This window comes from Streptomyces agglomeratus, assembly GCF_001746415.1.
Classification (GTDB): domain Bacteria; phylum Actinomycetota; class Actinomycetes; order Streptomycetales; family Streptomycetaceae; genus Streptomyces; species Streptomyces agglomeratus.
The window spans coordinates 2,111,302-2,226,644 of sequence record NZ_MEHJ01000001.1 but is presented as its reverse complement, the minus strand read 5'-3'; the positions used below and the strand labels follow the sequence as shown (position 1 = coordinate 2,226,644).

The 115,343-nt window shown below is 71.0% G+C and carries 80 protein-coding genes, 10 pseudogenes and 1 riboswitch (2 of these 91 only partly in view); of the genes and pseudogenes, 65 read left to right on the top strand and 25 right to left on the bottom strand.

Annotated elements, in window-relative coordinates; translation table 11 throughout:
* Both AS594_RS09285 and AS594_RS09280 read left to right on the top strand, forming a co-directional pair.
* Positions 1–233, top strand: the end of a protein-coding gene (locus AS594_RS09285) for a tyrosine-type recombinase/integrase (RefSeq protein WP_338120151.1). It extends 979 nt beyond the left edge of the window; 233 of the gene's 1,212 nt are visible here — the last part of the coding sequence; its start codon lies off the left edge, out of view; its stop codon occupies positions 231–233.
* Positions 220–2,667 carry a tyrosine-type recombinase/integrase gene (locus tag AS594_RS09280; protein WP_240508973.1) on the top strand — a complete coding sequence of 816 codons (2,448 nt, stop codon included), beginning with the start codon at positions 220–222 and terminating at the stop codon, positions 2,665–2,667. The genes AS594_RS09285 and AS594_RS09280 overlap by 14 nt, the downstream gene beginning before the upstream one ends.
* On the opposite strand, the gene AS594_RS47545 is transcribed toward AS594_RS09280, so the two are convergent.
* Positions 2,654–3,130 carry a hypothetical protein gene (locus AS594_RS47545; RefSeq protein WP_338120226.1) on the bottom strand — a complete coding sequence of 159 codons (477 nt, stop codon included), beginning with the start codon at positions 3,128–3,130 and terminating at the stop codon, positions 2,654–2,656. The two genes, AS594_RS09280 and AS594_RS47545, sit on opposite strands and share 14 nt — an antisense overlap.
* Between AS594_RS47545 and AS594_RS47910 the strand changes: the two genes are divergently transcribed.
* From AS594_RS47910 to AS594_RS09240, 7 genes and pseudogenes are all read left to right on the top strand, one after another.
* A complete protein-coding gene (locus AS594_RS47910; protein ID WP_420877768.1) occupies positions 3,023–3,490 on the top strand; it encodes a DUF4192 family protein in 468 nt (155 codons plus the stop codon). The two genes, AS594_RS47545 and AS594_RS47910, sit on opposite strands and share 108 nt — an antisense overlap.
* A gap of 108 nt (positions 3,491–3,598) precedes the next feature.
* Positions 3,599–5,611 (top strand): annotated as a pseudogene (locus tag AS594_RS09265) (glycogen debranching N-terminal domain-containing protein).
* Between the two features lie 99 nt (positions 5,612–5,710).
* Positions 5,711–6,475 (top strand): NUDIX hydrolase, encoded by a 765-nt coding sequence (locus AS594_RS09260; RefSeq protein ID WP_069926522.1) that lies wholly within the window; start codon positions 5,711–5,713, stop codon positions 6,473–6,475.
* Between the two features lie 142 nt (positions 6,476–6,617).
* A pseudogene (locus tag AS594_RS09255) lies at positions 6,618–8,368 on the top strand (ATP-binding cassette domain-containing protein).
* A gap of 160 nt (positions 8,369–8,528) precedes the next feature.
* The gene (locus tag AS594_RS09250) at positions 8,529–9,416 is read left to right on the top strand and encodes a FadR/GntR family transcriptional regulator (RefSeq protein WP_176733160.1); all 888 of its coding nucleotides are present in this window, start codon (positions 8,529–8,531) and stop codon (positions 9,414–9,416) included.
* A gap of 386 nt (positions 9,417–9,802) precedes the next feature.
* Positions 9,803–11,370 (top strand): annotated as a pseudogene (locus AS594_RS09245) (RNA polymerase sigma factor).
* Between the two features lie 164 nt (positions 11,371–11,534).
* Positions 11,535–12,365, top strand: coding sequence for a S1 family serine peptidase (locus tag AS594_RS09240; RefSeq protein WP_069926519.1), 831 nt, complete (start codon positions 11,535–11,537; stop codon positions 12,363–12,365).
* A gap of 107 nt (positions 12,366–12,472) precedes the next feature.
* Here AS594_RS09240 and AS594_RS09235 read toward each other — a convergent pair whose 3' ends face one another.
* Positions 12,473–12,703: a DUF7455 domain-containing protein gene (locus AS594_RS09235; RefSeq protein ID WP_069926518.1), complete on the bottom strand. Its 231-nt coding sequence runs from the start codon at positions 12,701–12,703 to the stop codon at positions 12,473–12,475.
* 429 nt (positions 12,704–13,132) lie between these two features.
* Between AS594_RS09235 and AS594_RS09230 the strand changes: the two genes are divergently transcribed.
* The 4 genes and pseudogenes from AS594_RS09230 (at position 13,133) to AS594_RS09220 (ending at position 17,682) form a co-directional block, all read left to right on the top strand.
* Entirely contained in the window at positions 13,133–15,253 is a 2,121-nt protein-coding gene (locus AS594_RS09230; RefSeq protein ID WP_069926517.1) for a DNA gyrase/topoisomerase IV subunit B, read from the top strand.
* A 156-nt stretch (positions 15,254–15,409) separates the two neighbouring features.
* Positions 15,410–15,519: pseudogene (locus AS594_RS47905) on the top strand (DNA-binding response regulator); the annotation flags it as partial.
* Positions 15,520–15,616: 97 nt separating this feature from the next.
* Positions 15,617–16,093, top strand: a complete 477-nt coding sequence (locus AS594_RS09225) for a DUF485 domain-containing protein (protein ID WP_069926516.1) — start codon at positions 15,617–15,619, stop codon at positions 16,091–16,093.
* On the top strand, positions 16,090–17,682 hold the full coding sequence (locus AS594_RS09220; protein ID WP_069926515.1) for a solute symporter family protein: 1,593 nt from the start codon (positions 16,090–16,092) through the stop codon (positions 17,680–17,682). The genes AS594_RS09225 and AS594_RS09220 overlap by 4 nt, the downstream gene beginning before the upstream one ends.
* A 129-nt stretch (positions 17,683–17,811) precedes the next feature.
* Here AS594_RS09220 and AS594_RS09215 read toward each other — a convergent pair whose 3' ends face one another.
* Both AS594_RS09215 and AS594_RS09210 read right to left on the bottom strand, forming a co-directional pair.
* Positions 17,812–18,495, bottom strand: coding sequence for a DUF7342 family protein (locus AS594_RS09215; protein WP_069926514.1), 684 nt, complete (start codon positions 18,493–18,495; stop codon positions 17,812–17,814).
* Entirely contained in the window at positions 18,492–20,267 is a 1,776-nt protein-coding gene (locus AS594_RS09210) for a sensor histidine kinase (protein ID WP_069933180.1), read from the bottom strand. Before AS594_RS09210 ends, AS594_RS09215 begins: the two co-directional genes overlap by 4 nt.
* A 145-nt stretch (positions 20,268–20,412) precedes the next feature.
* Between AS594_RS09210 and AS594_RS09205 the strand changes: the two genes are divergently transcribed.
* Positions 20,413–21,489 (top strand): CobW family GTP-binding protein, encoded by a 1,077-nt coding sequence (locus AS594_RS09205; protein ID WP_420877890.1) that lies wholly within the window; start codon positions 20,413–20,415, stop codon positions 21,487–21,489.
* 43 nt (positions 21,490–21,532) lie between these two features.
* Here AS594_RS09205 and AS594_RS09200 read toward each other — a convergent pair.
* Positions 21,533–23,985 (bottom strand): annotated as a pseudogene (locus tag AS594_RS09200) (DNA gyrase/topoisomerase IV subunit A).
* A gap of 214 nt (positions 23,986–24,199) precedes the next feature.
* Between AS594_RS09200 and AS594_RS09195 the strand changes: the two are divergent.
* The 4 genes from AS594_RS09195 (at position 24,200) to AS594_RS09180 (ending at position 29,054) form a co-directional block, all read left to right on the top strand.
* Positions 24,200–25,573, top strand: a complete 1,374-nt coding sequence (locus AS594_RS09195) for a M16 family metallopeptidase (protein ID WP_079144709.1) — start codon at positions 24,200–24,202, stop codon at positions 25,571–25,573.
* A gap of 20 nt (positions 25,574–25,593) precedes the next feature.
* Complete coding sequence (locus AS594_RS09190; protein WP_069930389.1) at positions 25,594–26,961, top strand: M16 family metallopeptidase; 1,368 nt, start codon at positions 25,594–25,596, stop codon at positions 26,959–26,961.
* A gap of 228 nt (positions 26,962–27,189) precedes the next feature.
* Positions 27,190–27,351: riboswitch (cyclic di-AMP (ydaO/yuaA leader) on the top strand.
* 12 nt (positions 27,352–27,363) lie between these two features.
* On the top strand, positions 27,364–28,188 hold the full coding sequence (locus AS594_RS09185) for a M23 family metallopeptidase (RefSeq protein WP_069935068.1): 825 nt from the start codon (positions 27,364–27,366) through the stop codon (positions 28,186–28,188).
* Positions 28,189–28,355: 167 nt separating this feature from the next.
* The gene (locus AS594_RS09180) at positions 28,356–29,054 is read left to right on the top strand and encodes a GntR family transcriptional regulator (RefSeq protein WP_069933181.1); all 699 of its coding nucleotides are present in this window, start codon (positions 28,356–28,358) and stop codon (positions 29,052–29,054) included.
* A 197-nt stretch (positions 29,055–29,251) separates the two neighbouring features.
* Here AS594_RS09180 and AS594_RS09175 read toward each other — a convergent pair whose 3' ends face one another.
* Positions 29,252–29,533 (bottom strand): HPr family phosphocarrier protein, encoded by a 282-nt coding sequence (locus AS594_RS09175; RefSeq protein WP_069930388.1) that lies wholly within the window; start codon positions 29,531–29,533, stop codon positions 29,252–29,254.
* Between the two features lie 145 nt (positions 29,534–29,678).
* Between AS594_RS09175 and AS594_RS09170 the strand changes: the two genes are divergently transcribed.
* Genes AS594_RS09170 through AS594_RS09155 form a run of 4 tightly spaced genes read left to right on the top strand, consistent with a single transcriptional unit; the run spans position 29,679 to position 35,239 of the window.
* Positions 29,679–32,681 (top strand): bifunctional acetate--CoA ligase family protein/GNAT family N-acetyltransferase, encoded by a 3,003-nt coding sequence (locus tag AS594_RS09170; RefSeq protein WP_069926508.1) that lies wholly within the window; start codon positions 29,679–29,681, stop codon positions 32,679–32,681.
* Positions 32,682–32,722: 41 nt separating this feature from the next.
* Complete coding sequence (locus tag AS594_RS09165) at positions 32,723–33,310, top strand: DUF5998 family protein (protein WP_069930387.1); 588 nt, start codon at positions 32,723–32,725, stop codon at positions 33,308–33,310.
* Positions 33,310–34,497 carry an alkaline phosphatase family protein gene (locus tag AS594_RS09160; RefSeq protein WP_069933182.1) on the top strand — a complete coding sequence of 396 codons (1,188 nt, stop codon included), beginning with the start codon at positions 33,310–33,312 and terminating at the stop codon, positions 34,495–34,497. Before AS594_RS09165 ends, AS594_RS09160 begins: the two co-directional genes overlap by 1 nt.
* A 49-nt stretch (positions 34,498–34,546) precedes the next feature.
* Complete coding sequence (locus tag AS594_RS09155; protein ID WP_069933183.1) at positions 34,547–35,239, top strand: thymidine kinase; 693 nt, start codon at positions 34,547–34,549, stop codon at positions 35,237–35,239.
* Here the strand turns inward: AS594_RS09155 and AS594_RS09150 are convergent.
* A complete protein-coding gene (locus AS594_RS09150) occupies positions 35,211–35,990 on the bottom strand; it encodes a VOC family protein (protein WP_069933184.1) in 780 nt (259 codons plus the stop codon). The two genes, AS594_RS09155 and AS594_RS09150, sit on opposite strands and share 29 nt — an antisense overlap.
* A gap of 233 nt (positions 35,991–36,223) precedes the next feature.
* Here AS594_RS09150 and AS594_RS09145 point away from each other — a divergent pair, with 233 nt between their 5' ends.
* Positions 36,224–37,051: a sulfurtransferase gene (locus tag AS594_RS09145; RefSeq protein ID WP_069926491.1), complete on the top strand. Its 828-nt coding sequence runs from the start codon at positions 36,224–36,226 to the stop codon at positions 37,049–37,051.
* A gap of 83 nt (positions 37,052–37,134) precedes the next feature.
* On the opposite strand, the gene sepH is transcribed toward AS594_RS09145, so the two are convergent.
* A complete protein-coding gene (gene sepH, locus AS594_RS09140) occupies positions 37,135–38,202 on the bottom strand; it encodes a septation protein SepH (RefSeq protein WP_069926490.1) in 1,068 nt (355 codons plus the stop codon).
* Positions 38,203–38,629: 427 nt separating this feature from the next.
* Between sepH and AS594_RS09135 the strand changes: the two genes are divergently transcribed.
* Positions 38,630–39,580, top strand: a complete 951-nt coding sequence (locus AS594_RS09135; protein ID WP_141743795.1) for a hypothetical protein — start codon at positions 38,630–38,632, stop codon at positions 39,578–39,580.
* A gap of 18 nt (positions 39,581–39,598) precedes the next feature.
* Here AS594_RS09135 and AS594_RS09130 read toward each other — a convergent pair whose 3' ends face one another.
* Positions 39,599–40,927: a D-arabinono-1,4-lactone oxidase gene (locus AS594_RS09130; protein ID WP_069926489.1), complete on the bottom strand. Its 1,329-nt coding sequence runs from the start codon at positions 40,925–40,927 to the stop codon at positions 39,599–39,601.
* On the bottom strand, positions 40,878–42,134 hold the full coding sequence (locus tag AS594_RS09125) for an MFS transporter (protein WP_069926488.1): 1,257 nt from the start codon (positions 42,132–42,134) through the stop codon (positions 40,878–40,880). The genes AS594_RS09130 and AS594_RS09125 overlap by 50 nt, the downstream gene beginning before the upstream one ends.
* Positions 42,135–42,242: 108 nt before the next feature.
* Between AS594_RS09125 and AS594_RS09120 the strand changes: the two genes are divergently transcribed.
* Positions 42,243–43,373: a ferrochelatase gene (locus AS594_RS09120; RefSeq protein ID WP_069933185.1), complete on the top strand. Its 1,131-nt coding sequence runs from the start codon at positions 42,243–42,245 to the stop codon at positions 43,371–43,373.
* A gap of 55 nt (positions 43,374–43,428) precedes the next feature.
* Positions 43,429–44,229, top strand: coding sequence for an inositol monophosphatase family protein (locus AS594_RS09115; protein WP_069926486.1), 801 nt, complete (start codon positions 43,429–43,431; stop codon positions 44,227–44,229).
* 103 nt (positions 44,230–44,332) lie between these two features.
* Here AS594_RS09115 and AS594_RS44610 read toward each other — a convergent pair whose 3' ends face one another.
* Positions 44,333–44,506 carry a hypothetical protein gene (locus tag AS594_RS44610; RefSeq protein WP_167368008.1) on the bottom strand — a complete coding sequence of 58 codons (174 nt, stop codon included), beginning with the start codon at positions 44,504–44,506 and terminating at the stop codon, positions 44,333–44,335.
* 300 nt (positions 44,507–44,806) lie between these two features.
* Between AS594_RS44610 and AS594_RS09110 the strand changes: the two genes are divergently transcribed.
* The 4 genes from AS594_RS09110 to AS594_RS09095 all read left to right on the top strand — a co-directional run bounded on the left by AS594_RS09110 (position 44,807) and on the right by AS594_RS09095 (position 48,285).
* Positions 44,807–45,460: a response regulator transcription factor gene (locus tag AS594_RS09110; RefSeq protein WP_028814147.1), complete on the top strand. Its 654-nt coding sequence runs from the start codon at positions 44,807–44,809 to the stop codon at positions 45,458–45,460.
* A 6-nt stretch (positions 45,461–45,466) separates the two neighbouring features.
* Positions 45,467–46,711 carry a sensor histidine kinase gene (locus AS594_RS09105; protein ID WP_069926485.1) on the top strand — a complete coding sequence of 415 codons (1,245 nt, stop codon included), beginning with the start codon at positions 45,467–45,469 and terminating at the stop codon, positions 46,709–46,711.
* 392 nt (positions 46,712–47,103) lie between these two features.
* The gene (locus AS594_RS09100) at positions 47,104–47,400 is read left to right on the top strand and encodes a DUF4193 domain-containing protein (protein WP_028814145.1); all 297 of its coding nucleotides are present in this window, start codon (positions 47,104–47,106) and stop codon (positions 47,398–47,400) included.
* A gap of 12 nt (positions 47,401–47,412) precedes the next feature.
* Positions 47,413–48,285 carry a hypothetical protein gene (locus AS594_RS09095; protein WP_069926484.1) on the top strand — a complete coding sequence of 291 codons (873 nt, stop codon included), beginning with the start codon at positions 47,413–47,415 and terminating at the stop codon, positions 48,283–48,285.
* Here the strand turns inward: AS594_RS09095 and AS594_RS09090 are convergent.
* A complete protein-coding gene (locus AS594_RS09090) occupies positions 48,282–48,740 on the bottom strand; it encodes a DUF3093 domain-containing protein (protein WP_069926483.1) in 459 nt (152 codons plus the stop codon). The genes AS594_RS09095 and AS594_RS09090 overlap by 4 nt on opposite strands.
* A 123-nt stretch (positions 48,741–48,863) precedes the next feature.
* On the opposite strand from AS594_RS09090, the gene AS594_RS09085 reads away from it, so the two are divergent.
* The 3 genes from AS594_RS09085 to AS594_RS09075 are packed head-to-tail and all read left to right on the top strand — an operon-like array spanning position 48,864 to position 50,690.
* Positions 48,864–49,406 carry a PaaI family thioesterase gene (locus AS594_RS09085; protein WP_069930384.1) on the top strand — a complete coding sequence of 181 codons (543 nt, stop codon included), beginning with the start codon at positions 48,864–48,866 and terminating at the stop codon, positions 49,404–49,406.
* The gene (gene dut / locus AS594_RS09080; RefSeq protein ID WP_069926482.1) at positions 49,403–49,918 is read left to right on the top strand and encodes a dUTP diphosphatase; all 516 of its coding nucleotides are present in this window, start codon (positions 49,403–49,405) and stop codon (positions 49,916–49,918) included. Before AS594_RS09085 ends, dut begins: the two co-directional genes overlap by 4 nt.
* Before the next feature lies 1 nt (position 49,919).
* Positions 49,920–50,690: a DUF3710 domain-containing protein gene (locus tag AS594_RS09075; RefSeq protein ID WP_069926481.1), complete on the top strand. Its 771-nt coding sequence runs from the start codon at positions 49,920–49,922 to the stop codon at positions 50,688–50,690.
* Positions 50,691–50,902: 212 nt separating this feature from the next.
* Here the strand turns inward: AS594_RS09075 and AS594_RS09070 are convergent.
* Positions 50,903–52,359, bottom strand: a pseudogene (locus AS594_RS09070) (NF041680 family putative transposase).
* 232 nt (positions 52,360–52,591) lie between these two features.
* Between AS594_RS09070 and kdpF the strand changes: the two are divergent.
* The 9 genes and pseudogenes from kdpF (at position 52,592) to AS594_RS09025 (ending at position 62,689) form a co-directional block, all read left to right on the top strand.
* The gene (gene kdpF, locus AS594_RS09065) at positions 52,592–52,681 is read left to right on the top strand and encodes a K(+)-transporting ATPase subunit F (protein ID WP_063789431.1); all 90 of its coding nucleotides are present in this window, start codon (positions 52,592–52,594) and stop codon (positions 52,679–52,681) included.
* An 8-nt stretch (positions 52,682–52,689) separates the two neighbouring features.
* Positions 52,690–54,359 (top strand): annotated as a pseudogene (gene kdpA, locus AS594_RS09060) (potassium-transporting ATPase subunit KdpA).
* Entirely contained in the window at positions 54,356–56,458 is a 2,103-nt protein-coding gene (kdpB, locus tag AS594_RS09055) for a potassium-transporting ATPase subunit KdpB (protein ID WP_069935067.1), read from the top strand. Before kdpA ends, kdpB begins: the two are co-directional and overlap by 4 nt.
* 5 nt (positions 56,459–56,463) lie before the next feature.
* A complete protein-coding gene (locus AS594_RS09050) occupies positions 56,464–57,135 on the top strand; it encodes a potassium-transporting ATPase subunit C (protein WP_069933186.1) in 672 nt (223 codons plus the stop codon).
* 68 nt (positions 57,136–57,203) lie between these two features.
* The gene (locus AS594_RS09045) at positions 57,204–57,938 is read left to right on the top strand and encodes an ABC transporter ATP-binding protein (RefSeq protein ID WP_069926478.1); all 735 of its coding nucleotides are present in this window, start codon (positions 57,204–57,206) and stop codon (positions 57,936–57,938) included.
* Between the two features lie 140 nt (positions 57,939–58,078).
* Positions 58,079–60,622, top strand: coding sequence for an ATP-binding protein (locus tag AS594_RS09040; RefSeq protein ID WP_069926477.1), 2,544 nt, complete (start codon positions 58,079–58,081; stop codon positions 60,620–60,622).
* A 68-nt stretch (positions 60,623–60,690) separates the two neighbouring features.
* Positions 60,691–61,374 carry a response regulator gene (locus AS594_RS09035; protein ID WP_069926476.1) on the top strand — a complete coding sequence of 228 codons (684 nt, stop codon included), beginning with the start codon at positions 60,691–60,693 and terminating at the stop codon, positions 61,372–61,374.
* A 154-nt stretch (positions 61,375–61,528) separates the two neighbouring features.
* Complete coding sequence (locus tag AS594_RS09030) at positions 61,529–61,927, top strand: OB-fold nucleic acid binding domain-containing protein (RefSeq protein ID WP_069926475.1); 399 nt, start codon at positions 61,529–61,531, stop codon at positions 61,925–61,927.
* Positions 61,928–61,930: 3 nt separating this feature from the next.
* Positions 61,931–62,689 (top strand): DUF3159 domain-containing protein, encoded by a 759-nt coding sequence (locus AS594_RS09025; protein WP_069926474.1) that lies wholly within the window; start codon positions 61,931–61,933, stop codon positions 62,687–62,689.
* Positions 62,690–62,768: 79 nt separating this feature from the next.
* On the opposite strand, the gene AS594_RS09020 is transcribed toward AS594_RS09025, so the two are convergent.
* Positions 62,769–63,446 (bottom strand): potassium channel family protein, encoded by a 678-nt coding sequence (locus AS594_RS09020; RefSeq protein ID WP_069926473.1) that lies wholly within the window; start codon positions 63,444–63,446, stop codon positions 62,769–62,771.
* Positions 63,443–64,114, bottom strand: a complete 672-nt coding sequence (locus AS594_RS09015) for a potassium channel family protein (protein ID WP_069926472.1) — start codon at positions 64,112–64,114, stop codon at positions 63,443–63,445. Before AS594_RS09015 ends, AS594_RS09020 begins: the two co-directional genes overlap by 4 nt.
* 341 nt (positions 64,115–64,455) lie before the next feature.
* Between AS594_RS09015 and AS594_RS09010 the strand changes: the two genes are divergently transcribed.
* From AS594_RS09010 to AS594_RS08985, 6 genes are all read left to right on the top strand, one after another.
* Complete coding sequence (locus AS594_RS09010; RefSeq protein WP_069926471.1) at positions 64,456–66,507, top strand: APC family permease; 2,052 nt, start codon at positions 64,456–64,458, stop codon at positions 66,505–66,507.
* A gap of 102 nt (positions 66,508–66,609) precedes the next feature.
* Entirely contained in the window at positions 66,610–67,983 is a 1,374-nt protein-coding gene (locus AS594_RS09005; RefSeq protein ID WP_069926470.1) for a class I SAM-dependent RNA methyltransferase, read from the top strand.
* 758 nt (positions 67,984–68,741) lie between these two features.
* Positions 68,742–68,945, top strand: a complete 204-nt coding sequence (locus AS594_RS09000; protein WP_003973099.1) for a cold-shock protein — start codon at positions 68,742–68,744, stop codon at positions 68,943–68,945.
* 346 nt (positions 68,946–69,291) lie between these two features.
* On the top strand, positions 69,292–70,764 hold the full coding sequence (locus AS594_RS08995) for a DEAD/DEAH box helicase (protein WP_069926469.1): 1,473 nt from the start codon (positions 69,292–69,294) through the stop codon (positions 70,762–70,764).
* 46 nt (positions 70,765–70,810) lie between these two features.
* The gene (locus AS594_RS08990; protein WP_069926468.1) at positions 70,811–71,215 is read left to right on the top strand and encodes a CBS domain-containing protein; all 405 of its coding nucleotides are present in this window, start codon (positions 70,811–70,813) and stop codon (positions 71,213–71,215) included.
* 50 nt (positions 71,216–71,265) lie between these two features.
* Positions 71,266–71,574 carry an SCO5918 family protein gene (locus AS594_RS08985; protein ID WP_069926467.1) on the top strand — a complete coding sequence of 103 codons (309 nt, stop codon included), beginning with the start codon at positions 71,266–71,268 and terminating at the stop codon, positions 71,572–71,574.
* 106 nt (positions 71,575–71,680) lie between these two features.
* Here the strand turns inward: AS594_RS08985 and AS594_RS08980 are convergent, their stop codons facing one another.
* Together AS594_RS08980 and AS594_RS08975 are read right to left on the bottom strand one after the other, a co-directional pair.
* On the bottom strand, positions 71,681–72,040 hold the full coding sequence (locus AS594_RS08980) for a hypothetical protein (protein WP_069930383.1): 360 nt from the start codon (positions 72,038–72,040) through the stop codon (positions 71,681–71,683).
* A 14-nt stretch (positions 72,041–72,054) separates the two neighbouring features.
* Positions 72,055–72,369 (bottom strand): annotated as a pseudogene (locus tag AS594_RS08975) (ATP-binding protein); the annotation flags it as partial.
* 1,369 nt (positions 72,370–73,738) lie between these two features.
* Between AS594_RS08975 and AS594_RS08970 the strand changes: the two are divergent.
* Together AS594_RS08970 and AS594_RS40940 are read left to right on the top strand one after the other, a co-directional pair.
* Positions 73,739–74,077 carry a MerR family transcriptional regulator gene (locus tag AS594_RS08970; RefSeq protein ID WP_069926466.1) on the top strand — a complete coding sequence of 113 codons (339 nt, stop codon included), beginning with the start codon at positions 73,739–73,741 and terminating at the stop codon, positions 74,075–74,077.
* A 32-nt stretch (positions 74,078–74,109) separates the two neighbouring features.
* Positions 74,110–74,211 (top strand): annotated as a pseudogene (locus AS594_RS40940) (cold-shock protein); the annotation flags it as partial.
* Between the two features lie 159 nt (positions 74,212–74,370).
* On the opposite strand, the gene AS594_RS46080 reads toward AS594_RS40940, so the two are convergent.
* Complete coding sequence (locus AS594_RS46080) at positions 74,371–74,547, bottom strand: ATP-binding protein (protein WP_240508972.1); 177 nt, start codon at positions 74,545–74,547, stop codon at positions 74,371–74,373.
* Positions 74,548–75,583: 1,036 nt separating this feature from the next.
* On the opposite strand from AS594_RS46080, the pseudogene AS594_RS46075 reads away from it, so the two are divergent.
* Positions 75,584–75,924: pseudogene (locus AS594_RS46075) on the top strand (MerR family transcriptional regulator).
* A gap of 91 nt (positions 75,925–76,015) precedes the next feature.
* On the opposite strand, the gene AS594_RS08960 reads toward AS594_RS46075, so the two are convergent.
* Complete coding sequence (locus AS594_RS08960; protein ID WP_176733161.1) at positions 76,016–76,576, bottom strand: hypothetical protein; 561 nt, start codon at positions 76,574–76,576, stop codon at positions 76,016–76,018.
* Between the two features lie 270 nt (positions 76,577–76,846).
* Between AS594_RS08960 and trhA the strand changes: the two genes are divergently transcribed.
* Positions 76,847–77,632, top strand: a complete 786-nt coding sequence (gene trhA, locus AS594_RS08955; protein WP_240509243.1) for a PAQR family membrane homeostasis protein TrhA — start codon at positions 76,847–76,849, stop codon at positions 77,630–77,632.
* Between the two features lie 123 nt (positions 77,633–77,755).
* Here trhA and AS594_RS08950 read toward each other — a convergent pair whose 3' ends face one another.
* Entirely contained in the window at positions 77,756–78,994 is a 1,239-nt protein-coding gene (locus AS594_RS08950; RefSeq protein ID WP_069926464.1) for a PP2C family protein-serine/threonine phosphatase, read from the bottom strand.
* A 1,064-nt stretch (positions 78,995–80,058) separates the two neighbouring features.
* Positions 80,059–81,654, bottom strand: coding sequence for a (2,3-dihydroxybenzoyl)adenylate synthase (locus AS594_RS08945; protein ID WP_069926463.1), 1,596 nt, complete (start codon positions 81,652–81,654; stop codon positions 80,059–80,061).
* A 359-nt stretch (positions 81,655–82,013) separates the two neighbouring features.
* Here AS594_RS08945 and AS594_RS08940 point away from each other — a divergent pair, with 359 nt between their 5' ends.
* The 8 genes from AS594_RS08940 to AS594_RS08905 all read left to right on the top strand — a co-directional run bounded on the left by AS594_RS08940 (position 82,014) and on the right by AS594_RS08905 (position 104,005).
* Positions 82,014–82,760: a thioesterase II family protein gene (locus tag AS594_RS08940; protein ID WP_069930380.1), complete on the top strand. Its 747-nt coding sequence runs from the start codon at positions 82,014–82,016 to the stop codon at positions 82,758–82,760.
* A gap of 7 nt (positions 82,761–82,767) precedes the next feature.
* Entirely contained in the window at positions 82,768–83,802 is a 1,035-nt protein-coding gene (locus tag AS594_RS08935; RefSeq protein WP_069926462.1) for an isocitrate/isopropylmalate dehydrogenase family protein, read from the top strand.
* A gap of 66 nt (positions 83,803–83,868) precedes the next feature.
* Positions 83,869–85,245, top strand: coding sequence for an FAD-dependent oxidoreductase (locus tag AS594_RS08930; protein WP_069926461.1), 1,377 nt, complete (start codon positions 83,869–83,871; stop codon positions 85,243–85,245).
* The gene (locus AS594_RS08925) at positions 85,236–85,574 is read left to right on the top strand and encodes an antibiotic biosynthesis monooxygenase family protein (RefSeq protein ID WP_069926460.1); all 339 of its coding nucleotides are present in this window, start codon (positions 85,236–85,238) and stop codon (positions 85,572–85,574) included. The genes AS594_RS08930 and AS594_RS08925 overlap by 10 nt, the downstream gene beginning before the upstream one ends.
* A 200-nt stretch (positions 85,575–85,774) precedes the next feature.
* Entirely contained in the window at positions 85,775–93,640 is a 7,866-nt protein-coding gene (locus tag AS594_RS08920; RefSeq protein ID WP_141743796.1) for a non-ribosomal peptide synthetase, read from the top strand.
* Positions 93,641–93,648: 8 nt separating this feature from the next.
* Positions 93,649–103,053 carry a non-ribosomal peptide synthetase gene (locus AS594_RS08915; RefSeq protein WP_069935066.1) on the top strand — a complete coding sequence of 3,135 codons (9,405 nt, stop codon included), beginning with the start codon at positions 93,649–93,651 and terminating at the stop codon, positions 103,051–103,053.
* Between the two features lie 46 nt (positions 103,054–103,099).
* Positions 103,100–103,312, top strand: coding sequence for an MbtH family protein (locus tag AS594_RS08910; protein ID WP_069926457.1), 213 nt, complete (start codon positions 103,100–103,102; stop codon positions 103,310–103,312).
* A 285-nt stretch (positions 103,313–103,597) separates the two neighbouring features.
* The gene (locus tag AS594_RS08905) at positions 103,598–104,005 is read left to right on the top strand and encodes a winged helix-turn-helix domain-containing protein (protein WP_206281710.1); all 408 of its coding nucleotides are present in this window, start codon (positions 103,598–103,600) and stop codon (positions 104,003–104,005) included.
* Between the two features lie 318 nt (positions 104,006–104,323).
* On the opposite strand, the gene AS594_RS08900 is transcribed toward AS594_RS08905, so the two are convergent.
* Positions 104,324–105,019, bottom strand: coding sequence for a tryptophan 2,3-dioxygenase family protein (locus tag AS594_RS08900; RefSeq protein WP_256096953.1), 696 nt, complete (start codon positions 105,017–105,019; stop codon positions 104,324–104,326).
* A gap of 187 nt (positions 105,020–105,206) precedes the next feature.
* Between AS594_RS08900 and AS594_RS08895 the strand changes: the two genes are divergently transcribed.
* Positions 105,207–106,394, top strand: coding sequence for a cytochrome P450 (locus AS594_RS08895; protein WP_069926454.1), 1,188 nt, complete (start codon positions 105,207–105,209; stop codon positions 106,392–106,394).
* 6 nt (positions 106,395–106,400) lie between these two features.
* On the opposite strand, the gene AS594_RS08890 is transcribed toward AS594_RS08895, so the two are convergent.
* The 3 genes from AS594_RS08890 to AS594_RS08880 form a co-directional block, all read right to left on the bottom strand.
* Positions 106,401–108,161, bottom strand: coding sequence for a non-ribosomal peptide synthetase (locus AS594_RS08890; RefSeq protein ID WP_107357956.1), 1,761 nt, complete (start codon positions 108,159–108,161; stop codon positions 106,401–106,403).
* Positions 108,162–108,249: 88 nt separating this feature from the next.
* Positions 108,250–109,434: an erythromycin esterase family protein gene (locus AS594_RS08885; protein ID WP_069926453.1), complete on the bottom strand. Its 1,185-nt coding sequence runs from the start codon at positions 109,432–109,434 to the stop codon at positions 108,250–108,252.
* An 85-nt stretch (positions 109,435–109,519) separates the two neighbouring features.
* Complete coding sequence (locus tag AS594_RS08880; protein ID WP_107357957.1) at positions 109,520–110,293, bottom strand: TioE family transcriptional regulator; 774 nt, start codon at positions 110,291–110,293, stop codon at positions 109,520–109,522.
* Positions 110,294–110,462: 169 nt separating this feature from the next.
* Between AS594_RS08880 and AS594_RS08875 the strand changes: the two genes are divergently transcribed.
* The 4 genes from AS594_RS08875 to AS594_RS08860 all read left to right on the top strand — a co-directional run.
* Entirely contained in the window at positions 110,463–112,841 is a 2,379-nt protein-coding gene (locus AS594_RS08875) for an ATP-binding cassette domain-containing protein (RefSeq protein WP_069930378.1), read from the top strand.
* A 298-nt stretch (positions 112,842–113,139) separates the two neighbouring features.
* A complete protein-coding gene (locus tag AS594_RS08870; protein WP_069926452.1) occupies positions 113,140–114,078 on the top strand; it encodes an NAD(P)/FAD-dependent oxidoreductase in 939 nt (312 codons plus the stop codon).
* Positions 114,079–114,140: 62 nt separating this feature from the next.
* Positions 114,141–115,124, top strand: coding sequence for an ATP-binding cassette domain-containing protein (locus tag AS594_RS08865; protein ID WP_069926451.1), 984 nt, complete (start codon positions 114,141–114,143; stop codon positions 115,122–115,124).
* Positions 115,121–115,343: the 5' end (the start) of an ABC transporter permease gene (locus tag AS594_RS08860; RefSeq protein ID WP_069933190.1), read on the top strand. 596 nt of this gene lie beyond the right edge of the window; the window shows 223 of its 819 coding nt (coding positions 1–223); the start codon lies at positions 115,121–115,123; the stop codon falls past the right edge of the window. Before AS594_RS08865 ends, AS594_RS08860 begins: the two co-directional genes overlap by 4 nt.

The window sequence follows — 115,343 nt, the reverse complement described above, 5'->3', positions numbered from 1 at the left end:
TGCGGCACACCGCCGCCACACGAATGGCCCGCGACCCGGATCTGACACTGGTGGAAGTACAGACGATCTTGCGGCACGCGCATATCAGCACCACCGAGCTCTACACGGTCGTCGGCCTGGACGACCTGGTCGACAAGCTCGCCGCCCATTACTCCCGGCCTCTTCAGCCGACGTCCTGGCCCACCCAGTACGCCGCGGACGACATCGAGGCGGTGTTCGGTGCCGGGAAGTAAGGTCGGCAACAGCCTGCGGCTGAAGGGCCCGACGACCAACCGGGTCCGCCGTCACGAGAACGACAGCAAGGTCCCGGCCGGCAACTTCACGCCGAGCGCGCTCACCCCGGCGCCGCCTCCGCTCCCGAGCCGGCCGCCCCGCTCCCTGGGCGACTTCAGCACCGCGTCGCCGCAGGAGATCATCAAGGTCACCGCCGACCACTTCTCGCAGTCCGAGCAGCTGAAGTACAACCAGCGTGGTGCCATGCGGGACTTCCTCGGCCACCTCGGCACGTTTCCCGGAGCGACCTGGCAGGAGCGATGGGAAGCGTCCGGACACGACCAGGGAAATCCTGTCGGGGACGTGGCCGGCGACGACAAGTACCTGCGCAACCGGCTGAACCGGGGGACCGGTTACGCCTTCGCCATGCGGCTGGTCCGCCCCACCTTGCTGGGGTTCCGCTGCAACCGCTTCTTCCACTACGCACCGTGGTTCTGCGGCGTCGCGAACGACCCGTGGCTGGAGGAATTCTGCTCGCGGGCGGACCAGCTGCCGATGGCTCAGGCCCGCCGCTCCAGAACCAAGTTCGATGTCTGTTGCGCGCTGACTGTCTTCGGCATCGACTTGAAGGACCTGACGCCGGAAGCCTTGCTGCACTACGCCATCGAGTCCCGGAATCGTGGCCTGGCTGGTGAGCGAGCGGACTCGGGCAGCTACGCGGGAACCCTGGCTTGGCCGATCCTCCACGACATGGGGCAGTTCCCGGCCTCCGCACCCCGCACCTTCCGGGCCGCGGTGACCCGCGGGCAGGTCTCCGTCGAGGAATCCGTCGACCGCCACAACCTGCGCAACCGCGAGGTCCGCGATGTCCTGGTCGAGTACATCCGCCGACGCTCCGCCGGACTGGACTACTCCACCCTGCGGCAGCTGACGAACCTGCTGGTCAAGGTGTTCTGGAAGCAGATCGAGGCGATCAATCCGGACCAGGCCGACCTCCGGCTTTCGGAGGAGACCTTCACGCAGTGGAAGGAGTGGCTGCTGGTCCTGCCAAGCGGCAATCCACGACTGGACGTCGACGGACCACTCATGGCCGTCCGCGCTCTCTACCTGGACCTTCACACCTGGGCCGTCGCCGAACCGGAACGCTGGACGAAGTGGGTCGCCCCCTGCCCGGTCCGCGACGCTGACCTGCGCTGGTTCCACCTGCGACGGCGCCGGCTGCAAGAGCGAATGGCCAACCGCACCCGCGACCGCCAGCCACTCCTGCCGGTCCTGTCCCAGCACGTCAACGACACCTGGCACCGCCTGCGGAGCCTGCTCGAAGCCGCCCAGCAGGTCGAAAACGGTGAGGAATTCGTCGCGGATGGCACGACCTGGTTGCGGGTTTCCACCAAGGATCAGCGGCACAACCGGCCGCCGGTCCGTGCGGTCAACCGCTCCACCGGCGAGCTGGTTCACCTCTCCAGGGACGAGAACACCGTCTTCTGGCAGTGGGCCGTCGTGGAGACCCTGCGGCTGGCCGGGTTGCGGGCCGAGGAGCTGACCGAGTTGACCCACCTCAGCGTCCGGCAGTACCAGCGGTCCAGCGGCGAAGTCGTGGCCCTGCTGGTCGTCTCCCCATCCAAGAGCGACCGGGAGCGGGTCATCCCCATGTCGGCCGAGCTGTTCCACGTCATCGCGCAGATCATCCGGCGCCACCGCGACCAGCACGGCACCGTCCCGGTCTGCACCCGCTACGACCTGCACGAAAAGGTCTGGAGCGAAGAGCTGCCTTACCTCTTCCAGACCTTCCACGGAGGCACCCAGCGCGGTATGTCCACCACGACCATCTGGCGCATGATCAAACGGTCCTGCGACGCCCTCGCGGTGACGCACCCGCAGTTCCAGGGCGTGAAGTTCGCGCCCCATGACTTCCGAAGGCTCTTCGCCACCGAGCTCGTGAACAACGGCCTGCCCATCCACATCGGCGCGGCTCTGCTCGGACATCTTGATATCCGAACTACTCGTGGCTACGTCGCCGTGTTCGACGAGGACGTGATCAGCCAGTACCAGCAGTTCCTCGCCCGGCGCCGAGCCGAGCGGCCCAAGGACGAGTACCGCGACCCCAGCACCGAGGAGTGGAGCGACTTCCAGCAGCACTTCGACAAGCGCCGGGTCGAGCTGGGGTCCTGCGGCCGGCCCTACGGGACCTCTTGCGCCCACGAGCACGCCTGCATTCGCTGCCCGATGCTGAGCGTCAATCCCAAGATGCTGCCGCGTCTGGACGAACTGGAGCAGGACCTGGTCGAACGCCGCAAGCGGGCAGTCGCCGAGGATTGGCAGGGTGAGATCGAAGGCATCGACTTGACCCTCACCTTCCTTCGCGGCAAACGCGGACAGGCACAGCGCTTCCAACGCAGCGGGACCGTTGACCTGGGGCTTCCTCATCAAAGGCCCCCGCTCACAGACGGGTGATCAGGAGAGCGGACACCAGAAGAGCGGTCTGGTGCAGGGCCTGATCGGTCAAATACATCCCGTTCATCCCGGCCGCCCTCAGCTCCGCGAACTCCGGCGAACCGGTGTGCTGCAACAACCATCGCACCGGCCAACGGCGATCGAAGAACGCATGGGTCACCGCAGAAACGACCAGTCCGGCTGCCAGACCGGTCCAGCTGATCTGAAGCGGCAACACGGCCCACGCCAGGGCCACCATCACCGCCATGACCAGGTGGTATTGGGCGACATGGCTAAGGCACGCGGACCAGCCCTGCCGCGGACTCGCGCCGTCGGCGACATCCGTCGCCGACGGCGCACCCTTGTTCGCAGCCTGGTGATCACTCTGACCGAACACGTGATCCGCGAGATTGTGGCCGACGGCGAGCACCGCCCACACAGCCCCGAACGTCGCGAGCGTCATCGCCTCCTCGATGGTCGTCACCGGGCACCGCCAGCAACCGCGTTAGTGCAGAGAAGGTCGACCGGCGACGAGCCGGGGGCCAGGGTCGCCCTCGGCCGGGCCTTGCAGACCGACCCGGAGTACACCTTCGCGCAGCTCCCGCACCAGGCGTGCAACGAGGGCGTCGACCCCGAATCGCTACGGCGCTGCCTCCGCCAGGAGCGCGCGGAGCGCAAGCGGCCCCGCCCGCGCGTCGTACGTACCCGGCAGGCCACACGCTCCGTACGGCCGCAGGCAGCCGCCCGGCAGAGCGCACCGCCCGCCAAGGCCCGGCCCGGAGCGGGCGGCGCGCGAGGTGGCGTACGGCGGCAGGACGGTCAGCACGGGAGGAGCGAACGATGACAGCCGTGACCAGGGAGGTGATGCGGACGTTCACACGTGTGGCGGTACCGCGAACGCCCCGCACCGCTTTCGCCGGTGTGGCTGTCACGAGCGCAGAGGAGGCACCGCATGACCCTCACCGCCCCGTCCCCCGCCGCCGTGGGAAAGCCGTCGGCAGGAGGTGTCCGGCCTCCCGGTGAGCTGCCCCCGGTGCATGCCCTGCTCGTCTGCGCGGACCTGCCCGGGCTCGCCTTCTCCGGCGAGAACGGGCAACTGACCGGACACGGTCTGGAGGGCTTCTACCGGTCGGGACGCCGACTGCTCTCCCGCTGTCACCTGAGGGTCGCGGGACGCGAACCGGTCGCTTTGCAGGGCAGGCTCGTCTCGGCAGGCCGTGCCCGGTTCACGGGTGTGGTGCGCACTCCCGCCGGCACCGGACCCGACCCCGAGATCGTCGTGGAGCGGCTGCGGTACGCCGAGGGCATCGAACGGATCGTCCTGCGCAGCTCCGCGCGGCGGACCGTGCGGCTGAGGGTGGAGATCTGCCTCGGCACCGACCTCGCGGACCTCGGCGCGGTCGCCGCCGGCCGCCCGGGGCCCGAGCTGCCCGCCGGTGTCCACGCCGCGGGGCTGCGCTGGTCGGCGGGGGGAGCCCAGGCCGTGGTCACCGCCGACCCGCCGCCCCAGGACGCGATCGCCTCCGCCGGTCTGCTGCGCTGGGAAATCGAGTTGCTGCCCGGGGCCTCGCGCGCCATCGAGCTCCGGATCCGGGCCGACCGAGGGGCCCGGCCGCCGGTGCGGACCGGGCCGGGACCGCTCTCGCTCTCCGAGCCGGCGGCGGAGGGGGACGACGCCCGGGTGGGGGAGCTGCTGCGGACCAGCCTCGACGATCTGCGCGCCCTGCTGATGCGCGACACCCGCAACCCGGCGGACATGTACCTGGCGGCGGGAATCCCCTGACGCTGTGGGCTGGCGCCGGCCGAGGCGCTGTGGGCGGCGCGGATGACGCTGCCGCTCGGTACCCGGCTTGCCGCGTCCACGCTGCGCGCCGTCGCCCGTACCCAACTGACCGGCGCGGGGCCGGACCACGGGCGGCTGCCGGGCCCCCTCAGGGACGCGGGACCGCATCTGCCGCCCAGCTGCACGGGTGTGGAGGCGACGCTGGCCTTCCCGGTGGTCCTGGCGGAGGCGAGACGGTGGGGGCTGGCGGAGGAGGACCTGGAGGAGCTGCTGCCCGTGGCGGAACGCTGCCTGCTGTGGCTGCGCAGAGCGGCTGACGACGACGGCTGCCTGCCGGACCGGGGGCCCGGCGGGTCCAGGCGCGTCGAGACCCAGGCCCACGCCCACCGGGCGGCCGTGCTCGGCGCGGACCTGCTGGCCGAGTGCGGGAGGCCGGGCGCCGAAGGATGGCGTGAGTGGGCGGCCGAGCTGCGCCGTACATTCCGGGAGCGTTTCTGGATCGACGACCGCGCGGGCGGCCGGCCCCCGGCGGCCGTCACCGCCGCCGGGCGGCTCGTCCCGCACCTCGGCGGCGCCGCCGCGCACCTCCTGGACACGGGACTGCTCGGCGGGGGCACGCAGGCGCCGGGCCTGCTGGACCGGGTGCGGACCGAGCAGCTGGCGCGGCTGCTAGGAGGTCCGGCGATGGACTCGGGCTGGGGCCTGCGCAGCCTTGGCACCAAGGAGACCGGCCACAGCCCCTTCGGGCACCGCGGCGGCGCCGTGCGCGTGCACGAGACGGCCGTGGCCGTCGCCGGACTCGCTGCGGCCGGGTACGAGCGGGAGGCGACCGCGCTGCTGCGCGGGGTGCTCGACGCGGCGGCGGCGTTCGGCAACCGGCTGCCGGAGATGTACGCCGGAGAGCAGCGCACCGCGGGCAGCCTTCCGGTGCCGCACCCCGCCGCGTGCCGGCCCGCGGCGGTGGCCGCCGCCTCCGGTGTCCACCTGCTGACCGCGCTCGCCGGCATCCGGCCGGACGCCCCGGCGGGCACCGTCGCGCTGTTCCCTCTACGCGGCGCGCCGCTCGGCGCCGTGCAGTTCTCCGGTCTGCGCGTGGCGGGGGAACCCTTCGCCGTGCGGATCAGCAGACTCGGGCTCGGCCTGGTCGAGGAAGCCGCCGGCGCCCTCCAGTTGGGAGGCTGACGCGTGAGCCCGGGGGAGTGGCGCGAAGAAGCCGCCGTGACCGGCGGTTTACGTGCCGACAGGACTGTTTATCGTCAGGCAGACGACTATGATCGCGGCATGTCGCCTTACGACCCATCGGCCTTTCCTCCCTTCGCCGTCACCGTGGATCTGGTCGTACTCACCGTGCGCCGCCACGCGCTCTGCGCACTGGTCGTACGCCGCGGCGAGCAGCCCTATCAGGGCCGCTGGGCGCTCCCCGGCGGTTTCGTGCGGGCGGAGGAGGACCTTGGGGCGGCCGCCGCGCGCGAACTCGCCGAGGAGACCGGGCTGTGCGCGCACGAACCCGGCACGCCGTCGATCGGGAACGGGGCGCACCTGGAACAGCTCGCCACATACGGAGACCCGAAGCGCGACCCCCGTATGCGAGTGGTAAGCGTGGCCTATCTGGTCCTCGCCCCGGATCTTCCCGCCCCACGGGCCGGCGGCGACGCGCACAGCGCGCGCTGGGCGCCGGTGGAGGCGCTGCTGGGCCAGGAGAGTGATTTCGGCCGCGAGGACGAGCCGCCGGCGCCGCTCGCCTTCGATCATGCCCAGATCCTCGCGGACGGCGTGGAGCGCGCCCGTTCGAAGATCGAGTACTCGTCGCTCGCGACTGCCTTCTGCCCCCCGGAGTTCACGGTCGGCGAGCTGCGGCGTGTGTACGAAGCCGTCTGGGGCGTCGCGCTCGACCCCCGCAACTTCCACCGCAAGGTCACCGGCACCCCGGGATTCCTCGTCCCTTCCGGCGGGACCACGACCCGGCAGGGCGGCAGGCCCGCACAGCTGTTCCGGGCGGGCGGGGCGACGCTGCTCAATCCGCCGATGCTGCGTCCCGAGGTCTGACGGGCGAGCCCGGTCGCGGGTCCGGATGTCCGCCCTCGGACACCCGCACACCCGCCATTACACAAAAAGTCGGATATGTCGCGTTATCTTGCTGCGATACCGCTCTGCCGCCGAGCGGTCTCCCCTCTCCGCGAGAGAAGCGATGCTCCAGGCCATCGGACTCACCAGCGCCCCCCGCCGGGAACAGCCGCCCGCTGTCGACGACCTCACCTTCGAGGCCCGGCCGGGGCAGGTCACGGCCCTCCTCGGGGCCGCTGGCTCCGGGAAGACCGCCGCGCTCAGGCTGATGCTCGACCTCGCACCGGGCCGCGGCGTCACGTACTTCCGCGGCCGCCCCTTGCACCGGATCGCCCACCCCGCCCGCGAGGTCGGGGCGCTCCTCGGTGATGTGCCGGGCCATCCGGGGCGCACCGCCCGCGGCCAGCTCCGCATGCTCTGCGCCGCCGTCGGCGTATCGGCCGCCCGTGCGAACGACATGCTCGACCTCGTCGGTCTCGCAGCCCTCGCCGACGAGCGCCTCGGCACGCTGTCCCTGGGCATGGACCGCCGACTCGGCCTCGCCTCCGCCCTGTTGGGCGACCCGCACACACTGCTCCTCGACGACCCGGCCAAAGGGCTCTCGCCACGCGAGAACAGCTGGCTGTTCGGGCTGCTGCGCGCTCACGCGGCCCAGGGGGGCACGGTCCTGTACACCACCCGTGACGCCAAGGAGGCCGCCCGTACCGCCGACCGGGTCGTCACCATCGAACGCGGGCGCCTCGTCGCGGACCAGGAAGCCGCCGAGTTCGCCAGGACCAGGCTCCGCCCCCGCGTCGCCGTCAGGACGCCGCACGCCGCCCGCCTCGGCGCCCTGGTCACCCGTGAGGCCCGCGCCGAGCGGCGCGCCGTCGAAGTCGTCACCGAGGGCGGCAACCGCCTCTCCGTCTACGGCAGTGACTGCGCACGGATCGGTGAGACCGCCTTCCGGCACGGCATCCCGGTCCACCGGCTCGCCGAGGAGACCGGCGACGCGGGACCTGCCCCCGCCCGGCAGCGGGCGCCCGCCGCCGGCCCTCCGGTCGCGGGGGAGGCCGGGGCCAGGGCCTCGGCGACGGCCCCTCCCCGGCCGCCGCTGCGTCCGGCCCGCAGCCCGCTCCGCCCCCTGCGCTACGAACTGCACCGCCTTCTTGGTACGAGGACGACGCTCCTCGTCGCCACCGCCGTCCTGGTCGCCTCCGTGACGATCTCCGTACTGCTGGCCCGCGTCGGCAGCGCCCCCCTGCCCGCCCTTCTCGCCGCCTGGCCGGACCTCCTGCCCCTGCCGCCCGCCGCGTTCGGCGCCGGGCTCCTCGGCGCCATCGCCTTCGGCGAGGAGTACCGCTACCCGCCCTGGCGGCTGCCCGCGGCACGGTCCCCCGCCGCGTAGGACTGCTGCTCGCCAAGCTGGCCGTCTCCGCCGCGGCCGCGCTGGTACTGGGGCTCCTTGTCGTGGTGGCCGACGCCCAGGCCCTGAGGCTGGTGTACGGCGAGGACTTGATGCGCGTACCGGACAAATGGGCGTCGATGGCCGTCAGTTGGTCGGGGCTGACCGTCGGCTGCGCCTGGGCCGGGCTGCTCGGCGCGGGGGTGTTCCGGGCCACGGCGGCCGGAGTGGCCGCGGTGCTCGCGGTGCCGGTGCTGGTGGCTCCGGTCGCGCAACGGGTGGTTGTGGGTCCGTCCGCACGGTCGGTGGCCGGACTCCCCGGCAGGCTGCGTGAAGTGGCCTGGCTTCAGTGGCCGTACGAGATCGATCAGTGGCTGGTGGTCGCGATGAGAGTGGCGGCCCAACCGGTCGGCGCAGCACTGGCGTTGTCGCTCTGTGCCCTACTTTGCGCATATCTGTTCACTGGGCTTCGCCGCAGGACCTATTGGTGACCGGCTCGGGCTGTCAGGGCTGACGGCCGCTCACAACTCCCCGCATAACGCCCGTTTCTTTCCGATAAGTCGTCAATTGCAGGGTGGGCGGCGATCACCCTTTCGTGTGCTTTTCACCAAAGACCTCAAGGGTCAAGGAAGTCCCGCCGACAAAGGATCCGTGAGTACCCTTGCGCACACCATGATGACCGCCTCCCGCCCCGCCGATTCCGGCCTCGCCGGGCCGGGTGAACTCGACCGCTACCCCTACGCGGAGGCGCCGGGCGCCGATCGCGTCGGCGTGCCCGCCTGGGACGGGGCCGACACGGACCTTGGCCGGATGGGCCGCCGTGCGGCGGGCAGCCGGGGCCGTGGGCTCCACGGCCAACTCGTCCAGCAGCTCGGCCAGATGATCGTCTCGGGCGACCTCGGCGCCGACCGTCCGCTCGTCCCCGAGGAGATCGGCCAGCGGTTCGAGGTCTCCCGTACCGTCGTACGCGAATCCCTGCGCGTACTGGAGGCGAAGGGCCTGGTCAGCGCCCGCCCCAACGTCGGCACCCGAGTCCGCCCCGTCAGTGACTGGAACCTGCTGGACCCCGACATCATCGAATGGCGGGCCTTCGGTCCGCAGCGCGACGACCAGCGCCGGGAGCTGGGTGAACTGCGGTGGATGATCGAGCCGCTCGCCGCCCGCCTCGCCGCCGGGCACGGACGCGAGGACCTTCAGCAGCGACTCGGCGACATGGTCGAGATCATGGGCCATGCCCTTACGCAGGGCGACTCCCTGACGTTCTCCCGCGCCGACGCCGAGTTCCACTCCCTGCTCATCCAGCTCGCCGGCAACCGGATGCTCGAACACCTCTCCGGCATCGTCTCCGCCGCGCTCCAGGTGTCAGGCGGCCCTCTCACCGGCTGTGACCGCCCCACCGAGGCCGCTCTCGTGCACCACTCCCGCACCGTCGACGCGCTGGCCACGGGCGACGCCATGGCAGCCGAGACCGCCATGCGCCAACTGCTCGCCGTTCACCCGGAAGTGGAGCGAGTGGTGCCGGCGCCGCGCGAGCACTGACCGCCGACGACGGACCAAGCGCCACGGCCAGGGTGGGTACCTTGCGGCCCGGCCGCGCCGATCAACCTCGTGTCGCCGGATCCCATGGGGTCCGGCGACACGGTTGCGACACGGATGTGAGCTGATGGGGGCCAATGTCCCTTCTGTTCTTCCTCATTTCGTACGGGGTGTGACTCGGACCACCCAGATTGGGCGTAACACTCCGCGGAACTGTGCGATGACCTAAGAGGTGACAGCCGAAGAGGGAATACAGCCGCCGAACGTGGCGCTGTAACCAGTCCGAGGTTCAACCTGCGCCGTCGGTACATCCCCCGCCGATGTCGTCGGTCGTGGCCCGAACTCAGGGCGAGGCCGAAAGCCGTTTCCATCGTTCCGAGAGGTTGTTCGTGTCGGCCAGCACATCCCGTACGCTCCCGCCGGAGATCGCCGAGTCCGAGTCTGTGATGGCGCTCATCGAGCGGGGAAAGGCTGATGGGCAGATCGCGGGCGATGACGTGCGCCAGGCATTCTTGGCCGACCAGATTCCGGCGGCCCAGTGGAAGAACGTTCTGCGCAGCCTGAACCAGATCCTCGAGGAAGAGGGTGTGACGCTGATGGTCACTGCCGCGGAGTCGCCCAAGCGCCCCCGCAAGAGCGTCGCAGCGAAGAGCCCGGCCAAGCGCACCGCCACCAAGGCCGTCGCGGCGGGCGCGCCGCAGCCGGCCACCGCCAGGACGGTCGCGGCGACAGCCGCTCCGGCCCCGGAGACCGTCGACGCCCTCGCCGTGGCCGAAGACGATGCCGTGGCCCCCGAGCCGGTCAAGAAGGCCGCCGCGAAGAAGACGGCAGCCAAGAAGACAGCGGCGAAGAAGACCACGGCCAAGAAGACGGCGGCCAAGAAGACCTCCGCCAAGAAGGACGCCGACGAGGCCACCGGCGAGGACTCCACCGAGGAGACCCCGGTCAAGCCGGGCGCCGACGAGGAGGAGGAGGGCGGCGAGAAGGGCTTCGTCCTCTCCGACGAGGACGAGGACGACGCGCCCGCGCAGCAGGTGGCTGTCGCCGGCGCCACCGCCGACCCCGTCAAGGACTACCTCAAGCAGATCGGCAAGGTCCCCCTCCTCAACGCCGAGCAGGAGGTGGAACTCGCCAAGCGCATCGAGGCGGGCCTGTTCGCCGAGGACAAGCTGGCCAGCAGCGACAAGCTCGCCCCGAAGCTCAAGCGCGAGCTGGAGATCATCGCGGAGGACGGCCGCCGCGCCAAGAACCACCTGCTCGAAGCCAACCTCCGCCTGGTCGTCTCGCTGGCCAAGCGCTACACCGGCCGCGGCATGCTCTTCCTGGACCTGATCCAGGAGGGGAACCTGGGCCTGATCCGCGCCGTCGAGAAGTTCGACTACACCAAGGGCTACAAGTTCTCGACGTACGCCACCTGGTGGATCCGGCAGGCGATCACCCGCGCGATGGCCGACCAGGCCCGCACCATCCGTATCCCGGTGCACATGGTCGAGGTCATCAACAAGCTCGCGCGCGTGCAGCGCCAGATGCTCCAGGACCTGGGCCGCGAGCCCACCCCGGAGGAGCTGGCCAAGGAACTCGACATGACCCCGAGAAGGTCATCGAGGTCCAGAAGTACGGCCGCGAGCCCATCTCGCTGCACACCCCGCTCGGCGAGGACGGCGACAGTGAGTTCGGCGACCTCATCGAGGACTCCGAGGCGGTCGTCCCGGCCGACGCCGTCTCGTTCACACTCCTCCAGGAGCAGCTGCACTCGGTGCTCGACACCCTCTCCGAGCGCGAGGCGGGCGTCGTGTCCATGCGGTTCGGCCTCACCGACGGTCAGCCGAAGACGCTGGACGAGATCGGCAAGGTCTACGGCGTGACGCGTGAGCGCATCCGCCAGATCGAGTCGAAGACCATGTCGAAGCTGCGCCACCCCTCGCGCTCGCAGGTACTGCGCGACTACCTCGACTAGTACCCGGCACGTACACCTGGGAGCGCGCCCAGGACGCACACCGCTCGGGCCGGGGGCCCGGAATCCCGTACGGGGGCTCCGGGCCCGCGGCTTTTCGCGGGTGCGGCGCGCAGGTCTCCGGCCGACGCTGGTGGTGCCATTGCAGCACCGAGCCAGGAGGCCGTATGCGTCGCTCTTTCGCCGGACCACTGACAGGGGCGCTGGCCCTGATGGCCATGGCCGTCGCGGCGCCAGGGGCCGCGGGGGGCACCACCACCCCGGACGGTGTCGTGATCGGGGGACAGCCGGTAGAGATCTCGCAGTCGCCGTGGGTGGTCGCCCTCTCCAGCCGTGACCGGTTCGGGGGTACGCGGGCGGGACAATTCTGCGGGGGAGTGCTGGTGGCGCCCGCCAAGGTGCTCACGGCAGCGCACTGCGTGAGCTCGGACGTACTGGGCGTACCGCTGGGGCAGGTGCGCGACCTGGCCGTCATCGCCGGCCGCGGCACGTTGAAGGGTACGGGCGGCCAGGAGGTCGCGGTGAGCGGTGTCCAGCTCAATCCGGCGTACGACGCCAAGAGCAACGCGGGTGACTTCGCCCTGCTGACGCTGTCGAGCCCGCTCTCCGCGGGTCACGCCATCAAGGCCGCCGGAGCAGGTCATACGGCGTACAAGGCGGGCACGGGTGCGGTGGTCTACGGCTGGGGCGACACGAAGGGCGACGGGACGTACGCGGACGAGTTGCGGGCCGCACTCGTCAAGGTGCTGCCCGACAGCGCCTGTGAGCGCGCCTACCCGGGGTACAACAAAGCCACGTACCGGGCGGACACGATGCTGTGCGCGGGTGACGAGAGCGGCGGCCACGACGCCTGCCAGGGGGACAGCGGCGGGCCGCTGGTGGCGGACGGCCGGCTGATCGGACTCGTCTCCTGGGGGAGTGGCTGCGGTCAGGCGGCCAATCCCGGCGTGTACGCACGCCTCTCGGCGGCGCCTGAAACCTGGGTGGCAAGAAACTGATTACGCTTGCAGCGTACGAGTACGGGCGGCCTTCCCCGGAAACCGGGGAGACCGCCCGTCGACCGGTTTGTGGCCAGCCTTTGGCTCGTCGGGAGTGCGAGGAGGGGTCAGCGTTCCTCGTCTTCCGGGGACGGCGGCGCGGGGGTCAGCCGGTCGGTCTCGTCCTGTATTTCAGCGGCGATCTTCTTGAGTTCCGGCTCGAACTTACGTCCGTGGTGGGCGCAAAAGAGCAGTTCGCCGCCGCTGGCCAGGACAACGCGCAGGTAGGCCTGGGCGCCGCATCGGTCGCATCGGTCAGCGGCCGTCAGGGGGCTCGCGGGGGTCAGAACAGTAGTCACGTCGCCTCTTCTCTAGCTCGACGAGCTGTCGTACCAGGGTCAACATCCAACCAGGCCGAAAACGTTCCCGCTCGTGGCTTTTCCTTGAAATTTCTTCCGAGGTGGCTGTCTGTTGCCGGTTAGCGGCGAAGGAGCCGTATTGCGTCGCTCTACGGTTTCGCGTCGGTTGGGTGTTTGCCCTCCCGGCTGGCTTGCCGGTTGTGATTGAGGACGTGCCCGGAGCCTAAATGGTTCATGCCTAGAAGGGAACGTGATGTCCACGTCACCCCTTCGAGGGATCGAACGTGCATACGACTCTGGACTAGCATGAGTTTTCCTGAGGGTGGCGTTACATCGGCTCTACCAGGCCTCGGTACCCTCTGACCGGCGACCCACGCCGGGCCCGTACCCCATCGGGACACATTTGAAATTCAGCGAGGAGCGAACCGCGTGACCGCCGAAACGTCCGTGCCGTCCACTGCGCTTCTGACCGGTGCAGACCGTGACGGTTCCAACTACACCGCGCGGCACCTCCTCGTACTCGAGGGGCTCGAGGCCGTCCGCAAACGACCCGGCATGTACATCGGGTCCACCGACAGCCGCGGCCTGATGCACTGCCTCTGGGAGATTATCGACAATTCCGTCGACGAGGCCCTCGGCGGCTACTGCGACCACATCGAGGTCGTCCTCCACGAGGACGGCTCGGTCGAGGTGAAGGACAACGGCCGCGGTATCCCGGTCGACGTCGAGCCCAAGACGGGCCTGTCCGGCGTCGAGGTCGTGATGACCAAGCTGCACGCCGGCGGAAAGTTCGGAGGCGGGTCCTACGCGGCCTCCGGCGGCCTGCACGGCGTCGGCGCCTCCGTGGTCAACGCCCTCTCCGCCCGCCTCGACGTCGAGGTCGACCGCAACAGCGCCACCCACACCATCAGCTTCCGGCGCGGCGTCCCCGGCATGTTCATCGAGTCGGGCCCCGACTCCCCCTTCGAGCCGGCGAACGGGCTGCGCAAGGGCAAGCGCGTCCCCAAGACGCGCACCGGCACGCGCGTGCGCTACTGGGCCGACCACCAGATCTTCCTCAAGGACGCCAAGCTCAACCTGGAGACGCTCTACCAGCGCGCCCGCCAGACGGCCTTCCTGGTACCCGGACTGACCATCGTCGTACGCGACGAGCGCGCCATAGAGAGCGAGGGCAAGACCGAGGAGGTCTTCCGCTTCGACGGCGGCATCAGCGAATTCTGTGAGTACCTCGCGCAGGACAAGGCGGTCTGTGACGTCCTGCGGCTGAGCGGGCAGGGCACCTTCAAGGAGACCGTGCCCGTCCTCGACGACCGCGGGCACATGACGGCCACCGAGGTCACCCGTGAGCTGGGCGTGGACATCGCGCTGCGCTGGGGCACCGGGTACGACACCACCGTCCGGTCCTTCGTCAACATCATCGCCACCCCCAAGGGCGGCACGCACATCTCCGGCTTCGAGCGGTCCCTCACCAAGACCGTCAATGAGGCGCTGCGCTCGGCCAAGCTGCTGCGCGTCGCCGAGGACGACGTCGTCAAGGACGACGCCATGGAGGGCCTCACCGCGGTCGTCACGGTGCGGCTGGCCGAGCCGCAGTTCGAGGGCCAGACGAAGGAAGTGCTCGGTACTTCGGCGGCCGCGCGGATCGTCGGCAACGTCGTCGCCAAGGAGCTCAAGACCTTCCTGACCTCCACCAAGCGCGACGCGAAGCAGCAGGCGCGCTCCGTCATGGAGAAGGTCGTCGCCGCCGCCCGCACGCGCATCGCGGCCCGCCAGCACAAGGAGGCGCAGCGTCGCAAGACCGCGCTGGAGTCCTCCTCACTGCCGGCGAAGCTCGCCGACTGCCGCAGCGACGACGTGGAGCGCAGCGAGCTGTTCATCGTCGAGGGAGACTCGGCGCTCGGTACGGCGAAGCTCGCCCGGAACTCCGAATTCCAGGCACTGCTGCCCATCCGAGGCAAGATCCTCAACGTCCAGAAGTCGTCCGTCTCGGACATGCTCAAGAACGCCGAGTGCGGCGCCATCATCCAGGTCATAGGAGCGGGGTCCGGCCGGACCTTCGACCTTGACGCCGCCCGCTACGGCAAGATCGTGCTCCTCGTCGACGCCGACGTCGACGGCGCGCACATCCGCTGCCTGCTGCTGACGCTCTTTCAGCGCTACATGCGGCCGATGGTGGAGGCGGGACGCGTCTTCGCCGCCGTGCCGCCGCTGCACCGGATCGAGCTGGTCCAGCCCAAGAAGGGCCAGGAGAAGTACGTCTACACGTACTCGGACAGCGAGCTCCGGCAGACGCTGCTGGAGTACCAGCGCAAGAACGTGCGCTACAAGGACTCCATCCAGCGCTACAAGGGCCTCGGCGAGATGGACGCGGACCAGCTGGCGGAGACCACGATGGACCCCCGTCACCGCACGCTGCGCCGCATCAACATCGGCGACCTGGAATCCTCCGAGCAGGTGTTCGACCTGCTGATGGGCAACGAGGTGGCCCCTCGTAAGGAGTTCATCACCAGTTCGGCGGCCACCCTGGACCGCTCGCGCATCGACGCCTGAGGCGGCGGCGCGGCGGCGCCGGGCTCCGCACAGTCCACCCGCGGGTGGAGCGCACAGCTCCACCCGCACGCCGCTCCACTGCGGCCCGCCCGGGGGCCTCTGGGCGGGCGTACGGCGCGGGAGTCTTCCCAGGGAGCCGCCGGCGTCGTACCGGTGGCCCACCTCAACAACCTCTTCGCCAAGGCGGGCGTCCGTGACCGGGCGCAGGCCGTCCGTACGCGGACCGGCACGGACTCGCACAGCCGCCGGGAACATCCGTCACCTGATGGGGTGAAGTGCGGGGATTGAAGAGTCCGGGATCTTCCCACTCTGTCCATCCTTGGGCACGCGGACAATTCGTTCGCGGACAAGGAGAGTTGTTCTGTGGAGAAGCAGGACGGGCGCGAGGCCGCGGCGGTGCGGATCGACGATCCCTGGTACGACGCGCTCGCCTCCGGCTGGGGCGAACTCGACGGCACGGGCGCCCCCGCGCCGCTCGCGCCGGCCGCCCCCGCCGGCCACGCGCCCGGCAACAGTGCCGCCGACATCTACCTGGAGGTCCAGCGCAGCGCCGCCTTCCAGGAAGTGCGCGGCCGCTACCGGCGGTTCGTCGTCCCGGCATCGCTGGCCTTCTTCTCCTGGTACGTCGTCTACGTCGTCGCGGCGACCACCGCGCACGAGCTGATGGCCCGCCCGGTCGCGGGCGCGGTGAACGTGGCGATGGTGGCCGGGCTCGGGCAGTTCCTCACCACCTTCCTGCTGACCTGGGCGTACGCACGGCACGCGCGGCTGCGCAGGGACCGCGCGGCGCTCGATCTGCGCTGGGACACCCAGGAACTGACCAGGGGGATCACGCGATGACCGGCGACCACCAGGCACTCGCGCTGCTGCTGTTCTGCGCGTTCGTCGCGGCGACCCTGGCGATCACGACCTGGGTGAGCCGCAACCGGCGTGGTTCGGCGGAGGAGTTCTACGCGGGAGGGCGACTGTTCTCGCCCATGGAGAACGGTTTCGCCATCGCGGGCGACTACATGTCCGCCGCTTCCTTCCTCGGCATCTCCGGCCTGATCGCGCTCTTCGGCTACGACGGCATGCTGTACTCCGTCGGCTTCCTGGTCGCGTGGCTCGTCGTGCTGTTCCTCGTCGCCGAACTCGTCCGCAACTGCGGCAGGTTCACCCTCGCGGACGTCGTCGCGGCGCGGATGCGCGAGCGGCCCGTGCGCATCGCGGCGGGAACTTCCTCGGTCACCGTGTCCGTTCTCTATCTGGTGGCGCAGATGGTGGGGGCGGGCAGCCTGGTCGCGCTGCTGCTGGGCGGAAGCAGCGAGGCCGCGCGCACCTGGACGGTCATCGGCGTGGGCGCGCTGATGGTGATCTACGTATCGCTGGGAGGGATGCGGGCCACCACCTGGATCCAGATCGTCAAGGCAGTGCTGCTCATGGCCGGTACGGTCACGCTCACCGTGCTCGTCCTGGTGCGCTTCCACGGCGACTTCAACCAGCTGCTGCTCTCCGCCGCCGAGCGCAGCGGCCACGGAAGGGACTTCCTGGCGCCCGGTCTCCGGTACGGCGGGGACTGGACGGCCCGCCTCGACTTCATCAGCCTCGGCCTCGCGCTCGTCCTCGGCACGGCCGGTCTGCCGCACATCCTGTCCCGCTTCTACACCGTGCCGACCGCGCGAGCCGCCCGCCGCTCGGTCGTCTGGGCGATCGGCCTCATCGGCAGCTTCTACCTGATGACCATCGTGCTCGGCTTCGGTGCGGCGGCGGTGGTCGGTTCCGACGAGGTACGGGAGTCCAGTCCTGCGGGGAACACGGCGGTTCCGCTGCTCGCGCTCGATCTGGGGGGCGGCGCGGGCTCCACTGGAGGAACGGTTCTCTTCGCCGTCGTCGCGGCTGTCGCCTTCGCCACCATCCTCGCGGTCGTGGCGGGGATCACGCTGGCCTCCTCGGCCTCCGTCGCGCACGATCTGTACGCCTCGCTGCGGCGCCGCCACGCCAGGCGGTACAGCGAGGTCGCGGTGGCCAGGGTGGCGGCGGCCGGGATCGGGGCCGTGGCCATCGCCCTCGGCCTGCTCGCCCGCGACCTGAACGTCGCCTTCCTCGTCGGCCTGGCCTTCGCGGTCGCGGCGTCCGCGAATCTGCCGGTGCTGCTCTACTCGCTGTTCTGGCGGAACTTCACCACCCGTGGCGCGGTCTGGTCGGTGTACGGCGGCCTGGTCCCGGCGGTGCTCCTGGTGCTGCTCTCGCCGGTCGTTTCCGGCAGCCCCGCGTCGCTGTTCCCCGGCGTCGACTTCCAGCTCTTTCCGCTGGAGAATCCCGGCCTGGTCTCGATCCCGTTCGGCTTCCTCGCGGGCTGGGCCGGTACGGCGCTGTCGCCCGAACCGCCGGACGAGGCCAAGCACGCGGAGACCGAGGTGCGCTCGCTGACGGGCGCCGGGGCGGTGTGAGGCCGTAGGCCGCCGGGGACCGACCGAAGCCTGACCGACGTGCCGTACGTACGGGTACGGGTACGCGTACGGATACGGGTACGGGTCAGGGCTCGACCGGGCCCGGACTGCCGCGGGCGCGCCCCGCGCTCAGCCGCTGCTGCTCGCCGTCCACGCGTACCGGTGCTCCGGGCGGCCGGTCTCGCCGTACTTGAGGCTGAGCCGTACACGTCCCGACCGCTCCAGCAGCTTCAGGTAGCGCTGTGCGGTCTGCCGGCTCATGCCCGCCCGTTCCGCGATCTCCTGCGCGGACAGCGGCCCGTCGGCCGTCAGCAGCACCTGCCGGACCAGTTCCGCCGTGGTCGGCGAGTGCCCCTTCGGGAGGTCCGGGGAGCCGGGCACCGAGAGGGCGCCGAAGATGCGGTCCACCTCGGCCTGTTCCGCCTCGCCACCCCCGTCGAGGGTGCGCCGCAGCGCCGCGTACGCCTCCAGCTTGGTGCGCAGCCCGGCGAAGTTGAAGGGCTTCACCAGGTACTGGAGGGCGCCCTGGCGCATCGCCGCCTGCACGGTGCCGATGTCGCGCGCGGCCGTCACCATGATCACGTCTGTCTGGAGGCCGAGCCCGCGCAGCTCCCGGACGAGCGCGAGTCCGTTCCCGTCCGGCAGGTAGTGGTCCAGGAGCACCAGGTCGACGTGGTGGGTGCGCAGGTGAGCCAGCGCGTCCGCGGCCGAGTGCGCCCGGCCGACGACATGGAAGCCCGCGACCTTGGCCACGTACGCGGCGTTGATCTCCGCGACGCGTACATCGTCGTCCACCACGAGTACGTCGATCACTGCGTCTCTCCCGCCGTGTCCAGCTCCGCTGCGTCCGCTCCCGCGTCCGCTCCGGCCGTCCTCGGGTCCGCTGCGCCGGCTTCGGCCGTCCCTGGGCCTCCCGCGCTGGCTCCGGCCGCCCCGTACCCGATGACCGCCCCCGCCTCGCTCAGCGTGGCGGGGGCCAGCGCCTCCGGCAGTACGACGGTGAACTCCGCGCCGCCCCCGGCCCCCTCGCCGACCCGGGCGCTGCCGCCCTGGCGTTCCGCGAGCCTGCGCACCATGGCGAGGCCGAGGCCGCGCTTGCCGTGGGCGGGCAGCTCCTTGGTCGACCACCCCTCGGTGAAGATCAGCTCCCGCTGCTCCGCCGGAACGCCGGGCCCGCTGTCGGTCACCCGCAGCACGGCCGCCCGCTCCCGCGCCCGCAGCTCGACCTCGATCACGGCGTCCGGGGACCCGGCCGACGCGTCCAGCGCGTTGTCCACCAGGTTGCCGACCACGGTGACCAGGCCGCGCGGGTCCACCAGCCGGTCCGGCAACAGCGTCGCGCCGGAGAGCCGCAGCGCGACCCCGCGCTCGGCCGCGACGGTGGCCTTCCCGACCAGCAGCGCCGCGAGCATCGGGTCGTGAATCTTCTCGGTGATCTGCTCGGCGGTGGCGCGGTGCACCTCGGCGGCCTCCGTCACGAACTCCACCGCCTCCTCGTGCATGCCCAGCTCCAGCAGCCCCAGCAGCGTATGCATCCGGTTGGCGTGCTCGTGGTCCTGCGCACGCAGGGCGTCGATCAGACCGCGCGTAGAGTCCAGCTCGCGCCCCAGCCGTTCCAGCTCGGTACGGTCACGCAGGGTCGCCACCGCGCCGCCGTCGTCGGTCGGCATCCGGTTGGTGACCAGGACCCGGTGCCCTCGCACGGTCAGCAGGTCGTCACCGGTCACCCGCCCCGCCAGTACGTCCGCCGTACGCCCCTTGCCGAGCACCTCGTCGAGCGGGCGTCCGGTGGCCTCGGCGCCGAGACCGAGCAGCCGCTGCGCCTCGTCGTTCATCAGCCGGATCCTGCCCCCGGCGTCCAGGGCGACGACGCCTTCGCGGATGCCGTGCAGCATCGCCTCGCGTTCGGCCAGCAGCGCCGAGATGTCGGAGAAGGCCAGGTCGTGGGTCTGCCGCTGAAGTCTCCGGGAGATGAGGTACGCCGCGACCGCTCCGACCGCGAGCGCCCCGCCCGCGTACGCCAGCAGCCCGGGGATGGCCGCGAGCAGCCGGGCGCGGACGCTGTCGTACTCGATGCCGACCGACACCGCGCCGACGATCCCGCCGCCGGTGTCGCGCAGCGGGACCTTGCCGCGGGCGGAGCGGCCGAGCGTACCCTCGTCGATCTCCATGACCTCGCGGCCCGCCAGGGCCTGGCTGGGGTCGGTGGAGACGACCCCGCCGATCTGGCGCGGGTCGGTGTGGGACCAGCGGACACCGCGCTCGTCCATGATCACGACGTACTCGGCGCCGGTGGAGCGCCTGATGCGCTCCGCCTCCGCCTGCACGGGTCCGTCGACGGCCGGCCGCGACCTGGCCACCGCGTCCGCGAGCCGCGGCTGGGCCGCGGTCGTCTGCGCGATGGAGAGCGCCCGGCGCATCGCCTCCTGGTCGAGCTGAGCGCTCAGCGGGGCGAGGAAGAGGCCGGTGACGAGCACGGTGACGCCGGTGGCGATGGCCAGCTGCATCAGGAGCACCTGCGAGAAGACGCGCTGGGGCCAGCCCAGACGCAGTCGTCTGCCGGAGGTGGTGGATGCGGCGCTCATGTCTGTGAACGGTAGAGCGCCCGGCACACCTTTCCGAAATCCCGCCCTCCGCCTCCGTGCGGCTTCCGTGGCCGTCGGAGCGCCGGCGGTGCCGAATATCCTGGGGCGGCCCCTTCCCGGACCAAGAGAAAGGCCCCTGGTGAGCGTGGACAGGAAGCAGATCCCGGTCATCGTCCTCGCGGGATTCCTGGGTTCCGGCAAGACCACCTTGCTCAACCACCTGCTCGCCCGCAGCCGGGGCACCCGGATCGGTGCGATCGTCAATGACTTCGGCGCCATCGAGATCGACGCCATGGCGGTCGCCGGGCAGCTCGGGGACTCCACCGTCTCACTCGGCAACGGGTGCCTGTGCTGCGCCGTCGACGCGAGTCAGCTCGACGAGTACCTGGAGAAACTGACCCGCCCCGCCGCCCGTCTCGACGTGATCGTCATCGAGGCGAGCGGTCTCGCGGAACCGCAGGAACTCGTCCGCATGATCCTTGCGAGCGAGAACGAGCGGATCGTGTACGGCGGGCTGGCCGAGGTCGTCGACGCAGTCGAGTTCGACGCGACGCGGGAGCGTCACCCCGAGATCGACCGGCATCTCGCCGTCGCCGACCTGGTCGTACTGAACAAGACGGACCGGGTGGGGGAGGAGCGGCTGGGGCGCGTCCTGGACACCGTCCGGGGTCTGAGCGGCTCCGCGGCCGTCGTCCGCGCGGCGTACGGGCGGATCGATCCGCAGCTGCTCTTCGATCCGGCGCAGCGGCCGGACGCCGAGGAGAAGGTCCGCCAGCTGTCCTTCGACGACCTGCGCGGCGAGGACGACACCGACGCGCACGCCTGCGGCGACGAGCACCCGCACGCGGCGTACGAGAGCGTCTCCTTCAGCTCCGACAGGCCCATGGACCCGCGCCGGCTCATGGAATTCCTGGACGCCAGGCCGGAGGGGCTCTACCGGATCAAGGGGTACGTCGACTTCGGCCCGGCCGATCCGCGCAACCGGTACGGGGTGCACGCCGTGGGCCGGTTCCTGCGCTTCTACCCGGAGCCGTGGGGGCGCGACGAGCCGAGGACCACCCAGCTCGTACTCATCGGCTCCGGGACGGACGCGGGCGCCCTCGCCAAGGAGCTGGAGGCGTGCCGCACGAGCGGCCCGCCCAACGGCCCGCAGGACGCCCCCGCCGCTGCCGACGAGCACAGCATGTGGGGCGTCCTGCGGTACGTACAGGGCGAGGGCTGACCGCCGGGGCGTCCGGGAAGGGATGCCCCGGCGGTGCCCGCGGCTAGACCGGGCCCGCCAGCGCCGCCACCGGCGAGGGCAGCGGGGTGCCCGAGCCGTCGCGGCGCGGGTCCTGCTCCGGCAGCTCCACCGGTGCGCCGTTCTTCGCTGCGGCACGCGCCGGAGCGGCTCCGGCCCAGGCCAGCAGGAGGATGTCCTCGCCCTTGAGGAACCGCTGGCACCGCACGCCGCCGGTGGCCCGGCCCTTGCGCGGGTACTGGTCGAACGGTGTCAGCTTCGCCGACGTCTCCGTGTCGCCGAGCAGGGTGCCGGCCGTCCCGGCCACCGTGAAGACCACGGCGTCCGCCGCCGGGTCGACCGCGGTGAAGGAGATCACCTTGGCGCCCGCGGCCAGCTTGATGCCCGCCATGCCGCCCGCGGCCCGGCCCTGCGGCCTGACCTGCCCGGCCGGGTAGCGCAGGAGCTGGGCGTCGTCCGTGATGAAGACGAGGTCCTCCTCGCCGGTGCGCAGCTCGGCCCCGCCGACGATCCGGTCACCGTCCTTGAGGGTGATGACCTCCAGCTCGTCCTTGTTGGCGGGGTAGTCGGGCACCACCCGCTTGACCACGCCCTGCTCGGTGCCGAGCGCGAGCCCCGGTGAGGACTCGTCGAGCGTGGTGAGGCAGATCAGCGTCTCGTCCGGCTCCAGCGACAGGAACTCCGTGACCGGCGCCCCGCCCGAGAGGTTGGGCGCGGAGGCCGTGCCGGGAAGCTGGGGCAGGTCGATCACCGCCAGTCGCAGCAGGCGGCCGGACGACGTCACGGCGCCCACGTCGCCGCGCGCCGTGGCGGGCACGGCCGAGACGATCACGTCGTGCTTGGCGCGCCGGGCGTCGTCCATGGCGAGGGGCTCGCCGTTCGCCGTACGGGCCAGCAGGCCGGTCGACGACAGCAGCACCCGGCACGGGTCGTCCGCCACTTCCAGCGGCACCGCGGCGACCGGCGAACTGCCCGACTCCAGCAGCACCGTGCGCCGGTCGGTGCCGAACTTCTTCGCGACCGCGGCCAGTTCTGCCGAGACCAGCTTGCGCAGCTCGGCGTCCGACTCCAGGATCCCGGTCAGCTCGTCGATCTCGCCGGTGAGCCGGTCGCGCTCGGCCTCCAGCTCGATCTTGTCGAACCTGGTGAGCCGGCGCAGCGGCGTGTCCAGGATGTACTGCGTCTGGATCTCGCTCAGCGAGAAGTGCTCGATGAGCCGCTCCTTGGCCTGCGCCGAGTTGTCGCTGGAGCGGATGAGGCGGATGACCTCGTCGATGTCGAGCAGTGCCACGAGCAGGCCGAGGACCAGGTGCAGCCGGTCGCGGCGCTTGGTGCGGCGGAACTCGCTGCGGCGGCGTACGACCTCGAATCGGTGATCGAGGTAGACCTCCAGCAGCTCCTTGAGGCCCAGCGTCAGCGGCTGGCCGTCCACCAGCGCCACGTTGTTGATGCCGAAGGTCTCCTCCATCGGCGTCAGCTTGTAGAGCTGCTCCAGGACGGCCTCGGGGACGAAGCCGTTCTTGATCTCGATGACCAGGCGCAGACCGTGCATGCGGTCCGTGAGGTCCTTGACGTCCGCGATGCCCTGGAGCTTCTTCGACGAGACCAGGTCCTTGATCTTCGCGATCACCTTCTCCGGGCCGACGGTGAAGGGCAGTTCGGTGACGACGAGGCCCTTGCGGCGCGGCGTCACGTTCTCCACGGTGGCCGTCGAGCGGATCTTGAAGGTGCCGCGGCCGTTCTCGTACGCGTCCTTGATCCCGCCGAGGCCGACGATCCGGCCGCCGGTCGGCAGGTCGGGACCGGGCACGAAACGCATCAGCGTCTCTAGATCCGCGCCGGGGTGCTTGATCAGGTGCCGGGCGGCGGCGACGACCTCGCCCAGGTTGTGCGGCGGCATGTTCGTCGCCATGCCGACGGCGATTCCGGACGCGCCGTTGACCAGCAGGTTCGGGTACGCCGCCGGAAGCGCGACGGGCTCGCGCTCCTGCCCGTCGTAGTTCGGGTTGAAGTCGACGGTGTCCTCGTCGATCGACTCCGTCATCAACGACGTGGCGTCGGCCATCCGGCATTCCGTGTACCGCATGGCGGCCGGCGGGTCGTCGTTGCCCAGCGAGCCGAAGTTGCCGTGTCCGTCGACGAGCGGCAGGCGCATCGAGAAGGGCTGCGCCATGCGCACGAGCGCGTCGTAGATCGACGCGTCGCCGTGGGGTGCAGCTTGCCCATCACCTCACCGACGACGCGGGCGCACTTCACATAGCCGCGGTCGGGACGCAGCCCCATCTCGTTCATCTGGTAGACGATGCGTCGGTGCACCGGCTTCATGCCGTCGCGGGCGTCGGGCAGCGCTCGCGAGTAGATCACCGAGTACGCGTACTCGAGGAAGGAGCCCTGCATTTCGTCGACGACGTCGACATCGAGGATCTTCTCCTCGAACGCATCGTCCGGCGGCGGGGTCTTCGTGCTGCGGCGGGCCATCGCGGCTGCGGCTCCTTCGCGGTTCTGTAGGGCGAGTTCTTGGGTCTGATGCCGACCATTGTGGACCTGCGCACTGACAACGCCGACCTCGACCCGTCCGTAGCGCCTACTCGGGCGTTCCCTGAGGGCGTACACCGGCCGGGAACTTCGCCAGGTGTCCGTGAGCTTGCATACAGTGGCAGGACTTCTCCATATCGCGATCGAAGGGACGTACATGCCCATGGGTCACACGGCCACAGCGCAGGCCGGTTCCGGCGGCCTGACAGCGACTGAGCACCGGCTGGCCAACGGCCTGCGCGTGGTGCTCTCCGAGGACCACCTGACCCCGGTCGCCGCGGTCTGCCTGTGGTACGACGTAGGTTCGCGCCACGAGGTCAAGGGCCGTACGGGCCTTGCTCACCTTTTCGAGCACCTGATGTTCCAGGGCTCGGCGCAGGTCAAGGGCAACGGTCACTTCGAGCTGGTGCAGGGTGCGGGCGGTTCGCTCAACGGCACGACCAGCTTCGAGCGCACGAACTACTTCGAGACGATGCCCGCCCACCAGCTGGAGCTGGCTCTGTGGCTCGAGGCCGACCGGATGGGCTCGCTGCTCTCCGCGCTCGACGAGGAGTCGATGGAGAACCAGCGCGACGTCGTCAAGAACGAGCGCCGGCAGCGGTACGACAATGTCCCGTACGGCACCGCCTTCGAGCGGCTGACCGCGCTCTCCTACCCCGAGGGCCACCCGTACCACCACACGCCGATCGGCTCCATGGCCGACCTGGACGCGGCGACCCTGGAAGACGCGCGCGCCTTCTTCCGTACGTACTACGCGCCCAACAACGCGGTGATCTCGGTCGTCGGCGACATCGACCCCCAGCAGACCCTCGCCTGGATCGAGAAGTACTTCGGCTCCATCCCGTCCCACGACGGCAAGCAGCCGCCGCGCGACGGCACGCTGCCCGACATCATCGGCGAGGAGCTGCGCGAGGAGATCCGCGAAGAGGTCCCGGCCCGCGCGCTGATGGCCGCCTACCGGCTGCCGCACGACGGCACCCGCGAGGCCGACGCCGCCGACCTGGCGCTCACCGTCCTCGGCGGCGGCGAGTCCTCCCGGCTGCACAACCGCCTGGTCCGCCGCGACCGCACGGCCGTCGCCGCCGGCTTCGGGCTGCTGCGCCTGTCCGGCGCGCCCTCGCTCGGCTGGCTGGACGTGAAGACGTCGGCCGGGGTCGAGGTGCCCGACATCGAGCGCGCCGTCGACGAGGAGCTGGCCCGTTTCGCCGCCGAGGGCCCCACGCCCGAGGAGATGGAGCGCGCGCAGGCCCAGTTGGAGCGCGAGTGGCTCGACCGGCTGGGTACGGTCGCGGGCCGCGCCGACGAACTGTGCCGGTACGCCGTCCTGTTCGGCGACCCGCAGCTCGCCCTGACCGCCGTGCAGCGCGTCCTGGACATCACGGCCGAGGAGGTCCAGGCCGCCGCCGAGGCCCGCCTGCGCCCGGACAACCGCGCGGTCCTGGTGTACGAGCCGACACACGCCGCCGACGCGGCCGACGACACGACCACCGCCGCCGGTGAGACCGCGACGCGGGAAGGAGCGGACAAGTGACCGACACCGCAGCCGTGACCATGAAGTTCCACCCGCAGCCGCAGGCCGGCACCCCCACGCCGTGGGCCTTCCCCGCCCCCGAGCGCGGCTCCCTGCCCAACGGTCTGACCGTGCTGCGCTGCCACCGGCCCGGCCAGCAGGTCGTGGCCGTCGAGGTCTTCCTCGCCGCCCCCCTGGAGGCCGAGCCGGAGGGCCTCGACGGCGTCGCCACGATCATGGCGCGCGCCTTCTCCGAGGGCACCGACAAGCACTCCGCCGAGGAGTTCGCGGCCGAGCTGGAGCGCTGCGGTGCCACGCTCGACGCGTACGCCGATCATCCGGGTGTCCGGGTCTCCCTGGAGGTCCCCGTCTCCCGGCTGCCCAAGGCACTCGGCCTGCTCGCCGACGCGCTGCGCGCCCCCGCGTTCTCGGACAGCGAGGTCGAGCGGCTGGTGGCCAACCGGCTCGACGAGATCCCGCACGAGACGGCCAACCCGTCCCGCCGCGCGGCCAAGCAGCTCTCCAAGGAGCTCTTCCCGGCGACCTCCCGTATGTCGCGGCCGCGCCAGGGCACCGAGGAGACGGTGCAGCAGATCGACTCCGCCGCCGTGCGGGCCTTCTACGTGGCGCATGTACGCCCCGCGACCGCCACCGCCGTGATCGTCGGCGACCTCGAAGGCACCGACCTGGACGCCATCCTGGCCGACACCCTCGGCGCCTGGAAGGGCGACGGCGCCGAGCCGCGCCCCGTACCGCCGGTGACCGCCGACGACACGGGCCGTGTGGTCATCGTCGACCGCCCGGGCGCGGTCCAGACGCAGCTGCTCATCGGCCGGATCGGTCCGGACCGGCACGACCGCGTCTGGCCGGCCCAGGTCCTCGGCACGTACTGCCTGGGCGGCACGCTCACCTCCCGCCTGGACCGCGTCCTGCGCGAGGAGAAGGGCTACACGTACGGCGTGCGCGCCTTCGGCCAGGTGCTGCGCTCCGCTCCGGACGGATCGGGCGCCTCGATGCTGGCCATCAGCGGCTCCGTGGACACGGAGTCCACCGGCCCGGCGCTCGAAGACCTCTGGAAGGTGCTGCGCACCCTCGCGGCCGAGGGCCTCACCGACGCCGAGCGGGACGTCGCCGTACAGAACCTGGTGGGTGTCGCGCCGCTCAAGTACGAGACGGCCGCGGCCGTCGCCGGCACGCTCGCCGACCAGGTCGAGCAGCACCTGCCGGACGACTTCCAGGCCCAGATGTACGCCCGGCTCGCCGAGACGGGCACCGTGGAGGCCACCGCGGCGGTCGTCAGCGCCTTCCCCGAGGACCACTTGGTCACGGTCCTCGTAGGGGACGCCTCGCGGATCGAGGAGCCCGTCAGGGCGCTCGGCATCGGCGACGTGACGGTGGTCAGCGGCTGACGAGTCGACGCCGCACCGACCGCACGATTCCCGCGAAAACGGGAGATAGAGGGACCTCGGGAGCCGAAAGGCTGCCGGGGTCCTTCTCGTATGTCCGTTTTGTTGCGGAGGTTGCCTGTCTGGCCTGTGGGGTGCGTTACAAAACACCGTGTCTGTTTGGTGATTAAAAGATGTCCCGTTTAGCGTCTGTCCGGCTGTCCGTCAGCAGTGAGCCGCATCCGTGGCACCGGGCAGCCATCGCCGAGTCCCCGTCAGGCGCGAGCCTGGGGAGCCGGGGACCCAATCAGTCCCTGGGGTGAATCGGATGTCCTGCCGTACGGCAGGGGTCCGTAGGAGACCTTCCTGCTCCGAACCCGTCAGCTAACCCGGTAGGCGAGAAGGAAGGAAAGGACCAGCCACTTCATGGCGTTCACCCGTGCCACCGGGAAGCACCGTCGTCCGAGCCGCCTGACGCGCACCGGCGCGAACATGGCCGGCGTCGCCGCCCTCGCGACCACCGGCGTCATCGGAGGTCTGACCTCTCCAGCCCTCGCCGCAGACACCGGCATCAGCGCCGACGCCGTCCAGGACACCGGCCTGACCCAGGCCATCGTCATCGGCGACTCCCTGGCCGACCAGATCGCCGCCCAGGCCGAGCAGCAGAAGCAGCTCGCCGCCAAGGCGGAGGCGGCCCGCAAGGCGGAGGCCGAGCGCAAGGCCGAGGCCAAGCGCAAGGCGGAGGCGAGAGCCAAGGCCGAGGCCGAGGCACGGGCCAAGAAGGAGCGCGAGGAGCGCGCGGCCGAGGAACGCGCCGCCCGCGCGGCCGAGCGCAAGCGCCTGGGCAGCTACACCCTCCCGGTCGCCGGTTCCGTCGTGACCACCGGCTACAAGACCGGCGGCAACCTCTGGTCCTCCGGCAGCCACTCCGGTGTCGACTTCCGTGCCGCGTCCGGCAGTTCCGTCGTCTCCGTCGGTGCCGGCACCGTCGTCGAGGCCGGCTGGGGCGGGGCGTACGGCAACAACATCGTCATCCGGATGAACGGCGGCACGTACACGCAGTACGGCCACCTGTCGTCCCTCGGCGTCTCGGTCGGCCAGAGCGTCACCCCCGGCCAGCAGATAGGCATCTCGGGCTCGACCGGCAACTCGACCGGCCCGCACCTGCACTTCGAGGCCCGCACGTCCCCCGAGTACGGCTCCGACATGGACCCGGTCGCGTACCTGCGCGCGCACGGCGTGAACGTCTGACGGTCAGTCGTACGGAAGGCCCCGGCCCACCCGCCGGGGCCTTCCTCATGTCCAAAAGCAGTCCATGAATTCCGGCCTCCCGTCGGAAATCGCGGAATGCTGCAATAGAGTCACCGAACAGGCGTCGGTCGACCGCGTTTTGCGGGGATCAAGGCGGAGGTTCGGTCATGCGCGTTCCCGCGCAATCGGTATGCACGGCAATCCGTGACGACATCGTTTCCGGTGTGTTCCCGCGCGGCAGCAGGCTCACCGAAGAGCTGCTGGCGCGCCGTTACGGCGTCTCCCGCGTCCCGGTGCGCGAGGCGCTGCGCACGCTGGAGTCCGAGGGCTTCGTCACCACCCGCCGGCACGCCGGCGCCTGCGTTGCCGAGCCGACCGAGCAGGAGGCGGCGGACCTTCTCGAGGTGCGGACGCTGCTGGAGCCGCTGGGAGCCGCCCGCGCCGCCCAGCGGCGCACCGAGGCGCACCTCAAGGTGTTGCGCGGCCTGGTCAGGCTGGGGCAGGAGCGGGTCCGCCGGGGCCAGGGCGAGGATCTGCGCTCCCTGGGCGGCTGGTTCCACGAGACGCTCGCCCAGGCGTCGGGCAGCCCCGGCCTCACCGCCCTGCTCACGCAGCTCAGGCACAAGATCGCGTGGATGTACGCCGTCGAGCAGTCCGCCCGCCCCGCCGAGTGCTGGGCGGAACACGGGGCGATCGTCGACGCCGTGGCGCGCGGGGACGCCGAACGGGCCCGCGCGCTGACGGCGCTGCACACCGAACGGGCGGTGGCGGCGCACCGGCTGCGGCAGCCGGGTGCTCCGAAGCGCGAGCAGGAGCGCGTGAGGACTTCGCAACATGCCGAAAACATCGTGAGCGGCCGCTATTAACAGGCACGCCGTATACAAAGAGAGTTGAATTCAGGGGGGCCTTATTGTGCTGCCCGGATTTCCCGCCCCGCGCCTCCGCATATAGCGCGTACAACGAAAAGAGCCGCGGCGACCCAAATTCGGGATGCCGCGGCTCCTCCGCGAGAAGTCGCCCGTCCGCCGGTCGGCCCAGTGGGCCGTCCCGGGGGTACGAGTGGTCAGACGGTCTCGGGAAGCTCGTCCAGGCCCTCGGAGACCAGCTTCGCGAGGCGGTCGAGAGCGGCGTCCGAGCCGTCGGCCTCGGAAGCGAGCACGATCTCTTCGCCACCCTGCGCGCCCAGGCCGAGCACCGCGAGCATGGAGGCGGCGTTGACCGGGTTGCCGTCGGCCTTGGCGATCGTCACGGGGACACCCGAGGCGGTCGCGGCGCGAACGAAGATGGAGGCGGGTCGGGCGTGCAGGCCTTCGGCCCAGCCGACGGTGACACGGCGCTCAACCATGGTGTTGCCCTTCATGTTCTAACGGTTGTCTAGACCAGTCTCTCATGGCGCGCACGGCGGTCCCGACCCCGGCCCCGCGCGGGCCGCGCACAGGGCCCTCAGCCTGCCTTGCCCCGAGCGGGCCCGCGACCCGTAGGCTTTCGTCATGCAGCCCCCGCTGGAGCAGGCCCCGCAGGATCACCACGGGCACCACGCCTACCCGGCCCACTGGGAAGCCGACGTGGTGCTGCGTGACGGAGGTACGGCGCGGATCCGCCCCATCACCGCCGACGACGCCGAACGCCTGGTCAGCTTCTACGAGCAGGTGTCGGACCAGTCGAAGTACTACCGCTTCTTCGCACCGTACCCCCGGCTCTCCGCCAAGGACGTCCACCGCTTCACCCACCACGACTACGTGGACAGGGTGGGTCTTGCGGCGACGGTCGGCGGCGAGTTCATCGCCACCGTCCGGTACGACCGCATCAACGCCCAGGGACGCCCCTCCTCCGGCCCCGAGGCCGATCTCGCGGAGGTCGCCTTCCTCGTCCAGGACGCGCACCAGGGGCGCGGTGTCGCCTCCGCCCTGCTCGAACACATCGGCGCGGTCGCCCGAGAGCGCGGCATCCGGCGCTTCATGGCGGAGGTGCTGCCCGCCAACACCAAGATGATCAAGGTCTTCACGGACGCGGGCTACACCCAGCAGCGCAGCTTCGAGGACGGCGTCGTCCACCTCGAATTCGACCTGGAGCCGACCGACCGCTCCGTCGCCGTGCAGCGCGCCCGCGAGCACCGCGCGGAGTCCCGCTCCGTGCAGCGCCTGCTCGGCCCCGGCTCGGTCGCCGTCGTCGGCGCGGGGCGCGCGCCGGGCGGTGTGGGACGTACCGCGCTGCGCAATCTGCTCGCCGCCGGATTCACCGGCCGCACGTACGCCGTGAACCGGGCCTTCCCCGAGGACCTCACCGAGCTGGACGGCGTGCCCGCGCACCGCTCCGTCGCCGGGATCGGCGAGGCCGTCGACCTCGCGATCGTGGCCGTACCGGCCGAACGGGTGCCGGAGGTGGTCGCGGACTGCGGCGAGAGCGGAGTCCAGGGGCTGGTCGTCCTGTCCGCCGGGTACGCCGAGAGCGGGCCCGCGGGACGGGCGCGCCAGCGTGAACTGGTGCGGCAGGCGCGTTCGTACGGCATGCGGATCATCGGCCCGAACGCCTTCGGGATCATCAACACCTCGGACGCCGTACGCCTCAACGCCTCCCTCGCGCCGGAACCGCCCGCGCGCGGCCGCATCGGGCTGTTCACCCAGTCCGGCGCGATCGGCATCGCGCTGCTGTCCGGGCTGTACCGGCGCGGCGCGGGCCTCTCCTCGTTCATCTCGTCCGGCAACCGGGCGGACGTGTCCGGCAACGACTTCCTCCAGTACTGGTACGACGACCCCGACACCGACGTCGTCCTCCTCTACCTGGAGTCGATCGGCAACCCGCGCAAGTTCACCCGCCTCGCGCGGCGGACGGCGGCGGCGAAGCCGGTCGTCGTGGTGAAGGGCGCGCGCCACAGCGGCAGCACGCCGCCGGGGCACGCGGTGCCCGCCACGCGCATCCCGGACGCCACCGTGTCCGCGCTGCTGCGGCAGGCGGGGGTGATCCGCGTCGACACCGTCACCGAGCTCGTCGACGCGGGGCTGCTGCTGGCGGGCCAGCCGCTGCCGGCGGGCCCGCGGGTCGCGATCCTCGGCAACTCGGAGTCCCTGGGGCTGCTGACGTACGACGCCTGTCTGGCGGAGGGCCTGCGCCCGCTCCCGCCGCTCGACCTGACGACGGCCGCGACGCCGGCGGACTTCCGGGCCGCGCTGGCGGCGGCGCTGGCCGACGGGGTGTGCGACGCGGTCGTGGTGACCGCGATTCCGTGGGTCGGCGAGAACGGTGCCACGGAGTCGGGCGACGGGGAGGTGCTGGCGGCGGCGCTGCGGGAGGCGGCGGCGACGGGCCCGGCGAAGCCGGTGGCGGTGGTGCACGTGGAGATGGGCGCGCTGGCGGACGCTCTGGCCGCCGCGACGAGCACGGCCCGCCCGGCGGCTCCGGGTGCCCCTGAGCCGGGAACGGGTGCCGCCGCGCGCAGCGCCGCCCCCGCCCGCCGCTTGCCGGACCCGGGCGCCGCCCCGGCCCCCGGCCCCCGGACGCCGGACCGGCCGGAGACGGCCGCCGAACCGAGCACGGGTGCGGCCCCGGCGCTCCAGGAGACCGCCGGAGGGCGTCAGGGGGAAGGCGACCCCACCCGCCGCATCCCCGCCTACCCCGCCGCCGAGCGCGCCGTCCGGGCGCTGGCCGAGGCCGTCAAGTACGCCCAGTGGCGACGGCAGGCCGCCGACCCCGGGCGGGTGCCCGAGTACGAGGACATCGACGAAGCCGGTGCCGCCGCCCAGATCGGCGCGCTCCTCGGCGACGACAGGCGGCCGGACGACCGGCGGCCGGACGGCCCGGCCCCCCGCTCCGTCCCCCTGGCCGACGACGACGCCCGCGAGCTGCTCAGGCGGTACGGAATCGACGTACGCCCCACCCTGCCCGCGCCGCACCCCGACGACGCCGTCGCGGCGGCCGGGCGGCTCGGCTACCCCGTGGCGCTCAAGACCACCGCCCCGCACCTGCGCCACCGCCCCGACCTCGGGGCCGTACGGCTCGATCTGGCCGACGAGACGGAACTGCGGCGGGCGTACCTCGAATTGACCGACGCCCTGGGCAGCCCCGAGGAGCTTCAGCTCGTCGTCCAGGAGATGGCCCCGCGCGGCGTCGACACCGTCGTCAGGGCCTCCATCGACGCGGCGGCCGGCGCCGTGCTCTCCTTCGGCCTGGCCGGAGCCGCCTCCGAGCTGCTCGGGGACATCGCGCACCGACTGGTTCCGGCCACCGACCGGGACGCCGCCGAACTGATCCGGTCCATCCGGACCGCTCCGCTCCTCTTCGGCTGGCGCGGCTCCGACCCGGTCGACACCGCCGCGCTCGAACAGCTCCTGCTGCGGGTGTCCCGGCTCGTGGACGACCACCCGGAAGTGGTCGGGATCGCCCTGGAACCCGTGGTCGTCGCCCCGCACGGCGTGTCCGTCCTCGGCACGGCCGTACGCCTCGCGCCCCCGCCCGCCCGCGACGACCTCGGCCCCCGCCGCCTGCCGAGCTACTGACCCCGGCATGACGGCCCCCAGCGCCCCGTAGGATGGAGGACATGGCGAAGACCGGTACGACGACCCAGGGGCTGCGCGCGGCGATCGAGCGCAGCGGCTACTACCCGGCCCTTGTGGCCGAAGCGGTGGAGGCCGCTGTAGGCGGCGAACCGGTCGCCTCGTACCTCGTGCACCAGGAGACGACGTTCGACTCCAACGAGGTCCGCCGGCACGTCACGGTCCTCGTCCTGACCGGCAACCGCTTCATCGTCAGCCACACGGACGAGCAGGCCGCCGACACCACCTCCCCGGCGCCGTACGCCACCACCTCCACCGAGTCGGTCAAGCTGGACCGGATCTCCTCGGTCGTGGTCAGCCGCGTCGTCGCCAACCCGGAGAAGTACGTTCCCGGCACGCTGCCCCGCGAGGTCGTCCTGACCATCGGCTGGGGTGCCGTGTCGCGCATCGACCTGGAGCCCGCCGCCTGCGGCGACCCCAACTGCGAGGCGGACCACGGCTACACCGGCAACACCACCGCCGACGACCTCAGCCTGCGCGTCAGCGAGGCCGGCGACGGTCCGGACACCGTGCGCCAGACGCTCGCGTTCGCCCAGGCGCTCTCCGAAGCGACCGCCGCGGCCGACCGCTGATGGCGCAGCCCGCCTGGTCCGACCCGGTTCCCCTCGCCCTGGACACCGCGCCCGTCCCCGCATACGGCACCGGCTCGCTCGCCGACCTCCTGCCGACCCTGGCGGCGGGCATGGACGTACCCGGCACGACCGCCGCGATCCCCGAGCTGACCCCCGCCGACCGGAACTGCGTGTTCCTGATCGACGGCCTCGGCTGGGAGCAGATCAAGGCGCACCCGGAGGAGGCCCCGTACCTCCACTCCCTCCTCGGCAGCTCCCGCGGCGGCACCGGCCGCCCGCTCACGGCGGGCTTCCCCGCCACCACCGCGACCTCGCTCGCCTCGGTCGGCACCGGCCTGCCGCCCGGCGCGCACGGCCTGCCCGGCTACACGGTCCGCGACCCGCAGACCGGCGCGCTGATGAACCAGCTGCGCTGGAAGCCGTGGACCGACCCGCACGTCTGGCAGCCGTACCCCACGGTCTTCCAGCTCGCGGACGCCGCGGGCGTGCACACCGCGCAGGTGTCCGCGCCCGACTTCCAGCACACCCCGCTGACCAAGATCGCGCTGAGCGGCGGCACCTTCCGCGGCAGGCTGACCGGCGAGGACCGGATGGACCTCGCGGCCGAGCAACTGGCGTCCGGCGACCGTTCGCTCGTCTACACGTACTACAGCGAGGTCGACGGCAAGGGCCACCGGTTCGGCATCGACTCCGACGCCTGGCGCGGCCAGCTGATGTACGTCGACCGGCTCGCCCAGCGCCTCGCCGAGCAGCTCCCGCCCCGCTCGGCCCTCTACATCACCGCCGACCACGGCATGATCGACATCCCCTTCGACGAGGAGTCGCGCATCGACTTCGACGAGGACTGGGAGCTGAGCGCCGGCGTCGCCCTGCTGGGTGGCGAGGGCAGGGCCCGCCATGTGTACGCCGTCCCGGGCGCCGAGAGCGATGTGCTCACAGTCTGGCGCGAGGTGCTCGGCGAGCAGTTCTGGGTGGCGAGCCGCGACGAGGCGATCGCGGCCGGCTGGTTCGGTCCGGTGATCGACGAGCGTGTGTACGGACGTATCGGTGACGTCGTCGCCGCGTCCCACGACGACGTCGTCGTCATCGCCTCGCGCCGTGAGCCGCACGAGTCCGCGATGGTGGGCATGCACGGTTCCATGACGGCCGCCGAGCAGCTCGTCCCGCTCCTCGAAGTCCGCTCGTAACCACACCACGCACCGCCCCCGCACAGACCCGAAAGGTCCCCAACCCCTCATGCCCGAGCTGGTGTTCTTCTCCGGAACGATGGACTGCGGAAAGAGCACCCTCGCTCTTCAGATCGAGCACAACCGGTCGACCCGCGGCCTCCAGGGCATGATCTTCACGCGTGACGACCGGGCGGGTGAGGGCAAGCTCTCCTCCCGCCTCGGCCTGGTCACCGACGCCGTCGAGGCCGCCGAGGGCTTCGACTTCTACGCGTACCTCGTCGCCCATCTCTCCCAGGGCAACCGCGCCGACTACGTGATCGTGGACGAGGCGCAGTTCCTCGCCGGCGAGCAGATCGACCAGCTCGCCCGCGTCGTCGACGACCTGGAACTCGACGTCTTCGCCTTCGGCATCACCACCGACTTCCGCTCCAAGCTCTTCCCCGGCTCGCAGCGCCTGGTCGAACTCGCCGACCGGGTCGAGGTCCTCCAGGTGGAGGCGCTGTGCTGGTGCGGCGCCCGGGCCACGCACAACGCCCGCACGATCGGCGGCGAGATGGTCGTCGAGGGCGCCCAGGTCGTCGTGGGTGACGTCAACCAGTCACCGGACGAGGTCGGTTACGAGGTGCTGTGCCGCCGCCACCACCGGCGCCGGATGACGGCCGCCGCCGCGCACGCCGGGGCCCTGTCGCCCGACGTGCTGCCCGTCGACCCGTCCTCCCTCACCGACACCGTCAGCCGGCCGCCGTCGTCACGATCGTGAACACCGCGCCCTCCGGGTCCGAGACGCACGCCGTCCGGCCGGTGGCCGTGTCGTGGGGCGGCCGCAGCACGTGCCCGCCGAGTTCCGTCAGCACGCGGGCCGACTCGTCGGTGTCGCCGACCTCGAAGTACGTCATCCAGTGCGCGCCCCGGTCGCGCGGTAGCGCCTGGCCCACGCCCCGCGCGGAGGCCACCGGGCGACCGTCGAGGCGGAGCGTCAGGCGGTCGAAGTCGGCAGAGCTCTCCGCCTCCACCTCGAAGCCGAAGACAGCCGCGTAGAACTTGCCGACCATCGACGTCTCACGTGTCATCAGCTCGTTCCAGACGGGCGTGCCGTGGGTGCCGGCGAGCGCCGTCCCCAGATGGGCCGCGGCCTGCCAGACGCCGAAGACCGCGCCCGCCGGGTCGGAGCCGATCGCCATCCGCCCGGCGTCGCCCGCGTCGAGCGGCCCGACGCCGACGGTGCCGCCGTGGCTCCTGATCGACTCGGCCGTCACATCGGCGTCCTCGGTGGCGAAGTACGGCGTCCAGGCGATGGGCAGGTGCCGGTCGGGCGGCAGTTGCCCGATGCCGGCGATCTCCTTCCCGTCGAGCATGGCCCGTACGTAGGGACCGAGCTGCTGCGGTCCCGGCTGGAACTCCCAGCCGAACAGCGCTCCGTAGAATTCCTGGGTGGTGGCCAGGCCGTGCACCATCAGGCTCACCCAGCAGGGCGCACCGGGCGTTCGCCGCCGGGTCGCTGCCTCCGTCATCGTCACTCTCTCCTCGGACCATTCGTGGTGGTCGTGCGGGAACGAGCGGCCGTCGTACAGCCGTGAAGGCGCGCCCGTGCAGATGCTCGCACCACCTGTCGTGCAGCGCGTCCCGGCCGCGCCGCTTTGCGTGGGTTCCCGAAGGAGAATGCCTGATTTGGCATCACTCGTCCGATTCGACTGCGTGGCCGTACGGTGTCGGTCGTAGGGAAGGCTGCGCGAGGATGGCCCCTATGAATGCCATCATCACCGCAGCCGAACTCGCCGACGAGCTGGCCGGGGACCGTCCTCCGGTCCTGCTGGACGTCCGCTATCAGATGGGCGGACCGCACGGCCGCGCAGCGTACGAGGAAGGCCACATCCCCGGAGCCGTCTTCGTCGACCTCGAAGCGGAACTCGCCGATCCGCCCGGTCCCGGTGGCCGTCACCCGCTCCCCGGTGTCGAGACCTTCGGCGCCGTCATGCGCCGCGCGGGCGTGCGCGGGGACACCCCGGTGGTCGTGTACGACGGCGGGCAGGGCTGGGCCGCGGCACGCGCCTGGTGGATGCTGCGCTGGACCGGCCACCCCGACGTACGGGTGCTGGACGGCGGTCTCGCGGTGTGGACCGGCCCGGTCGAGTCGGACGTACCCGAACCGGCTCCCGGCGATTTCCGGCCAGTTCCCGGCGCCGTACCCCTTCTTGACGCCGACGGCGCGGCCGCACTGGCCCGCACCGGACTGCTGCTCGACGCGCGGGCGGCGGAGCGCTACCGGGGCGAGGTGGAGCCGATCGACCCGGTGGCCGGTCACATCCCGGGCGCGGTCTCGGCCCCCACCACGGAGAACGTCGGGCCCGACGGCCGTCTGCTCCCGGCGTCCGAGCTGGCTGCCCGCTTCAAGTCGCTCGGCGCGGGCGAGGACCGGCCGGTCGGCGTCTATTGCGGCTCCGGCGTCTCCGCGGCGCAGCAGGTGCTGGCCCTGGACGTCGCGGGCATCCCGGCGGCGCTGTACGTCGGCTCGTGGTCGGAGTGGATCACCGACACGTCCCGCCCCGTGGCCACCGGAGCCGAACCCCGGTAACTCGGGTAACAGCGCCGGCCGGGGCAACTCCGCGTGCGCAGGGGCCCGTACGCGATGCGTACGGGCCCCTGCGCTCAATGCGTCTAGTCCTGCTTCTTGCGGCGCGTACCGAAGACGATCTCGTCCCAGCTCGGTACGGCCGCCCGCCGCCCGGGCCGCACGCCGTCGGCCTCGGCCTGGCGGTCCGTCGTGCCGGTGAGCCGGTCCCGATGCCCGGCGACGGCGCGCGGCATGAGCACATCGGCGTATGCCGCACCCGCTCCGGAAGCGGCGGACGCCGCCGGCTCCTCGGCCTCCGGTTCCTCCACCGACGCGGGTTCGGTCGTTGGCGGCTCGGGTGGCGGGGCGGGCCGCTCGGGCACCACCATGTCGCCGCGGAAGCTCGGCACCGCCTCCAGCAGGCTGGTCAGCGAATCGCGTTCACCGCCGGGGGAGTCGTCCGCGTCGGGCGAGGGCGCGACGGGCCGCTCCAACTGCCGGTCGAGCGCGCGGTCCAGCGGCCGGTCCCGGGGCAGCCGCGCGATCCGCGGTACGAACGGGAAGCTCGGCTCGGGCGCGGCCGCCAGTGAGGTGTCGTCGGTCTCGCCGATCAGCGAGCGCGCCTCGTCGTCCACAGCCTGTACGAGCCGCCGCGGCGGGTCGTACGTCCAGCTCGCGGAGTGGGGCTCGCCCGCGACGCGGTAGACCAGCAGCACTTCCCACGTGCCGTCGTCGCGCCGCCAGGAGTCCCACAGGACCGTTTCCTTGTCGGCGCCGCGCAGCAGCAGCCGCTCCTGCACCGCCTCGCCGAGCTGCGGTCCGGTCCCGGTGTTCTCACCGGGACGGCGTACGGGGGTCTTCCTGGCGCGTTCGGCCATGAAGGCGCGCTCGGCGAGCACGGGCCCTTCGAAGCGGCGTACCCGGTCCACGGGGATGCCTGCGTGCTGGGCGACCTCCTCGGCGGAGGCACCGGCGCGTATACGCGCCTGGATGTCCCGAGGCCGGAGGTGGCTCTCCACCTCGATCTCGATCTGGCCGAGACGGGCGCGGTCGTTGCGCACCGCGGCACGCAGCCGCTCATCGATGGGAAGCGTGTACTCCGTGCTGTCAGCAGCCTTCAGCACCAGTCGTGTGCCGTCATTCGAGACGGCCACGACACGCAGTTCGGGCATGGGAACCTCCCGGGTGGTGCCTGCCGACGTCACGTGCGTCGCTGCTTCCGCTAGTCGAGTGTGGCCTGCCCGGGTGCAGCCTGCCACAACCTTGCCCAGTTGCCCGGCGTGTCGGGCATCAGCCCGGGATCGCCGTTATGGCACGGTTACCATTTCGCCACTCGCTGTGACCGTGTCGTCACTTTGAGCGGCGGGCACCCGCGGTGACGGCCGGACCCAGGGCTCGCCACAGTACTCCATTCGGGCCATGGGGGTGGACCGGCGCGCCACCGAAGTTCTCGCGGGGTACGGGAGTTGAGTCTTCCGGTTTGCCCTCACAGCCGCTCCCACGTGGCCTGTTTCACAAATTCTCCGGAAACGGAACTATCTACTTCGCCCAAATGTCCCTTCATGGTGCGGGGTGGAACAGATGGGCCAGATGGGTGAGATGGGTATTCAGAGGCTGCGTACGGACGGGAGGCCGGCACCCGACAAGGCCGGCACCGACGGCACCGACCGGGCCGACGGCACCGAGCGGACCGACGGCGCCGACAAGGGGGAGGCTCCGAGGAATCCGCGTCTCGACCTGAGCGTGGCTCAGGTGGCGGGGAGCGCGGTGGCCGCGGTCGTGGCGGCGGTTCTGGCCTCCAAGCTCGGTGTGTACGGGACGATCATCGGCGCCGGAGTGGTCAGCGTCGTCGCGACCAGCGGCGGCACGGTCTTCCAGCACCTCTTCCGCCGGACCGGGGAGCAGCTCCGCGAGGTGACGGTCCACGCCAGACCGGGAGTTCCGGCCCGCCGGCCGGCGGGCCGCCAGGTGCCGCGCACCGTCACCGCGGCGACGGACCCGCCGAACCAGGAGTTCGGCGAAGCCACCACGCACGGCACACGCGTGCGGGGTTGGCGGCGTTCCGTCGTCGCGGCGGTAGTGGTCTTCGTCGTGGCGATGGGCGGCATCTCGGCGTACGAGCTGCTCTCGGGCGGCGATCTCAGCGGTGGCAGGGGCAGTACGGTCGGCAACGTCTTCCGGGGTGGCGAGCAGCACCGCCGCGACACCTCTCCGGTGGAGGCGCCCACGCCGCCGGCGGACACCCCCGGCGGCGCCGGATCGCCGAGCCCGGATGCCGGGACTCCAGCCGGCCGGAGCCCCGGCCCCGGGTCGGAACCCGGAACCGGCACAGGCACGGGCACGGCAGACGCCCGTGACTCGCCTGAACCCGGCAGGACATCTCCCCCGAAGACGCCTCCCGCCACGCCGGACGGCGGCGGCACGGCCGGCGCGGAGACCCCGGCTCCCACCCCGACGCCCTCCGGTGGCACGGTTCCCGGCACGGGCGACGGCGATGCCGGCGAGGCCCCGGAGACCGGTGCCCCGCCGGCCGGGACCCCGGCCCCGTGAGGGCCGCGGCCGGCCGCCCTATTCGCCCAGGACCCGGCGCAGGTAGTCGTTGCCGAAGAGGCGCTGCGGGTCCAGCCGGTCGCGCAGCGCCGTGAACTCGGCGAAGCGCGGGTAGACCCCGGCCAGGTACTCCGCGTCACGGGTGTGCACCTTGCCCCAGTGCGGCCGCCCGCCGTGCGCGGTCATGATCCGCTCCACGGCGGTGAAGTACGCCTGGTACGGCGTCCCCCGGTACATGTGCACGGCGATGTACGCCGTCTCCCTCCCCGACGCCGTGGAGAGCGTGATGTCGTCCGCCGGGGCCGTGCGGACCTCCACCGGGAAGCTGACGCGAAGCGGCGAGCGCTCGATCAGCGTCCTCACCTCACGCAGCGCCGCCACCGCGGCCTCGCGCGGGACGGCGTACTCCATCTCCATGAAGCGCACCCGGCGCGGACTTGTGAAGACCTTGTAGGGGATGTCCGTGTACGTACGGGCGGACAGCGCGCGGCTGGAGATCTTCGCGATCGCGGGGACGGTCCGGGGAAGGACCCGGCCCACGGCGCACGCCACCTGGAAGACACCGTTGGACAGCAGCTCGTCCTCGACCCAGGCGCCGAGCTTTCCGGGCGGGGCGGCGGGGCCGGCGCTGCGATTGTTGCGTTTGGTGTTGCAGTTGCCGGTGTGCGGGAACCAGTAGAACTCGAAGTGCTCGTTCTCCGCGTACAGCGCCTCGAAGTCGGCCGTGACGCGGTCGAACGTCATCGGCTCCTCGCGCGCCGTCAGCAGGAAGACCGGCTCGACGGCGAAGGTGATCGCCGTGACGACGCCCAGCGCGCCGAGCCCCACCCTGGCCGCCGCGAAGACGTCGGCATTCTCCTTCTCGGAGCACGTCAGCAGCGATCCGTCCGCCAGAACCAGCTCCAGCGCGAGGATCTGCGCGGCCGTCGCCGCCGAGTCGCGGCCCGTGCCGTGCGTCCCGGTACTGGTCGCGCCGGCGACCGTCTGCTCCATGATGTCGCCCATGTTGGTGAGCGACAGGCCCTCCCGGGCGAGCGCCACGTTCAGGCGCTTGAGCGGAGTGCCGGCTTCCACGGTCACGGTCCCGGCCGCCCGGTCGATCCGGCGGATACCGGTCAGCAGGTCGGGCCGTATCAGCACACCGTCGGTCGCGGCGACCGACGTGAAGGAGTGGCCGGTGCCCACCGCCTTCACCTTCAGGCTGTCCGCCGCGGCCCGGCGCACGGCCTCGGCCAGTTCCTCGGCCGAGGCGGGGGTCACTTCCCGCACCGGGCGGGCGGTGACGTTCCCCGCCCAGTTACGCCACGTGCTCGCCGTCCTGGACGCCGTCCTCGATGTGCCGGCCATCTTTCCCGTGCCCTCCCCGCGTCGGTGCCGGCGTGCGAAGCCGGCGATACCCCAGGAACGCCACCAGGGCCGCGAGAACTCCCGCCGCGACCGGCACCGCGTACCCCGCGTCCGCCCCCGCCGCGTCGACCACCCAGCCTGCGGCCGAGGAACCGAGAGCGACGCCGACGGCGAGCCCGGTTCCCGTCCAGGTCATGCCCTCGGTCAGTTTGGTGCGCGGTACGTGCTGCTCGATGAGAGCCATGGTGGTCACCATCGTGGGTGCGATGGACAGGCCCGCGACAAAGAGCGCCACGGCCAGCAACGGCAGGTTCCCGGCCAGTAGGAGGGGGATCATACTCACGGCCATCGCGCAGACGCCCAGCAGCCACCTGGTGGATGCCCGCCCCTTGAGATGCAGCAGCCCGAACACGGCTCCCGCGAGACAGGACCCGAGCGCGTACACGGCCAGGACGAGGCTGGCCGCCGCCTTGTGGCCCTGCTCCTCGGCGAACGCCACCGTCACCACGTCGATCGACCCGAAGATCGCCCCGACGGCCACGAAGGTGGCCACCAGCACCTGGAGCCCCCGGGAGGCCAGCGCGGAGCCGCCGGTGTGCTCGTCGCGCGGATGCGGGACGGGCTCGGTGCCCCGCTGGGCGGTCAGCCAGAACACGCCGACGACCAGGAAGACCACCGCGAGCAGCGGACCGGCCTCCGGGAACCACGAGGTCGACAGACCGATGGAGATGATCGGGCCGAAGATGAAGCAGACCTCGTCGGCGATCGACTCCCACGAGTACGCCGTGTGCAGTTCGCGCGGCGAGCCCCGGTAGATCTCGGCCCAGCGGGCCCGGACCATCGAGCCGACGCTGGGCACGCAGCCGGCGCCCGCCGAGAACACGAAAAGGGTCCAGTCGGGCGCGCCCTGCTGGGCACAGATCAGCAGCCCCGCGACCGCCGCCGCCGCGACCACGGTGGCGGGGCGCAGGACACGGCGCTGCCCGTACCGGTCGACGTAACGCGATATCTGCGGGCCCATCACGGCCGCCGACATGGCGAGGGTCGCCGAAAGGGCGCCCGCCAGCCCGTACCGGCCGGTGATCTGCGAAATCATGGTGACGATGCCGATGCCCATCATGGAAATCGGTATCCGGCCGAAGAACCCGGCGACGGAGAACGCCTTGGTGCCTGGGGCGGCGAAGATCGCGCGGTAGGGACTGGGCAAGGGGCGCTCCGGTAAGGCGTATAGGTGGAGCTTGCATCTTACGGCCGCCGCGCGGCGTGCCGCACGGCGGTTTCACCGCCACGGCGGGCGAGTGGCAGGATCGTTCCCATGCCTGATCAGCGCGATCCCGCCCCTTACGACGCCCTGCTGCTTCTCTCCTTCGGCGGCCCCGAAGGCCCGGACGACGTGGTCCCGTTCCTGGAGAACGTCACCCGTGGCCGCGGCATCCCCAAGGAGCGGCTCAAGGAGGTGGGGCAGCACTACTTCCTGTTCGGCGGAGTCAGCCCGATCAACGCGCAGAACCGCGCGCTCATCGAGTCCCTGCGCACGGACTTCGCCCAGCACGGTCTGGACGGCCTGCCGGTCTACTGGGGCAACCGCAACTGGGCGCCGTACCTGGTGGACACCCTGCGCGAGATGGCCGCGGACGGTCGACGGCGGATCGCCGTGCTGGCCACAAGTGCGTACGCCTCGTACTCCGGCTGCCGCCAGTACCGCGAGAACCTCGCCGACGCGCTCGCCACGCTGGAGGCCGAGGGGATCGAGCCGCCGCGCGTCGACAAGCTGCGGCACTACTTCAACCACCCGGGCTTCGTACGCCCCATGGTCGACGGGGTCGTCAAGTCCCTGGCGGAGCTGGACGAGAGCGTACGGGCGGGGGCGCACCTCGCCTTCACGACGCACTCGATCCCCACCGCTGCGGCGGACACGGCCGGACCCGTGGAGGCACACGGTGACGGCGGGGCGTACGTCGCCGAGCACCTGGACGTCGCACGGGTGATCGCCGAGGCCGTGCGCGAGGAGACCGGTGTCGCGCACCCCTGGCAGCTCGTCTACCAGTCGCGCAGCGGGGCCCCGCACATCCCGTGGCTGGAGCCGGACATCTGCGACCACCTGGAGGAGCGGCACGCGGCGGGCGTGCCCGCCGTCGTGATGGTCCCGATCGGCTTCGTCTCGGACCACATGGAGGTGCTGTACGACCTCGACACCGAGGCCACCGCCAAGGCGGCCGAACTGGGCCTGCCCATCCGGCGGTCCGCGACCGTGGGCGCCGACCCGCGCTTCGCCGCGGCCGTGCGCGACCTCCTGCTGGAGCGCGCGGCCGCCGAGCGGGGGCTCGCGGTGGAGCGGTGCGCGCTGGGGTCGCTGGGCGCGAGCCACGACCTCTGCCCGGTCGGGTGCTGCCCGGCCCGCGCTCCCAGGCCGGCGGCCGCGGGAGCCGACAGTCCGTACGCCTGATCTTCCGTACGCCTGAACCTTTGTACGCCTGATCATCGCCTTCGCTGGGAGAGCCGTGACCGATCCCCTCTTGTCCGAACTGCTCGAACTCGCCGTGGAGGCCGCGCGGCGGGCCGGTGCGCTGCTGCGGGACGGGCGGCCCGCCGATCTCGGTGTGGCCGCCACCAAGTCCAGCCCCATCGACATCGTCACCGAGATGGACATCGCCGCCGAGAAGCTGATCACCGGCTTCCTCGCCGAACACCGGCCCGAGGACGGGGTCCTGGGGGAGGAGGGCGCGAGCAGCGAGGGAACGAGCGGCGTGCGGTGGGTGATCGACCCGCTCGACGGCACCGTCAACTACCTGTACGGGCTGCCCACTTGGGCGGTGTCCGTCGCGGCCGAACGCGGCGGCGAGACGGTGGTCGGCGTCGTGGAGGCGCCGATGCGGGGCGAGACGTACCAGGCGGTACTGGGCGGCGGCGCGTACGCCGACGGCAAGGCGCTCGCGGTGCGGCCGTCGCCGCCGCTCGACCAGGCGCTGGTGTCGACCGGCTTCAACTACGTCACGGCGGTGCGCAGCCACCAGGCGGACGTCGCGCAGCGGCTGATTCCCAGGCTGCGGGACATCCGGCGGAGCGGGTCGGCGGCGGTCGATCTGTGCGATGTGGCCGCGGGGCGGCTGGACGGGTACTACGAGCGTGGGCTCAGGCCGTGGGACTGGGCCGCGGGGTGCCTGATCGCGCGGGAGGCGGGCGCGGTGACCGGCGGGCGGCCCGGCCGGCGTCCTTCCGGCGAGCTGACCGTCGCGGCCTCGCCCGGGGTCTTCGAGCCGCTCCAGGCGCTGCTGGAGGATTTCGGAGCCTGGCACGACTAGCAGCCGGGGACTCCGGGGAAGCCCCCTACGACGCGAAAGGCCCCCGCGCCATCCCCGGCGCGGGGGCCTCTCTCGTCATCCGTACGGTCGACCGACCGGCAGGTCACGCGCTCGCGGCGGTTACCTTTACGCCGTGCTCCGCGGCGAGACGGTGCAGGTCGTCCAGCTCCGCCTGCTCCACCTCCGCCAGGAAGTCGTCGCCCGTCTCACGAGCCATCGTGAGGTCGGATTCCGTGGCCTTTATGCGCTGCAGCAGGCCTGCGGTGAAAGCGTCCATGGGTTGCGCCCCCTCGTCATGGGTCGGTGGCACGGGGGTGTGCCGGGGGTGGGTGCGTCGATCACGTGGCGTGCCGAATACAGGGCGTGATCGCGGGGTGTGCAGTCGTCCTCCCCACCGGCCGCCTCAGGAAAACCTCAACTCGCCCGGGAATCATGGAAATCCCCACGCATGGCCGTCCTCCGGCCCCTTCCGCCCGTACCGCCTTACCGCCGGTTTATGGCCGAAAGGGGCAGGATGGCTGCACACAGCCAAGGGATTCACCTGCCCGCATGGGCAATCAGTGGAAGGAATTACGACGTGCGCGTACTCGTCGTCGAGGACGAGCAGCTGCTCGCCGATGCGGTGGCCACCGGACTGCGCCGGGAGGCCATGGCCGTCGACGTCGTGTACGACGGAGCGGCCGCCCTGGAGCGCATCGGGGTGAACGACTACGACGTCGTCGTGCTCGACCGTGACCTCCCGCTAGTCCACGGAGACGACGTCTGCCGGAAGATCGTCGAGCTGGGCATGCCCACCCGGGTCCTGATGCTCACCGCCTCCGGTGACGTCAGCGACCGCGTGGAGGGCCTGGAGATCGGCGCCGACGACTACCTCCCCAAGCCCTTCGCCTTCAGCGAGCTCACCGCGCGCGTACGGGCCCTCGGGCGCCGTACGACCGTGGCCCTGCCGCCCGTCCTGGAGCGCTCCGGCATCAAGCTCGACCCGAACCGCCGTGAGGTCTTCCGCGACGGCCAGGAGATCCAGCTCGCGCCGAAGGAGTTCGCGGTACTGGAGGTGCTGATGCGCAGCGAAGGCGCTGTCGTGTCGGCCGAGCAGCTCCTCGAAAAAGCCTGGGACGAGAACACCGACCCGTTCACCAACGTCGTCCGCGTCACGGTCATGACACTGCGCCGCAAGCTGGGTGAGCCCCCGGTCATCGTCACGGTGCCCGGCTCCGGCTACCGGATCTGACGCGCCATGACCGCTACCCCGGCGCCACCCGGCGCGCCCCCGAAACCCACCTGGGACCCCAGGGGACCTGAACCCTCGTTCCCCTGGCTCCGCCCCACCATCCGGATACGTCTCACCCTGCTCTACGGCGGGATGTTCCTGATCGCCGGCATCCTGCTGCTCTCGATCATCTACCTGCTGGCCGCCCAGGCACTCGCGGTCGGCAGCGACCTGCCCTTCAAGATCGTGAGCGGTAGCGTCGAGAGCGCGGTGTGCAGCAACCTCCAGGAGCTGCCCAGCCGCCCCACGCCCGAGCAGTTCAACGCGGCGATGAGCGCCTGCGTCAACCACCAGCGCCAGCAGGCGCTCGACGAGCTGCTCAGCCGCTCGCTCCTCGCCCTGCTCGGGCTCAGCGTCATCGCGTTCGCCTTCGGGTACGCGATGGCCGGCCGCGTCCTCTCGCCGCTCGGCAGGATCACGCGTACGGCGCGCAGGGTGGCCGGCACCGACCTGACCCGGCGGATCGAGCTGGACGGTCCGGACGACGAGCTCAAGGAGCTCGCCGACACCTTCGACGAGATGCTCGACCGGCTGGAGCGGGCGTTCACCGCGCAGCAGCGGTTCGTGGGCAACGCGTCGCACGAGCTGCGCACGCCGCTCGCGATCAACCGGACGCTGCTGGAGGTCCACCTGTCGGACCCCGGCGCCCCTCTGGAGCTCCAGCAGCTCGGCAAGACGCTGCTGGCCACCAACGAGCGCAGCGAGCAGCTCGTGGAGGGCCTGCTGCTGCTCGCCAGCAGCGAGAACCAGATCGTCGAGCGCAAGCCGGTGGACCTGGCCGAGGTGGCCTCGCGCGCCATCGACCAGGCACACGGCGAGGCGGCGGCGAAGGGCGTGGAGATCCGCGGCGAGCGCGCGCCCGCCGTCGTCCAGGGCAATGGCGTCCTGCTGGAGCGGATCGCGCTTAACCTGGTGCAGAACGCCGTGCGGTACAACGTCCCCGAGGACGGCTGGGTCGAGGTCACCACCGAGGTCCAGCACGGGCAGGCACTCCTGGTCGTCTCGAACGCGGGTCCAGTGGTTCCCGCGTACGAGATCGACAACCTCTTCGAGCCGTTCAGGCGCCTGCGTACGGAGCGCACCGGCAGCGACAAGGGCGTGGGTCTCGGCCTCTCCATCGCGCGCAGCGTCGCGCGAGCCCACGGAGGCCGTATCATCGCGGAGCCCCGAGAGGGCGGCGGCCTCGTGATGCGTGTCACGCTCCCGGTCTGAGATGTTTCGCGCAGCCACGCGGCTGTTCGCTTTAAGCGGAATTTTCGGGACGCGACACCAGGTGGTCTGTGTGTGTTCGATCACAGACTCGAATTCCCGGACCGCACTCTCCGTGATCGTGGACTTCCCCGGAAAACCGGGAAAAGTCCGGGTTTCCAGGGGGTGCGATAACGGGAAGTACACGAGGTGGCGCTCGTGAAGTGCGACATTCGGACCGTGTACGGTCCCGATCGCCATCCCAACCGATCACCCCTGAGGGGATCGGTTGGGTGTCGATTGAGTAACAGACCTTGATGTGAGGCAAAATCTCCGCCTCAGGTCGGGCACAAGTCCGGCCTCTCACGCGTTACGTGCGCTGAGACACCGCAACTACCCAGAGGGGGAGAGCGACAGTGGCAACGGATTACGACACCCCACGCAAGACCGATGACGACGTCGATTCCGACAGCCTTGAAGAGCTCAAGGCACGGCGGAGCGACAAGACGGCATCGGCCGTTGACGTGGACGAATTCGAGGCGGCGGAAGGGCTTGAACTGCCCGGCGCCGACCTGTCCAACGAAGAGCTCGCCGTTCGCGTCCTGCCCAAGCAGGCCGACGAGTTCACCTGCATGAGTTGCTTCCTGGTGCACCACCGCAGCCAGCTGGCCAGGGAGAAGAACGGCCAGCCGATCTGCCGCGACTGCGACTAGGCCGGGCCGGCCGTGGCAGGCGCGACACCGTCCAGGAAGAAGCGCTTCCGGCGCAAGAACGCCCCGGAAGCGCCGCAAGACGTGAGCGCGGCCGTCGGCGCACGTGACGACGAGCGGGGCCTGCCGGCCTCGCTCGAAACGGCGGAAGGGCTCTCAGCGCGGGCCCGGCGCCTGGCGGCTGTCCGGCAGGGCGTACGGAAGGGCGGCCAGGGCGCGAAGGCCGGTATCGGCTACCTCGCCGACCGGGTCATCGAGCTGGCGCCGCGCGTTCCCGTGCGTGACCTGCCGACCCTGCGCAGGCAGTTCCCGGGCCTCGGCCCGGAGCAGATCGCCGACAAACTGGTGACGGGTGCGGCCAACGGCACCTCCACCGTGGGGGCGGGCATCGGCGCGGCGGCCATGCTGCCCGTACCCCCCGCCATGCCGGCCGAGCTGGCTGCCGAGATCACCGGCGTCGCCGCGATCGAGCTGAAGCTCATCGCGGAGCTGCACGAGGTCTATGGCCAGCGGCCGCCCGGCGGGCTGGCCCAGCGCAGCACCGCCTACCTCACCTCCTGGACCCAGGAGCGGGGGATCGACGTGACCAAGCCGGCCACGTACAACACGGCGCTCGGCACGCAGATGAAGCGCCAGCTCCGGCAGCAGATCATGAAGCGCATGGTCCGCAATCTGCCGAACCTCATGCCGTTCATGGTCGGCGCCGCAGTCGGCGCCGTGATGAACCGCCGCGACACCAGAAGACTCGCCGAGCGCATCCGCAGGGACCTGCGCGACACGCAGATCCCCTGGGACGCACTGCCCGAGCTGCCACCCCTCGAAAAGCCCGAGAACCCCGTACTGCCCCAGGCGGGGCCGGGATCAGGCCGCGGGGAGCTGGGGAGCTAGGCCGCCCGTACGGCCGCGAGAGCCGCGGCCAGGCCCTCGGGATCGCGCGTCGAGAGGTAGACGTACGGCGTCGGGTCGTCCGGGTCGGTGACCTCGACGCGCAGCGCCCCCGGGATGTAGCTGCGCAGCAGCATGTGGGCGCGCGTATCGGCCTTGTACGAGCGCCAGGCGCGGGCCTCTTCGGCGTCCAGCACCTCGGCCTCGCCGAGCGCGGAGAGCGGGATGCGGGCGTCCCCGGCGATCAGCGCGTCCCCGACCACCCGGATCCGCTGGGAGCCGTACGCACTCACGCCCGCGGCGGCCAGCGCACCGGCCGCGACGAGCCCGCCCAGCATCGGCAGAAGTCCCAGGGGCAGCAGCATCAGCCCGCCCGCGATGCCGAGGAGCCCGGCGATGATCCACCAGGAGCGGGGTGCGGTCAGGCGTTCTGCGTACTGCGGGGCGGAAGGCTGCATGAATCCAGCTTGGCACGGCGCGACCTGCGTGTACCCGCGCGGGTAAGGTCTGCGCCTGTGAGTACTGAGAACTCCCGGGAGACGGCCCCCGGGTCCGCGGCCCTCCAGCCCCCGGCCGACGCCATAGCCCCGGTCAGGCACCCCGACGCACCGCCGCCCGGAGAGCTGCTCGGCGCGCACTACGAACACTGCTTCGGCTGCGGCGGCGGCCAGCCCCACGGGCTGCACCTCCAGGCCCGCGCCGGCGAGGGCGTCCGCGTCTCGGCGGAGTTCACGGTCAAGCCCGCCCACCAGGGCGCCCCCGGCCTCGCGCACGGCGGCGTACTGGCCACGGCGCTCGACGAGACGCTCGGCTCGCTGAACTGGCTGCTGCGGGTCATCGCGGTGACCGGCCGGCTGGAGACCGATTTCGTGCGTCCCGTGCCGGTGGACACAGTGCTGCACCTCGACGCCGAGGTGACGGCGGTGCACGGCCGCAAGATCTACTCCACGGCGACCGGCCGCATCGGCGGCCCCGACGGGCCCGTGGCGGTCCGCGCCGAAGCCCTCTTCATCGAAGTCAAGGTCGACCACTTCATCGACAACGGACGCCCGGAGGAGATCCGGGCGGCGATGGCCGACCCCGATCAGGTCAGGCGCACCCGCGCCTTCGAGGTGAACCCGTGAGCCGCAATCCAGTAGACGTGCTGATCCGCCGGGTCGACCCCGACGTACCGCTGCCCTCGTACGGACATCCGGGCGACGCGGGAGCCGACCTGGTGACCACGCAGGCCGCCGAACTCGCCCCCGGCGAGCGTGCGGTACTTCCCACCGGGGTGTCTGTCGCGCTTCCTGACGGGTACGCGGCGTTCGTGCACCCGCGATCCGGTCTCGCCGCCCGCTGTGGAGTCGCCCTCGTGAATGCCCCGGGGACGGTGGATGCCGGGTACCGTGGGGAAATCAAGGTGATCGTGGTCAATCTCGACCCGCGCGAGAGTGTGCGGTTCGAGCGCTTCGACCGGATTGCCCAACTGGTCGTCCAGCAGGTCGAGAAGGTGCGCTTCCACGAGGTCGCGGAGCTTCCCGGCTCGGCGCGGGCCGAGGGGGGCTTCGGTTCCACCGGCGGGCATGCCGCCGTGGACGGCCGGGCGGGTGGGAATCGATACGCATCGGTCGTATCCGACCGGGAAGGACAGTGACGTGTTCGGACGTCGCAAGAAGAGCGAATCCGCCGCGGATGTGGCGGGCGAGGCCGAGCAGGTCGTCGACGACGTCGAGCCTGACGAGGCCGCGGACGGCGACGGGTCGGTACGCAGGGTGAACCTGCCGCCGGCACCCCGCCCGGACGGTCCGTGGGACGTGTCCGAGGTGATGGAGCCCGGCGAGGGCCGGGTCGACCTGGGCGGCATGTTCGTGCCCGGAGTCGAGGGCATGGAACTGCGGGTCGAGGTCGCGGGCGACGCGATCGTCGCGGCGACGGTCGTGCTGCGCGACAGCGCCGTACAGCTCCAGGCATTCGCGGCGCCCAAGAAGGAAGGCATCTGGGGCGAGGTCCGCGAGGAGATCGCGACGGGCATCACCCAGCAGGGCGGCGTCATCGACGAGATCGAGGGCCCGCTGGGCTGGGAGCTGCGGGCCCAGGTGCCCGTACAGCTGCCGGACGGCACGGGCGGCGTGCAGATGGTGCGCTTCGTCGGCGTCGACGGGCCCCGCTGGTTCCTGCGCGGAGTGATCTCCGGGCAGGGCGCGGTGCAGCCGGAGGCCGCAGGCGTGCTGGAGCACGTCTTCAAGGACACCGTGGTCGTACGGGGCGAGGGGCCGATGGCGCCGCGTGACCCGATCGTCCTCAAGCTGCCGAACGACGCGCAGATGGTGCCCGAGGGAGTCCAGCAGGAGGAGCAGGAGGGCTCGCGCTTCTCCGGCGGAATGGGACAGCTCCAGCGCGGTCCGGAGACCACCGAAGTGCGCTGACCGCAGGACCGAACGTGGCCGTTGGGCCGTACTCCCCGCCCGGGAGTACGGCCCAACGGCTTTTTGCCGGTCAGGGCGGTGGCGGGGCGCGTATGGATCTCATCAGGGCGGCGCCCGTGGCCGTATGGGACGTGTCAACGGACGGCCCGGCCGCTCCTGGAGGCGATTTCCTCGGGGGGTCAGAGAAATCCGTACTTCCCCTAGCTTGATCTTTAACCTGTGCGGCGGGGTCGTGGGGTTGTTGACTTCCTCTGTCGTGGTTTCGCGGTGTCTGTTTTGCGGACTGTGTGGACGTCGTGGCGTGGGGTTGCCCGGGTGTTCTTGCGTCCTGGTGGCCGTCCGGGCCGGGGCGGGAGGGTTTCGGTGCTTCGGCGGGACAGGCGGCGTTCGGGCGGAGGTGCCGGAAATCGCGACGGACCCGGGCGGGGGTGAGCCTGTCGGGCGGGCTCGGTTTCTCCCACGGCCGGCGTAGATCGGCCGCCAGCGGGCGGGCGAGCCGGAGCTGGGTGAAGACGGCGAGGATGAGCCAGCTCCAGCGGTCCGCGGCTTCCGGGGTGCGGATCTTCGGGCAGGTCCAGCCCAGTGTCTGCTTGAACAGGCGGAAGGTGTGCTCGATGTCGAAGCGCCGAAGGAATGCCTGCCAGAGCAGGTCGATGTCGGTTTCGGTGGCGTCGGTGCCCGACCACCACAGCCAGACCGGCTTGGGTGTCGCGCCGCTGGGCAGGTGGTCGACCTGCAGGCGGATCACGGTGCCCTCGATTACGGGCAACGCGCCCAGCTGGGCCGTCCAGGCGGAGCGGTGGGTCAGTCTCGGGTGGAGCCTGTCCCAGGCCCGGGCGGTGGCGGTGCCGTAGAGACGGGTCTCGGTCACGGTTGCCGCGTCGGGGGTGTCCCAGGTGGCGGGGTCGCCGAAGACGAACTCGCCACCGTGGCGGGGCGGGCGGCCCCGGGTGCCAGGGGTGCGGGGCGGTGCCGCCCGGCGCAGGACGCGGTCCGAGCGCATCCGGCCCAGCACCTGCACCGGCAGATCCTTCAGCAGGAAGGCCAGGCGAGGCACGTCGTATCCGGCGTCCACCACAATCAGGATCTCCGGGTCACCGTCCCTCCACTGCCCGGCTGCGATCAGTCGCTCGACCAGTTCGCGCATCTGCCCGGCGGTGACCGTGGCAGCGTCGTCGCCCGGCGCCAGACGCAGCGCGTCCAGCGGCGCGGTCCACGAACTACGGCCCGTCTCCAGCGCGCAGATCACCGAGTACGGCCAGCCGGGAACGGGAATGTGCTGGTCCTTGCCCCGCCCGTAGGTGTGGCACAGGATCCGCTGCGGTGAGGTGTGCGCGTCGGGCCGCAGCCAGCAAGTGATGTCGGCAGCCAGCACCAGCTGGTTGTCCGCCGCCCGCGGCAGAGGCACCGCGGCCAGCGCCCGCCGCAGCCGGGCGACATCGACTCGGCCTGCGGCCAGGGCGTCGTAGAGCCCACCGTGCCCGCGACGGTGTTCGCCCACCAGCGACAGCTCCACCAGCGACCTGACCGGACCATCCGCACACAGCACGGCGTCGCCCAGCTCGAACAACGCATCCGCACGCCTGGTCAGACAGGAGTAGAACTCACCCCGGAAGCGTGACAGTTCCGCAAACGGATCCTGCCGGACAGCATGATGCAACAGACTCATCCCCACGGCCTTCGTGCTGAGCTTGTGTGTTCCTTGGTCGGATCACATGCTCAGCCGAAGGCCGCCTGCGTGTACCGCAGTTACCAGTCCGAGTGATCAAGTACGAGGAGCCGTTCGGTTCCCGAGGTTAAAGATCAAGCTAGGAGCACACGATGGCCGACCTGGCCTTCGTCGTCACCACGCTCGCGGTGTTCGCGCTGGTGGCCGTAGTCGCCAAGGGGGTGGCGAAGCTGTGACTGCCGAGAACATCGTCGGCCTGGTCGTGGCCGTCTCCCTGCTGGGCTACCTGGTCCTCGCCCTGGTGTACCCGGAGAGGTTCTGAGCCCCGTCATGAGCCCCGTTCTCGCCGGCGTACTCCAGCTGCTCGCGCTCGTCGTGGCGCTCGGCCTGGTCTATCGCCCCCTCGGCGACCACATGGCCCGCGTCTACTCCTCCCCGCACCCGAGGCATCTGCGGGTGGAGAAGTGGATCTACCGGGCCGTCGGCGCCGATCCCGCCGCGCCTATGCGCCGGCCCGCCTACCTGCGCTCCGTCCTCGCGCTCTCCGCGGTGAGCGTCCTCTTCCTCTACCTGCTCCAGCGCGTCCAGGGCTCCCTGCCCGGCTCGCTCGGCTTCTCCTCCATCGACCCGGACCAGGCGTTCAACACGGCCGCGTCATTCGTCGCCAACACCAACTGGCAGTCGTACTACGGCGAGCAGGCCATGGGCCACGTCGTGCAGACCGGCGGCCTCGCGGTGCAGAACTTCCTCTCCGCGGCGGTCGGCATGGCCGTCGCGGTGGCCCTGGTACGGGGTCTCGCGGGCTCACGCACGGGGGAGCTGGGCAACTTCTGGGCGGACCTGGTGCGCGGTACCGTCCGCGTCCTGCTGCCCGTCGCCGCGCTCGCCGCGCTCGTGCTGGTCGCGTGCGGCGCACTCCAGAACTTCGCCGGGATTCACGAGGTCGGCCAGTTCTCGGGCGGTACGCAGCAGTGGAACGGCGGCGCCGTCGCCTCGCAGGAGGCCATCAAGGAGCTGGGCACGAACGGCGGCGGTTACTTCAACGCCAACTCGGCCCACCCCTTCGAGAACCCGACCCCGTTCTCGAACCTCTTCGAGGTCTTCCTGATCCTCGTCGTCCCGTTCGCCCTGACCCGGACGTTCGGCAGGATGACCGGCTCGCTCCGGCAGGGTTACGCGATCCTCGCCGCCATGGCGGCGATCTGGCTCGGCTTCACCGCCCTGATGATGTGGACCGAGTTCCACCACGGCGGCCCCGCCCCCGAGCTCGCGGGCGGCGCGACGGAGGCAAGGAGACCCGCTTCGGGATCGCCGGCTCGTCGATCTTCGCGGTCGCCACCACGCTCACCTCGACCGGCGCCGTCAACTCCTTCCACTCCTCGTACACCGGCTTCGGCGGCGGCATCACCCTGCTCGGCATGCAGCTCGGCGAGATCGCGCCCGGCGGAGTCGGTTCCGGCCTCTACGGCATGCTCGTCATGGCGGTCGTCGCGGTGTTCCTCGCCGGGCTGATGGTCGGCCGTACGCCCGAGTACCTGGGCAAGAAGATCGGCGTACGCGAGATCAAGTTCGCCGCCTGCTACATCCTGATCACCCCGGCCCTGGTGCTCTGCTTCACCGCCGCGGCGCTGGCCCTGGACACCCCGGCCCATTCGACGGCCAACTCCGGGGCGCACGGCTTCACCGAGATTCTGTACGCCTACACCTCGGGCGCCAACAACAACGGCAGCGCCTTCGCGGGCCTGAATTCCGACACCCAGTGGTTCAACAGCACCCTCGGCATCGTGATGCTGCTCGGCCGCTTCCTCCCCATGGTGTTCGTCCTCGCGCTCGCGGGCTCGCTCGCGGAGCAGCGGCCGGTGCCGCGGACGGCGGGCACTCTGCGTACGGAGAAGCCGCTCTTCAGCGGGCTGCTGGTCGGCACAATCATGATCATCACCGGTCTGACCTACTTCCCGGCGCTCGCGCTGGGACCGCTCGCCGAAGGGCTCGCGTCATGAGCACCAGTACCTTGACCCGCGCACCGCGGCAGGACGCGCCGACCGGACGCGAACCGGGGGAGGGCGGACGCGTCGGCGGAGGTCTCTTCGATCCCCGGCAACTGCTCAGGTCCTTCCCGGACGCGGTCAGGAAGCTCGACCCACGGGCGATGATCAAGTCGCCTGTGATGTTCGTGGTGTGGGTGGGGTCGGTACTGACCACCGCCTTCGCCTTCGCCGACCCGGCCGACTGGTTCGGCTGGGCCATCGCCGCCTGGCTGTGGCTGACCACGGTGTTCGCCAATCTCGCCGAGGCGGTCGCCGAGGGGCGGGGCAAGGCGCAGGCCGACACCCTGCGCCGGGCGAAGACCGGGACGGTGGCGCGACGGCTGAGCGGCCGTACCGAGGAACGGGTGGCGGGCACGGACCTGCGCGTCGGCGACCTGGTGGTCTGCGAGGCGGGGGACGTCGTCCCGGGCGACGGTGACGTCGTCGAAGGCGTCGCGTCGGTCGACGAGTCGGCCGTCACCGGCGAGTCGGCGCCCGTCATCCGGGAGTCCGGCGGTGACCGCTCGGCCGTCACCGGCGGTACCAAGGTGCTCTCCGACCGCGTCGTCATCAAGATCACGACGAAGCCCGGCGAGACCTTCATCGACCGGATGATCAGCCTGGTGGAGGGCGCGGCCCGGCAGAAGACCCCCAACGAGATCGCGCTGAACATCCTGCTCGCCTCGCTGACGATCGCCTTCCTCCTCGCGATCGTCACCCTCCAGCCGTTCGCCGTCCACGCCGGCGCCGGGCAGTCGACGACCGTACTGACCGCCCTGCTGGTCTGCCTGATCCCGACCACGATCGGAGCGCTGCTCTCCGCCATCGGCATCGCGGGCATGGACCGGCTCGTACAGCGCAACGTGCTGGCGATGTCCGGACGCGCCGTCGAGGCGGCGGGCGACGTGTCGACCCTGCTGCTCGACAAGACCGGCACCATCACCCACGGCGACCGCCGGGCCACCGCGTTCGTCCCGGTGGCGGGCGTCACCGAGGCCGAACTGGCGGAAGCGGCCCGGCTCTCCTCGCTGGCCGACGAGACCCCCGAAGGGCGTTCCGTCGTCGTACTCGCCAAGGAGACGCACGGCCTGGGCGAGCGGTCCCCGGGCGAGCTCACGGGCGCCGTGTGGGTGCCCTTCACCGCCCGCACCCGGATGTCGGGTGTGGACACCGGCGGACGCGCCGTCCGCAAGGGCGCGGCCGGATCGGTCGCCGCCTGGGTCGAGGAGCGCGGCGGACGTGTCGCCGAGGACGCGCAGGCGCTCACCGACCGGATCGCACGGGCCGGCGGTACGCCGCTGCTGGTGGCTCTGGAGGACGCCGGCGGCGCGCGGGTCCTGGGCGTCGTGCACCTCAAGGACGTCGTCAAGGAGGGCATGCGGGAGCGGTTCGACGAGCTGCGCCGGATGGGCATCAGGACGGTCATGATCACGGGTGACAACCCGCTGACCGCGAGGGCGGTCGCCGAGGAGGCCGGTGTCGACGACTTCCTCGCCGAGGCCACCCCCGAGGACAAGATGGCGCTCATCCGGCGTGAGCAGGCCGGCGGCAGGCTCGTCGCGATGACGGGTGACGGCACGAACGACGCCCCCGCGCTCGCTCAGGCGGACGTCGGGGTGGCCATGAACACCGGGACCTCGGCCGCCAAGGAGGCCGGGAACATGGTGGACCTGGACTCGGACCCGACGAAGCTGATCGAGATCGTGGAGATCGGCAAGCAGTTGCTCATCACGCGCGGGGCACTGACGACGTTCTCGATCGCCAACGATGTCGCGAAGTACTTCGCGATCGTCCCGGCCATGTTCGCCGCTGTGTACCCGGGCCTGGACACGCTCAACATCATGGACCTGTCGTCGCCCAGGTCAGCCATCCTGTCGGCCGTCGTCTTCAACGCGCTGGTCATCGTGGCGCTGGTGCCGCTGGCCCTGCGGGGCGTGCGCTACCGGCCGATGAGCGCCGACCGGATGCTCAGGCGCAATCTCGGCCTCTACGGACTGGGCGGGCTCCTCGCGCCGTTCGCCGGCATCAAGATCATCGACCTGCTCATCTCCCTCATTCCTGGCATCGGGTGACGTCAATGACCAACAACTCCGTGCGCGACTCCGCCCGCCTTCTCGGCGCCGCCCTCCGCGCCCTGCTCGTCCTCACCCTCGCGTGCGGCGTCGTCTACCCCCTCGCCGTGACGGGCGCCGCGCAGGCCCTCTTCCCGGCCGGAGCGAACGGCTCCGAGGTGACGTCGGAGGGCAGGGTCGTCGGCTCCGCGCTGATCGGACAGCGGTACGACCTGCCGCTGAGGAAGGGCCAGGAGACACCGAGCCCCGATCTGAGGTGGTTCCAGCCCCGCCCGTCCCACGGGCTGGGCACCAACAGCGTCAACACCCAGTACAAGCTCATCCTTTCGGGGGCGACCAACCGCTCCGCCGACAGCCGGGAGCTGATCGCCCTGATCAGTGACGCGAAGGCCGCCGTCGTCAGGGACAACACCACGGCCGGTCACCGGATCGACCCCGCGGACGTGCCGGCCGAGGCCGTCACCTCTTCCGGCTCCGGCCTCGACCCGTACATCTCGCCGCAGTACGCCGCCCTCCAGGCGCACCGGGTCGCCGAGCGCAACGGGCTCGACACCGAACGGGTCGAGCAGCTCGTCGCGGACCACGTGCGGGGGCGGACCCTCGGCTTCATGGGGGAGCCCCGGGTGAACGTCCTCGAACTCAACGTCGCGCTCAGGGAGCTGACGGCGAAGGGCTGAGCGTTGCGGGGCCGGGCGCGCGGTGACCATACTGACGCCCGGCCGAACGACCGTACGGGGGAGTACGTATGAACGAGGGCACCAGAGGCAGTACCGGCACGGCCGTGGCCGGGGACGCGGGCACGCGGCCCATGGTCGAGGTGACGGATCTGCACCGCTCGTACGGCACCGGGGCGGCAGCCGTCCACGCCCTTCGCGGCGTCTCCTTCAAGGTCCCGCGCGGCGAGCTCGTCGCGCTTAAGGGCAGGTCCGGCTCGGGCAAGACGACCCTCCTCAACCTGGTCGGGGGCCTCGACACCGCGGACCGGGGCAGCGTCGTCGTCGACGGCACCGAGCTGTCGGGCCTCGGCGAGAAGGGCCTGCTCGAACTCCGCCGCGACCGTGTCGGTTTCATCTTCCAGTCCTTCGGCCTGATCCCCATCCTCAGCGCCGCCGAGAACGTCGGCGTACCGATGAGGCTGCGCAGGACCGACCCCCAGGTCCGCGAGGAGCGCGTCGCGCTGCTGCTCGCCCTCGTCGGCCTCGCCGACCAGGCCGCGCAGCGCCCCGGCGAGCTCTCCGGCGGCCAGCAGCAGCGCGTCGCCATCGCCCGCGCGCTCGCCAACGAACCGGCGCTGCTGATCGCGGACGAGCCCACCGGCCAGCTCGACGCGGAGACCGGCCTCGCCGTGATGGAACTGCTGCGCGCGGTCGTACGGAGCCAAGGCGTGACCGCGCTCGTCGCCACGCACGACGCCCAGCTCCTCGACTTCGCCGACCGGGTCCTGGAACTCGGCGACGGCCATCTCGTCGAGCACGTCTGACCGGCGCCCGGCGGGCGTCAGAGTCGCGTCAATAGCCACCTGAAACCCACCCCCCGTCCGTTATGCCGGGAATCAGGGCTGTAGCTTCACCAGGGTCGCCCCCACCGGGGCGCGGCATACTTCCGGAAGACAATGGGGCCATGGGACGCGGCAAGCTTCGGATATACCTGGGCGCGGCGCCCGGTGTCGGCAAGACGTACGCCATGCTCTCCGAGGCCCACCGGCGCGTCGAGCGCGGCACCGACTGCGTCGTCGCCTTCGCCGAGCACCACGGCCGGCCGCGCACCGACGTCATGCTGCACGGCCTGGAGCAGGTGGCGCGCCGCACGATCGAGTACCGCTCCGCCGTCTTCACCGAGATGGACGTCGACGCGGTCCTCGAACGCCGCCCCGCCGTCGCCCTCGTCGACGAACTCGCCCACACCAACGTCCCGGGCTCGCGCAACGCGAAGCGCTGGCAGGACGTCGAAGAGCTGCTCCGGGCCGGCATCGACGTCATATCCACGGTCAACATCCAGCACCTGGAGTCCCTCGGCGACGTCGTCGAGTCCATAACCGGCGTACGGCAGCGCGAGACCGTACCCGACGAGGTCGTACGGCGCGCCGACCAGATCGAGCTGGTCGACATGTCGCCCCAGGCGCTGCGCCGCCGCATGGCCCACGGCAACATCTACAAGCCGGACAAGCTGGACGCCGCCCTGTCCCACTACTTCCGGCCCGGCAACCTCACGGCGCTGCGCGAGCTGGCGCTCCTGTGGGTCGCCGACCGCGTCGACGAATACCTCCAGCAGTACCGGGGCGAGCACAACATCCGCTCCACCTGGCAGGCGCGCGAGCGCATCGTCGTCGGCCTCACCGGCGGACCCGAGGGGCGGACGCTCATCCGCCGCGCCTCGCGGATGGCCGCCAAGGGCTCCGGCAGCGAGATCCTCGCCGTCTACATCGCCCGCAGCGACGGCCTGACCTCGGCCTCGCCCAAGGAACTCGCCGTACAGCGCACCCTCGTCGAGGATCTCGGCGGCACCTTCCACCACGTCATAGGCGACGACGTGTCCTGCGCGCTGCTGGAGTTCGCGCGCGGTGTCAACGCCACCCAGATCGTTCTCGGCTCCAGCCGCCGCAAGACCTGGCAGTACGTCTTCGGGCCGGGCGTGGGCGCCACCGTCGCCCGCGACTCCGGGCCCGACCTGGACGTCCACATCGTCACCCACGACCACGTCGCCAAGGGCCGGGGCCTGCCCGTCGCCCGCGGCGCCCGCCTCGGACGCGCCCGGATCGTCTCCGGCTGGCTGGTCGGCGTCGCCGCTCCGGTCCTGCTGTCGCTGCTGCTCACGAGCATGGAGCACGGCCCGGGGCTCGCCAACAACGTCCTGCTGTTCCTCTTCCTGACCGTGCTCGCGGCCCTCCTCGGCGGGCTGCTGCCCGCGCTCGCCTCGGCGGCCGTCGGCTCGCTCCTGCTGAACTTCTACTTCACGCCGCCCACCCAGACCCTGACGATCAACGACCCGAAGAACATCGTCGCCATCGTGATCTTCTTCGCGGTGGCCGTCTCGGTCGCCTCCGTCGTCGACCTGGCCGCCCGCCGCACCCACCAGGCCGCCCGGCTACGGGCCGAGTCCGAGATCCTCTCGTTCCTGGCCGGCAGCGTCCTGCGCGGCGAGACGGCTCTGGACGCCCTGCTGGAGCGGGTCCGCGAGACCTTCGCGATGGAGTCCGTGGCGCTGCTGGAGCGCGCGAGCGACGTCGAGCCCTGGACCTGCGCGGGCAGCGTCGGCCCCCGGCCCGTCGCCCGCCCCGAGGACGCCGACGCCGACATGCCGGTCGGCGACCACATGGCGCTCGCGCTCTCGGGCCGTGTCCTGCCCGCCGAGGACCGCCGGGTGCTCGGCGCCTTCGCCGCCCAGGCGGCCGTCGTACTGGACAGACAGCGCCTGGTGGGGGAGGCCGAGGGGGCGCGCAAGCTGGCCGAGGGCAACCGCATCCGTACCGCCCTGCTCGCCGCCGTCAGCCACGACCTGCGCACGCCACTGGCCGCCATCAAGGCGGCCGTCTCCTCCCTGCGCTCCGACGACGTCGCCTGGTCGGACGCCGACGAGGCCGAACTGCTCGCGGGCATCGAGGACGGCGCCGACCGCCTCGACCACCTCGTCGGCAACCTCCTCGACATGTCCAGGCTCCAGACCGGCACCGTCACCCCGCTGATCCGCGAGACCGGCCTCGACGAGGTCGTCCCGATGGCGCTCGTCGGCGTACCCGACGGGAGCGTCGGCCTCGACATTCCCGAGACCCTGCCGATGGTGGCCGTCGACCGGGGGCTGCTGGAGCGCGCCGTCGCCAACATCGTCGAGAACGCCGTCAAGTACAGCCCCGGTGACGCCCCCGTCTCCGTTGCCGCCAGCGCGCTCGGCGACCGCGTCGAGCTGCGCGTGGCGGACAGCGGACCCGGCGTCCCGGACGACGCGAAGGACCGGATCTTCGAACCGTTCCAGCGCTACGGCGACGCCCCGCGCGGCGCCGGGGTGGGCCTCGGCCTCGCCGTCGCCCGCGGTTTCGCCGAGTCCATGGGCGGCACCCTGACCGCCGAGGACACCCCGGGGGGCGGCATGACCATGGTCCTCACCCTCAAGGCGGCCCCCGGCCACAAGGCGGTACGCCGGGAACCGCCCGCCCGGGTCGCCTCGTGAGCCCGCACCGCCCTCCCGTTCCGCAGATCAGCGGAGTTCCGCACCCCCCGCAGAAAGGCAGGCACTCCATGACCCGGGTGCTCGTGGTCGACGACGAGCCGCAGATCGTACGCGCCCTCGTGATCAACCTGAAGGCGCGCAAGTACGACGTGGACGCCGCCCCCGACGGCGCCACCGCGCTCCGGCTCGCCGCCGCCCGCCACCCCGACGTGGTCGTCCTGGACCTCGGGCTGCCCGACATGGACGGCGTGGAGGTGATCAAGGGCCTGCGCGGCTGGACCCGCGTACCGATACTGGTGCTCTCCGCCCGCCACACCTCCGACGAGAAGGTCGAGGCGCTGGACGCGGGCGCGGACGACTACGTCACCAAGCCCTTCGGCATGGACGAGCTGCTGGCCAGGCTCCGCGCGGCGGTGCGCAGGGCGGAGCCGGCCGGCTCCGCCGAGGACGACGTGCTCGTCGACGCGGGGGACTTCACCGTCGACCTGGCGGCGAAGAAGGTGCACCGCGACGGCAGGGACGTACGGCTGACGCCCACGGAATGGCACCTCCTGGAGGTGCTCGTACGGAACACGGGCCGCCTGGTCAGCCAGAAGCAGCTCCTCCAGGAGGTCTGGGGCCCGTCGTACGGCACCGAGACCAACTACCTGCGGGTCTACATGGCGCAGCTGCGCCGCAAGCTGGAGGCGGATCCCTCGCACCCCAGGCACTTCGTCACCGAGCCCGGCATGGGGTACCGCTTCGAGCGGTAGCGGCGACGCGGCAGAGGGGCGGCGGCCGGGCAGAGGGGCAGCGGGGACCGGGCAGAGGGCCAAGGGGGGACCGGGCAGAGCGGTCGCGCCGCCCGGATCACCCCGTGCGACGCGGGGTGATCCGCGCGGGCCCGCTCCCCGGTAGGCTTCGTGTATGAGTGCCGTACCACGTTCGGAGAAGCCCGCCGGCCGGTTCCGCCGGATGCTCGACCGGCTGTCCACCTCCCAGGAGGACCTGCACTCCGCGGAGCTGCAAGAAGACACCCAGGCCGCGGGGTGCTCACGCATCTGCGACTGTGACGACCGCCAGGTGGTGAAGGTGACTGGTACGTTGCGCACGGTCACCCTGCGTCCGCGGGCCGGTGTACCCGCCCTGGAGGCGGAGCTGTTCGACGGCACCGCACCCCTGGACGTCGTGTGGCTCGGCCGCCGTTCCATCGTGGGCATAGAACCGGGCCGCAGGCTCATCGCCTCGGGCCGGATCTCCATGAGCCACGGCCGCCGGGTGCTTTTCAATCCCAAATACGAGCTCCGACCGCTCGGACAGGAGTAGCCGGTGACGTCTCTCGACAAGCCGACCGCGACGGATCACGACAGCGAACAGACCGCGGCGGGCAGCGCCCACGACGCGAAGGCCGTGACGGAGGCCGCGCTGTTCGAGGCCTTCGGCGGCCTGCGGGGCATGGTGGAGACCGTGCTTCCCGGCCTGCTGTTCGTGACGATCTTCACGATCAACAAGGACCTGCACGTCTCGGCCATCGCCGCGCTCGCGGTGTCCCTGCTGCTCGTCGCCGTACGGCTGATCCGCCGGGACACCGTCAAGCACGCCTTCAGCGGCGTCTTCGGGGTCGCCTTCGGTGTCGTCTTCGCGATGATGACCGGCAACGCCAAGGACTTCTACCTGCCGGGCATGATCTACACGCTGGGTCTCGCCCTCGCGTACATCCTGACCACGCTCGCGGGCGTCCCGCTGATCGGCCTGATCCTCGGCCCGATCTTCAAGGAGAACCTCTCCTGGCGGACGCGCAACCCCGGACGCAAGAAGGCGTACGCGAAGGCGAGCTGGGCCTGGGGCCTGATCCTGCTCGGCAAGTGCGCGATCCTCTTCCCGCTGTACTGGTGGGCCGACACGACGCAGCTCGGCTGGGTGCTGGTCGCGCTCAAGATCCCGCCGTTCCTGCTCGCCGTCTACCTGACGTGGGTCTTCCTCGCGAAGGCTCCGCCGCCCATCGACGTGTTCGCCGAGATGGAGGCGCAGGAGAAGGCCGAGAAGGAGCGCAAGGCGGCCGCGGCGGCGGCACAGCGCGAGGTCTGACCTCCCGTACGTACGTGGGCGGGGCCCGGAACCATCCCGGTTCCGGGCCCCGCCCACGCATTCGCCGTACGTACCGCCGTCAGCTCGCCGCGTCTTCCTTGCGCACCGACAGCAGGTCCTCCAGCTGCTCCTCGCGCGCCTGCGCCGCCACGAACAGCAACTCGTCGCCCGCCTCCAGGGTCTCCTCCTGGCTCGGCGTCAGAACGCGCGTACCGCGGATGATGGTCACCAGCGAGGTGTCCTCCGGCCAGTCGACGTCCCCGACCTGCGTGCCGGCCAGCGCCGACTCGGGCGGCAGCGTCAGCTCCACGAGGTTGGCGTCGCCGTGGCTGAAGCGGAGCAGCCGTACGAGATCGCCGACGCTCACCGCCTCCTCGACCAGCGCCGACATCAGACGCGGTGTGGAGACCGCGACATCGACGCCCCAGGCCTCGGTGAACAGCCACTCGTTCTTGGGGTTGTTGACGCGGGCCACGACCCGCGGCACGCCGTACTCCGTCTTGGCGAGCAGCGAGACGACCAGGTTGACCTTGTCGTCACCGGTCGCCGCGATCACCACGTTGCAGCGCTGGAGCGCGGCCTCGTCGAGCGAGGTGATCTCGCAGGCGTCCGCCAGCAGCCACTCGGCGAGCGGTACGCGCTCCACCGAGATGGCGGTCGGCGCCTTGTCGATGAGCAGGACCTCGTGGCCGTTCTCCAGCAGTTCGCCGGCGATGGAACGTCCCACCGCGCCCGCTCCGGCAATAGCGACCCTCATGCGTGACCGCCCTCCTCGGGACCCTGCGAACAGGCCGCCTCGACCTTCGCGATCTCTTCCGTACGCATCATCACGTGGACGAGGTCGCCCTCCTGGAGCACGGTCTGCGAAGTCGGCAGTACCGCCTCGCCCAGCCGGGTGAGGAAGGCGACGCGTACGCCCGTCTCCTCCTGGAGCCGGCTGATCTTGTGGCCGATCCAGGCGGGGGACGTGTGCACCTCGGCGAGCTGCACACCGCCGCTCGGGTCGCGCCACAGGGGCTCGGCGCCCGACGGCAGCAGCCGGCGCATCATCTGGTCGGCCGTCCAGCGCACCGTGGCGACGGTGGGGATGCCCAGGCGCTGGTAGACCTCGGCGCGGCGCGGGTCGTAGATACGCGCCGCGACGTTCTCGATGGCGAACATCTCGCGCGCCACCCGGGCCGCGATGATGTTGGAGTTGTCGCCGCTGCTCACCGCCGCGAAGGCGCCGGCGTCCTCGATGCCCGCCTCGCGGAGGGTGTCCTGGTCGAAGCCGACGCCGGTGACCCTGCGGCCACCGAAACCGGATCCCAGGCGGCGGAAGGCCGTGGGGTCCCGGTCGATGACCGCGACCGTGTGCCCCTGTTGCTCCAAGTTCTGCGCGAGAGCGGCTCCCACTCGCCCGCAGCCCATGATGACGACGTGCATCGTCCCGTTACCCCGCACTCCTGGTCGCCCCACTGACCTGCACAAACACCCTGCTCACGTCTTCCTTCCCGGCTCACCGGGGGAAGCACGGGCACTCGTGCCCGGTCCTGCCTCGCCCCTGTCTTCGTCCACCGTAGCGGCAACTCCGAACGCGCCATCGATCACGTCGGGCATCTCCGGGGTCAATCAGGGCCGACGCGCTGACGCGCCCCCGGTCCGGGCCCCTTCAGGCGCTCCGAGACGTGGGGGAGGCGGGGAGAGTGTGGCAGATATGGAAGTTTCCACCGCTCAGGGGGGTGGTGGGTGGGCGGTGTCCTTTTCGAACGCTTACGATCCTCTGCGTGTCCAAACTGACCGACGTGCCCAAACGGATCCTGATCGGCCGGGCGCTGCGCAGCGACAAGCTGGGAGAAACGCTCCTCCCCAAGCGCATCGCACTTCCCGTCTTCGCTTCCGACCCGCTCTCCTCCGTGGCGTACGCACCGGGCGAAGTCCTCCTGGTGCTCTCCATCGCGGGTGTGTCGGCGTACCACTTCAGCCCCTGGATCGCCGTCGCCGTCGTGGTGCTGATGTTCACCGTGGTGGCCTCGTACCGCCAGAACGTGCACGCCTACCCGAGCGGTGGCGGCGACTACGAGGTCGCCAACACCAACCTCGGCCCCAAGGCCGGACTCACGGTCGCCAGCGCCCTGCTCGTCGACTACGTCCTCACGGTCGCCGTGTCGATCTCCTCGGGCGTGGAGAACCTCGGTTCGGCCATCCCCTTCGTCGTCGAGCACAAGGTGCTCTGCGCGATCGGCATCATCGTGCTGCTGACCCTCATGAACCTGCGCGGTGTGAAGGAGTCGGGCAAGCTCTTCGCGATCCCGACGTACGTATTCGTCGCAGGCGTCTTCATCATGATCGCCTACGGTGCCTACCGTTCCCTCGTCGTGGGCGACACGATGCACGCACCGACCTCCGACTTCGAGATCAAGCCCGAGCACCAGGGACTGGCCGGCTTCGCCCTGGTCTTCCTGCTGCTGCGTGCCTTCTCCTCCGGGTGTGCGGCGCTCACCGGCGTCGAGGCGATCAGCAACGGTGTGCCCGCCTTCCGCAAGCCCAAGAGCAAGAACGCCGCCTCGACGCTCGCCCTGATGGGCGCCCTGGCCGTCACGATGTTCTGCGGCATCATCGGACTCGCCATGGCCACCGACGTGAAGATGGCCGAGAACCCGGCGAAGGACCTGCTCGACAACGGCGTGGCCGTCGGCTCCGGTTACGTACAGGACCCGGTGATCTCGCAGGTCGCGGCCGCCGTCTTCGGTGACGGCACGTTCTTCTTCGTCCTGCTCGCCGCCGCCACCGCGCTCGTTCTCTTCCTGGCCGCGAACACGGCGTACAACGGCTTCCCGCTGCTCGGCTCGATCCTCGCGCAGGACCGCTACCTGCCGCGCCAGCTGCACACCCGCGGCGACCGCCTCGCCTTCTCCAACGGCATCGTGCTGCTCGCGGGCGCGGCCATCCTGCTCGTGTGGATCTACGGGGCCGACTCGACCAAGCTGATCCAGCTCTACATCGTCGGCGTCTTCGTCTCCTTCACGCTCAGCCAGATCGGCATGGTGCGGCACTGGAACCGTCACCTGCGGACCGAGAAGGACCCGGCCGCGCGCCGCCGCATGGTCCGCTCGCGGGCGATCAACACCTTCGGCGCCTTCTTCACCGGCCTGGTGCTCGTCGTCGTACTGGCCACCAAGTTCACGCACGGCGCGTGGGTCGCGCTGCTCGGCATGGTGATCTTCTACGGCACGATGAGCGCGATCCGTAAGCACTACGACCGGGTCGCCGAGGAGATCGCCGCCGACGAGGGCCCCTCCGACGACAGCGTCCGCCCGTCCCGCGTGCACTCCATCGTCCTGGTCTCCAAGGTCCACAAGCCGACGCTGCGGGCCCTCGCCTTCGCCAAGCTGACGCGCTCCGACAAGCTGGAGGCGCTCAGCATCAGCGTCGACCCGGCCGAGACGAAGGCGCTCAGGGAGGAGTGGGAGCGGCGCGGTATCAATGTGCCGCTGAAGATCCTCGACTCGCCGTACCGCGAGATCACGCGGCCGATCATCGACTACGTGAAGGGCCTGCGGCGCGAGAGCCCGCGGGACGCGATCAGCGTCTACATCCCGGAGTACGTGGTCGGCCACTGGTACGAGCACCTGCTGCACAACCAGAGCGCGCTGCGGCTCAAGGGCCGACTGCTGTTCACGCCGGGTGTGATGGTCACCTCGGTGCCGTACCAGCTCCAGTCCTCCGAGCTCGCCAAGGAGCGGGCGAAGAAGCGCCAGGAGTGGCACGCGCCCGGTGCGGTACGGCGCGGTCCGGTGGACCGCCGCCCGAAGGAGAACAGCGGCGGAAAGCGCTGATCTCCCTCCCGGGTTCGCTGTGGTGAACGGCCGGACGACACCCACGTAGACTGGTGGGCTGTAGTCCGGCCGTACCCCTTTGATCCCTGGAGTCACCCCGTCATGCAGTCCAAATCCACGGAATCCAAGGGATCGGCCGAGCCGGTCGCGGCAGCGGAGCCGGTCGAGTCGCTGATCGGTACCGAGTACGAGGTCGAGGTCGGCCCGGTCGCCCACGGCGGCCACTGCATCGCCCGCACCGAAGAGGGCCGGGTGCTGTTCGTACGGCACGCGCTGCCCGGTGAGAAGGTCCGCGCCCGCGTGACGGACGGCGACCAGACCTCCCGCTACCTGCGCGCCGACGCGGTCGAGGTCATGGAGGCGTCGAAGGACCGCGTCGAGGCCCCGTGCCCGTACGCCGGTCCCGGCAAGTGCGGCGGCTGCGACTGGCAGCACGCGAAGCCCGGCGCCCAGCGGCGGCTCAAGGGCGAGGTCATCGCGGAGCAGCTCATGCGCCTCGCGGGCCTCACGCCGGAGGAGGCGGGCTGGGACGGCACCGTCATGCCGGCGCCCGGTGACAAGCTGCCGCAGGGAGAGGTGCCCGCGTGGCGCACGCGCGTGCAGTACGCCGTCGACCCCGAGGGCCGGGCGGGCCTGCGCAAGCACCGCTCGCACGACGTACAGCCCATCGACCACTGCATGATCGCCGCACCGGGCGTCAGCGAGCTGGGCATCGAGAAGCAGGACTGGCCCCAGATGGCGTCGGTCGAGGCGATCTCCGCCACCGGCTCCAGCGACCGCCAGGTCGTCCTCACCCCGCGGCCGGGCGGCCGCCTGCCCCTCGTCGAGCTCGACAAGCCGGTCTCGGTCCTGCGCGTGGAGGAGAAGGACGGCGGAGTGCACCGGGTGCACGGCCGCGCGTTCGTGCGCGAGCGGGCGGACGGGCGTACGTACCGCGTCGGCATGGGCGGCTTCTGGCAGGTCCACCCGCAGGGTCCGGACCTCCTGATCAAGGCCGTCATGCAGGGCCTGATGCCGAGGAAGGGCGAGTCGGCACTCGACCTGTACTGCGGCGTGGGCCTGTTCGCCGGCGCGATCGCCGAGCGCATCGGCGACAAGGGCGCGGTGCTCGGCATCGAGACCTCGAAGCGCGCGGTCGAGGACGCCCGGCACAACCTCCAGGACATGGAGTACGTACGCGTCGAGCAGGGCAAGGTCGAGCAGGTGCTCCCGCGCACCGGCATCACCGAGACCGACCTGATCGTCCTGGACCCGCCGCGCGCGGGCGCCGGCAAGCAGACGGTGAAGCACCTGGCCACACTGGGCGCCCGCCGCATCGCGTACGTGGCCTGCGACCCGGCGGCACTCGCCCGCGACCTGGCGTACTTCGCAGACAACGGCTACAAGGTGCGGACGCTGCGAGCGTTCGACCTGTTCCCGATGACGCACCACGTGGAGTGCGTCGCGATCCTGGAACCGGCTAAGAAAGCCCTCTGACCTGCGACTTTTGTAGGTTGTCGGTCTGCTCGACCTGTTTCCACACAGGCAACGGGTCGAGAGGACAGCCTGGCCGTTGAGGTGTCCTGACCTGCACGTTCAGGTTGAGTCATCGCCGCAACCAGCCAGTGACGGGCTATCTGCGTGTTTTTTGACGCTCAGTTGACGCTCGTTGATCACTGTCCCAAGACATCACCGCCGACCAGGCACGATCTCGGCGAGCGGGTCCTCAAGGGAGCGTGCGGCCGTGGCGCCCATTCGCCGGCCCGGTGTGGCAACCCGCTGCTGACACAAACCCTCAGGGGCGGTCAGCGGGGGAGTAGTCGTACCGCGGGATCCTGCCCCAAGACGCCGTTACGAGCTGCTGGACGCCTTCCGAAAGGCGTCTGACGGATAGCCGCGTACGTCGTCGCGCCCTGGCAGCCCTGGTTGCAGTTGGCGACACCGCTCTTCCTGAACGTTGCACTCCGAGTGAATCAATATCTGTGCCCGTGAGGTGAGAGTTTGGCGAACCATGTAGTGAGAGTTTTTACCGTGATGAGCAAAGTGGAATCATGTAACGTGTGCAGGCCGTTGCAGCATGCTACTGTCGATCTCAGTTGCAGTTGTGGTTCCCAAACTTCAAGTGCCTCCGCTCGGCTCCTGCCGGTGGGAGCACTTTTGTATTTCCGGTTATTTTCCGGTCGGGGTAATCATCGCGGCGACACGGCGTCCGCGCAGTGCGGAATTCCGATGTACTGCCCCAAAGGAGATATGACATGGCTGCTGGTACCGTGAAGTGGTTCAATGCGGAAAAGGGCTTCGGCTTCATCGAGCAGGACGGTGGCGGCGCTGACGTGTTCGCCCACTACTCGAACATCGCCGCCCAGGGCTTCCGTGAGCTGCTCGAAGGCCAGAAGGTGAACTTCGACATCGCACAGGGCCAGAAGGGCCCGACGGCCGAGAACATCGTTCCAGCCTGACGCTGACGCACACTTTGTAGCTGGGGCCCGCATCCTTCGGGGTGCGGGCCCCAGCTGCACGCATTTCCCGCAGCGGTTTCACCTGCGGGACGACGCGGAGGAATCCGCGGTCTCACCACGCGCGGCTCTTCCTTCAGGGATGCAGGCGCATTCTGAAGAGCTACACCGCAGTCGACGCCCGGACTTTACGTCCCCACCGCGTCACCCATTTCAGTACCTGCGCCCGCGTCAGTTCCGCCGACCAGATCTGCTTTCTTTTACCACCGGCCCATACTTGTAATTCGGCATGCCGTTCATCGCTGCGGGAATTCCTTGATATGTGCCACATCGAGGAAGGTTCCGCCGCATGAACCGCACACGCACGAACGACTCCGCCCGCACCCGTAATGGCAGTGCCGCCGCCGGAAAGGGCGGCAGCCGCTTCGGCTCGCCGGCGCCGCGCCGTTCCGGCGGTTACGGCCGCCGGCCCGCCGCAGTGCAGGGTGAGTTCGCGCTCCCCACGACGATCACCCCCGCGCTGCCTGCCGCTGCGGGCTTCGCCGATCTCGACATGCCCGAGCAGCTACTGGCAGAACTAGGCAGGCAGGGCGTGAGCGCACCGTTCCCGATCCAGGGCGCGACGCTGCCGAACTCCCTGGCGGGCCGTGACGTCCTGGGCCGCGGGCGCACCGGCTCCGGCAAGACCCTCGCCTTCGGCCTCGCCCTGCTCGCCCGCACCGCCGGACAGCGTGCTGAGCCCCGCCAGCCGCTGGGGCTGATCCTCGTCCCCACACGTGAGCTGGCGCAGCAGGTGACCGACGCGCTCACTCCGTACGCCCGCTCCGTCAGGCTGCGGCTGGCCACGGTGGTGGGCGGGATGTCGATCGGCAAGCAGGCCGGCGCGCTGCGAGGCGGGGCCGAGGTGGTCGTCGCGACCCCGGGCCGGCTCAAGGACCTCATCGACCGTGGCGACTGCCGGCTGAACCAGGTGGGCATCACGGTGCTGGACGAGGCCGACCAGATGGCTGATATGGGGTTCATGCCGCAGGTCACCGCGCTGCTCGACCAGGTGCGTCCGGAGGGGCAACGGATGCTGTTCTCCGCCACCTTGGACCGGAACGTCGACCTGCTGGTACGCCGCTACCTGACCGACCCCGTCGTGCATTCGGTCGACCCGTCGGCCGGTGCGGTCACGACGATGGAGCACCACGTCCTGCACGTCCACGGCGCCGACAAGCACGCCGCCACGACCGAGATCGCCGCCCGCGACGGCCGCGTGATCATGTTCCTGGACACCAAGCACGCCGTCGACCGGCTCACCCAGGACCTGCTCAACAGCGGGGTACGGGCCGCCGCGCTGCACGGCGGCAAGTCGCAGCCGCAGCGCACCCGCACGCTGGCGCAGTTCAAGACGGGGCACGTCAGCGTGTTGGTAGCGACCAATGTCGCGGCGCGCGGCATCCACGTCGACAACCTTGACCTCGTCGTCAACGTCGACCCGCCGACCGACCACAAGGACTACCTGCACCGCGGCGGCCGTACCGCCCGCGCCGGCGAGTCCGGCAGCGTCGTCACTCTCGTCACACCGAGCCAGCGCCGCGGCATGGTCCGCCTCATGGCGGACGCCGGAATCCGGCCGCAGACCACCCAGATCCACTCGGGCGACGAGGCCCTGAGCCGGATCACCGGCGCTCAGGCCCCGTCCGGCATCCCGGTCGTCATCACCGCACCGGTGGTCGAACGCCCCAAGCGCAGCGCCTCCTCCCGAGGCCGACGCCGCCCCGCTTCGGCAACCCGGCGCACGCCCGTACACCGGCCCGTCTTCGATGCGGCGGCCTAGAACCTTCGTGATCAGGAAGCTGACCCATCTCTGCAGGAGGCACCTTTTGACGCTGGTTCAGATGCAGCCCCGCCCAACGCGCGCCAACCCCGTGCATGGGACGGTGGTTGAGGTCATGGACGCGGCCGGACCCCAGGTCTGTGACGACATGAGCGTCGAGGTGGCGCTGTCCGTCATGGCCGCAGCCCGCACGGGCCGACTGGTCGTCTGCGACCAGGACGGCCAGTGCACCGGCCTGGTCACCCAGACCGAACTCACCGCCGTCCGCGACAACTCCGCTTACACGGACAGCGTCCGCCTGCGCGACGTCCTCGGCGATCACAGGTCGTTCACCTCACCCGTGACCACTGCCTCCGAAGCCGAGCACGCGATGCGCTCCCGCCGGCTCGGTATCCTGCCGGTCGTCGACGAGCAAGACAGCGCCCTGGGCGTCCTCGCCCTCTCCCGCTGAACCGACTCACCCCTGGTCGGGCCGTTCTCCCCTTCTCCCTGTGAGGCCACATGCGCTGCGTCATCGCCCGCTTCCCCTTCGAGCTCACCAAGAGCGGCGTGCTGGAATCGATGAAGGGCATCAAGCCCGAACGGGGCACCGGCGAGTCCGTGATCATCGGCCGCCGCCACTACCCCGTCAAGCAAGTCGGCCAGGTCATCACCCGCCAGGACCGACGTGACTTCAGCGCCGCCGAAGTCCTCCGGGCCATGACTCAGCTCGGCTTCACCTGCCGCGCCCTTCCCACGGCCGCACCCGTACGCATCCTCAGTTCGCTCCAGCAAGCTTCCGCGATGCTCGGCACCCCCGTATCCGTCTGACCGAGGAAACAAGCACGAGCCGACACCTGAACAGCAGTGTGGGCCCGACCGGCGCGCGCCGGTCGGGCCCACACTGCTTGCAATGGGTTCCCGTCGCAGTGATTGCTCAGCGGTCGGAATAGCTGAAGTCGCCCATGGTCCAGGCGCTGACGTCCTCGATCGCAGCACGGTACATCCCGCCCGTCTCCGGGATCCCCACCGTGCCCTGCAGGATCCGGGCGACATGGAAGTGCAGATGCGTAGGCGGCCCGTCCTTCTTCGCGGGGGCGTCGAAGACCGCGGAGAACTCTCCCAAGCGGTCCGAATCCGTCAGTACCTCCGACACCCTCTGCCTCCACACTGCTTCGGGAGCCAGCCGACCGGTGATGACAGCACCACCGGTGACCACGGTCAGGGACATCTGATTGCTCTGCCCGGATTCCACCAGGGCGGCGACGTCAACGAGCAGCTCGTCAGGCTTCGACATGAGGCAGATTATATTCACCGGCCATCCAGCTGCGTCAGCGGCGGCGCTACCGAGCAAGACGGGCTCACGGTCTTGCCGCCGGAGGCCCGGGGGCAGACCGCGGTGGCGCGGGCGAGGCGGTTAACCATGGACCAGCCGAAGCCCTCGGTGCCGCCGTTCAGGTCAGGGGTGCGCATGCGCGGCGCATGCCGACTGGGGTCGTGGACGGCCACCTCGATGGTGTCAGGGTGCGCAGTCAGTTCCAGAGTGCAGCGGCCCCCGCCGTGGCGCAGGGCGTTGGTGACGAGCTCGGACACGACCAAGACCACGGTGTCTGCTGCGTCAGGGGCCAGGGCCGGCTGTCGGCCTCTGTGCCCCGCCCCTCCACCCGCCAACCCGGAAGTGCCGCAGTGCTTGACCGAGAAACTGATGGCCACCGTCGGCGCGTGGCGGCACGAGCTGTGCGCCAGCGTCACGCCCGTGTCACGGTGCCCGCCCACGGCCTACTCGAGTCGGGGCCCGCGCCGGTTCGGTAGGCGGCCCATCCGAGGCGACGCTACCGGTCGGGCGAGCACGGGCAGCCGGGCGAGGGCGCAGAGAGTCACCGCGGGCCGACGAAAGCAGATCCTCGTTGAGGCGCTGACGCGGCAGCAGAAGCGCCAGTCTGCGGATCGCGGCACTGGCACCGGCCTGCACGACTTCCACGAACTGCTGCTCGGTCGTCGGGCCGGGATCGTCAAGGCCGGCGCAGGCCTTCGTGCTACGCCCGTCACCAGCCGGCCTGTCGGGGTGTTACCGCCGGAAGCGTGGGGTGCCCAGTGGTGGCCGGTACCCGCCGACGGTAGCCGCGGCGCAGTCGTGGCGTCACGGGAAGCCCGTCGGGCTGTGCGGCCTGCGGGTCACTTGCGCCGGACTTGGGCTTCGGTCCGACTTTCCATAGATCCGTTGAGGCGGGTTACTTCACCTTCAAGCGCGCGGAAATCTATGCCCACCGGAGTAGACATTGAGTGGTGGTGTGGTTATGGTTTCTCTCGTAGCCGGGATCGAGCAAGGCCCGGCAGAGATGCACTGCCGTGCAGCAGTACACGCAGTTCGCAGGACGGTGCGGTGGTGGAGTTCCGAAGCCAAAGTTGTTGCAGGACGGTGACGGGACTGACGGCCGGACCGGGTGGCCCGCAGTAGTCAGGGGCCGCCGTGAGTAGGGCCGCAGCTGACGCAGTGGCAGTTCAGCAGTTGCGGTTGTCGGTAGCAGCAGCGCAGTAATCAGGGTTCCTCGGTAAAGGCGTCGGCTGCGGGCGCGCGTGCCGGGAGGTTCGGCAGTGGGGTTCCAAGCCAGAGCAGATGCAGGACGGGCGACGGGGCTGGCTGCCGAAGAGTGGCGCTGCGCGAGGCCACCAGCAGTTCGCAGTATCAGCAGTGCGAGCAGTACGCAGTACCCGTTTGGTAAGTGATTGGTTCAGAGGGAAGGACGGAGGAGCCGAGGCGCCATCAGGATCGCCCGGGCGGAAGGCTTGAGCTCGGGTACCGCAGGACATCGATAGGTGGGTGGTCTCCGGTCACGCATCCGCGATCCCCGCATTCCCCGCCCTCTTCCGGGCGGGCCCGCGGAACAAGCAGGCCGGCGCAGCGCTAGGGCCGGCAGATGGTGTAGCAGTTCCTTCGGGGCCCTGGTGCCAGTACGGCACCAGGGCCCCTCCACGCGTTCCACAGAGAGGTGAGATGACAGCAGACGACTCCTACGGCCGTCTCGACGACGACGACTACCCCGCCTACACCATGGGTCGGGCCGCTGAAATGCTCGGCACCACTCAGGGCTTCCTCCGCGCCGTCGGAGAGGCCCGCCTGATCACTCCGCTCCGCTCTGCGGGCGGCCACCGCCGCTACTCCCGTTACCAGCTGCGCATCGCGGCGCGAGCCCGGGAACTCGTCGACAAGGGCACTCCCATCGAGGCCGCCTGCCGCATTGTCATCCTCGAAGACCAGCTCGAAGAAGCCCAGCGCATCAACGCCGAACATCGCCGCACCGCCGGATCATCCAACCCCCCGGCCGCGGCCTGAGATGAGTGTGCCCGCCGGTATCGGCGGGCGCCGCACGCACAGGCTTTCGTGAGCTCCAGGAGGGCCAGATCGTGACGTTCGACGTCGCCCAGGGCCAGAAGGGCCCTCAGGCCGAGAACATCAACCCGGCCTGACCTTTCTGCCCTGCGGCGGACCACCGAGGGCAAGTCACGTCAGGAGGCCCGGCGCTGCTTGAGGGACCGTCGCCCACCAGGTCTTTGACTGCTCGACGGTTCTGCCGCCGGCCACCTGACAGGTCACGGGGTGGTGCGGGCGAGGCGGTTGGACATGGGTTAGACGAATCCTCCGGTGCTGCCGTTCAGGTCGCGGGTGCGCATGCGCGGCCCCTTCGGGCTGCGGTCGTGCACGGCGACTTCGATGCTGTCCGGGTGCGCGGTCAGCTCCAGGGTGCAGGTGCCGGCACCGTGGCGCAGGGCGTTGGTGACGAGCTCCGAGACGACCAGGCACACGTTTCGGCGGCCTCGGCTGCGATCGCCGGTAAGAGCTCTTCGAGGAAATGCCGGGCGCTGTCGCGCGCCGGTCGCGGATGTTGAGGAGCGGGCGGTTGCGACGCTGACGCTCATCGTCTCCATCAGGGTCACCCCGGTCTCTGATCGTCCATGCCCAGCTCTGCCTGCCCGGCGTTTGTGCCCCGGCCTGCGGTGGTTAGCCGGTGATGACCGCCTTGCGTCCTACCCATGTCGCTGTTCGAGGTGAATACCTCATCGTCGAACGCGCAGAAATCTGTGTTGGCCGGAGTAGACATTGGTCGGTGGTGTGGTTATGGTTTCTCTCGTAGCCCAGAGAGACAGCAGGGCCTGGCAGAGACGAACTGCCGGGCAGTGGTACCGCAGTTGCAGTTCGCAGGGCGGTGCGGTGGTGGAGTTTCGAAGCCAGGGTTGTTGCAGGACGGTGACGGGACTGACCACCGGACCGGGTGGCCCGCAGTGATCAGGGGCCGCCGTGAGCAGTACCGCAGTTGACGCAGTGGCAGTACCCGCAAGTGCAGTTCGTAGTACCCAGCAGTGAAGTCAGTGAGCAGCACCTCGGTGAAGGCGTCGGCTGCGGGCGCGCGCACCGGGAGGTTCGGCAGTGGAGTTCCAAGCCAGAGCAGACGCAGGACGGGCGACGGGGCTGGCTGCCGAAGAGTGGCGCTGTCGCAGGCCACTGAGCAGTTCGCATCACCAGCAGTACGCAGTAGAGCTGTACCAGCAGTACGCAGTTCCCGTTAGGTAGACAGTTGATCACCGAGGGAAGAACGGAGGAGCCGAAGCGCCATCAGGATCGCCCGGGAGGAGTCTTGAGCCCGGGTACCGCAGGACATCGATAGTGAGGTGGTCTCCGGTCAAGCAACCGCGATCCCCGCACCCCCGACAGCATCTCGGTCGGGTCTGCGGACACAGAAGGTCGGCGCAGTAACAGGGCCGGCAGATGGTGTAGCAGTTCCTTCGGGGCCCTGGTGCCATATGGCACCAGGGCCCCTCCACGCGTTTCACAGACAGTGCAATGACAGTAGACGATTCGTTCGGCCGGCTCGATGACGACCATTACCCCGCCTACGCGATGGGCCGGGCCGTCGGAATCCTCGGCACCACCCAGGGCTTCCTCCGTGCCATCGGAGAAGCCAGCCTGAACACACCGCTCCGTTCCGAGGGTGGACACCGCCGCTACTCCCGCTACCAGCTGCGCATCGCCGCCCGGGCAGCCCGGGACTCGTCGACAATGGCACCCCCGTCGAGGCTGCCTGCCGCATCGTCATCCTTGAGAACCAGCTCGAGGAAGCCCAGCGCATCAGCGCCGAACACTGCCGCGCCGCCGAATCACCCAACCCTACGGCAGCGCCCTGAGGCGGCTGAGACCTGCAACTTTCCCAGAAGCTTACGGCCGCCGCCACGCACACTGCCCGGGACGCAAAGCGCAGCTCGGAGGAGCAGAGGTTCAGACGCTCGTCCAGGCGTCGGAGAAGGCTGTCCGTCCAGCGGCATCGTCCGACCTGTGGTCTGCGTGCAGGACGCGCCAGGCGGTGAGCTCGAGGTCTCGGAGCCACAGTTCTCCGATGACCTGTGTCTTGAGGTCGGGAAAATGGTCGGACTCAGCGAGGGCTTGACCGATCACCTCCCCGGCCGCGACGCGCTGGGGCGGGGTCATCTCATCGACGGCCGAGAGGATTTGTCGGGCCAGGGGAGTTCCTTCTCCTGCCAGGGAACGCAGCACCAGAGCCTTGATGTTGACGGGTAGCAGGTACGCGGTGCCCGAAGACCTCCACAGGTCCGACCAGAAGCGTTCTCCTGCCTTCGTGGGGGCAGGCAGCGCGGCCAGCAGGCCGAGGAGATGGCCGGTGGCCGCATAGCCATCGGAGTGGGCAGCTGCGACGACTGCGATGCCGACGAGGCGCTCCACATCGAGATGGCCGGCTTCGAGATGCGAAGCGAGGCCCAGCTGGTGTTCCAGCTGGTGTGCGAGGGGGGCGGATACGTGGGGGCGGACCTCAGGAAGCATCGGCGATCCTTGCGCGTAGACGAGCGGAGATGCCCGTTCGGGAGCCCTGATCGTTCCCATGCCCAGCCGATCTACTCGGCTTCGGCAGGCGCAATTGACGGCAGCATCACCGGGTCCGGAGCTCATACGACGGCGAATCAGCCCGAACCCGGCGACGTGGGCGTGAGGGGTCGGGACCGACCTCCGATCATGCTGCCCGGGTGAGTCTCCTAGCATGACCGCATGGTTGCCAGCAGCGATGCCCAGGAGTCCGAGGGAGGACAGGAAGCTGTGTCCCGCGACGCCGCTGAAGTCGGATGTAGTCACGTCGCCTCAGCGCGTGGAGAACGCCGTGAAGACGGGCTGCCCTGCGGATCACAGAGTGGCGATGCAGGGAAGAAGGTTCACTCGGTTGCCGCCCTGGTGGAGCGGGCGGCCGTCCTGGCCGAACCGATCAAGCCGAGGTTGCGTGGCTGGCTCCACGCCGGAATGGTCCCCGCCGCACTGATCGCAGGCGTCGTACTCATCTGCCTGGCCCGTACGCCGCAGGCGCTTTTGGCCTGCGCCGTGTATTCGGTCACCGCCTGGCTGCTGTTCGCAACGAGCGCCATCTACCACCGCGGCACCTGGGGGCCGCTCGGCGAAGCTCTTCTACGACGCCTCGACCACGCCAACATCTTCCTGATCATCGCCGGCACTTGCACCCCCCTGGCCGTGCTCCTCCTCCAGCCGGACCAGCGGTCCGTACTGCTGTGGATCGTGTGGGCGGGCGCGTTGGCCGGCATCGCCTTCCGGGTCCTGTGGGTCGGAGCCCCGCGCTGGCTGTACACCCCGTGTTACCTGGCCCTGGGGTGGGCACCGGTGCGCTATCTGCCCGACTTCCTGCACACCGGCGGAGCAGCCGTACTCGTCCTGATCATTGTCGGCGGTCTCCTCTACAGTGCAGGCGCGGTGGTCTACGCTCTTCAGCGGCCCGACCCCTCACCCCGCTGGTTCGGCTTCCACGAGGTCTTCCACGCACTGACCGTGGCGGGCTTCACCGCGCACTACATCGCCATCTCCCTGGCCACCTACTGACCGCGACAGCATTCTGGCTCGCGCTGCTGTGGTGGTCCTGGTCGGGCGCGTCGACCTCGTCCTACTCGGCCTGCGCCGCCCGGCCAGGGTCGGCCGAAGCGGGCTACCGGAACAGCCCTCGAGTCATCGCCCAGGAGTGGTCCGCCCCGTCTGTGACGGTGCGGAGGCGTCGGTGAGGTCGGCGCCGGTGTCGGCGTTCCGCCGGGAGTGGTCGACGCCGTGCCAGTCCAGGCACATGACAGTCGCGTCGTCCTGCAGGTGGCCGTCGTTGGCGTCGACGATCGCCGCGATGAGGGTGCGGGCGGCCTCGCGGGGATGCAGCGCGCGAGTGCGGACGATCAGGTCCGGCAGCTCAAGGGCGTTGGCGTTGCGTTCCAGCATGCCGTCGGTCAGCATCACCAGCCGGTCGCCCGGTCGCAGGTCCAGCGACTGGACCCGGTAGGTGTGAGGGGCATGGAAGCCGAACGGCATATCGACCTTCGGAGTGATCTCCCGCACCTGTCCGTTCCGCATGCGCAGTGGCCAGGGGTGCCCGGCGTTGATGAACTCGGTCTTGCCGTCGATCAGGCTGATGCGCAGGAGCTGGCCGGTGACGTAGCTCTGGCGGCCGTGCTCGCGCATGGCCTGGTCGGCCTGGCGGGCCTGCTCGGCCAGGTCGCCACCGGCCCGCCGTGCCCGGCGCAGGGCGCCCACCGCAAGAGTGGCCAGCAGCGCGGCCTCGACATCGTGCCCCATGGCATCGGTGACGGAGAGCTGGACCGTGTCCCGGTCGATCACGTAGTCGAAGGTGTCACCCCCGACATGGTCGGCCGGCTCCAGCGCCCCGGCGACCGTGAACTGCGCCGCCTCACAGGCCAGCGACGCGGGGAGCAACCGGTGCTGGATCTCCGCAGCCAGACTCAGCGGCTTGGTCCGGCGTCCCCACTGGTACACGTCGGTGTAGGACCGGTTCGCGATGACGATGTACGCCAGGGCGTGCGCGGTCTCGCCGATTTCCCGCATCACCTCCGCGTTCGGCGCCGCGGCCAGGAACAGTTCGAGGAGTCCGATGGCGTCCCCGCGGTTGGTCACCGGGGCGACGACCCGCACCAGCGCGCCCTCGCCCTTGTCCTCCACGCTCGGCCGCTGGGTGCGGATCACGTCGTCGTACAGGGTGCCCCGCAGTGTGATGCGCCGGGCGGGTTCCTCGGTATCGACGCTGCCCGCCGCCCCCAGCCGTACGACCGAGCCGCCGGTGAAGTCGGTGATGAGGAACGACACCGACGCGGCCCCGAGGCGTTCCTTGAGCATGCGCGCGACCACGTCGAGCGACTCCACGGGCGCCGAGGTCTCCGCCGCGGCCAGCGTCCCGGCCAAGGTCATCGCATTGCCCCGGTCACCCCCGTTCTCGGGAGCACGAGTGGTCGGCTCACTGTCCTCATCAGGCCCGCGCACGGTCACTCCTCGCTCGCTGGTGCTCAGGGCTCCGTCCCAGGTGTGAGCAGGGCCGGCGCCAAGCCCGGTGCCGGGCAGATGTCATTGCATCACGTAGCCTCTGCACGGGTGCGTCTGTCGGCCAACGATCGTCGAACGGCCCGGCCACCGGGGTGTGGAACGCCCGGGCTCGCAGTCACCCGGCCCACCAAGGTTCATGCCACGCCGGCACCGGAGGCGTGGTGCTGGTGTTGCGCTACCAGCAGGCCCGTGATCGCCCGGACGTCGTTGGGGCGATTCAGGCCGGTTCATGCCGAGCGCCTGCGACGTCAGTGGAGAAGTGGTCGCAGCCCGGCAGCTTCGCCGACTCGACTCCGGTCGGCAGCAGGCCGCGCTGCTGGGCCTCGCAGAGGACCGTAACCGGGTCGACTGGCTGTGTCAGTTTTTGCGGGCTCTGACTCTCCACAGTCGCCCAATGAATCAGGGACACAGTCGGCGTCGAGCTGGGCACGGTGCAGCTGACGGCCGCGTGGTTCCAGCAAGGCTTCTCGTCATCGTCATCATTTCCGGGCCGGAGGCGGCGCTCCCTTCGTCTCCGTACGCATCATCCCGCAGCCGCCAGCCCATCAGCTCTACGAGCAGTAGCGTGACGGTCACGAGCACCAGAGGCGTGCACCGCCGGGTGCAGCAACTCGGCGAGGTGAGATAGGGCGTCGGCCATGACGCTCGCTTGACGCTCTGAGCGCCCGACGTACTGGATGTACGACCCGCAGAACGATTCTGACCTGGTGTTTCTTGCGGTTCGAATCGGGGTGACATCTTTTCGATGACGCACCACGTGGAGTGCGTGGCGATCCTGGAGCCGGTGAAGAAGGACGACTGACCTGCTGGTTGTACTGAACCGCCGAGGCGTGGCGGGCCGGGGATGCCCGGCCTGTTCTTCGACGTCCACCGAAGTCAACCGAGGCAGGCGCGGAACGGACGCGGAACCCGTCCCGCACCCCGGCACACCGTCAGCGTTGTGACGCGGCGATCCGTGCGCGCAGTGCCTTCTTGTCGACCTTCCCCATCGGTGTGCGCGGAAGCTGCGGCATCGGAATCAGCCGGTCGGGGATCTTGTAGGTGGCCAGGCCGCGGCCTCTGAGGAACTCCTTCATGGCGGACGGGCGGACGTCCGCCTCGTTGAGGACGACGAAGGCGTACGTCCGTTCGCCGAGCACGGTGTCCGCCACGCCGATCACGGCCGCGTCCTGCACGGCGGGGTGGGTGCGTAGCTGCCGCTCCACCTCCTCCGCGGAGACCTTCTCGCCGGCCCGGTTGATGACGTCCTTGATCCTGCCGACGATCATGATGTTGCCGTCCGGCCTGCGTCGGACGAGGTCGCCGGTGCGGAAGAAACCGTCCGGTGTGAACGACCGGGCGTTCTCCTCGGGGGCCCGGTAGTACCCGCGGATCGTGTACGGACCGCGCGCCTGCATCTCGCCGGGCTCCCCGTCGGGCACCGGGTTCCCGGAGTCGTCGACGATCCGGACCTCGTCGCCCGGTGACATCGGGCGGCCGTCCGTGTTCACGGCCACCTCCTCCGGGTCGTCGAGCCGGGTGTGGGTCAGCAGCCCCTCGCTGATGCCGTACCACCGCTGGATCCGGCAGCCCAGCTCCTGGGCCGCGCGGCGCGCCAGGGCCGGGTCGAGCGGGGCACTGCCCACCTGGATCAGCAGGCGGGACAGTTCGCCGGGCGGTCGTCCGGAATCGGCCCACAGCCGCAGCACCGAGGGCACGACCGTGGTCACGGTGACTGCCTCGCGGCGGATCAGCGAGAAGACGTCGTCGGGCCGCACGCTCGACGTGAGTACCGCCTTCCCTCCCATCAGGAGACTGCCGAACACGCCCGGACAGGCGAGGGCCGCCTGGTGCGCGACCGGGTTGACGGCGAGGTAGACCACCTCCGGGCCCACCCGCATCGCCTCCGCGCAGGCCCGCATGACGTACTCGTAGTCGTCGTGGGTCCGGGGAATCAGCTTCGGCAGTCCGGTGGTGCCCCCGGAGAGCAGGAACAGCGCGGGGTCGGACGCGTCCACCGTGGGCAGTGCGACGTCCTGGGCGTCCGGCGACTCCAGCGACTCCAGCGAAATGAACTCCTGGGCGTCGCCGCTGACGATCACGTGCGGGACCGACGGGATCTCCCGGGCGATCGTACGGAAGTCGAACCCGCCGAACTCGTCCTTCACCACATAGGCGACAGCCCCCGAGTGGGCACACAGATGCGCGATCTCGGCCCTGCGGTGACCGGGCAGCGCCAGCACCGGGATCGCTCCGGCCCGCAGCAGCGCGAAGACCAGGACGACGAACTCCGGGATGTTGGGAAGGTGCACCACCACCCGGTCCAGGGGCCTGATGCCCAGTCCGATCAGGCCGCCCGCCAACCGGTCCGCCCGCCGGGACAGCTCCGCGTAGGTCATCCGGCGTTCGCCGCACACCACGGCCACCCGATCGGCGTTCCGTTCGCACGACTCGTGCAACAAGTCACCGATCGGCCGGCCGCGCCAGACCCCTGTCCGGCGCAGGTCCGCCGCGAGCTGTTCGGGCCAGTGCACAAAACCGTCAAGCATGATCGCGTTCCCTTTCGGCGGGTCGGTCGAGGCGTGGATCGAGGGGCGCGAAGGTCCGGGTGGAGCCGCGGGTGCGCTCCGTCCGTCCGGGCCGCGGGACGGCGGCGACTTGGGTGGAGGGCGCGTGCCCTCTCACGGTGGCGGGCGGTGTCCGGTGTGGTGGTGCGCGGCGTCCGCGTGCGAGGTGAGCCCGTGCCGTGCGGCGGCGTGCTCGCGGTCCTTGTGTCCTTTGGCATCGTCTGCGCCGCGTTCCACCGCGCCCCGATCTCTTGCCGACATCTGTCGAGGGCCCCGCGAATCGGCGGCGAGTGGAAAACATGGTGCGGACGGAACGACGGCCGGCCAGAAAGGCGGAGTGGATGAGCCGGATACGGGAACGCGGCTGGGTGCGGTCGATGATCGCCGGTGACCCTGCCGGCGTCCGGGTGGTGTGCTTCCCGCACTCGGGGGGATCGGGGGTCGCCTTCGGCGAGTGGTCCGCCGCGGTGCCGCCCGGTGTGTCGCTGATGGCCGTCCAGTACCCGGGCCGCGGCGACCGCTTCGGAGAGCCGCCCGTGGACGACGTGGCCGCGATGGCCGGCTGCGTGGCGGCGGAACTGCTGCGGTTGCCGCCGGGCGACCACGTGCTGTTCGGGCACAGCCTCGGGGCGCTGGTCGCCTACGAGACCGCCCTGCTGCTGCGGGACGCCGGTGAGGAACCCCGGGCGCTCTGCGTGTCCGCCGCCCTGCCGCCCGGATCCATGACCAACAGGGGTGTCCACCTGGCGCCCGACGACGAGTTCTGGTCGACCCTGTGCGCGCTGGGCGGCATCGAGCCCGCGGTCGCCGAGAACGCCGAGCTGCGCGACCTCCTCCTGCCCGTCATCCGCTCGGACCTGCGGGCGCACGCGACCTATCGGCCCCGCCCCGGCACCCGTCCGCTGTCCTGTCCCGTGCGCAGCTACCACGGCGCGGGCGACCCGCTGGTGGAGCAGGACCAGCTGGCGGGGTGGGCGAGCGTCACCTCCGGCGGCTTTTCGGGGACCGTGCGGCCGGGCGGGCACTTCCACGTGACGACCGACGTCGCGGAACTCGTCGCGGACGTGCTGAGCCAGGGCCCGAAGTGAGGCGGCCTTGACCACCATCGCCGTGATCCCCGGTGACGGCATCGGTCCCGAGGTGATCGAGCCGGCGCTGGACGTCCTCGACGCCCTCGGCCTCGGGACGCGTACGGACGTCCTGGACCACGTCAACGCGGAGACCTACCTGCGCACCGGAACCGCGCTGACCGGAGCCGACCTCGACCGGATCAGGTCCAGCCGGGCGGCGCTCCTCGGCGCGATCGGGGACCCCCGGCTCAGCGACACCGCGTACGTGCGTACGGTCCTCACCACCCTGCGCCTCGAACTCGACCTCTACGTCAACTACCGGCCCGCCAGGCTCCTGCACGACAGGCTCAGTCCGCTGCGCGACCCGGCCCGCCGGGCGATCGACTGCGTGATCGTCAGGGAGAACACCGAGGGGCTCTACAGCGGCATCGGCGGCGGTACGCGCACCGGGACCCCCCAGGAGATCGCCATCGACGTGGACCTCAGCACCCACCAAGGCGTCTCACGGGTACTGGAGTTCGCGTTCTCGGTGGCGCGCAGGTCGGTGTGCCTCGTCGACAAGGCCAACGCCGTCCGCAACGGCGGACAGCTGTGGCAGCGGTGCTGGAGCGAGGCGGTCGCACGGCACCCGCACGTCGAGACGTCCCACCTCTACGTGGACACCGCCGCCCTGCGACTGGCCACCGATCCGACCGCCTTCGACGTCGTCGTCACCAACAACTCCTACGGCGACATCCTGAGCGACCTCACGGCCGCGCTGGCCGGCGGCCTCGGCGTGGCGGCGTCGGCGAACCTCAACCCCGTGACCGGAAAAGGGCTCTTCGAGCCCGTGCACGGCAGCGCCCCGGACATCGCGGGTACCGGCACCGCCAACCCGTTCGGCGCGATCCTCTCCGTGGCCCTGCTGGTCGAGCACCTGGGCCGGACCGAGGAGGCGGACGCGGTCCGCCGGGCGGTCGCCGCGGCGGTCTCGGCTGGCCGTGTGACCCCCGACCTCGGCGGGTCCCTGGGTACCAAAGAGGCCGGCGCCGCGGTCCTGACGGAACTGCGGCGGCCATAGCGAGGTGCGGACGCGGACACGACCCGACAACCGCCGGCGGAGCAACGGACGAGGGGCAAGAACGGTATGAACGGGAACGGCACGGACCGCACGGACGGGAACCCGGAGACCGTCATCGTGGGGGCCGGTCTGGTGGGCGCGGTCACGGCTCTCTACCTGGCGCCCCGCTTCGGACCGGTCACCCTGCTGGAGAAACGGGCGGACCCCAGGCGGAACTCCGGTGGACAAGGCCGGTCACTGGTCGTGATGCTGTCGGCGCGCGGCTGGCGCGCCCTGTCGGACCTGGGCGTCGCGGACGCCGTGCGCCGCATATGCGTCCCCCTGCACGGACGCCGCGGGCACCTGCCCGACGGCCGGACGCGCATGACCCCCTACAGCCGGGACGGACAGCCCATCTGGGCGGTGGAGCGCCGGCGGCTGCACCACATCCTGCTGGACGCCGCCGAGGCGACCCCCGGTGTGCGCATCCGCTTCGGGCAGCGCGTGCGCTCGGTGGACCTGGACGAACCCGCGGTGCTGGTGGAGGACCGGCACGGCTCGCACCGGCTGACGTGCCGCCGGGTCCTCGGCTGCGACGGCGCGCACTCCGCCGCCCGGGCCGCCCTGGAGGCGCGCGGCACCCGGGCCGAGGTGCGCACGCTGGACCTGGCCTACCAGGAGATCGACGTACCGGCCGGCCGGCTGGACCCGACCATCACGCACTACTGGCCCTCCGGGAAGGCGATGTTCGCCGCGCACCCCCTGCCGTCGGGGAGGCTCTCGGGCTCCTTGTTCATGCGCCTCGACGGCCCCGCCCCGTCCTACGCGGCGGCCCGCGGCGGCCAGGACCTGTACGAGATGTTCGCCGCCCACTTCCCCGAGCTGACCGGGATCATCCCCGACATCGCGGAACAGCTCGCCACCAAGGCCGTCTCGACTCTCACGGCCGTCCGCTGCGACCGATGGGTCTGGCGGGACACCTTCGCGCTGCTGGGTGATTCCTGTCATGCGATGGCGCCCTTCATGGGGCACGGCATGAACTGCGGCTTCGAGGACGCCCGGGTCCTCGTCGACTGCCTCGACGCCTCCGCGGACTGGGCGGCGGGCCTGGCCGCCTACGAGAAGTCGCGGACCGAGGACGCCGACGCCATCTCCCGGCTCTCCTACCGGCACTACTTCACGATGGCCGGCCCACCGCGCGAGGAGACCGCTGCGGAGGCGCTGCGCGGGCGGCTGACGGCCCTGTTCCCCGACCGGTTCGTTCCGCTGTACGAGCGGTGCGCGTTCACCGAGGAGAGCTACGCCTCCGTACTGCGTGACGACGAGCGTCTGGACCGGCTCGTGGCGGATCTGTTGGCCCGGTACGGCACCGAGCTGGTCTCGGCGCCCGACGACCGACTGCGCGCCTGCACCCCTTCCCCCCACCCGACCACCGCCACCCTGGAGGACTCCGAATGTTCGTGATCCTGTTCAAGTCGCGCCTGTCCGAGGAGGCCGGCGAGGACTACTACGCCACCGAGGAGCGGATGCAGGAGCGGGTCCGCGCCATTGCCGGGTCCGACCCGGTGGAGGTCAAGCACTACACCGGGGAGGACGGCGAACGTCTCGCCGTCATGATGTGGCAGGACGGGGAGACGCTGGACAAGTGGCGTTGCGACCCCGATCACCAGGTGGCGCAGCGACTCGGCAGGAAACACTGGTACTCCTCCTACGAGTTGACCGTCGCCGAGGTGGTCCGGACCAGCGCGCACGACAACGAAAGCCCGGCCGCAGCGGCGGAGGGGCCGCGCTAGCAGGCGTAGTACGGCCGTTGCAACGCGTGGAAAACGTGCAACGCGTGGAACGCGCGGACCCGTGACCGAAAGATGTCCGAGGGCGGTTTGAAGCGGGCCGGACGGACGTTTGCCGGGGCGGTTTGGCGGAGTTGTTTCGGGTGTTGGCCTGTTCCTTTTCGATCTCTGGCGAACATCTTTCATGCCAGTTGTTCGAGCGCATGGGCCGCGACAAGTATCGGCACGGCGAGGCCGTTGACCGGGAAACCACTTTTGCTGGGGGCATCTGGATGGGTTGTACCGGCGTCACATCCGCGCAGGAAGCCATGTGGCTCGCGCAGGAATTCACTCCGGACGTACCGAACAACGTGGCGACTCTCTGGGACATCGACGGTGACCTGGACACCGCCCTGCTCGCCGCGGCCCTGCGGGCGGCCGTGGCGGAAGCCGACGCGCTGAAGGTGAACTTCCGCCGCGACGACCACGGGCTGCGGCCGGTCGCCCGGGACCTCGGGGCGTGGGAGCCGTTCCGCCTCGATGTCGGCGACGCCGCCGACCCCGCCGACGCGGCCCGCGCCGTCGTCGCCGATCTCGTGCGCCGGCCCTTCGACCTGACCGAGGACGCGCTGCTGCGGATCGGCTCGATCCGGCTGGGCCCCGGCCGCCACCTGCTCGTGCTCGTCTTCCACCACATCCTCACCGACGCGTTCGGCGTTCTCACCCTGCTGTCCCGGCGGATCGCCGAGATCTACCGCGCGCTGCGCGCCGGCTCCGCGTTGCCGGAGGGCGCCCCGAACCCGCCGGGGGACGCCGCGACGAAGGACGCCGCGTACCGGGAGTCGCAGCGGTTCGCCGACGCCGAGCGGTTCTGGCGCGACTACCTCGCCGAAGACCTGCCCGCCGCCCGTCTGCCTGCCGGTGTCCGTCCGGGCACCGACGCCCCCGCCGGCGGTCCCGGCTACTGGGACGGCCTCACCGCACCGCAGGGGATGGCCACCCGCACCGCGACGGTCCCGGCCGTCGAACTCGCCGCCTGGGAACACGCATCCGCCGCGGCGGGCACCTCGGTGCCCGACCTGATCGCCTCGGCCGCCACCGCGTTCCTTGGGCACATGTGCGGCCTGTCCGAGCCGCTGCTGACCATCACCGTCAATCACCGCGTCGGCGCACTGCGCCGCTCCCTCGGCCTGCTCTCCAACCGGGTGCCGCTGCGCTCGCGGGTGGACCCCGCGGCCGACTTCGTGGAACTGGCCGAGGCGCTCGGCCGGGAGCGGCGCCGTGTCCTGCGGCACGCCCGGCACGACATATCCCTGATCAAACGGGCCACCGGCCACGCCGGCGACGCGCGCAGCCCGTTCGGCGCCGTCGTCAACGTGCTCCCCTCCGTCGAAGCACTCGACCTGGCGGACGCCACAGCCCACTTCACCGGTGGCACCTTCGGTGTGATCGACGAGGTGATGGTCTGCGTCTACACCGACGGAAGGGCCGACAGCGACCTGTACGTCCGCTTCGACGCGCCACGCGCGGAGTACGACGAGCAGGACATCGCCGGGCTCGCCGAGCGGTTCGTGACGTTCCTGCGCAGGGCCCTCGCCGACCCGCACGCCCCCGTCGGGACCGTCTCCGCGCTGCACCCCGCCGAACGCCGCGCGCTGCTCACCGAGTACGCCGGACCCACGGTGACCCCACCGCCGGCGACCCTGACCGAACTGCTGGACCGACAGGCCCGCGCCACCCCGGACGCCGTCGCGGTGACCTTCGAGGACACCCGGCTGACCTACCGGGAACTGGCCGAGCGCTCCGGCCGGCTGGCCCGCCTGCTGACCGAGCGCGGCGCCGGGCCCGAGCGGTTCGTCGCGGTCGCCGTGCCCCGCTCCCTGGAACTGGTCGTCGCCCTGGTCGCGGTGCTCAGGGCGGGCGCCGCCTACGTCCCCGTCGACCCCGACTACCCGGCCGCGCGGGTCGAGTTCATGCTCGCCGACGCCGGGCCCGCGCTGCTGCTGACGGTCAAGGACACCGCGGACCGGCTGCCCCGGACGGACGTACCCGTGGTCATGGCCGACGACGCCCCGCTCACCGAAGAGCCCGTCAGGTCCGCCCCGCACCGGGTCGACCACCCCGCGTACATGATCTACACGTCGGGATCGACCGGACGGCCCAAGGGCGCCGTCGTCACGCACGCGGCGATCGTCAACCGGCTGCTCTGGATGCAGGACCGCTTCCGGCTCGACGGTTCCGACCGGGTCCTGCAGAAGACGTCCGCCTCGTTTGACGTGTCCGTCTGGGAGTTCTTCTGGCCGCTGATCACTGGCGCCACCCTGGTGGTCGCCCGGCCGGACGGACACCGCGACCCGGACTACCTCGCCGAGGTGATCCGGCGGGCCGGCGTCACGACGGCGCACTTCGTCCCGTCGATGCTGGCCGAGTTCGTCACCGAGGAGACGGCCGCCGCGTGCACCGGTCTGCGCCGCGTCGTGTGCAGCGGAGAGGCGCTGCCGGCCGAGCTGGCCGCGCGGTTCCACCGGACCTTCGGCGTGCCGCTGCACAACCTGTACGGGCCGACCGAGGCAGCCGTGGACGTCACCGCCTGGCAGTACCGGCCCGGGGCGCGGACGATACCGATCGGCACCCCGATCTGGAACACCGCGCTCTACGTCCTCGACAGCCGGCTGCGACCGCTGCCGCCCGGCGTCTTCGGCGACCTCTACATCGCGGGGGCCGGACTCGCCCGGGGCTACCACGACCGTCGGGCCCTGACCGCCGAGCGCTTCGTGGCCTGCCCGTTCGGGGAACCCGGGCAGCGCATGTACCGGACCGGCGATCTGGCGCGCTGGAACACCGACGGCGAACTGGAGTTCGCCGGCCGCGCCGACCACCAGGTGAAGATCCGCGGCTTCCGGGTCGAGCCGCAGGAGATAGAGGACACGCTGACCGACCACCCGGGAGTGCACAGGGCTGCCGTCGTCGCCCGGCCCGGCCGAGCCGCGGACGGAGCCGCGCAGCTCGTCGCCTACGTCGTCCCGGCCACCTCCGGCGGCAACGGCGGGACCGGCACCGAATGGGACCTGCACGCCGGTCTGGACATCGCCGAGCTGCGGGGCTTCGTCGCGGCCCGGCTGCCCGCCCACCTGGTGCCCGCCGCCTTCGTCGCGCTGGACCGGATGCCGTTGACCGCGAACGGCAAGCTGGACCGGGCCGGGCTGCCCGAGCCGGAGGTCACCGGCCGTGCCCACCGGCCGCCCCGGACCGGTGACGAGAGCCTCCTGGCCGCCGCGTTCGCCGAGGTGCTCGGCCTGAGCCACATCGGGATCGACGACGACTTCTTCACTCTGGGCGGCGACAGCATCCGGGCGATCCAGGTGGTGGGCCGCGCCCGCGCCGGCGGTCTCGCGCTCACCCCGCGCACCGTGTTCGAGTGCCGCACCGTCGCCGCGCTCGCGCAGGCCGCCACCCGCGACACCGCACCGGTGGCCCTCGCCGAACTCGAGGGCGGGGGCGTCGGCCTGCTGCCGCTGCCCCCCATGGCCCGGCTGTACGCCGAGCGAGGCCCCGGCCTGGACCGCCTCGCCCAGTGGCTGGTACTGGAACTGCCCGCAGCCGTCGACCTCCCCGGCCTCACCGCGGCCGTGCGCGCCGTCCTCGACCGGCACGACGTCCTGCGCTCACGGCTGACGGACGACGGCCTGCTGGTGCGGCCACCCGGCACTCCGGACGCCGCCGGACTCGTCGACCGGGCCGACTGCCCGGGGGACTGGGACGGCGAGGCGTGGCAGACCCTGCTGCGCGCACAGGCCGCCGAGGCCGTACGGCACATCGACGCCCGGGCCGGGCGGATGCTCCGGCTGGTCTGGTTCCCGGGGGCCGCGGGCGGGCCCGGACGGCTGCTGGTCGTGGCCCACCACCTGGTCGTCGACGGCATGTCCTGGCGGGTGCTGCTGCCCGACCTGGCCGCGGCCTGGCGCCAGGTCCAGGAAGGCCGGCCCCCCGCGTTGCCGCGGGTGGGCACCTCCCTGCGCCGCTGGCTGCACGCCCTGGCCGACGAGGCGGCCCGCCCCGGACGGGTGGCGGAGGCGTCGTTGTGGCGCGACCTGCTCGCGGCACCCGTCGCACCCGTGGGCTCCCGGCCGCTCGACCCCGGGCGAGACCTCACCTCCACCACGGACACCGTCCGGGTGGAGCTCCCGGCCGACCTCACGGACGCGATACTGACCTCCGTCCCCGCGGCCTACCGCAGCGGCGCGGACGACGTCCTGCTCACCGCCCTCGTCCTCGCGCTGGCCCGGGAACGACGGGGTCTCACCGACGGCTCTACGGTCGTACGGCTGGAAGGGCACGGCCGGCAGGAGGAACTGGTGCCGGGCGCGGACCTGTCCCGCACGGCCGGCTGGTTCACCTCGGTCACCCCCGTACGCATCGACGTCTCGGGGATCGACGTCGACGCCGCGATCACCGGAGGAGCCGCCGCCGGTGACGCCCTCAAGCGGGTCAAGGAGCAGCGGCGGGCCCTGCCCGACCAGGGCATCGGCTACACCCTGCTGCGCTACCTCAACGACGACACCGCGGCGCTGCTGAGCCCGTATCCGGCGGACGACATCGGATTCAACTTCCTGGGCCGTTTCACCTTCGAACGCCCGGAGCCGGCGCCCGGCGATGACCCCACCCGCGGCTCGGGATGGACCCCGGCGCCCGAATGCGCCGAGTTGGTCGCCGCACCCGCCGCGGACATGCCGGCGCCCAGCGCGCTCGAACTGAACGCCCTGGTGACCGGCACCGGCGACGACGCGCGCCTCACCGCCCTGTTCACCTTCGCCACCGGAGTGCTGACCGCCGACGAGGTCCGCGCCCTGTCCGGCGCCTGGTGCGCCGCACTGCGCGGCCTGCGGAGCCTGGTCACGTCCGGCGGGCGGGGACTGACCCCCTCCGACGTCCCGCTGGTCACCGTCGGCCAGGAGGAACTGGACGGCTGGCAACAGCGCTTCGGGCGCGTCAGCGACGTATGGCCGCTCACGCCGTTGCAGGACGGGCTGCTGTACCACACGATGCTCGCGCAGAGCGCGTCCGAGGCGTACCAGACGCAGTTCGTGTTCCGGCTCGAAGGCGCGGTGGACCCGGCGCGCCTGCGGGCCGCGGGCCAGGCCCTGCTCGACCGGCACCCGAACCTGCGGGTCGCGTTCCGGCCGAGCGCCACCGGTGAGCCCGTGCAGGTCGTCGTGGACGACGTCCCGCTGCCCTGGCGGCACCTCGACCTCACCGGCGAGGCCGACGCCGCCACCCGGCTGGAGGAGATCCTCGCCGAGGAGCGGGACACCCGCTTCCACCCGGAGAACCCGCCGCTGCTGCGCCTGACCCTCGTCACGCTCGGCCCCCAGCACGCCGAACTGGCCCTCACCGCCCACCACGTGCTGCTCGACGGCTGGTCGGTGCCGCTCGTCGAGCGCGAGCTGATGCAGCTGTACGGGGCCGACGGCGTCGACACCGCGCCGCCGCGCCCGCACGGCTACCGGGACTTCCTGAGCTGGCTGTCACGGCAGGACACGGCACGCTCCGCCCGCGCGTGGGCCGAGGAACTCGCCGGTGTGGCCGAGCCGACCCTGCTGGCGCCCACGACGCCCGGGGCCCGGCCGGCCGGCAGCGGCAGCGGGCAGATCGACGTGCCGCTCACCGGCGAGGACACCACCATGCTGGCGCGCCGGGCCGCGGAGTGGGGCGTCACCCCCAACACCCTGGTGCAGGGCGCGTGGGCCATGGTGCTCGCGCAGCTCACCGGCCGCGAGGACGTGCTGTTCGGCGCCACGGTCGCGGGCCGGCCCTCCGGGCTGCCGGGCGCCGACGCCATGATCGGCCTGTTCATCAACACGGTGCCCGTGCGGGTGCGCTGCACGCCGGCCGACCCGGTTCCGGAGGTGCTCGGCCGGCTCCAGGACGCCCAGGCGAGGCTGTTGGACCATCACCATCTGGGGCTCGCCGACATCCAGCGGGCGACCGGGCTGAACGCGCTGTTCGACACGCTGGTGGTGTTCGAGTCGTTCCCCGTCGACCGGTCCGGCCGCTCGGCGGCGGGCGCGTCCGCGCGACCGGTGGTGACCGGTATCCGCCCGTACGCCCCGCCGCACTACCCGCTGACCGTGATCGCGGCGGCCGACCCGCTGTTGCGGATCTCCTTCCAGTACCGGCGCAACGCGTTCGAGCGGACCGCCGTGGAGGCGCTCGCCGACCGGCTGGTGCGGGTGCTGCGGCAGATCGCCGCCGGTCCGCGGACCACCGTCGGCGCGCTCGACGTGCTGTCCGACGCCGAACGCGAACAGGTGCTGCACGGCTGGAACGACACCGCTGTCCCGCCCCCCGAGCGGACCGTCCCCGAGCTGATCGCGGCACGGGCGGCGGCGACGCCGGACGCGGTCTGCGTCGAGTTCCGCGGGCACCGGCTGACCTACCGGGAGCTGGACGAACGGGCCGGCCGGCTGGCGCACTGGCTGGCCGGGCAGGGGGTGGGCCCGGAGTCCCGGGTCGTGGTGCTGCTGCCCCGCTCGGCCGACCTGGTGGTGGCCCTGCTGGCCGTGTGGAAGGCCGGCGGCACGTATGTGCCGGTGGACCCGGAGTATCCCGCCGCCCGGGTGCGGGCCGTGGTCGAGGACAGCGCACCGGTGCTGGTCCTCGACGAGGAACGGCTGGCCGGGGTGGACCTGTCCGACCGGTCCCTCCACCCTGTCCACGGCCCACGCGTTCCGGTCGGCGCCGACCACGCCGCCTACGTCATCTACACCTCCGGCTCCACTGGCGCGCCCAAGGGCGTGGTGGTCCGGCACGGTGCGCTGGCGATCTTGCTGACCGGTATGCAGGATCGATTCTCCTTCACGCCGGACGACCGGCTGCTGGCCTGCGCCACCGTCGCGTTCGACATCGCCGCGCTGGAACTCTTCCTGCCCCTGCTCGCCGGCGGCCGGGTGGTACTGGCCGGCAAGGACGACATCACCCAGCCGACGGTACTGCTCGACCTCGTCGAACGGTCCGGCGTCACCGTCATGCAGGCCACCCCGGCGCTCTGGCAGAGCCTGGTCACCCACGCGCCGGCCTGTCTGACCGGGCTGCGGGTGATCTCCACCGGCGAGGCCCTGCCCCTGGCGCTCGCCGAAACCCTGTGCCGGCACGCCGCTGAGGTCACCAACCTCTACGGCCCGACCGAGACCACCGTCTACGCCACCGCCGCCCGTCTGCTCCCCGGCCACGGCGGCATGCCTCCCTCGGTCGGCGGCCCGGTCGCCGGCACCCGGATCCTGGTACTGGACCGCACACTGCGCCCGGTGCCGCCCGGCGCTGCCGGTGACCTCTGGATCGCCGGCGAGGGCCTGGCCCGCGGCTACCACGACAGGCCGGGCATGACCGCGGAGCGGTTCGTGGCCTGCCCGTTCGGGCCACCGGGCGCGCGGATGTACCGCAGCGGGGACCTCGCCCGCTGGACGGTCACGGGTGAGGTGGAGTACCTCGGCCGCTCCGACCACCAGATCAAACTGCGCGGCTTCCGGATCGAGCCCGCCGAGATCGAGCACACCCTGACCCGCCACCCAGCGGTCCGCCGGGCTGTCGTCATCGCCCGTGAGGACCGGCCGGGCGACCGCCGGCTGGTGGCGTACGTGGTCCCGGAGACCGGCACCGAGCCGCCCACCACGGAACTCCTGCGGGAGGCGGTCGGAGAGCGGCTGCCGGCCTACATGATCCCGGCCGCGTTCGTGACGCTCACGGAACTGCCGCTGACGCCCAACGGCAAACTCGACCGTTCCGCCCTGCCCCGCCCGGAGTTCGGCGGGGACGAGTACCGGGCCCCGCGCTCGCCCCGGGAACAGACGCTGTGCGCGCTGTTCGCCGAGGTCCTGGGCGCCGAGCGGATCGGTCTCGACGACGACTTCTTCGTCCTGGGCGGCCATTCACTGATGGCCACCCGACTGGTGGCCCGGGTACGCGCCGAAATGGGCGTGGAAATTCCGATGCGCGTCCTGTTCACCGCCCCGACCGTCGCCGAACTCACCGACCGCTGGCACGAGATGTCGGCCTCCACCCGAATGCCGCTGCGGAGAATGACCGAAAGGTAGGAAACACCATGACCCCCCTGTCGTACGCGCAGCGGCGAATGTGGTTCATCAACCGCTTCGAAGGCCCTTCCTCCACCTACAACATCCCGCTGCTCCTGCGTTGCCACGGCCCGCTCGACACGGTCGCGCTGCGGGCGGCTTTCCGCGACGTGATGATCCGCCACGAGGTCCTGCGTACCGTCTTCGCGGAGACCGACGGCCAGCCGTACCAGCGCGTCCTCGACCCCGACGAGATCGAACTGCCCTGGCAGGACTGGGGCCGGGTGGCCCCCGAGCGGATACCCGGCGTGGTGGCGTCGGTGAGCGGCAGCTGGATCGACCTGTCGACGGACGTGCCGCTGCGCGGCTGCGTCCTCCAGAGCGGCGACGAGGAATTCCTGGTCGTCCTGGTGATCCACCACATCGCCGGCGACGGCGGCTCGCTGGCCCCGCTGGCACGTGACGTGTCGACGGCCTACCGGGCCCGGGTGACCGGCACGGCACCGGACTGGTCCGAACTGCCCGTGCAGTACTCGGACTACGCGCTGTGGCAGCACGAAATGCTGGGCGACGAAAAGGATCCGGACAGCGTTGTCGCGGTGCAGAGCGCCTATTGGCGCGAGGAACTGGCTGGTGTGTCCAAGCCGCTTCCCCTGCCCCTGGACCGGCCCCGTCCCGAGGTGGCGAGTTTCCGGGGCGGATCGGTTCCGGTGGGGCTGCCCGCCGAGCTGCGCGCCGGGGTCGAGAAGTTGGCGCAAACCCATGGCGTCACGACGTCGATCGTGCTCCAGGCCGCCTTGGTGACGTTGCTGCATCGGCTGGGAGGAGGCAAGGATGTGAGCGTCGGCTCGCCGATCGCGGGCCGTACGGAGGAGGCACTGAATGAACTCGTGGGGTTCTTCGTCAATACCTGGACGCTGCGCGTGCAGGTGACCGCGGACCAGCCTTTCGAGTGGGTGCTGGAACAGGTACGGAAGAAGGCGCTTGCCGCTTATGACCATCAGGACGTGCCGTTCGAGCGGCTCGTAGAGCTGTTGCGGCCGGAACGGTCGACCGCGCACCACCCCCTGTTCCAGGTCGTGCTGGCGTGGCAGAACAACACCCCGCCGCACCTGGACCTGCCGGGTCTCACCGTGACGATGGAACCGCTGCCCACCGGCAGCGCGAAGTTCGACCTGTTCTTCAACCTGGCGCCGGACGAGTCCACCGGCTCCGTCGTCGGTGAGATCGAGTATGCCACCGACCTCTTCGACCGCTCCACGGTGGAGGAGATCGCGGCACGGTTCGTGGCCGTCGTCGAGGAGGTCGTGGCCGACCCGAGGACCCCCGTCGGCGCAGTGGCCGAGGCCGGGCCCGGCCGGTCCGGCGGCACTCTCGACGCCGCCGAACGCCGGAAGATCCTCGTCGAGTGGAACGACACCGCCCGCCCGGTCCACTGCCCGGGACCGGTCCACCTGCTCTTCGAGGAGCAGGCCGCGCGCCGCCCGGACGCCACCGCCCTGCGCTGGGCCGGCGGCACCATGACCTACGGCGAGCTGAACCGGTGGGCGAACCGCGTCGCCTGGGACCTCAAGGAACGCGGCGTCGGCCCGGAGACCGTCGTCGGCGTCGGCGTCCCCCGCGGCCCGGTCATGATCGCCGCCGTCCTGGGCGTGCTCAAGGCGGGCGGCGCCTACCTGCCGCTCGAACCGGCGCTGCCCGCCGACCGCGTGGCCGGCATGCTCGCCGACGCCGGGTGCTCCCTCGTGCTGTCCACGCCGGACACCGAACGCTGGGCCCTGCCGGACGGCGTCGGCCTCGTCGAGCTCACCGACGCCCGGTCGCCCGGCCCCGACCACGATCCGGAACCGGCCGCGGGCCCGGACAGCACGGCGTACATCATCTTCACCTCCGGCAGCACCGGGAAGCCGAAGGGCGTCGCGGTCACCCACCGTCCGGTGCACAACCTGCTCGACTGGTGCTACCGCACTTTCGCGTTCGGCCCCGACGACGTCGCCCTGTGCGTCACCTCGCTCGGCTTCGACCTCTCCGTCTTCGACGTCTTCGGCCTGCTCGGCTGCGGCGGCGGCGTCTACATCGCGGACGCCGTCCAGCAGCGCGACCCCCAGCTGCTCCTGGACGTCCTGCTCACCGAACCGATCACCTTCTGGGACTCGGTGCCCACCACCCTCAACCAGGTCGCCTCCCTGCTCACGGAGGACGGCGGGTACGAGGGCACCGACGACCTGCGCCTGGTGTTCCTCTCCGGCGACTACACCCCGCTGTCGCTGCCCGACGAGGTCCGCCGGGTGTTCACCGGCGCGGAGATCGTCAGCCTCGGCGGTGCCACCGAGGCGACAGTGTGGTCCAACTACTTCCGGGTCCGGGAGATCGACCCGGCCTGGCGCAGCATCCCGTACGGCCGTCCCATCGACAACGCCCGCTACTACGTGCTCGACGAGAACATGGAGCCGTGCCCCGTCGGCGTCGAGGGCGACCTGTACATCGGCGGTGACTGCCTCTGCGTCGGCTATGTCAACCGGCCCGAGCTGACTGCGGAACGTTTCGTCCGCGACCCGTTCAGCGCGCGTGAGGGCGACAGGCTGTACCGCACAGGCGACCGCGCCAGCTTCTTCCCGGACGGCAACATCTGCTTCCTCGGCCGCGCCGACAACCAGGTCAAGCTGCGCGGATTCCGCGTCGAGCCCGGCGAGATCGAACACACCCTGGTCCGGCACCCGGCCGTCCGCCAGGCCATCGTCACCGCCCGCGAGGACCGGCCCGGCGACCTGCGGCTGGTCGCCTACGTCGTCCCGGACACCGGCGTCCTGCGGCCCGACGGCGACGCCGACGAACAGGTGGGGGAGTGGCAGGAGGTCTACGACCAGGCTTATTCCCACGACGACGGACACGGATTCGGTGAGGACTTCACCGGCTGGAACAGCTCCTTCACCGGCGAGCCGATCCCGCTCGACGAGATGCGGGCGTGGCGCGACGCCGCCGTGGAACGTGTCCTGTGCTGGTCGCCCGAGCGCGTCCTCGAACTCGGCGTCGGCACCGGACTCCTGCTCGCGCACATCGCCGGCCGGGTGGAGGAGTACTGGGCCACCGACTTCTCCCAGGCCGTGATCGACCGGCTCGGCGACCAGGTGACCCGGGCCGGCCTGGCCGACCGGGTCCGGCTGCGCCGCCAGGCCGCCGACGACCTCACCGGACTGCCCCGGGGCACGTTCGACACCGTGGTGCTCAACTCGGTCGTGCAGTACTTCCCCGACGAGCGCTACCTCGCCCGGGTCCTGGACGGCGCCTGGGAACTGCTCGCGCCGGGCGGCCGGATCGTCCTCGGCGACATCCGGCGGGCGTCCTCGCTGCGCACGCTCCAGACGGGCGTCCAGCGGACGAAGCACCCCGATGCGGCGCCGGCCGTACTGCGCACCACGGTCGACCAGGCCGTCCTGCTGGAGAAGGAACTGGTGGTCGACCCCGAGTGGTTCCTGCGCTGGGCAGACCGGGCCGGGGCGACCGGTGCCGACATCCGCGCCAAGAACGGCGTGCACCACAACGAGCTGACCCGGCACCGCTACGAGGTCGTGCTGCACAAGCCGGGCACGGCACCGGCGGACGCCCCGCGACGGCTCGACGTCGTCCCCACCCTGACCTGGGAGGGCGACCTCGGCCAACTCGCCGACCGGTTACGTGACCGGTCCGAGCCGGCGGTGCGGATCACCGGAATCCCGAACGCCCGCCTCACCGAGGAGGCCGCGGCGGCCCGCGCCCTCGGCCTCGACGACTCCGCGGCGCCCGAACTGCCCCCGCTCGACCCCGCCGAGATCCGCGCCTGGGCCGCCCGGCACGGCTGGGACGCGGTGCCGACCTGGTCGGCCGACGCGGTCGACCTGCTCGACGTGATCGTGCTGCGCGACGGCCCGGCCGCCGGCACCACCCTCACCGGCACGTACCTGCCGGCCACCGACGGACGCACCCCGGCGAACGACCCCGCGGCCGCCGCCGCCGTCACGGCGCTGCTGCCCGCCCTGCGCGGCCATCTGCGGGAGACCCTGCCCGAGTACATGGTCCCGGCCGCCATCGTGCCCATCGCCGCCGTGCCGCTCACCGACAACGGCAAGCCCGACCGGCGCGCCCTGCCCGTGCCCGACTACGCCGTCGGCGGCGGCCGGGCCCCCTCCACCCCGGAGGAGGAGTCGCTGTGCGCGCTGTTCGCCGCGGTACTCGGACTCGACCAGGTCGGCGTGGACGACAACTTCTTCACCGTCGGCGGCCACTCGCTCCTGGCCACCCGGCTGGTCAGCCGTATCCGTGCCGAGCACGGTGTGGAGATCCCGATCCGGGTCGTCTTCCAGTCGCCCACCGTCGCCGAACTGGCGGCCCACCTGAACACCCTGAGCAACGTCCGCCCGCCGCTCCGTCCCCAGGTCCGGCCCGAGCGGCTGCCGCTGTCGTACGCCCAGCAGCGGCTGTGGTTCATCCACCGCTTCGAGGGACCGTCGGCGACCTACAACGTCACGCTGGCTCTGCGCATGCGCGGTGAACTCGACGCGGCGGCCCTGCGCCGCGCCGTGCACGACGTCGTAGTTCGCCACGAATCGCTGCGCACCGTCTTCGCTGAGGCGGACGGGCAGCCGTACCAGCGCATCCTGGAACCGGCCGTGGTCGAGGTCCCGTGGGAGGAGCGCGAGCTTACCGAGGCCGAGCTGCCCGGCGCCCTGCGGGCGGCGGCGCGCCGCCCGTTCGACCTGGCGGCCGAGATCCCCATCCGCTCCTGGCTGCTGCGGACCGGCGAGCGCGAGGCGGTGTTCCTGATCGGCGCGCACCACATCGCCGCCGACGGCTGGTCCGCCCTCCCGCTGGCCCAGGACCTCACCACCGCGTACGAGGCCCGCCGCGCGGGCCGGGCGCCCGAGTGGGAACCGCTTCCCGTGCAGTACGCCGACTACACCCTCTGGCAGCGGGAACTGCTGGGCGACACCGACACCCCGGGGAGCCTCTACCGGCGGCAGCTGGACTACTGGACCACCCAGCTGGCCGGCCTGCCCGAGACCGTCTCGCCGCCCGCCGACCGGCCCCGGCCCGCCGCCGCGTCGTACGCCGGCGACCTGGTGCCGCTCGCACTCGACCCGCAGCTCACCGACGGCGTGCGCAGGCTGGCCCGGGAGACCGGTGCCACGGTGTCGATGGTGCTCCAGGCCGCCCTTGCCGCGCTGCTCACCAGGCTCGGCGCGGGCACGGACGTGTCGATCGGCTCGCCCATCGCCGGACGCACCGACGAGGCGCTCAACCGGTTGGTCGGCTTCTTCGTCAACACGTGGGTGCTGCGCGCGGACACCTCGGGCGACCCCTCCTTCGCCGAGCTCGTCGGCCGGGTCCGCGAGAGCAGCCTCGCCGCCTACGATCACCAGGACATCCCCTTCGAGCACCTGGTCGAGAAGCTCAACCCGGTCCGGTCGCCCGCCCACCACCCGCTGTTCCAGGTGTGCCTGGCGCTCCAGAACAACGCGCGGCCGGAGTTCCACCTGGCGGGCCTGACCGTGACCGAGGAGCCGTTCTCCCCGGGCACCTCCCGCTTCGACCTGTTCATCAGCGTCACCGAACAGGACGAGGACGGCGCGCCGGCCCGTATCGAGGGCTTCGCGGAGTATGCCACCGAGCTGTTCGACGCCGGGACGGTCAGCACGCTGCTCGACCGCTGGCTGCACTTCCTGCGCCAGGTGGTCGCCGCGCCGCAGACGCCCATCGGGTCCGTCGGCGTCCTGGCCGAGCACGAGCGCGCGGCGCTCAGCGGCTGGGGTGGCGGAGGCCGGGACGCGCGGTTCGAGGCCGGCACCCTTCCCGAGCGGTTCGCCGCCACGGCCGCGGCGACGCCGGACGCGACCGCGCTGGTCTCCGCGGACGGCACGCTCGCCTGGACCTACGCCGAACTGGACCGCTGGGCCAACCGCCTCGCCCACCTCTTCCGGGCCCGCGGCGCCCGCCCGGACAGCCGCGTCGCGCTCGTGCTGGAACGCTCGCCGCTGCTGGTCGCCGCCGTCCTCGGCGTCCTCAAGACCGGCGCCGCCTACGTGCCGGTCGATCCCACCTACCCGCCCGAGCGCATCGACTTCCTGCTCGCGGACCTCGCCCCGGCCGTCACCGTGTACGAGGACCTCGCCGAGGAGGATCTCGACGGGCTGCCCGACTCGCCGCCCGGGACGGAGGGCGTCGGCGAGCACGCTGTCGCCTACGTGATGTACACCTCGGGTTCCACCGGCCGCCCCAAGGGCGTGGAGGTGACCCACCGGAACGTCGTCGACCTCGCGCTCGACGGCTGCTTCGGCACCGGCGCCCACCACCGCGTCCTCCTCCACTCGCCGCACACCTTCGACGCGTCGACGTACGAGATGTGGGTGCCGCTGCTCGGCGGCGGCACGGCCGTGGTGGCTCGCGCCGGCCGGCCGGACACCGCGGAACTCGCCCGGGTGATCACCGAGCGGGAGGTGACGGGCCTGTGGCTGACCGCCGGACTGTTCGCCGTGATGGCCGAACAGCACGCCGAGTGCTTCGGCGCCGTACAGGAGGTGTGGGCGGGCGGCGACGTCCTCTCGCCGACCGCCGTCCGCGCGGTGCTCGACGCCTGTCCCGGCGTCACCGTGGTCAACGGCTACGGCCCGACCGAGACCACCACGTTCGCCTCCCGCCACCGGGTGGCCTCCGTGGCCCAGTGCACCGACCCGCTGCCCATCGGCAGCCCGATGGACGGCAGCCGGCTACTCGTCCTGGACGACCGGCTGCTGCCCGTGCCGCCCGGCGTGGTGGGCGAGCTGTACATCGGCGGCGACGGCGTGGCGCGCGGTTACGCGGGCCGGCCGGGCCTGACCGCCACCCGGTTCGTGCCCGACCCGTCCGGCCGGCCCGGGGCGCGGATGTACCGCACCGGCGACCTGGTGCGCTGGAACACCGCCGGCTGCCTTCAGTACATCAGCCGCAGCGACGAGCAGATCAAGCTGCGCGGCTTCCGCGTCGAGCCGGGTGAGCTGGAAACGGTCCTGCGCGAAGAGGACGGCGTGGCGAACGCGGTGGTCACCGTGCGCCAGGACCGGCTCGGTGAACGCCGCATGGTCGCCTACGTGGTGCCCGACGGCTCCGTGTCCACGGGCCGCGACGCCGCCGAACAGGTCGGCGAGTGGCGCGAGATCTACGACACCATGTACGGCGGGACGGAGGTCGACACCGACGAGTCCGAGGACTTCACCGGCTGGAACAGCTCGTACACGAGCCGCCCCATCCCGCTCCCGGAGATGCGGGCCTGGCGGGAGGCCGTGCTGCGACGGGTACGGTCCCTGCGCCCGCGCCGGGTGCTGGAGATCGGTGTCGGCTCCGGCCTGCTGCTCGGCCCGCTCGCACCGGAGGCCGAGGAGTACTGGGGCACCGACTTCTCGGCGCCCGTCGTCGAACGGCTGCGCGCCCGGACCGGCGCCGACCCGGTGCTGTCGGACAAGGTGACCCTGCGCTGCCAGCCCGCCGACGACCCCGAGGGCCTGCCCACCGGGTACTTCGACACGGTGATCCTCAACTCGGTCGTGCAGTACTTCCCGGACGCCGACTACCTCACCCGGGTGCTCGACCTCGCGATGGACCGGCTCGCACCCGGCGGACGTGTCGTGATCGGTGACGTCCGCAATTACCGCACCCTGCGCACGTTCGCCGCCGCCGTCCACCGCTGCCGTCAGCCCGACGACGGCCCGGCCGCCGTACAGGCCGCCGTCGAGCGCGCGGTGCTCGGCGAGAAGGAACTCGTCGTCGACCCGGGCTTCTTCAGCCGCTGGGCCGAGACCCGGCCGGACGCCGTCGCCGCCGACATCCGCCTCAAGCAGGGCACCCACCACAACGAGCTGACCCGCCACCGCTACGAGGTCGTGCTGCACAAGGCGCCCGCGAGGCCATTGCACCTCGGCGACCTGCCTGAGGAGGTCTGGGGAGCGGAGGTCCGCGAACTGGCCGACCTGGAAAATGCGCTGGCCCGGCAGGGCGGCCGCCTGCGCCTGACCCGTATCCCCAACACCCGCCTGGCCGGCGAGGCCGCCGAGTGGGGCGCCCCCGCCGAAGTGGGCGGCACCCTTGACCCCGCCGACCTGGAGGCATGGGGCGCCCGGCGCGGGCTCGCGGTGTACTGCACCTGGTCGGCACAGGCGGGTGACTGCTTCGAAGCGATCGTCATGCCCGACGTCGACGCCGTCTGCTGCGACGGCCTCTACCGGCCCGCCGGCGCCCCCTCGGCCCGGCTGGCGAACGTGCCCGCGGTCTCCCGCCGCGTCTCCCGGCTGCCCTCCCTGCTGCGCGAGCGGCTCGCAGGCCGGCTCCCGGAGTTCATGATGCCCGCCGACATCGTCGTCCTCGACCGGCTGCCGCTCACCGAGAACGGCAAGGTGGACCGTGCCGCGCTTCCCGAGCCGGACCCGGTCGGCGGCGAACACCGGGCCCCGCGCACCCCGCGCGAGGAGGAACTGGCCGCGCTCTTCGCCGAGGTACTGGGCATGGACCGGATCGGCATCGACGACGACTTCTTCGCCTGCGGCGGCCACTCCCTGCGGCTGACGCGCCTCGTCTGGCGGATCCACGAGAAGCTGGGCGTGGACGTACCGATCCGCACGGTCTTCCAGTACCCGACCGTGGCCGCACTGGCGGCACAGCTGTCCGCCGACACCGAAACCGACTTCGAGGACCCGTTCGCCGTCCTGCTGCCGATCCGCACCGAGGGGCACCGGCCCCCGCTGTGGTGGCTGCACCCGGGTGGCGGGCTGAGCTGGCCCTACCTGGGATTCGCCCGCCACGTCGAGCCGTCCTGGCCGCTGTACGGCATCCAGGCGCGCGGCTTCGACGGCACCACCCCGCCGGCCGGCTCCATCGAGGAGATGGTCGAGGACTATCTCGGGCAGGTGCTCCAGGTCCAGCCGAGCGGCCCCTACCACCTGCTGGGCTGGTCCTTCGGTGGCACCCTCGCGCACGCCATGGCGGCCGAACTCCAGCGCCGCGGACACGAGGTGGCGCTCCTGGCGCTGCTGGACGCCGCGCCCTCCAGCCACTTCGCCGACCTGGAAGCGCTGGACGAGGCCATGGTCCGCCGCTACCTCGCCAACTACATGGGACACCTGGCGGGGATGGAGGAGTACCCGTCGCTGGTCACCACCGCCTCATCGATCTTCATCGGACAGATGGATCAGATGCGGCGGTTCACCTCACCGCTGTACCGCGGTGACGTCGTCTTCTTCAACGCACTTCTCGACCCGGAGACCCACGACAAGCGGGAACTGGGCGAGGAACTGGACGTGCTCTGGCAGGAGCACGTCGACGGTCGTGTGCAGCGCATCGACATCGCCTGCGCTCACAACGAGATGTACTGGCCGCGGAACGCGGCTGAGATCAGCCGCGCCATCAACCGGTATCTGCGGGCAGCGCAGTGATCCTGTTCGAAGCCCCAACTGGTGGAACGAGTTCTGGAGGACACAGGTGAGCACCAATCCGTTCGACGACGAGAACGGCCAGTTCCACGTGCTGGTCAACGACGAGGACCAGCACTCCCTCTGGCCGGCATTCGCCGAGGTGCCAGCCGGGTGGCGCAGCGTCTTCGGCCCCGCCGCACGAGCGGAGAGCGTCGCCTACGTGGAGGAGCACTGGACCGACATGCGGCCGCGCAGTCTCCGGGAGGCGATGAACGGCTGAGGCAGTGCGGTGAGGCGCCGTCGCGGATGCTGACCTGAGCAAACGCGGCGCCTCTGCGGGTCGAGGCCGTGGAGACCGAACCAGAACGCCACGGCCTCCGGCCCCTTACGCGTGCTCGGCCGACACAAGAACGCCGTCGGCCGGCAATGACAGTGACCATCTCTTTGCGTCGACGGGGAGGCGCGTGCTGTGGGGTGCACAACCAGCGATGTCATGTTCGTCCGATGGCCGGCACAAATCGACCTTCGGAACCGATGTAAGAGGGACGGCGTACCCCGTCTCCTCGTGGTGGAGGCAGGTGCCCGTCCGCCCGTCTGCAACGACCCCTTCGAAGACTGGGTCCGAGCGCCCATCTCCCGGGAGGACCTCGACGCCCGGGTCAAAGCTCTCCAGAACCGGCTCGACGACCGGCAGATACCAACCCTCGACTCCGCCGGAACACTCAGCTACGGACCGCACTCGATCACCATCTCGAATGTCCAGACCGAATTGATGGAGCTGCTCATCGAGCACTTCGGGGAGGTGGTGTACCGGCATGAACTCACTCAACGGCTGGCGGAACGCGTGCAGAGGCCGACGAGGAATTCGCTCGACCTCCACATCATGCGGCTTCGCCGCCGTCTCTTACCGACCGACCTCGTCATCCGCACGGCCTGGGGGCGCGGTTACGCGCTGGAGACCGAGGCCGGCTAGGCGGTGCGGCGAAAGCGGGTCTTGAGCCCTCAACGATCACGCCCCGGTCCGTGGCGGTGGGCGAAGGCACCGACGTGATCACCGTCGGCGCGGGCGGCACCCGCGACCCCGCACCGAGGAGCCGGCCGTCGTCCACCCCGGCGCCCAGGCCGACATGCCCCGCCCGCGAACCGCCCCCGGCACGATGCCGGGGGCGGTTCGGGACGAGGCGGAACCGACCGGGGCGCGGCCCGTTCCGGCATCGCTGACCGCGGTCCGCGAAAGCCGGGCAGACCGCCTCGGCGCCGCTGCGGACACACGCCCGGCCGCGGCCGAAGGCTACGGGTGGTGCACCTTCCCGCGCAGCCGGCGAAGTTCGGGGAAGGGCCGGGTGACCCGGCGGGCGAGGAAGTCGACACCGCTCGACCCGCCGGTTCCGCCCTGCTCCCCGACCATCTTCGACACCAGCGCCAGGTGTGCCACTTTCCAGTGCCAGTACCCGTTCCCCAGGTCCACCAGTGCCTCCGCGAGGCGGTGCAGCACGCCGGACTCCACGCCACGTCGGCAGACGTCGTCCACGGTCTGCCCGTGGTACTCGACCGCCGCCGCGAACGCCTCGTAGAGACTGCCCTGGTGGTGGCTGTTGCCCAGCAGCGTGGTCAGCCGCCGGAACTGCGCGGACTGGGCGCCGCTCGCCGTGTCCAGATAGGACCGGAACTCGGCGAAGTAACGCAGCGGCAGTTTCTCCAGCACCAGAAGCTGCTGCTGGAGCACCCGTATCAACTCGCAGGACCGCAGCAGGAATTCGAGCCCGAGCTCCAGATCGTGCGTGTCACAGGGCGGCAGGAGCGCCTCGGCAGTGGCGTCCAGATCAGCCCCGAGCTGCTTCAGCCACAGCTCGCAGGACTGGTGGGTGATGATGAAGAACTGCTCGGCCAGGACGACCGCACGGCCGGCCGTGTGTGGGGTCCGCGGCTCCTGGAGCGAAAGCAGACTCTCCATTCGGAGATAGTCCGCATACGTCAGACTGCTCAAGACGCCGCCTCCTCGTCAAAGGTGATCTGCCGGACGCGCCGGACAGTCCGGCGCGGCCAACGACCCATATGCCTGAGCGTGACACGGAAACGAACCAGCTGATCAGCAATCTTTCGTCTCTCATTCAAGGAGAAATACCTGAGCAAGAAATACCCGGCGTCGGCGCCGCCGTTGGCACGCTTCCGGCATGACCATCCCGACCGAGCTGGACCTGACCGACGCGACCACCTTCGTACGGCACGACGCATACGAGTTCTGGCGCGACGTGCGGAAGTCCCGGCCCGTGTACTGGCACCAGGGGGACCCCGGCTTCTGGGTCGTCGCTCGCCACGCCGACGTGCTGGCCTGCTACTCCGACGTACGATCCCTGAGTTCCGCTCGCGGGACCGTGCTGGATGTCCTTCTGAGCGGCGGTGACTCGGCAGGCGGCAAGATGCTCGCGGTCACCGACCGGCCCCGCCACCGCGAACTGCGCAACCTGATGCTGCGCGCCTTCTCCCCGCGCGTCCTCGGCGCGGTCGAACAGAAGATATGGGAACGGACGTCACGGCTCATCAAGACCGTCACCGGGCAGGGCGGGTTCGACTTCGCGGCGGAGGTCGCCGAGCACATCCCGATGAACACGATCTGCGATCTGCTCTCCATCCCGGAGGCGGACCGCGAGAAGCTGCTGCGCTGGAACAAACTGGCCCTCTCCTCGCACGACGCCGAGTCCGACCGGCTGGACTCCCTGGAGGCCCGGAACGAGATCATCGGTTACTTCATGGACCTCGCCCGGCACCGCCGCGGCGACCCAGGCGACGACGTCATCAGCATGATCGCGACGGCGGAGGTGGGAGACCGCCCGCTGACGCTGGAGGAGGTCGCTCTCAACTGCTACAGCCTCGTGCTCGGCGGCGACGAGTCCTCCCGCGTGTCCGCGATCTGCGCGGTGAAGACGTTCGCCGAGCACCCCGCCCAGTGGCGGGCGCTGCGCGAAGGGTCGGCCGCGATCGACACGGCGGTCGAGGAAGTACTGCGCTGGGCCACGCCGGCCATGCACTTCGCCCGTACCGTGACCCGGGACATGGAGATAGGCGGCCGGCGGGTGCGCGCGGGCGACATCGTGACGCTGTGGAACACCTCCGCCAACAACGACGAGGAGGTGTTCGACCAGCCGCGCCGGTTCGACCCGGCCCGCTCGCCCAACAAGCACCTCTCCTTCGGCCACGGCCCGCACTTCTGCGTCGGCGCGTTCCTCGGCCGGACGGAACTGCGCGCACTGCTGAGCGCGCTCACCGAGTCGGTCAGCGAGATCGAGGTGTGCGGCAAGCCCACACCGATCTACTCCAACTTCCTGAACGGCTACGGCAGCCTGCCGGTCGCCTTCCGCTGACGGCCGTCAGCCGGAGAGCCGGCTCTCGACGGCCGCGGCCAGCTCGCCGATCGTCGCCGCCTCCAGCACGGTCCGGATCGACAGCGCGACCTCGAACCGCTCCCGGATCCGGGCGGTCAGCCTGGTCGCCTGCACCGAGTGCCCGCCGAGCTGGAAGAAGTTGTCGCAGAGCCTCGCCTCCGGGACCCCGAGGATGTCCCGCACGATCGCGCAGACCACGGCCGCGCAGCCATCCGCCTCGGCGGCGTCCTGCGCCCGCCCGCCGTCCGGGAACCCCTCGGCCCCAGTGTCCGGCTGCGGCAGGGCCCCCCGGTCGATCTTGCCGTTGGCGAGCGTGGGGAACCGCTCCAGCACCGTGACCCGTGCGGGCACCATGTGCGCGGGCAGCGACTCGGCGACATGGGCGCGCAGGTCGTCCGGCTCGACCGGCGCCGTGGTGGTGACGTAGCCGACGACATGCGCCTCGGCCAGCTCACCCCGCACCACGGCGACGGCGACGTCCACCGCCGGATGGGCGGCGAGCCGGCTTTCGATCTCACCGAGTTCGACGCGGAAACCGCGCAGCTTCACCTGCCCGTCCGCGCGGCCCGCGAAGAAGAGCTCGCCGTCCGGCCCCCTGCCGCCCAGGTCGCCCGTGCGGTACATCCGGCTGCCGGGCGGCCCGAACGGGTCGGCCACGAACTTCGCCGCGGTCGCCCCGAACCGGTGAAGATAGCCGCGCGCCAGTCCGCTGCCCGCGATGTACAGCTCGCCCTCCGTGCCGGGCGGCACCGGGCGCAGGCGCTCGTCGAGCACGTGTACCTCGTTGCCGATCCACGGCATGCCGATCCCGACGTCACCGGCGTCGCGCACCGGCCCGCCGATCGTCGCCCCGACCGTCACCTCGGTCGGGCCGTAACCGTTGAACATCCGCCGTGCCCGCGACCACTTGCGCACCAGCGTCGGCGTACAGCTGTCTCCCGTGGACATGACGGTCCCGCCGAGCAGGATGTCCTCGGCGTCGGTCTCGCTGAGCGCCACCGGGGGCAGTACCGCGTGCGTGATGCCGTACTTGAACAGGGTGTTCCACAGCGGATGGCCCGGCATCAGGTCCTCGGCGGGCACCATCACGAGTGCCGCCCCGGACAGCAGCGCCAGGGACACGTCCCAGAAGGCGGCGTCGAAACTGATGGACGCCCACTGGAGCACGCGGTCGCCGGGGCCCGCCCGCAGGACGGCCGCCTGGGTGGCGGCCATGTCGCGCACACCGCTGTGCGGCACGGCGACACCCTTGGGCGTTCCGGTCGACCCCGAGGTGTAGATGACGTACATCAGGTGCTCGGGGCGCAGTACGGCACGGCGCTCGTGCTGGGCGACGTCGTGCCCCGGCAGAGCCGCGCACGCGGCGCTGAACGCCGGTTCGTCGAGGACGAGTTCCTCCGGACCCGCGCCGAGGGGCGCCACCGAGGAGGACCGCAGCAGCAGCACCGGCCGCGCGTCGGCCAGCATGAACCGCAGCCGTTCCGCCGGATAGCCCGGATCGAGCGGAAGGTAGGCGCCGCCGGCCTTGAGCACCGCCATGATCGCCACGATCAGTTCGCTCGACTTCGGCATCGCGACCGCGACGAGCGAGTCGGGGCCGACACCGTGCGCGATGAGCCTGCGGGCGAGCCGGTTGATCCGGGTGTTCAGCTCCGCGTAACCGAGGGTGCTCTCCCCGTCGATGAGGGCGGGTTCTCCGCCCCGTCTGGCGACGGTTGACTCGAACAGTGCCGGAACCGTGTTCAAGCGCGGTCAGCTCCTTCGGGGGCTCCCTGATCGACGGCGAATCTAATCTCCGGCGACCGGGGAGCCCGGCGAATCCTTCCCTTCTCTGTCAGTGCCCGCTCCCAGCACCTGCGGGTACGCGCAGGAGGTCCCGGCTGACGGCGGCGCCGTCGCTGACGTGCAGGACCGCGTCGGCGGTGGCCAGCGTGGCTCCGTCGAGCGGGAAGTAGCCCTGCTGCGGGGTGGTGTCCGTCCGGGTCCGGGCGGCGGCGACCTTGCCGGTGGGGGCCATGGCCCAATCGGTGACGCGCTCCTGTAGGCGGCTCTCGTAGGTGCCCGGATCGGGGTCGCCCAGCCCGACGGCCTCACTGCGCCCCAGGCTGCCGACGATGAAGACGTACTGCTCGCCCAGCAGCGGTGCCACGACGGTGCCGGCCCCCGGCCAGTTGACGGACAGGTCTCCCAGGCTCCACGTGCTCGGGGTCCGCTGGAGGTGCACGTTGTGGGCGAAAACCAGCGTCGCGCCCCGGCGGCCCTCGATGCTGCGGATGTCGAGGAGGTTCTGTGCCATGAGCGCGTCCCGGGTGGCGAACAGCCGGGACAGCCGGTCGTTGTTCTCCAGGCGCTGGGCCGCCTGCCGGTGGTAGCGCAGCAGACCGAGGCCGGCGGTGAGGTGTGCCCGGGCCCGGAGCCACTCCGCGCGCGAGGTCTGCGCGATCCGCTCGGCGGCGTTGGAGTGGAGCAGGGTGAGCATGTCGTCGGCGAGGGACCGCAGCCGCTCGGCCTCGGGCGTGGCGCCGACCGACATGGCCGGGTCCATCACCGCCTCCGTACGGCTCCATTGCTCGTCCGCGCCCAGCAGCCCGGCGAGGTCGAGGTCGAGCCGCAGGTAGTCCCGGGCGAATTCGAGACAGCGCCGCGGGCTGGGGGCACTGGTCGTCTCCGTAGGGACGTCGAAGCCGTGAAAGCTCAGCCGCTCCTCCGGCGGCCGGGTCGCGTTGTGGTCGCGCATCCAGGCGACGAGGCACCGGTTGGTCTCCAGGTTCCCGAAGTCGTGGGAGAAGCCCTCCCGTGTCACCTCGTCGAGATCGCCGTCGCCGCCCTTGACGAAGTCGTCGACGCGCAGCGCGGCCACGCGGTCGGTCTCCAGGGCGATCGAGCGGAAGCCGAGGTCGGCCAGCCGGGCGAACAGCTCGTTGCGCACCCACCCGAAGGCGGGCTCCCGGTGGGTGGGTTCGCCGAGCGCCAGCACAGCGCACGAGGCCACGGGAAGGTTGTGAAAGTCCTTGCTCATGTCTGTCAATCGAATCATTGAAAGACCCGTTGAGGCTTACGGCGATGCCGCCGGTGCAGCGGGCGGACCCGCCGGGCCACGAGGCTCAAACCGTCGGCGGGGACCCCGGCGCGGGAGCCGGTTCCGTGGTGGCCGGCGGTCCGGCTGGGACGCCCAACTGGGCCACGTACCCGCCGAGCTGGGCCGCCGCGCCGAGCATGGAAACGCCGCGGGCTGTGAGCCGTCGCCGCCAGTCGTCGAGGGCGGCGGACAGCGCCTCGGTGCCGCCGGCCGTGCGGATCTGCCGGACCACCGTGCGGATGTGCTCCAGCGGGTAGCCCCCGCGCCGCAGGAGATGGGTCAGCTCGGCGTCGCGTACGTCCGTGGCGCCGAACGAGCGGTGGCCGGTGACCGGCTCGCGCGCCGGGGTGAGGATGCCCACCGCTTCCCAGTTCCGCAGGGTCGCCGCGGTCACCCCCAGACGGCGCGCGAGTTCGCCGATGCTGAGCGGCTCGCCGTCGGCGGACGTGTGCTCGGCGAGGCCGGGGGCGGAGGTGAGGTGCTCCACCGCCCGTCCCACCGCGTCCAGCGTGCTCCGGTCGCGCAGCAGTTGGGCGTGGCCGCGGTCGACGGCCGTCAGCGCGGCGTCGAGGTCGCCGGTGTTGAGCGACCGCATGATCTCTCCGCCCGTGGCGTACCCGTAAGCCTGGACGAGCGCCAGATAGGCGCGCAGGGCCGCCGCGTGGGTCTCGGTGTAGGTGCGGTAGCCGGACGGGGTGCGCCGGGCGAGCGGGATGAACCCGTCCCGCTCGTAGTTACGGACCGCCTGGGTGGAAATGCCGTGCTCACGGGCCAGGTCGAACGGACGCAGGTGCTTCACGGTTTGAGACTTTATCCCAAGGAATCCGCGTAGTTTCTCCTATGCTTCTCCAAAACCCTCAACCGACTTTGCAGGTATACGCTTGAGTCCCATGAACCGGGACGTTCAGGAACTCGTCACCACGTCACCTGACGAAGGCATGCCGCGTCCGACAAACGGGAGGGACAACATGACCGCTGGCACGGAGACGGACACCCAGCCTCCTGGGCTGTGTGCCGCCGACAGCCACGATCTGATCCGTGTGCACGGGGCTCGCGAGAACAACCTCAAGAACGTGCATGTGGAGATCCCCAAACGGCGGCTGACCGTGTTCACCGGGGTCTCCGGCTCGGGCAAGAGCTCGTTGGTGTTCGACACGATCGCCGCGGAGTCGCAGCGGCTGATCAACGAGACGTACAGCGCCTTCATCCAGGGCTTCATGCCCACCCTGGCGCGGCCCGAGGTCGATGTGCTCGACGGGCTGACCACCGCGATCCTCGTCGACCAGCAGCCGATGGGCAGCAGCCTCCGTTCCACGGTCGGCACCGCCACCGACGCGGGCACACTGCTGCGCATCCTCTTCAGCCGGCTCGCCAAGCCGCACATCGGGTCGCAGAAGGCGTTCGCCTTCAACGTCGCCTCGGCCGACGCCTCGGGTGTCCTCGTGGTGAACGGCAAGAAGATCGAGAAGGGCTTCAGCGTCGTCGGCGGCATGTGCCTGCGCTGCGAGGGCATGGGCACGGTCTCGGACATCGATCCCGCCCAGCTCCTCGACGACTCCAAGTCGCTCGCGGACGGCGCGGTCACGGTCCCCGGCTGGAAGCCCGACGGCTGGGTGGTGCAGTCGTTCACCGAGTCGGGCTTCCTCGACCCGCACAAGGCGATCCGCGACTACACCGAGCAGGAGAGGTACGACTTCCTGCACCGGGACCCGGTCAAGGTCAAGGTGAAGGGCGTCAACACCACCTACGAGGGCCTCCTCGCGCGGGTGCGCAAGTCGTTCCTGTCCAAGGACAAGGAGACGCTCCAGCCGCACATCCGTGCCTTCGTGGAACGGGCGGTGGCGTTCTCCGTCTGCCCCGAGTGCCACGGCACCAGGCTCAGCGAGACCGCCCGGTCCGCGAAGATCGACGGCCTGAGCATCGCCGACGCCTGCGCCATGCAGATCAGCGACCTCGCGGCCTGGGCCCGCGGTCTGACCGACCCGTCGGTCACGACACTGCTCACCGTGCTCGGCCAGACCCTCGACTCGTTCGTCCAGATCGGCCTGGGCTACCTCTCGCTCGACCGGGCATCGAGCACGCTCTCGGGCGGTGAGGCCCAGCGCGTCAAGATGGTCCGCCACCTGGGCTCCGCGCTCACCGACGTCACCTACGTCTTCGACGAGCCCACCGTCGGCCTGCACCCGCACGACATCCAGCGCATGAACGACCTGCTGCTGCGACTGCGCGACAAGGGCAACACCGTGCTGGTCGTGGAGCACAAGCCGGAGACGATCGTGATCGCCGACCACGTCGTCGACCTGGGACCGCACGCCGGCACCAAGGGCGGCGAGGTCGTCTTCGAGGGCACCGTCGAGGGCCTGCGGGCCAGCGGCACCGTCACCGGACGGCACCTGGACGACCGGGCCTCACTGAAGCCGTCCGTGCGCGAGCGGTCCGGTGTGCTGGAGGTGCGCGGCGCGAACGCCCACAACCTGCGCGACGTCGACGTGGACATCCCGCTCGGCGTGCTCACCGTGCTCACCGGCGTCGCGGGCTCCGGCAAGAGTTCCCTGATCCACGGCTCGGTAGCGGGCCGCGACGGCGTCGTCACGGTGGACCAGTCGCCCATCAAGGGCTCCCGGCGCAGCAACCCGGCCACCTACACCGGCATGCTCGAACCGATCCGCAAGACGTTCGCCAAGGTCAACGGGGTCAAGCCCGCACTGTTCAGCCCGAATTCCGAGGGCGCCTGCCCCACCTGCAAGGGCGCAGGTGTCATCTACACGGACCTGGCGATCATGGCCGGCGTCGCCACCACCTGCGAGGAGTGCGAGGGCAAGCGGTTCCAGGCTTCGGTGCTCCAGTACCGGCTCGGCGGTCGGGACATCAGCGAGGTGTTCGCGATGCCGGTGGCCGAGGCCGCCGAGTTCTTCCGCAGCGGTGAGGCACGGACGCCGGCCGCGTATGCCGTCCTCGACCGGCTCGCCGAGGTCGGCCTGGGCTATCTCAGCCTCGGCCAGCCGCTCACCACCCTCTCCGGCGGAGAGCGGCAACGGCTGAAGCTCGCCGGTCACATGGCCGGAACGGGCAGTGTCTACATCCTCGACGAGCCGACCAGCGGCCTGCACCTGGCCGACGTCGAGCAACTGCTCGCCCTGCTCGACCGGTTGGTGGACGCCGGCAAGACGGTCATCGTCGTGGAGCACCACCAGGCGGTCATGGCGCACGCGGACTGGATCATCGACCTCGGCCCCGGCGCCGGCCACGACGGCGGCAAGATCGTCTTCGAGGGCACGCCCGCCGAGCTCGTCGCCGACCGCCCCACCCTCACGGGCGAGCACCTCGCACAGTACGTCGGCGCCTGACGCCACGCGGCCCCCGCCCGCCCCCCCGCCTGGTGACAGGGGGCGGGGGCGGGGGCCGCTGACCGTGGCCGGCCCGCGCCGGGCCGCAAGCCGACGTCTCCCGTACCGCCGTACGCGCACGACTGTCTGGCTCACCTCTTTCGCCCGCACCTCTCCCGCACCGCGGCGGCGACCACAATGCGGGCCGACGGCCTCCGCCCGTCGACAGCCCGTTCCGGCGTTTCCCACCGCGCACCCGCCGGACCGCTCCCACGGTGGACGGACCCGCTCACGCCGCCCGACGGAAGGGATCAGACCGATGTCCTCGCACGCCGACCACACCACCGTGATCGTGGGAGCCGGCCCCGCCGGGCTCACCGCGGCGCTCAGCCTGGCCAGATACCGGCACCCGGTGACCGTCGTGGACAGCCCACGGGCACCGCGCAACAGCGCGTCGGCGGGTGTTCACGGCCATGTCGGAATGGACGGCGTCACACCCGCCGAGTTCCGGGCGCGCGCCTGGCGGGAACTCTCCCGGTACGCGACCGTCGAGCGGCTGGAGGCCGACGCCGAGAGCGTGACCCCCGCTCCGGGCGGAGGCTTCCGGGTCGCCGTCGGCGGCGGTGGGACCGTCGAGGCCCGTACCGTTCTGCTCGCCACCGGTGTCGTGGACGTCCTCCCGGCCGACGTGGACGGTTTCGCGGAGTGCTGGGGCCGCAGCGTGATCCACTGCCCGTTCTGCCTCGGCGAGGAGAACGCCGGCGGGCGCTGGGCGACCGTCGCCGACAACGCGGATCTCGCGGGACTGTCGGCCGTGGCCTTCCTCGCCTGGAGCGAGGACACCATCGCGATCTGCCAGGAGTCCATGCCCGGCCTGGAGACCGCTCGCGCGACGGCGCGGAGCAGCGGGGGCGAGGTCGTCACGGGAACGGTCCGCCGCCTGCACCACCACCAAGGGGTGCTGTACGCCGTCGAGTTGGACGACGGCCGGGTCCTGGAGCGGGAGACCCTGGTCTGGACGCCGCGACAGCGGCAGCAACCCGTCGTCAGGCAGGCGGCCGAAGAGCTGAAGCTGACGGTCGACGACGCCGGCTTCATCGGCGTCGACGCCTCCCAGTGCACCAGCGTGCCGGGCCTGTACGCGGCCGGGGACCTGACCAGCCGCTGGAAGCAGTCGGTCACCGTGTCGGCCGCGGCGGGCGCCGCGGCCGCCGACGCCATCCACATGTCGGCGTTGCTCGGCGCTGTGCGCCGCTGAACCGGTTGCCCCGCCACCACTCAATTCAGGGTCGCGTCGGATCCGGAAAGGAACCACGGCAGATGCCAGCAGCGATCAGAACGGCCGGACTGTGCAAGCGTTTCGGCTCGCTCACCGCCCTCGACCACCTCGACCTCACGGTGTCCGAGGGCACGGTGCACGGCCTGCTCGGCCCCAACGGCGCCGGCAAGACCACCACCGTCCGGGTCCTGGCCACCCTCATCAGGCCGGACGAGGGAGCGGCCGAGGTGTTCGGCGTGGACGTGCGTGACGACCCCGGTCGGATCCGGTCGGTCATCGGCCTCACCGGCCAGTACGCCGCCGTCGACGAACTCCTCACCGGGCGCGAGAACCTGCACATGATCGGCAGGCTGTTCCGGCTGTCGAAGTCCGACTGCCGGGCCCGCGCGGGCGAACTGCTGGAACGCTTCGGCCTGGACGACGCGGCCGACCGGCAGCCCAGGACCTACTCCGGCGGAATGCGGCGCCGGCTCGACGTCGCCGCCAGCCTCATGGCGCGGCCCAGGCTCATCTTCCTCGACGAGCCGACCACCGGCCTCGATCCGCGCAGCCGCATGGAGGTGTGGCGACTCGTGCGCGAACTGGTCGCGGAGGGCACGACCGTACTGCTCACCACGCAGTACCTGGAGGAGGCGGACCAACTCGCCGACTCCCTGTCGGTCATCGACCGGGGCAGGGTCATCGCCGGCGGCACCCCGGACGAGCTGAAGGCCCAGGTGGGTCAGGACCGGGTCGGCATCACGCTGTTGGACGGCGAAGGCATGGAACAGACGGTGCGGCTCCTGCGGGAGCGGCTGGGCGCCGACCCGGTCGCCGACCCGCAGAAGATGGTGGTCCACGCTCCGCTGCCCGACGGCGGCACCCTGCCCGACCTGCTCCACCTGCTCAGGGAGTCGGGGATCGCGATCGGTGACGTGGCGCTCCGCCGGCCCACTCTCGACGACGTTTTTCTCGCCGTGACCGGCCGGTCCGCCGATCACGGTGCCGACCGGCGCAACAGCGGGAAGGAAACCGGGCGAACATGACCTCCACCACCCTGACACGGGAGAGCGGCACGTCGTACACGCAGTCGCGGAACACCCTCGGGTGGTGGCTCTCCGACGTGTGGCAGATGACGCTGCGCAACGTACGGCACGTGCTGCGCAGCCCCGATCTGGTGATGTTCTCGCTGGTCCAGCCGGTGATGTTCATCCTGCTGTTCACGTACGTCTTCGGCGGCGCCATGGACGTCGGCGGCGAACGCT

Bases quoted from the DNA above. Each gene is read 5' to 3' on its own strand.
- AS594_RS09260 (WP_069926522.1), top strand. From the start codon at position 5,711: ATGTCGCCTTACGACCCATCGGCCTTTCCTCCCTTCGCCGTCACCGTG.
- AS594_RS09240 (WP_069926519.1), top strand. From the start codon at position 11,535: ATGCGTCGCTCTTTCGCCGGACCACTGACAGGGGCGCTGGCCCTGATG.
- AS594_RS09220 (WP_069926515.1), top strand. From the start codon at position 16,090: ATGACCGGCGACCACCAGGCACTCGCGCTGCTGCTGTTCTGCGCGTTC.
- AS594_RS09210 (WP_069933180.1), bottom strand. From the start codon at position 20,267: ATGAGCGCCGCATCCACCACCTCCGGCAGACGACTGCGTCTGGGCTGG.
- AS594_RS09195 (WP_079144709.1), top strand. From the start codon at position 24,200: ATGCCCATGGGTCACACGGCCACAGCGCAGGCCGGTTCCGGCGGCCTG.
- AS594_RS09190 (WP_069930389.1), top strand. From the start codon at position 25,594: ATGAAGTTCCACCCGCAGCCGCAGGCCGGCACCCCCACGCCGTGGGCC.
- AS594_RS09185 (WP_069935068.1), top strand. From the start codon at position 27,364: ATGGCGTTCACCCGTGCCACCGGGAAGCACCGTCGTCCGAGCCGCCTG.
- AS594_RS09180 (WP_069933181.1), top strand. From the start codon at position 28,356: ATGCGCGTTCCCGCGCAATCGGTATGCACGGCAATCCGTGACGACATC.
- AS594_RS09175 (WP_069930388.1), bottom strand. From the start codon at position 29,533: ATGGTTGAGCGCCGTGTCACCGTCGGCTGGGCCGAAGGCCTGCACGCC.
- AS594_RS09170 (WP_069926508.1), top strand. From the start codon at position 29,679: ATGCAGCCCCCGCTGGAGCAGGCCCCGCAGGATCACCACGGGCACCAC.
- AS594_RS09165 (WP_069930387.1), top strand. From the start codon at position 32,723: ATGGCGAAGACCGGTACGACGACCCAGGGGCTGCGCGCGGCGATCGAG.
- AS594_RS09160 (WP_069933182.1), top strand. From the start codon at position 33,310: ATGGCGCAGCCCGCCTGGTCCGACCCGGTTCCCCTCGCCCTGGACACC.
- AS594_RS09155 (WP_069933183.1), top strand. From the start codon at position 34,547: ATGCCCGAGCTGGTGTTCTTCTCCGGAACGATGGACTGCGGAAAGAGC.
- AS594_RS09150 (WP_069933184.1), bottom strand. From the start codon at position 35,990: ATGACGGAGGCAGCGACCCGGCGGCGAACGCCCGGTGCGCCCTGCTGG.
- AS594_RS09145 (WP_069926491.1), top strand. From the start codon at position 36,224: ATGAATGCCATCATCACCGCAGCCGAACTCGCCGACGAGCTGGCCGGG.
- sepH (WP_069926490.1), bottom strand. From the start codon at position 38,202: ATGCCCGAACTGCGTGTCGTGGCCGTCTCGAATGACGGCACACGACTG.
- AS594_RS09135 (WP_141743795.1), top strand. From the start codon at position 38,630: ATGGGTATTCAGAGGCTGCGTACGGACGGGAGGCCGGCACCCGACAAG.
- AS594_RS09130 (WP_069926489.1), bottom strand. From the start codon at position 40,927: ATGGCCGGCACATCGAGGACGGCGTCCAGGACGGCGAGCACGTGGCGT.
- AS594_RS09120 (WP_069933185.1), top strand. From the start codon at position 42,243: ATGCCTGATCAGCGCGATCCCGCCCCTTACGACGCCCTGCTGCTTCTC.
- AS594_RS44610 (WP_167368008.1), bottom strand. From the start codon at position 44,506: ATGGACGCTTTCACCGCAGGCCTGCTGCAGCGCATAAAGGCCACGGAA.
- AS594_RS09105 (WP_069926485.1), top strand. From the start codon at position 45,467: ATGACCGCTACCCCGGCGCCACCCGGCGCGCCCCCGAAACCCACCTGG.
- AS594_RS09090 (WP_069926483.1), bottom strand. From the start codon at position 48,740: ATGCAGCCTTCCGCCCCGCAGTACGCAGAACGCCTGACCGCACCCCGC.
- kdpB (WP_069935067.1), top strand. From the start codon at position 54,356: ATGAGCACCAGTACCTTGACCCGCGCACCGCGGCAGGACGCGCCGACC.
- AS594_RS09050 (WP_069933186.1), top strand. From the start codon at position 56,464: ATGACCAACAACTCCGTGCGCGACTCCGCCCGCCTTCTCGGCGCCGCC.
- AS594_RS09045 (WP_069926478.1), top strand. From the start codon at position 57,204: ATGAACGAGGGCACCAGAGGCAGTACCGGCACGGCCGTGGCCGGGGAC.
- AS594_RS09040 (WP_069926477.1), top strand. From the start codon at position 58,079: ATGGGACGCGGCAAGCTTCGGATATACCTGGGCGCGGCGCCCGGTGTC.
- AS594_RS09035 (WP_069926476.1), top strand. From the start codon at position 60,691: ATGACCCGGGTGCTCGTGGTCGACGACGAGCCGCAGATCGTACGCGCC.
- AS594_RS09030 (WP_069926475.1), top strand. From the start codon at position 61,529: ATGAGTGCCGTACCACGTTCGGAGAAGCCCGCCGGCCGGTTCCGCCGG.
- AS594_RS09020 (WP_069926473.1), bottom strand. From the start codon at position 63,446: ATGAGGGTCGCTATTGCCGGAGCGGGCGCGGTGGGACGTTCCATCGCC.
- AS594_RS09015 (WP_069926472.1), bottom strand. From the start codon at position 64,114: ATGCACGTCGTCATCATGGGCTGCGGGCGAGTGGGAGCCGCTCTCGCG.
- AS594_RS09005 (WP_069926470.1), top strand. From the start codon at position 66,610: ATGCAGTCCAAATCCACGGAATCCAAGGGATCGGCCGAGCCGGTCGCG.
- AS594_RS09000 (WP_003973099.1), top strand. From the start codon at position 68,742: ATGGCTGCTGGTACCGTGAAGTGGTTCAATGCGGAAAAGGGCTTCGGC.
- AS594_RS08995 (WP_069926469.1), top strand. From the start codon at position 69,292: ATGAACCGCACACGCACGAACGACTCCGCCCGCACCCGTAATGGCAGT.
- AS594_RS08985 (WP_069926467.1), top strand. From the start codon at position 71,266: ATGCGCTGCGTCATCGCCCGCTTCCCCTTCGAGCTCACCAAGAGCGGC.
- AS594_RS08980 (WP_069930383.1), bottom strand. From the start codon at position 72,040: ATGTCGAAGCCTGACGAGCTGCTCGTTGACGTCGCCGCCCTGGTGGAA.
- AS594_RS08970 (WP_069926466.1), top strand. From the start codon at position 73,739: ATGACAGCAGACGACTCCTACGGCCGTCTCGACGACGACGACTACCCC.
- AS594_RS08960 (WP_176733161.1), bottom strand. From the start codon at position 76,576: ATGCTTCCTGAGGTCCGCCCCCACGTATCCGCCCCCCTCGCACACCAG.
- AS594_RS08950 (WP_069926464.1), bottom strand. From the start codon at position 78,994: ATGACCTTGGCCGGGACGCTGGCCGCGGCGGAGACCTCGGCGCCCGTG.
- AS594_RS08945 (WP_069926463.1), bottom strand. From the start codon at position 81,654: ATGCTTGACGGTTTTGTGCACTGGCCCGAACAGCTCGCGGCGGACCTG.
- AS594_RS08940 (WP_069930380.1), top strand. From the start codon at position 82,014: ATGAGCCGGATACGGGAACGCGGCTGGGTGCGGTCGATGATCGCCGGT.
- AS594_RS08930 (WP_069926461.1), top strand. From the start codon at position 83,869: ATGAACGGGAACGGCACGGACCGCACGGACGGGAACCCGGAGACCGTC.
- AS594_RS08925 (WP_069926460.1), top strand. From the start codon at position 85,236: ATGTTCGTGATCCTGTTCAAGTCGCGCCTGTCCGAGGAGGCCGGCGAG.
- AS594_RS08920 (WP_141743796.1), top strand. From the start codon at position 85,775: ATGGGCCGCGACAAGTATCGGCACGGCGAGGCCGTTGACCGGGAAACC.
- AS594_RS08915 (WP_069935066.1), top strand. From the start codon at position 93,649: ATGACCCCCCTGTCGTACGCGCAGCGGCGAATGTGGTTCATCAACCGC.
- AS594_RS08895 (WP_069926454.1), top strand. From the start codon at position 105,207: ATGACCATCCCGACCGAGCTGGACCTGACCGACGCGACCACCTTCGTA.
- AS594_RS08885 (WP_069926453.1), bottom strand. From the start codon at position 109,434: ATGAGCAAGGACTTTCACAACCTTCCCGTGGCCTCGTGCGCTGTGCTG.
- AS594_RS08875 (WP_069930378.1), top strand. From the start codon at position 110,463: ATGACCGCTGGCACGGAGACGGACACCCAGCCTCCTGGGCTGTGTGCC.
- AS594_RS08870 (WP_069926452.1), top strand. From the start codon at position 113,140: ATGTCCTCGCACGCCGACCACACCACCGTGATCGTGGGAGCCGGCCCC.
- AS594_RS08865 (WP_069926451.1), top strand. From the start codon at position 114,141: ATGCCAGCAGCGATCAGAACGGCCGGACTGTGCAAGCGTTTCGGCTCG.